Genomic DNA, 114212 nt, shown 5'->3' on the forward strand with positions numbered 1-114212 from the left:
TATAGTAATGCGGCGATGCTGAAACTACCGCCGAGGAGGGAACGGGAATATGAAAGGGAAGTGAGGCAAAAAAGGCCGAAATATCCTGTTAAAAACAATGCCGGTCACCTTAAGTGACCGGCATTAGGCCGCAGCCGCTTTTTTTACTTCCGCCGCCAGGTTGTCCCCTGCGGACCATCTTCCAGTACGATACCCATCTCATTAAGCTTATCGCGCGCGGCATCTGCCGCTGCCCAGTCTTTCGCTTTACGCGCATCCAGGCGCTGCTGAATAAGACGCTCGATTTTTGCGACTTCAGCGTCGTCAGCCTGCGCACCGCTTTGCAAAAACAGATCCGGCTCCTGCTCCAGCAGACCCAGCACACCGGCAAGCTTACGCATATGCGAGGCCAGCGCGTTGGCGGCAGCGCTATCTTCCGTTTTCAGGCGGTTCACTTCACGCGCCATATCAAACAGCACCGAATAGGCTTCCGGCGTATTGAAATCATCATCCATCGCTTCAATAAAACGCGCCTCAAACGCCTCGCCGCCGCCTGCCGCAACCGTTTTGTCCGTCCCGCGCAGCGCGGTGTAGAGACGCTCAAGCGCCGAGCGCGCCTGTTTGAGGTTCTCTTCGCTGTAGTTAAGCTGGCTGCGATAGTGGCCGGACATCAGGAAGTAGCGAATGGTTTCCGCATCGTAATACTTCAGCACATCGCGCACGGTAAAGAAGTTGCCCAGCGATTTCGACATCTTCTCGCGGTCAACCATCACCATACCAGAGTGCATCCAGTAATTAACGTATTCGCCATCGTGTGCGCAGGTAGATTGCGCGATTTCGTTTTCATGGTGCGGGAACATCAGATCCGATCCGCCGCCGTGAATGTCGAAATGCGAACCGAGCTGTTTGCAGTTCATCGCCGAGCACTCAATGTGCCAGCCTGGGCGCCCTTCGCCCCACGGCGACGGCCAGCTTGGCTCGCCTGGCTTGGACATCTTCCACAGCACAAAATCCATCGGGTTGCGTTTGATTTCAGCCACTTCAACGCGCGCGCCAGCCTGCAACTGATCTAAATCCTGGCGAGAGAGCTTGCCGTAGTTCGGATCGGTCGGCACGGAGAACATCACGTCGCCATTGTCCGCTACATAGGCATGACCGCGTTCCAGCAAGCGCTCGGTAATATCAATGATTTCATGAATATGGTGCGTGGCGCGCGGTTCGCTGTCCGGGCGCAGAATGTTGAGCGCATCAAAATCTTTGTGCATCTCAGCAATCATTCTGTCCACCAGCGCCACAAAGCTTTCGCCGTTTTCATTAGCGCGCTTAATGATTTTGTCATCAATATCGGTAATGTTACGCACGTATTTCAGCTTGTAGCCGAGAAAGCGCAGGTAGCGAGCTACCACATCAAAGGCGACAAACGTGCGGCCATGCCCGATATGACAGAGATCGTATACAGTGATGCCACACACGTACATGCCGACTTCTCCGGCATGAATAGGTTTAAATTCCTCTTTTTGGCGCGTCAGTGTATTAAAAATTTTTAACATCGAAGATTCCATATAAACGTGTGTGGAACGAAACCGCGTATCTTACCCGTAATTCAAACCCGAAGCAGCACACTTTGCAAGGTGATCCAACCTCTTGCTTATGCTATAACAGGCGACTATCTCAGGCCCACTGCCGGGTCTGTGCACCACACTTATGAGAACAGGATGCAAAAATGGTTACTTTCCACACTAATCACGGCGACATCGTAATCAAAACCTTTGATGACAAAGCGCCTGAAACAGTTAAAAACTTCCTGGACTATTGCCGTGAAGGTTTCTACAACAACACGATTTTTCACCGTGTGATTAACGGCTTTATGATTCAGGGCGGCGGTTTTGAGCCGGGCATGAATCAAAAAACGACCAAAGAGCCTATCAAAAACGAAGCCAACAACGGTCTGAAAAACACCCGCGGCACGCTGGCAATGGCCCGCACTCAGGCTCCGCACTCCGCGACCGCGCAGTTCTTTATCAACGTTGCTGACAACGACTTCCTGAACTTTAGCGGCGAAAGCCTGCAGGGCTGGGGCTACTGCGTGTTCGCTGAAGTGGTCGAAGGTATGGACGTGGTTGATAAAATCAAAGGCGTCGCCACCGGTCGCAGCGGTATGCATCAGGACGTACCAAAAGAAGACGTTATCATTGAAAGCGTGACCGTCAGCGAGTAATTCGTGGCGACACTCTTTATCGCAGATTTGCATCTGCAAACGGAAGAACCGGCGATCACCGCCGGTTTTCTGCGTTTTTTACACGGCACGGCCCGCGAGGCGGACGCGCTCTATATTTTAGGCGACCTGTTTGAAGCCTGGATTGGCGACGACGATCCGAACCCGTTGCACCAGCACGTTGCCGACGCGCTCAGGGCGCTCACCCAAAGCGGCGTGCCGTGCTACTTTATTCACGGCAATCGTGATTTTCTGCTCGGCAAACGCTTTGCACAGGCCTGCGGCATGCAACTGCTTCCCCAGGAGCAGGTGTTGAGCCTGTATGGTCGCAACGTGCTGATTATGCACGGCGACACACTCTGCACTGACGACGCGGGCTATCAGGCGTTTCGCGCAAAAGTGCACCAGCCCTGGCTGCAAAAACTGTTTCTCAGCCTGCCCCTGTTTATTCGCCGTCGCATCGCGGCCAAAATGCGCGCCGGTAGCAAAGCCGCGAACAGCAGCAAATCTCTTGAGATAATGGATGTCAATCAACAGGCGGTGGTAAGCGCGATGGAAAAACACCGTGTGCAGTGGCTTATCCACGGCCATACGCATCGCCCGGCGGTGCATCAACTGACGGTCAATAACGCTGCCGCCTGGCGTGCGGTATTAGGCGCGTGGCATAGCGAAGGCTCCATGGTTCGCGTCAGCCAGGAAGGCATCGAACTCATCACTTTCCCCTTCTGAAAGTACGTACTTAAACGGGGAAAACTTCGCGACGCAACCGTTTTCCTGTACCATTTTACGTGCTATTCTCTGTGCCCTCTTTTGTCGTCTGAAGTACACCCACAGGAGTTTTGAGACGCATGTCCTCAAGCAACCAACCGGCACGCATCGCCATCGTTATGGGCTCGAAAAGCGACTGGGCGACCATGCAGTTCGCCGCAGAAATTCTTGATACCCTCCACGTCCCGCACCATGTTGAAATCGTCTCTGCCCACCGCACCCCTGATAAGCTGTTTAGCTTTGCCGAAAGCGCTGAGCACAACGGTTTTCAGGTGATTATTGCTGGCGCAGGCGGCGCGGCGCATCTGCCGGGGATGATTGCGGCAAAAACCCTGGTGCCGGTGCTGGGTGTACCGGTACAAAGCGCGGCGTTAAGCGGCGTCGACAGTCTCTATTCTATTGTGCAGATGCCGCGCGGCATTCCGGTGGGCACGCTGGCAATCGGTAAAGCGGGTGCGGCCAATGCCGCGCTGCTGGCAGCACAAATCCTTGCCCAACACGACCCGGCGCTGCATCAGCGTCTGGCTGAGTGGCGCAAGGCGCAAACCGACGAGGTGCTGGATAACCCTGACCCGCGGGGTGCGGCATGAAGCAGGTTTGTGTTTTAGGAAATGGTCAACTCGGGCGTATGCTGCGCCAGGCCGGTGAACCGCTCAGCATCGCGGTCTGGCCGGTCGGGCTGGATGCCGATCCGCAAGCGGTGCCCTTTGCGCAAAGCGTTATCACCGCTGAAATCGAGCGCTGGCCGCAAACCGCGCTGACGCGTGAGCTGGAACGTCATCCGGCGTTTGTGAACCGCGACGTTTTCCCGGTCATCGCCGATCGCCTGACGCAAAAACAGCTTTTCGATCGGCTGGGGCTGGCGACCGCGCCGTGGCAATTTCTGGCGGATAAAAGCGAGTGGCCGGGCGTGTTCTCGCGCCTTGGCGAGCTGGCTATCGTCAAACGCCGCGTTGGCGGTTATGACGGGCGCGGGCAGTGGCGTCTGCGCGAAGAAGAGACCGGTTCGCTGCCGGATGAGTGCTACGGCGAGTGCATCGTTGAGCAGGGGATTAATTTTTCCGGCGAAGTGTCGCTGGTGGGCGCGCGCGGCCACGACGGCAGCACCGTGTTCTACCCTTTAACGCATAACTTGCATCAGGACGGCATTCTGCGCGCCAGCGTCGCGTTTGCGCACCCGAACCCGGAACAGCAAAAGCAGGCGCAAGCGATGCTGTCGGCCATTATGCATGAGCTGAACTATGTCGGCGTGATGGCGATGGAGTGCTTTGTCACGCCTGGCGGGCTGCTGATTAATGAGCTGGCGCCGCGCGTGCACAACAGCGGTCACTGGACACAAAACGGCGCGTCCATCAGCCAGTTTGAGCTGCATTTACGTGCGGTGGTGGACCTGCCTCTGCCGCCGCCGGTGGTCAGTAGCCCGTCGGTGATGATTAACCTTATCGGCAGCGATTTGAATTATGACTGGCTGAAACTGCCGCTGGTGCACCTGCACTGGTACGACAAAGAGGTGCGCCCTGGGCGTAAAGTCGGTCATCTGAATTTAACCGATGTCGACCCGCAACACCTGAGCGCCACACTGGAAGCGCTGCTCCCGCTTCTGCCGCCGGAGTACGCCAGCGGTATCGCCTGGGCGCAATCAAAACTTCAGTAATCGTTCAAAGGGCATTGATCTCCCTTCGTGCGGGCGTAAAATTTATCGGCTGGCGGGCCTGTTCCGCCAGCGTTTACGCTAAGGATGCCCCATGAACGACACGACGGACTATCTTGCCATTCTGCGGGAAAACACACCGCTTATCGATGTACGCGCCCCGGTTGAGTTTCAGCAAGGCGCCATGCCTTCAGCGCTTAACCTGCCGCTAATGGACGACGCGGAGCGCGCCGCCGTCGGCACCTGCTATAAGCGCGAAGGTGCGGATGCCGCGCTGCGGCTCGGCCACCGGCTGGTGCAGGGCGAGCTGCGCGAGCGCAGAATAAACGCCTGGCTCGATGCCTGCGCGCAGCACCCACACGGGTATCTCTGCTGCGCGCGCGGCGGGCAGCGATCGCATATCGTCCAGCAGTGGCTAAAAGCGCGGCAGTGCGACTACCCGCTGGTGGTGGGCGGTTATAAAGCGTTGCGCCAGGCGGCAATTGACGCCACCGTGCGCTGTGTGCAGCGCCCGCTGCTGCTGATTGGCGGCTGTACCGGTAGCGGTAAAACACTGCTGGTGCGCAGCCAGCCAAACGGTATCGATCTGGAAGGTCTGGCCCGCCATCGGGGTTCGTCGTTTGGCAAAACCCTGCAACCTCAGCGCGCCCAGGCGAGTTTTGAAAACCAGCTGGCCGCCGCGCTCGTCAAGACCTCTGCGGCTTTCTGGGTTCTGGAAGATGAAGGGCATGCGATTGGCGCTAACCATCTGCCGCTGGTGCTGCGCGAGCGTATGGCGAACTCGCCGCTGGTGGTGGTGGAAGAGCCGCTGGAAGCGCGGCTTGAGCGCTTGCGCAAAGAGTATTTTACCGACATGTTGCAGGCGTTTACCGCCCGCGACGGCACCGACGAAGGCTGGCGTGAATACGCAGACTACTTGCGCCACGGCCTGTTTGCTATTCGCCGCCGCCTCGGCCTTGCGCGCTACGCTCAGTTCAGCGAGCGGCTGGAAACGGCGCTTAGCGAGCAGCAAAAAAGCGGCGCCACCGACGGTCATTTTGCCTGGCTGGCACCGCTGCTGGCGGAGTATTACGATCCGATGTATCACTACCAGCTCTCACGGCGCGCGCAGGCGGTGGTGTTTCGCGGAAGCTTCAGCGAGGTGGCCGCCTGGCTTGCGGCCAAAAACGCTTAGTGGCGATCGCGCTTATCGGCGCGTTTTGCCAGCCAGTCGCCCAGTACCTGCACGACCTGCACCAGCACAATCAGCGCCACAACGGTCACCACCATTACCTGCGTTTCGTAGCGGTAGTAGCCGTAACGAATCGCCAGATCCCCGACACCGCCGCCGCCGACGATCCCCGCCATTGCCGAATAACCAATCAAACTCACCAGGGTGATGGTTAAACCGCGCAGCAAACCGGCGCTGGCTTCCGGCAACAACACCGTGCAGATAATGCGCAGCGGGCTGGCGCCAAATGCTTCTGCCGCTTCAATAATGCCTTTATCCACCTCCCGCAGCGCGCTGTCTACCAGGCGGGCATAGAAGGCAATCGCCGCGACCGAAAGCGGCACCGATGCGGCAACCGGGCCAATAGTGTTGCCAAGCAAAAACTGCGTCAGCGGCAGGAGCAGCACCAGCAAAATCACAAACGGCACCGAGCGGATAACGTTTACCAGCACAGAACTGACCAGGTAAACCGCGCGGTTTTGCCAGAACAGGTGACGATCGGTGACAAAAATCAAAAAGCCCAGCGGCAGCCCGCCGATAATCGCCAGCACCGTGGAGATACTCAGCATCTGGAACGTTTCGCCAAAAGCGAGGCTTAAATCAGCCAGTAAATCATCCACGGATCACCTCCACCTGCGCCGTACGGCTGCGAATATAGTCTACCGCCTCGCTCACCGACGAGGCATTTTCTGCCGGGGTCAGTTGCACCACCAGAATGCCGAGCGCCCGCTCGCCGATATACTCAATTTTGCCGTGCAGAATATTCACCGCCACGCCAAAACGCACCGCCGCATCAGACAGCACCGGCTGTTCTGCGGCATCGCCAATAAACAGAATTTTCAGTAACTGCCCCGGCAAGTGCTGCTGTAAACGCGCCGGTAGCGTAAGGTTGAGCGTGTGCGACACCAGTTGCTGCGTAAAGTCATGCTGCGGATGCGCGAAGATATCAAACACCTCGCCCTGTTCGACGACCTGACCACCGGACATGACCGCCACCCGATCGCAGATCGATTTGATCACATTCATCTCATGGGTGATCAACACAATGGTGATACCTAATTGCGTGTTGATCTGTTTAAGTAGCGCCAGAATAGTGGCAGACGTTTCCAGATCCAGCGCCGAAGTTGGCTCGTCGCACAGCAGCACATCCGGGTGGTTGGCGATCGCCCGTGCGATGCCGACACGCTGCTTCTGCCCGCCGCTAAGCTGAACCGGGTAGCGATTCGCTTTATCAGCCAGTCCTACCAGCGCGAGGATCTCCTGCACGCGCGGCGCAATTTTGCTGCGCTCCCAGCCCGCCGCTTTCAGGCTGAAAGCAACATTTTGTGCCACCGTTCGGGTGTGCATCAAATTAAAATGTTGAAAAATCATGCCAATGCGCTGTCGCGCCTGACGCAGCGCAGCCCCTTCAAGCGCAGAGATCTCCACACCGTTAATTTTCACCCGCCCTTCGCTTGGGCGAGTGAGTGCGTTCAGCGTGCGCAGCAGCGTACTTTTGCCCGCGCCACTGGTCCCCACAATGCCGAAGATCTCCCCGGCCGGGATGCGCAGCGAAACGCCATCCACCGCCCTGGTGGTTGCCGCTGCCCCACGGCTGGCGGGAAAATCCACGCACACCTTCTCTATCTCAATCATACAAACCTCAAAGCGCAAAAAGCAGGCCGAAGCCTGCCCGTTAGCCTAACCTTGCGACTATTTTTTATCCGCAGCGACCATCCAGTCTGGTTTCTGGAACGCGTTAAAAATGTTGTCCGGGGAGTCAATTACCGCGCGGTAAGCCGGTGATTTAACCACCGCGACAATATCTTTCGCGAAGGGTTTGTCGGCATCTTCCGTACGTACGGCAATAATGTTTTTCAGATTTTCATCCAGCTGTTCTTGCTTGATGGCCGAGGAGAGTTTCATCCCGGCAGCAATGGCAAAATTACCGTTCACCAGCGACGCCGTGGCGCTATCAAGCGTGCGCGGCAGCTGAGCGGCTTCCAGCGGCTTGAACACCAGCCCTTTCGGATTGCTGGCAATATCGCGCTCGGAGGCTTTGGTCGGATCGATATTTTCTTTAATAGTCACCAGTTCAAGGGATTGCAGGAAGCGCAAACCGCGTGCAAGGTTGGTCGGATCGTTAGAGAGCGTCACAATGTCGCCCTTTTTCAACGCATCCAGGCTCTTAATTTTATGTGAGTAAAAACCCATACCGGCAGTCGGCACCGATAACAGCCGGGTTAATTTAAGCCCTTTATCAGCGGTGAATTTGTCGAAATAGAGGCTATGCTGAAACAAATTGGCGTCAATGCTGCCGTTCGCCAGCGCCATATTAGGCTGCACGTAATCGCTGAACTCGCGCACCACGACTTTGTACCCTTTCTCTTTAAGCTGCGGCGCAATCGCCTGCTTAACCATATCGCCATACGGCCCAGGTGCTACGCCAAAAACAATGGTCTGCGGATCGCTGGCCTGCGCGAACGGTATACCCAGAGCCAGAACGAGTGCGCCAAAAGCCGCACGCACGCTAAAACGTCGCATAAACTTCCCCTGTGAGTGTGTTGTGTAACGCGCCGTGCAGTGCGCCGCGTTTTTAGTTATGACCTGTGCATAAGATGGCATAAAGCGCGGGCGGCGGTAATTGAAAAAAATTCAAGATCTGCTGACTATGTCACTGAATGGCGGGAGATATTTGGGCAGTCAAGGCGATGAAGCATAACGAAAAGCCATCATTGCAGCAGTTTCGTTATGCTTTTCATTGCTAAGCGTTGCCGGATTTAAACGATTACCGGCGGCTTATCAGAAGTCGTAACGCACGCGAACCAGGTTCATGTCGCCCAGGTTGTCGGTGCTGGAGGTGAAGACGTGTTCGTAATCAACACGGAAGCCATAGTCCAGCTGGAAGCTGATACCCACGCCGTTGTCGATACGCTGGTAGTTACGTCCGTTGACGAACTCCAGACGGTCACCCATAAAGTACGGCTGAATGGATTTCACCGCATACTGACCAATCGGGAACTTGTACCCGGCGAAGTATTCAATACCCCAGGCATCGCCTGCGAAGTAGTGATGGACATCGGATTTTTTGCTCAGCATATAGTTCTGATACCAGCCCCCGCCGAGGGAGAAGGTCCAGTTGTCCGGCGTCCAGCTCAGCGCGGAGCCAAGAATGGTCTGATCGTAGGTTTTGCTCTCGCCGGTCGCCGGGTCGCGCATATCCGCGCGGGTATAGTTCCACGCCGCGCCCCAGGTCAGATCGGTGGTCAGGTGGTAATCCACACCCAGTGAACCGCCGCCTTTACGCTTGTAACGGTTGCCGTTGCCATCCAGATAAGAGGTATCGCTGAACAGATACGCGGCGTAAATATCAGCATCGCCAACGGTTTTCTTATATTTCAGCATCTTGCGTGAACGATAAGAGCCATCGTAATCGCCTTTGATACCATTACCCGGTGCCTGAGCGACCATGTCGTAATCCCAGATATCGGTTTTCGCGCCGACAACATCGTAGTAGATGCTGTTCTGCTGACCAAAGGTCAGCGTACCCCAGGTGTTACTCTTCAGGCCGGTGTACAGCTGACGACGCGTGGTGTTGTTAGAGGTGCCGGAGCGGTGATTATCCCAGTCGAAGAGTTCAGGAATATCCACGCCCAGTTCGTAGTAGCTGACCCAGCTAATATCATCGAACAGGTAGTAGTCTGCGGCGAAACGGAAACGGGTGCCGCCATCGAAACCGTTACGTTTATACGCATTTTTGCCATCGTTGCCGGTCATGTTCTGGAACTGCGGACGAATAGAACCGCCCACGGTGAAGTTCAGACGGCTCAGCGGGTTGCCCGCCTGCGGGTCTTGTTTCAGAACAGTAATTTCCGCCTGAGATGCGAAAGAAGTCAACGCCACTGCTGCGCCAATGGCTGTCGCCATAGCGGTTGTTTTTATTTTCATGGTTTTTCCTTGCTGGATAGACTTGCTAATAATTTATTAGCTTGCAAATAGTACCGTTTATAAGTGGCGGATAGTTGAGGATTTTTTAATGTTTTGTGCTGTTAAATATATCATGCATGAATATTTACACCTTGAAATAGAAACGCACCGATAGAATTACCGGTGCGTTATCATCATGCGCTTACACGCTGAACTGGCGGAACAGCGCTTTTCCTTTTAACAGACGCGTGCCAAGCCAGCCGCCACACAAAGAGAGCAGCAGCGCCCCGCACAGCGGCAAGGTGACCCACAGCCGCCAGTCCGGCTCCCACGGAAAATCGAAAACCCGCGTTTGCAGGACCGCCAGCGCTGTTTCTGCGCCTATCGCCGCCACCAGACCGGAAACCAAACCGAGTAACGCAAACTCGCACCACAGGGTAGTGCGCAGCAGGCGTTTGCCCGCGCCGAGCGTGCGGTAGACCACCAGCTCCTGATGGCGCTGGCGCATACCTACTTGCACCTGCGCCAGTAATAGCAGAATGCCGCAGACGGTAACCAGCACGACCATCACTTCCAGCGCCCTGCTGACCTGCTCCAGTACCTGGCCGACCTGCCTGAGAATTGCCCCGATATCCAGCAGACTCACCGTGGGAAACTGCCGGTTCAGTTGCGTCAGCAGGCCGTTATCTTCTTGCAGGCGGAAACTGGTTAGCCAGCTTTGCGGCTGCCCGTCCAGCGCGCCGGGAGGGAAGATAAAGAAAAAGTTAGGCCGTAAACTTTCCCAGTCAACGTTACGCAAGCTGCTAATTTTGGCGCTGAAATCCTGCGTATCGCCCATAAACGTCACGCTATCGCCGATTTTTAGCCCCAGCCGCTCGGCCAGCCCCTCTTCGACAGAGACTTCGCCCGGTTTCGGCGGCCAGCTTCCGGCCACCAGCGGGTTGTGATCCGGGCGCTGGGCCTGCCAGGTCAGATTCAGCTCGCGGTTTAAGGCTTCGTCCTGATTCCCCTCGGTAGACTGGCCGTTCATTTCCGTCAGCCTTGCCCGCACAATCGGGTAGAACGCCTCAGGTATCACGTTATGCCCGGCAAGAAACGCTTTCAACGGCGTGACCTGTTCCGGTGCAATATTCAGCAGGAAGTAGTTCGGGCTTTCTTCCGGCAACTGTTGCTGCCAGCGGTCGAGCAGATCGCCACGCAACACCAGCAGCAGCGCCAGCAGCATAAAGGAGAGCGAGAACGCCGACAGTTGGCTCAATGTTGACCAGGGCTGGCGCAGCAGGCGATTAACCGCCAGACGCAGCGGCAGCGCGTTAAGCGTCAACCGTTTCAGCACATTAAGCAGCAGCCAGCCCAGCGCGCCGCACAGCAGCGCCAGCACCACCGCTCCCGCCAGCACCGCCCAGAGCAGCATACTGCCGCCCATTAACCAGGCGAGCAGCACAACCGCCAGCGCGCAAATCACCGGTATATAGAATTTCAGCGGCCAGACGTTCGCCACCGCATCCCGGCGCAGCACCCGCAGCGGCTGAGTCGCCAGCAGCAGCCGATACGGACGCAGGCCCACCAGCAACGAAATCACCACCATCGTTCCCACCGCCCACAGCCACGGCCAGAGACTGGCTGGCGGCAGCGTCGCGGGCAGTACCGGTTTGAGTAACACCATCAGCGCTTTTTCAAACAACAGCCCTATCGCGCCGCCGGTTATCACAGACATCGCCAGCACGCTCAACCACTGGCCAACGATAAGCTTACGCAGCTGCGCCCGCCCGGCACCCAGCGTTTTCAAAATCGCCACCAGGTCGTAACGGCTGCGGCAATAATGCCCCATTGCCACCGCCACAGCGGCGACCGCCAACAGCAGCGTGAGGAGCGCGGAAAGCAGCAGGAATTGCTGCGAGCGTTGCAATGATTTCCCCAGCGCCCCTTCATCCTGCTCCAGACCATACCAGCGATGCTCAGGCTTCAGTTGCGGCATCAGCCACGTCTCGTACTCTGCAAGCTGCTCTGGCGTACCGCCAAATTTCGCCCGCCAGGTGACACGGCTGCCCGGCTGAACCGCGCCGGTTTTTTCGACATCGGCCGTGTTCATCAAAAGGCGCGGCGCCATCTGGAAAGGGTTAAAACCGGCGTCCGGCTCCTGGAGGACTTCGCCCGCAATGCGCAGCGTGACATCCCCCACATCCAGGGTGTCCCCCACTTTTAAATTTAACAGCGCCAGCAGCCGGGGGGCCAGCAACACGCTGCCGGCCTGCGGTTTCAGTCCGGCCGGGCGGGTTTGCAGCTCGCCATACATCGGGTAGATATCATCCACCGCTTTGACATTCGCCAGCTGCGGCGTGTCGCCTGCAAAAGTCATGGTGTTGAAACTGACCTGCTCGCTCACCTGCAGGCCCATTTTGCGCGCCTCATCCAGCCAGGTCTGCGGTATCGCGCGCGAACTGCGCAGTGCGCGGTCGCCCGCCATAAAATCACGGCTCTGCTGGCTCAGCCCTTTCTCCATGCGATCGCTAATGCTGCCCAGCGCCAAAACGCAGGCAACGGCAAGACTGAGCGCCAGCCAGACAATCAGCATTGAAGGCGAGCGCCACTCGCGCCAGAACCAGCGGGCTATCATGCTTCCTCCTGCAATTCACCGTTGACTAACCGTAAGCGACGATCGCAGCGCGCCGCCAGTTGCGGATCGTGGGTGACCAGGATAAGCGTGGTGCCGAATTGTTGGTTCATGGCAAAGAGCAAATCAGCGATTTTGTCCCCGGTTTGCCGGTCAAGATTTCCCGTCGGCTCATCGGCAAACAGCACCGCCGGGCGACCATTAAACGCCCGCGCCAGCGCCACACGCTGCTGCTCGCCGCCGGAAAGCTGCGCCGGAAGATGATCAAGCCGCTTGCCCAGGCCCAGATCTTCAAGCAAGGTTTTTGCACTGCGACGGCTCTCGCTGCTGTTTTCGCCGCGCAACAGCGCCGGAAGCTCGACGTTTTCCAGCGCATTGAGGGTTGGAATTAGCATAAATGACTGAAAAACAAAGCCAACGTTCTGCGCCCGTAGCTGAGCGCGCGCTTCTTCGTCCATCTTGTGCAACGGTTTGCCAAGAAGCGTGACCTCGCCGCTGCTACCATCATCTAACCCGGCAAGGATAGCCAGCAATGTGGACTTACCCGAACCCGATTCACCGACCAGCGCAAGGGTTTGCGCGGGTTTGACAACAAGCTCAACTCCGGTAAGGATGGAAAGTTCATGCTCCCCCTGACCGACGGACTTCTTAAGATGATGAACTTCAATAATGTTTTCCGCTGGCATTTGCCCTTCCTGTTTCTGCTTTTGTTAACTTTTCGCGTCGCCGCAGCAGACACGTTACTGATTCTGGGCGACAGTCTGAGCGCCGGGTATCGCATGGCGGCAAACGTCGCATGGCCTGCGCTGCTGAATGATAAGTGGCAGCAAAAGCCGGCGGTGGTGAATGCCAGCATCAGCGGCGACACCTCGCAGCAGGGGTTGTCTCGCCTGCCCGCGCTGCTAAAAGAGCATCAGCCGCGCTGGGTACTGGTGGAGCTTGGCGGTAATGATGGCCTGCGCGGTTTTGCGCCGCAACAAACTGAGCAAACGCTGCGCCAGATAGTGCAGGCGATAAAAGCCGCCGATGCCGAGCCGCTACTGATGCAGATTCGGCTGCCCACCAACTACGGTCGTCGCTATAATGAAGCGTTTAGCGCAATTTATCCTAAGCTTGCCAACGAGTTGGATGTTCCCCTGTTACCCTTTTTTATGGAGGAGGTCTATCTCAACGCTCAGTGGATGCAGGATGATGGTATACACCCCAACCGCGACGCCCAGCCGTTTATCGCCGACTGGATGGCATCAAGGCTGGCTCCTTTAGTAAATCACGACTCCTGACCTGTCAGGGAAGCCACCAGGTAAAGTTATGCAAAAAACGGTCTTAATTACAGGATGTTCCAGCGGCATCGGTCTGGAAAGCGCACGCGAACTCAAGCGCCAGGGGTTTCGCGTGCTGGCGGCCTGCCGTAAACCCGATGACGTCGCACGCATGGAACAGGAAGGTTTTAACGGTATCTTACTCGATCTTGACGATCCGGCGAGTGTTGATAGCGCAGCAGATGAGGTGATAGCACTGACGGGTAATCGCCTGTACGGTATCTTTAATAATGCGGGTTTCGGGGTATATGGCCCGCTGGATACCATTACCCGCCGCCAGCTGGAGCAGCAATTTTCCAGCAACTTTTTTGGCGCTCACCAGCTTACCATGCGGCTACTGCCCGCCATGACGCCGCACGGCGAGGGGCGTATCGTGATGACATCATCGGTGATGGGGCTTATCTCAACACCCGGTCGCGGGGCTTACGCGGCCAGCAAATATGCGCTGGAAGCCTGGGCTGATGCCCTGCGCATGGAATTGCGCCATAGCGGGGTGAAAGTCAGCCTGATTGAACCTGGCCCCATCCGCACGCGATTTACGGATAACATCAACCAGACGCAGCGTGACAAGCCGGTGGAAAATCCCGGCATTGCGGCACGTTTCACCCTTGGGCCTGAGGCGGTTGTCGCCAAAGTGCGCCATGCTTTTGAGAGCCGCCATCCGAAAATGCGCTACCCGGTCACGCTGGTGACCTGGGCGGTTTGCCTGTTAAAACGCCTGCTTCCGGGGCGCGTGATGGATAAAATTTTGCAGGGGTGAGTTGAAGGCGCGCCGCCTGTCCCCCATGTAATACCAAATAGTAAAAAACAGAGAATCTCTTATGTCCGTACAGAATATTGTCAATATTACCGAAGCGAACCTGCAGCAGGTGCTTGAGCAATCCGTTGCCACACCGGTGCTGTTTTATTTCTGGTCCGATCGCAGCCAGCACTGCCAGCAGCTGACGCCGGTGCTGGAGTCTCTGGCCGCACAGTACAACGGGCAGTTTATTCTGGCAAAAGTGGATTGCGACGCCGAGCAGATGGTGGCGTCTCAGTTTGGCCTGCGCGCTATTCCGACGGTGTATCTGTTCCAGAATGGTCAGCCGGTTGACGGCTTCCAGGGCCCGCAGCCGGAAGAGGCTATCCGAGCGCTGCTGGATAAAGTCTTGCCGCGTGAAGAAGAGTTAAAAGCGCAGCAGGCAATGGAGCTGATGGAGGAAGGCAAGCATGCAGAGGCCCTGCCGCTGCTGAAAGAAGCCTGGCAGCTCTCCGGGCAGAATAGCGAAATCGGCCTGCTGCTGGCGGAAAACCTGATAACCCTGAACCGCCAGGACGAAGCGGAAGCGGTGCTGAAAACCATTCCTCTGCAGGATCAGGACACGCGTTACCAGGGGCTGGTCGCGCAAATCGAGCTGCTAAAACAGGCGGCCGATACGCCGGAAATCCAGCAACTGCAAAAACAGGTGGCGGAGAATCCCGAAGACGCGGCGCTGGCGACACAGCTTGCGCTGCAACTGCACCAGGTCGGGCGTAATGAAGAAGCGCTGGAGCTGCTGTTTGGTCATTTACGTAAAGATCTTGGCGCCGCCGATGGTCAGGCGCGCAAGATTTTGCAGGATATTCTGGCAGCGCTGGGTACCGGTGATGCGCTGGCATCGAAGTATCGTCGCCAGCTGTACTCCCTGCTTTACTAATACACCCCGCTAAAACCAGGGATCGTGCTGCTTTATGCAGCAAATAAGGCTAAGATGGCATCAAATTAAACAGGAGGTTTTTTTGATGCCTATCGTCATTTTGGTGCTTATTTTTGTTGCGCTCGTTGTTGTTATTTCTGGCGTAAAAATTGTTCCACAAGGTTACCAGTGGACAGTTGAACGTTTTGGCCGCTTCACCCGCACTTTACAGCCTGGCCTGAGCCTTGTTGTGCCGTTTATGGACAGGATTGGTCGCAAGATCAATATGATGGAGCAAGTGCTCGATATCCCTTCGCAGGAAGTCATCTCTAAAGATAACGCCAACGTGACAATTGATGCCGTCTGTTTTATTCAGGTTATCGATGCGCCGCGCGCCGCTTATGAGGTCAGTAATCTGGAACTGGCCATTATCAATCTGACGATGACCAACATCCGTACCGTGCTTGGCTCGATGGAGCTGGATGAAATGCTCTCCCAGCGCGACAGCATCAATACTCGCCTGCTGCACATTGTTGACGAAGCGACTAACCCGTGGGGGGTGAAAGTCACCCGTATTGAGATCCGCGACGTGCGCCCACCGGCGGAACTGATTGCCTCGATGAATGCGCAGATGAAAGCAGAGCGAACCAAGCGTGCTTATATTCTGGAAGCTGAAGGGGTGCGGCAGGCGGAAATCCTCAAAGCCGAAGGGGAAAAACAGTCGCAGATCCTCAAAGCAGAAGGTGAGCGCCAGTCGGCCTTTTTGCAAGCGGAAGCCCGTGAGCGTTCAGCTGAAGCAGAAGCCCGTGCAACGCAAATGGTTTCCGAAGCGATTGCCGCCGGGGATATTCAGGCGATTAACTACTTTGTGGCGCAGAAATATACCGAAGCATTGCAACAAATCGGCTCGGCAAATAACAGCAAAGTGGTGATGATGCCGCTGGAAGCGAGCAGCTTGATGGGCTCGATTGCCGGTGTCGCGGAACTGCTTAAAGAGAGCGCCAGCGAGCGTAAAAAACCATGATAGCCCTGTTGCTCGACCATCCTCACCTTGTCTGGCTGACGCTTGGCGGGCTGCTGCTCGCCGCCGAGATGCTCGGCGGCAACGGCTATTTGCTCTGGAGCGGCGTGGCGGCAGTGGTGACCGGTTTACTGGCCTGGGTGATGCCGTTTAGCCTGGAGTGGCAAGGCGTGTTGTTCGCCCTGCTGACCATGCTGGCTGCCTGGCTGTGGTGGAAGTGGTTAAACAAGCGCGTCAGGCAGCAAAAACCTGCCGACGCCTCGCTTAATCAGCGTGGCCAGCAGCTCGTTGGCCGCCGCTTTCAGCTGGATAATGCCCTGGTCAATGGCCGCGGCCATATGCGCGTGGGCGACAGCTCCTGGCCGGTGATAGCCGATGCGGATCTCCTCGCCGGAACGCGCGTGGAAGTGATTTCGGTGGAAGGGATCACCCTGCATATCAAAGCGGTAAGCGAGTAGCGTTACCCTTTTGCGTGGTGATGGCAGCAGCCCGACAGGTTATCAATAATCGGGCAATCTGCGCTGTCATCACCCGGGCAGGCATCCGCCAGCGTCAGCAACTGCGCGCGCATCGCCTGCAACTCTTCAATATGTCTTTCAATATCCGCCACTTTCTGCAAAGTCCGCGCTTTTACGTCTGCACTGTGCCGCGCCGGGTCATTAAATAAGTTAACCAGTTCGCCGCACTCGTCCAGATTAAACCCAACCTGGCGCGCCTGGCGTAATAAGGTCAGCTCATTGAGATGCTGCTGCGTGTAGCTTCGATAGCCGTTCTCACTGCGCAGCGGCGGCGTCACCAGCCCTTTCTCTTCATAAAAGCGAATTGCTTTGCTGGTTAAACCGGTTCTTTTTGCCACATCGCTAATATTCACGCTCTCCCCCTTACGGTTCACTCACCCGACATGAATACTCTACCAGCCCGGCCGTTAAGGGGAAAATATAAAATCCCCCGATGAATACGAGGCTTTGATTTTTTCTTTATTTTTTTGTGATGTTCCATTTTTGATGGAAAGCAGCACACCGCCCGGCGCAAAAGTGCTGACAAAAATGGCCCATAAAGGGCCATCATGTTATCAGAAATTATAATTAAGACTGACAGAATAGTTTCGCGGCTCGTTGAAGGCGACACCACCGGAAGGGTTAGTGTTGTACTCGCGATCGAACAGGTTTTTGATATTCCCCTGTAATGAGAGGTTTTTATTCACCTGATAGCGGGCAAACAGATTAGCTAACGGGTAACTTCCCTGATGTATGCGCTCTGTCACGCCTGCCGGATTGGTCGCTTCTTTATAGGTGCGGTTCTGCCAGTTAATGCCCCCGCCGACGGTCAGCTCAGGCAATATCGGCAAATTATAACGGGTAAACAGTTTCAGACTGGTCTGCGGCATATAAGGGTTTGTGCGCTCGCCGCTGGCATCTTTAGCAACATAGCGTGTCGCGCCAAACGTTACCTTCAGGTTATCTGTTAGCGCACCATTGATTTCAAAATCAATACCCCGGCTCACCACGCCTTTCGCCGCTTTATACGCGTTTTCACTGCTGTTATTAACGTAAATATCACTCTGGATTTGGCCCAGGTTTTCCTGCTCAATGCGGAAAACTGACAAACTTGCCGTGATCTTGCTGTTATCCCAGTCACCCTTAATACCTGCTTCATAATCGTTACCGGTGATAGGTTTCAGGTAATTCCCCTGCCGATCGCGGTAAGTCTGCGGCTGGAAGATAGACGTATAGCTGGCGAATGCCGAGTAGTTCTCGTTGATGTCATAAACCAGGCCGCCATACGGCGTCAGGTTGTTTTTGTCCATTTCATCCGTCGTGCCGTGCGTGCTGTACTGTGTATAACGTGCGCCAATAATCAACGAAAGCGGATCGGCCAGCGAGAAACGCGCCGCCGAATAAGCGGATTTCTGACGGATAACGTCTTCAGCAGAAAGGACCCATGCCGGCCAGTCTGGTTCCGCCACGTCGCCGTTCCAGTTGTTCCAGTCGCCAATGTCTGCGGGTGACAGCATGGAAGAAGAATAGATATAGCGATTGCGCTGTCGACTGTAATCAACCCCGGCCACTAACTGATGCTGGCGGCCTGATAATTCAAACGGCCCGGTCGCATACGCGTCCACCGCAGTCTGCGTACGCAGGCCTTTATACCAGCCAGCAAAACCGGACCCGGTAGTATTGAGAATGCCACTGGTCTGATCCGGATAGCCTGAGACATAGAGCAATTTGCTGTCAAAATCCGACTCCGCATGCGTGCTGTTGAGGCGCACCTGCCAGCCGTTATCAAAGTTGGTGGTCAGGTTGGCGAATACTTTGCGTGACAGAATATTGTAATGCGTCCAGTCAGCCGATGGGTTATCGCTGCGGTCATAGTGAATCTTGCTGCCGTTGCTGTACCAGGTGGGTAACCCGCCCCAGCTTGGTCCATCTGTATTGCGTGACTGGTAGTCATAACCGATATCCAGCGTTGTGTTGTCAGTAATATCCGCCGCCACAGTGACATAAAGGAATTTTTTCCTTTTATGATAACGATCGACCCAACTATCTTGATCCTGATACCCCGTGACGACACGCCCGCGCAGCGTACCGGCGTCATTCAGCGCGCCTGATAAATCGGCAACATAACGTTGATTATCCCAGCTTCCGTAACTGGCGGAGAGATTACCGGCAAAGGTTTTGCTGTCGGCTTTTTTGCGGATCATATTAATGGCAGCCCCCGGATTACCTGTACCGGTCATTAACCCTGTTGCGCCACGTACCACATCAATACGTTCATAAATGGCCGAATCACCATCCGTTTCACCGAAGTTCCACGCACCAGTTTGCGTGGAGGGAATATCATCGTAGGTATAATTGTTGATATAAAAGCCACGGGAATAAAAATCGACACGCTCTGAGTCATTTTGCGAAGCGGAGATGCCGGTGACATTCGTCAGCGCATCGCCTACATCCTGTAAGTCCTGGTCTTTGATTCTTTGTTGCGTCATTACGCTGACAGCCTGCGGAATATCGCGTTGCGTCAGGTTCATTTTGGTGCCGGCCCGTGTCGCCGGAGCCGTATAAGTCTGCGCCTGCGCCGTTGCGGTACTGGCATCGGCGGTGACAACCAGCGACTCTTCAGCGCTGGCGTTGCCGGTGTTAGCCGCCGCGCCCGCTTCGTTAATAATAAGAGCATGACTGATGCAAAGCGTTAATAATGAATAAGAAAAATTCTTTTTAAATCCAGGCGCACACACTGCGGCGCGTACCTGCTTGCCACATCTTTCTTTAAAAGACATTGAGTACCCCATCATTTGTTTTATTTGTTTGCATACCGTCCTGTTTCTATAACTCCCCCTACTGAATGTGAGGAAAAACAGCGGGTAACAGGTTGGGTTACGACATAATAAATGCAAATGATAGTGATTACTATTTTCATTAGCATGAAAAATGTTTTTTATTGCATGCTTCTATCCTGAGATATCCTCTCGTTTCAACCTTCAGGCGTAACGGACTGCAGGAATCGTTGTCAGCCCGGACCAGTTCCATCACTGACGGCCCTGACTTCCTCCCAATTTTCAGCGAGATGACGTAACGGTAAATTAAGCACTGAACAACCCGGCAATACTACTGATGGCTGTGTGCAAAGTTTTTACTCAGGCAAAACTGCGCTACGGCGCACCGCAGCTGGCAGATGAATTGCGTGCGCATGGGTATCGCTTCAACGTGAAAGCCGTGGCAGCCAGCCTTCGTCGCCAGGGGGTGCGGGCAAAAGCCTCGCGCCGGTTCAGCCCGGTCAGTTACCGTGAGCATGGGCTTGCGGTATCAGAGAATCTGCTTAAACAGGATTTTTACGCCAATAGTCCGAACCAAACGTGGGCGGGTGATATCGCATATCTTCGCACGGATGAAGACTAGCCATTCTGGTTGTCGTCATCGACCTGTGGTCACGTGCTGTTATCGGCTGGTAAATGCCATCGTGCATAACGGCACAACTGGCCTGCGATGCGCTACTGATGGCGCAGTGGCGGCGTAAATGAAGACAACGTTAATTATACGCTGGCGTCGCCACAGTGCCTGTGGCGGTCTCAATCCGGAACAATTTGAAAATGAAAATCTCGCTTAGGGTTGTGTCCACATTACGCGAGCAGGATCAGTTGAGAACATCATCGTTCGTCATAAATCTTAAGGATAGCTATTCGGTATATGAAGTAACCAATGACAATGAGGACTCCAGATGCACCGCCCCAGATAAATCGGGATTCATCTTTTGAAAATGAAAAGAAGTAAATACAGAACAATAGACCCGCAGAAGCTATTCCCATCCCCAATCCGCGCAAAATTCTGGATGCTATTAATCTAATAGTGTCTTGTACGTTCATAATCCACCGAAAAAATATTTACACATTTCATTAAATTCATGCTTGTTAACATCTGCCATGCTGCAGGCATCAAGGAAAGGCTTCAATTTATCTTCAACAAGAAAATACAGAAGGTCTAAATCCCCCATACCTCTAAGGCGGTAATACAGCGATGGATTCTGGTTTTCAAGTTTGCGGGCTGTATAGATGGCCCTTGAGGTTTCAGCGCCAATCGTCAGAACGCTCCCGATTACTACACCCGCAGCGAATGAAGCCATTATTCGTGATGATATGGCCGCTCCCAGCTTTATTCCTGTTAACTCTGCAAAAATAAATTTTCCAGCCATGACGCCAGTAAAATTTTGTGCAATGCCCTGAATATTGTCCATGTTAACTTTTGACATGAACTCCCTGACAACAGCGTTAACTATCTTTTGAGCCTCCTGATTAACAGATATTCCTCGTTTAAGCATATTCGCCATTCTGACGCGATCGTTAGAGTTAGCATGGCGATGAGCTGTGTCCATGAAGTCATAACCCAGGTAATACATGCTGACGGGAAAGGACAGCATGCCATGAGCAATTGAGACCAAAAAACCAGAGTCATCTACTTCAAGACTCTTCAGCATTCTTTTGGCCAGGGTTTTCGCGCTATCCATGTCAAATATTCCTTATTGTTTTGTTTGTAAAACAAACAGAATAATAATGAGGATACAACGAAAAAGAAAATGTAAAAGCTCCACTCTAAAGTGGGCTTTGGCATTGTAATGTGGACACTTTTGTCACAGTGTGGCCGCTTATTTTAAAAATCCCTTTCTATCAGCAATTTAAAAACTTGACCTTCCCCTTGCTGGAAGGTTTAAGCTTTCACACAGTTGCCAGTGCAAGAACACCAAGGAGATTGGATATGTCACAAACCATAGAGCTAAACCTGGATGGCCTTTCCTGCGGCCACTGCGTGAAACGCGTCAAAGAGAGTCTGGAAAAACGCCCGGACGTTGAACAGGCAGAAGTGACGATTGAACATGCTACCGTTACCGGCAGCGCAAGCCCGGAGGCGTTAATCGCGACCGTTGAGGAAGCCGGATATGGCGCGAGCGTAAGCCACCCAAAGGCTAAACCGCTGGCAGAGTCATCACTCCCGTCGGAAGCACTGACAGCGGCCTCACCTGAGCTTCCGGCAGCCAGCGACCTTGATGACAGCCAGCAGCTGTTAATCAACGGCATGAGCTGCGCCAGTTGTGTCTCTCGGGTACAAAAAGCCTTGCAGGCGGTACCTGGCGTCACACAGGCACGGGTAAACCTGGCGGAGCGTACCGCGCTTGTTATGGGCAGTGCGCCCGCCGCCGATTTAGTTTCTGCCGTTGAGAAAGCAGGCTACGGCGCAGAAGCCATCGAAGACGATGCCAAACGCCGTGAACGCCAGCAGGAAACCGCGCAGGCCACCATGAAGCGCTTTCGCTGGCAAGCCATTGTCGCGCTTGCGGTCGGCATCCCTCTCATGGTGTGGGGAATGATCGGGGACAATATGATGGTCACCGACGCCAACCGCACGCTGTGGCTGGCGCTCGGCATTATCACCCTGGGCGTGATGATCGTCGCCGGGGGGCACTTTTATACCAGCGCGTGGAAAAGCCTGCGTAACGGGGCTGCGACCATGGATACGCTGGTGGCGCTGGGCACGGGCGCGGCATGGCTCTACTCGATGAGCGTGAACCTCTGGCCGCAATGGTTTCCGATGGAAGCCCGCCACCTCTATTACGAAGCCAGCGCGATGATTATCGGCCTGATAAACCTCGGCCATATGCTGGAAGCGCGCGCGCGTCAGCGTTCATCAAAAGCGCTGGAACGCCTGCTCGACCTTACCCCGCCGACGGCACGTGTGGTAACAGAAAGCGGTGAGAAAAGCGTGCCGCTGGACCAGGTTCAGCCCGGCATGACGCTACGCCTGACCACGGGCGATCGCGTACCGGTAGATGGCGAAATCAGCCAGGGTAAAGCCTGGTTTGATGAAGCAATGCTGACCGGTGAACCCGTGCCGCAAGAGAAAAGTACAGGCGATGCGATTCACGCCGGTACCGTGGTGCAGGATGGCAGCGTACTCTTTACCGCCAGCGCCGTTGGCAGCCATACCACGCTCTCGCGGATTATCCGTATGGTGCGCCAGGCGCAGAGCAGCAAACCCGAAATCGGTCAGCTTGCCGATCGTATCTCAGCGGTGTTTGTGCCGGTGGTGGTCGCCATCGCGCTGCTCAGCGGGGCTATCTGGTACGTTTTCGGCCCGGCGCCGCAAATCGTCTATGCGCTGGTTATCGCAACGACCGTTCTGATTATCGCCTGCCCGTGTGCGCTCGGCCTGGCGACACCGATGTCGATTATCTCAGGCGTCGGGCGCGCCGCTGAGTTTGGCGTACTGGTTCGCGATGCGGATGCACTGCAACGCGCCAGCACGCTGGATACTATCGTATTTGATAAAACCGGTACGCTGACGCGTGGCAAACCGGAAGTGGTCAGCGTGGCAACGCAGGATGGCGACGAGGCGGGCGCGTTACGCCTGGCCGCCGCGCTGGAACAAGGTTCCAGCCACCCGCTGGCGCACGCGATTGTCGAAAAAGCCGCAGCCGACGAGCTGCCTCAGGTCAATCAGTTCCGCACACTGCGCGGGCTGGGGGTGAGCGGTGAAGTGGAAGGCCATCAGGTACTGCTTGGTAACCAGGCGTTGCTGGCAGAACAGCAGATTGATACTCAGCATTTTGCGCAAGAGATAGCCGCGCAGGCGGGCCGCGGCGCAACGCCGGTGCTGCTGGCGGTGGATGGCAAAGCCAAAGCGCTGTTTGCCATTCGCGACCCGCTGCGTAGCGACAGCGTCGAGGCGTTACAACGCCTGCACCGTGCGGGTTACCAACTGGTGATGCTGACCGGTGATAACCCCACCACCGCGCATGCCATCGCCAAAGAGGCCGGTATTGATGACGTGATCGCCGGTGTGCTGCCGGACGGCAAAGCGGATGCAATAAAAAAATTGCAACAGCAGGGCCGCCAGGTCGCTATGGTCGGTGATGGTATTAATGACGCACCTGCGCTGGCACAAGCGGATGTGGGTATCGCGATGGGCGGCGGCAGCGATGTTGCGATTGAAACGGCGGCAGTCACGCTGATGCGCCACAGCCTGATGGGTGTTGCGGATGCGCTGGCGATTTCCCGCGCCACGCTGCGTAACATGAAGCAGAACTTGTTGGGGGCATTTATCTATAACTCGCTGGGGATCCCGGTAGCCGCCGGTATCCTCTGGCCGCTCACCGGTACATTGCTCAACCCGGTGGTCGCGGGCGCAGCGATGGCGCTCTCCTCGATTACCGTCGTCAGTAACGCTAATCGCCTGCTGCGTTTTAAACCGCACGACTAGCTAACCCTCACGGGTTTGCACCTTCCGGCCATGCGCGCTAGCATAATATTTTCTCTCAGGATGCGCGTATGGCCCTGTTTCAACGATTGAAAAACTTTTTTCACACGCTGACGGCGCGCCGTTACAGCTGGCCCGCGCTGGATATCACGCTGCCTGGCGACAGGTATCTGCACCTGGTGGGCAGCATTCATATGGGCACCCACGGCATGTCGCCGCTGCCGGATAAGCTGTTGCAAAAACTGCGTGAAGCTGATGCGCTGATTGTCGAGGCGGATATCGCCGGTTCAGACTCTCCCTTTGACGGCCTTGCGCCCGCCGAACCGCTCGACCAGCGCTTAAGCCCTGCCCTGCTGGCGGATCTGGAAAAAACGCTGCGCGCCCTTTCGCTCTCCCGCGATGAGTTTGAGCAGCATTATGCCTGGCATATCGCGCTGATTTTGCAGGCCACGCAAGCCCAGCGGCTGGGGCTTCGCCCGGAATACGGTATCGACTACCAGTTAATACGCGCAGCCGCAGAGGCCGGGGTGACTGTGATGGAACTGGAAGGCACCACCAGCCAGCTTGATATCCTGCGCCAGTTGCCGGATGAGGGCAACGAGTTGCTACAGGACACGCTGACCCACTGGCATGAAAATGCGCGCTTATTACAGGTGATGCTGAGCTGGTGGCTGAAAAAGCCGCCCGCCGAAGACGCACTCGTACTGCCGACCACCTTTAGCCAGCCCTTGCATGATGTGCTAATGCACCAGCGCAACCAGGCCTGGTGCGAGCAGCTCTATGCTCTGGCGCCGGGGCGCTATGTGGTCGCCGCAGGCGCGCTGCATCTCTATGGCGAGGGGAATTTGCCCGCGTTGCTGCGCCAGCGGATCGCGTTTCAGCAAACCGTGCAATAGCGCAAGATGCTACAATTTTTGCCACCGCGTAAAGCGGTATGCTAAGCGCATAAGAAACCCAGGAAGAAGAGTTATGACGCCCGCCGTAAAGTTGCTGGAAAAAAATAAAATCCCTTTCAAAATTCACACTTACGATCACGATCCTCTGGAAACCAATTTTGGTGATGAAGTGGTGCGCAAGCTTGGGCTAAACGCAGACCAGGTTTACAAAACATTGCTGGTGGCGATTAATGGTGACATGAAGCACCTTGCCGTGGCGGTAACGCCGGTGGCCGGGCAGCTTGATCTGAAAAAGGTCGCTAAAGCGCTGGGGGCAAAAAAGGTGGATATGGCCGACCCGCACGTTGCGCAGCGCACCACCGGCTATTTAGTCGGCGGCATCAGCCCATTAGGGCAGAAAAAACGCCTGCCCACGCTGATTGATGCTTCTGCACAAACATTTGCCACTGTTTATATTTCCGGTGGCAAGCGCGGGCTGGATATCGAACTGGCGGCGAGCGCTCTGGCAACCTTGCTTGATGCGCAGTTTGCCGATATCGCCCGCCGCGATTAAGCCGCTTACTGCCAGCTGACTTCGCCTTTCGGCTCAAACGCATTCACATCCAGCGGAGAGTGCTTCTGGATGTACTCTTTGAGCACTTCGGCATCCACAAAACCGGTGTTCACATAGCCGGTTTTGTCGTCGAGACGCGGGTAGCCATCGCCACCAGTTGCGTTGAAGCTGAGCGTCGCCAGGCGATAGGTTTTGGCCGGATCGACCGGTTCGCCTTTGATGGTCAGATTGCTCAGCGTACCGCCTTTCGCCACAAACCCCACGTTGGCGAACTGTGGGTAAGCCCCGGAGTCCGGCTTCATTTGCGCAACCGCTGTCAGATACGCCGTCAACGCCTCGCCGCTCATGTCGGCGTACACCACTGTGTTGCCAAAGGGCTGCACTTTCAGCACATCTTTATAGGTAATATCCCCCGCTTCGATAGAATCGCGCACGCCGCCGCCGCTCATCACCGCCAGGTCGGCACCTGTTCTGTCCATTTGCGCCGCCAGCAGCACGCGCGCCAGGTTCGTTTGCACAAAACGCACTTTGCTGCGATCGCCTTCCAGATGACCGTTGGTATTACCGATTTTCACCTCCAGCTGCGCTTTGCCCTTGTTCTGGAAAGGCGTCAGCAGAGAGAGCATCTGCGGGTTTTCGGCAATTTCTGGTGTGTAAAGCACGCGCTCGGTCTGACCGTTATCGTAGGTCACTTTTTTCTTCAGGTTGACCGGAATCAACTGGTAGCGCACCAGCTTCATCTCACCGTTACGGAACTGGAAATCCGCCCGGCCCACGTATTTGCCCCACTCGTGCGCCTGCACAATCCAGATACCGTTTTGCCTGTCCGGCGCGCACGGCGTACCTGGCACATACTCACCCTGCTTTTTGTTCTCGCCCGCCATGCAGACCGGATCTTGTGAGTGACCACCCACAATCATCGCAAGCGCACCTGCAGGCAGACTGCGCGCCATTTCAACGTCTCCGGGCGCGTTCGAGCCGTGCTCGCCATTGTCATAGTGCCCCATATGGGTGGTGGCGATAATGACATCCGGCTTCGCGTTTTGCTTTAACTCATCAATCACCAGCCTGGCTTCAGCCGCCGGATTGCGAAACTCGATATCGGTAAAATATTCAGGATTACCAATCTTCGCCGTATCGTCGGTCGTCAGGCCAATCACCGCAATCTTCAGCCCCTGACGGTTAAAAATCATCCACGGTTTAAACAGGCGTTCGCCGGTGCTTTTTTGGTAAATATTGGCAGAGAGGAAGGGAAATTTTGCCCATTTTTCCTGCTGGCGCAGCACGCTGAGCGGGTTATCAAACTCATGGTTACCCACCGCCATCGCATCATAGCCAATCAGGTTCATGGCGCGAAAATCCGGCTCGGCATCCTGCAAATCGGACTCCGGCACGCCGGTATTGATGTCCCCGCCGGAAAGCAGCAGTACGCTGCCGCCCTGAGCCGCCACCTCTTTACGGATACCGTCCACCAGCGTTTTTTGCGCCGATAGCCCGTACTCACCGTAATCACTACGCCAGAAGTGGCCGTGATGATCGTTGGTGTGCAATATGGTGAGGTTATAGGTTTTATCCTGTTCGTAAGCCCGAACCTGACTACTTAACCCTACACCCGCCAGTAGCGCCAGCGCCATGCCCCGTTTGAAATATTTCATGCGTACTCCCTGCCGATAAATAAAACCCTGAAAGTACCTTTTATAAAAATACCAGGCAAATAAGATTTCAGCTTTGCGACAACCTTCAAATCCTGCGTAGCGGTATATTAATCAGACAATGATGACAAATTTACTTGCCCTGTTTGCCACCGTTGCGGCGTTTACCTCATCCGTCTGTCACGAGCAAAAACACTTCAGGTTCTGTTTTTTTGGCGTAGCGGTAAAACGGGCTGTCGCAGAGTACGGGCTGGCTGGCCATCATGGATTATCAGATTGCTCTGCAAAATATGTGTTTTCACGCCCGCATTCGGGATTCCCACTCTAATTCAGCCCGATCCCCCGGAAAAAACGCGGTTTTGCTTGTCGGCAAAGTCGCTCTTTTCCCGTGCATTTCATAAGCTTCTTCGCCCCTGGCGCGCAATTTATGTTACGGAAAGGCACTCAGGCAATTTTTTTCGCTCAAATTGCTTTTTTGATCATAATTCAACAATTATTCATAAACATACTGGTTAAAATTGTCATAAACTGTAACTCATTGCTGGTCTATGACCAGGGGACCCACGCAACAACGAAAGGAGACGGAATGCATCACGCCACCCCGCTTATCACCACCATTGTCGGCGGCCTTGTCCTGGCCTTTATTCTCGGTATGTTTGCCAATAAGTTAAAAATTTCGCCGCTGGTGGGTTATTTGCTCGCGGGGGTGCTGGCCGGGCCGTTTACGCCAGGCTTTGTTGCGGATACCAAACTCGCACCGGAACTGGCGGAATTAGGCGTGATTCTGCTGATGTTTGGCGTCGGGTTGCATTTTTCGTTAAAAGATTTGATGGCGGTAAAGTCCATCGCCATTCCCGGTGCGATAGCGCAAATAGCCGTTGCGACGCTGCTGGGTATGGCGCTTTCAGCGACGCTTGGCTGGTCGCTTATGACCGGTATTGTCTTTGGGCTGTGTCTCTCCACCGCCAGCACCGTGGTGCTGCTGCGCGCGCTTGAAGAGAGACAGCTTATTGATAGCCAGCGCGGGCAAATCGCTATCGGCTGGCTGATTGTTGAAGATTTGGTGATGGTGCTGACGCTGGTACTGCTGCCCGCCATCGCCGGGATGGTAGAAAAAGGTAATGTCGGGCTGGCCTCGCTTGCGGTGGATATGGGCATCACTATCGGTAAAGTGGTGGCATTCATTGCAATTATGATGCTGGTAGGCCGCCGCCTGGTACCGTGGATTATGGCGCGTAGCGCCGCTACCGGCTCGCGCGAACTGTTTACTCTCTCCGTACTGGCGCTGGCGCTCGGTATCGCATTCGGCGCGGTCGAACTGTTTGACGTCTCCTTTGCGCTCGGGGCATTCTTCGCCGGAATGGTGCTTAACGAGTCCGAACTGAGTCACCGCGCCGCGCACGATACCCTGCCGCTGCGTGATGCCTTTGCGGTGCTGTTTTTTGTCTCCGTCGGCATGTTGTTCGATCCGATGATCCTGCTTGAGCAGCCGCTGGCTGTGCTTGGCACGCTGGCGATTATTATTTTCGGTAAATCGCTGGCCGCTTTCTTACTGGTGCGCCTGTTCGGCCACTCCCAACGCACGGCGCTGACTATCGCCGCAAGCCTTGCGCAGATTGGTGAGTTCGCCTTTATCCTGGCGGGTCTTGGCATGGCGCTGGATTTACTGCCGCAGGCCGGGCAAAACCTGGTGCTGGCTGGCGCTATTCTGTCGATTATGCTCAACCCGGTGCTGTTCGCGATTCTGGAAAAATACCTCGATAAGACCGAGACGCTGGAAGAGCAAACGCTGGAAGAGGCCATCGAAGACGAGAAACAGATCCCGGTGGATATTTGCAACCACGCGCTGCTGGTCGGTTTTGGTCGCGTCGGCAGCCTGCTGGGTGAAAAACTCTTAGCCCAGGGTATTCCGCTGGTGGTGATTGAAACGTCGCGCACGCGTGTGGATGAGCTGCGCGAGCGCGGTATCCGCGCGGTGCTGGGCAACGCTGCCAATGAAGAGATTATGAGCCTTGCGCATCTGGAGTGCGCGCGCTGGCTGCTGCTGACCATTCCTAACGGCTACGAAGCCGGTGAAATTGTCGCCACCGCGCGCGAAAAATGCCCGGATATCGAGATAATCGCCCGCGCACATTACGACGACGAGGTGGATTACATCACTGAGCGTGGCGCGAACGAAGTGGTGATGGGCGAGCGTGAGATTGCCAACACCATGATGACGCTGCTGGAAAAACCGCCGATTGAAGAGGCGGTAACCGGTTAACGAGAAGCCCGGCGAAGGTGAATTGCACCCCAAAAGTTGGACACCCAACTAACTGAGGTGCAGTTTTTTATGAGTAGTCGTAAATTTTCACTTGAGCTACGGCTTGCTGCCGTACAACATTATCTTTCCGGTAAATCTAAAAAAGCTCCGGGCCTTAGCTCAGGAAAAAATAACCGACAAAAAGCGCAGGTAATTTCTGAACTGAGGCAAAAACACGATCTGAACGATCTGCTGAGAGCCGCTGGAATGGCCCGTAGCACGCTTTATTATCACTTAAAGACAATGAAGCACGCGGAAAAATATCAGCATGTCAGGGAGAAAATCACCGCAATATATCAATACCATNATTCCTGGAAAGGCCAGGTTGGTGTGGTTGCCCCCAACATTCTCAGACGTGACTTCAGGGCAAAAAAGCCTAATGAAAAATGGGTAACGGATGTCACTGAATTCGCCGTAAATGGTGAGAAACTTTATCTTTCACCGCTGCTGGACGTGTTTAACGGCGAGGTCATATCGTACAGTCTGTCAGAAAGACCTGTGATGGGGCTGATACACACAATGCTGGAGAAGGCGTTCCTGAGGCTGAATCCTGGCGACACACCTTTGCTTCATTCAGATCAGGGCTGGCAGTATCAGATGGCAGCTTATCAGGGAAAATTAAAAGCTAAGGGCGTGCTCCAGAGTATGTCGAGGAAAGGTAATTGCCTGGATAATGCGATGGCTGAAAGTTTTTTTAGCACGCTCAAGTCAGAGTGTTTTTATCTGACGAAGTACGGAAGTATCAATGAGTTAAAGAATGATACTGATGAATATATCCACTATTACAACCATGAGCGTATTAGCCTGAGACTGAAAGGCCTGAGTCCGGTAGAGTACCGAACCCAGGCTCTGAAAGCCGCCTAATATAAACTGTCCAACTTTATGGGGTCAGTCCAAAGGCCGGGCTTTATCATTAACGCTCCCAGTAAGCCTCTTCGAGGCTATCTTCCCGCTCCGGCAAGCCGCGGGTTAACCGCGGGGAGTGCTGGTTCAGCACCTGGTAACTCACGCGGTTAGCGTACTTACACACCTGCGCCAGCGACGAGTAGGTCAGCCAGTTGAATTTGTGCTTGCTGGAGTTAGGAACATTGCTGCGGTGATAATTGTTCGCGGTAATGTCATGCAACAGCGCAGCCAGCGCGCCATCGCCCGCCCCGTTGGTGTTCATGATTTTCTCCGGCCCGCCCATATACGGCGCAATATGTGAGTAGATGCGCAGCGGCTGCTGGCAATCTTTATAGCGCAACGCGCGGCTGAACTCGTACTGATTGAACTCGGCAATGGCGCCAGGCAGCAGCGGGTGCTGGGTTTTACGCTTCGCTTCCTCTTCGGTAAAACCGGCCATATATAAACCAACCGGGCCTGCGGTGCACAGCACCAGATCCACCCAGTCCAGCGCCTTATCCGCGGCCAGCAGCGGGTCGCTCTCCCCGGTCAGCGCATGGGCTTCCTCTTCGTTCATCGCCAGAATCGACACATGCTCGCGCAGAAAATCGCGCCACCATTGCGGGTTATCGGCAATCACATATTTGGTACCCAGCGTCAGCACCACCGGCACGTTGTGCTTTTTGGCATAGGCCACGGCCTGCATGGTGGCTTCCGGCATCGGTTCGCCGGGGTTGCAGCGCACCAGATAAGAGGTCAGCACCAGCGCGGAAGCGCCCGCAATCACCTGCTCCGGGATACTCTCCGGGCGCAGCCGGTTCATATGGCCAGGGCTGATGGCAAAGGTGCGCTCGCCGCAGTCGTTTACCAGCGTAAAACAGCGGCCAATCGGGCCATCCACGCCTTGCAGGTAGTTTAAGTCGGTACGGCTGGAGGTATTGCAAAGATAGCGGTAAGCGTAGCTGCCAATTTCGATATTGTTACACATCACGCCAAGCAGCACCGAGCGGTCATCCGCCAGCACCGAGTAGTTATGCAGGGTGTTGCCAATGGTGCCACCGGCAAACTGATGGGTAATAAGGTTTTCCCGAACCAGCTCCTGGTAAAGTGCTTCAGCCACCTCGTCGGTGATAACCAGAGAATGCCCGGCGCTCAGACCGTAACGCGCGATAAACGCATCGTCCACTTTTGCTTCAATATCCACCAGCGTTTGATCGATACCGACCACCCAGCACGAGCTTGTTTCACTTTCAGGCTGGATTTGTTGCAAAAGCGGATCGCGGGCATCAACAGGGAAGTAATGTTTAGATTTACGTTTACCAGGAAATTTCATGATCGTGTTTGGCATCAACTGTCGGGCTGCGCATGTTAACACAGGCCCGACGTAAGATCAGAGATACTTCGCGGTGAGATTGACCATCATTTCGATATGCTCAGGGGAGTCATTCAGAGCAGGAATGTATTCATACTTTTCCCCGCCAGCTTCGAGGAAAAACTCGCGGTTCTGCACCGCTATCTCTTCGAGCGTTTCCAGGCAGTCGGCAGCAAACCCTGGCGACATCACCTGAATATGTTTTACGCCCTTTTCGCCCAGCATTTTCAGCGTTTCGTCGGTATAAGGCGTCAGCCAGGGTTCGCGACCAAAACGTGACTGGAAGGTCATCATCACCTTTTCCGGCGGTATATCGAGGGCAGAAACCAGCGCGCGCGTGGTGTCACGGCAGCGTTGTGGATAGTTATCACCCTCGCGTGCATAACGCTCAGGAATACCATGATAGGAAAGCAGCAGCAGATCCGGCTCGCCATGTTGGGCAAATGAGGCGCGCGCGCTATTTGCCAGCGCGGTGATATAGCTTTCATCGTCAGCATAATCCCGGATAAAAGAAAGGCCAGGAATAAAGCGTTTCTTCGCCAGGATGCGCGCCAGCTCATCCCACACGGCGGCTACCGTTGAGCAGGAGTACTGCGGATAGAGCGACAGCACAACAATGTGCTCCACACCCTGCGCTATCAGTTCTTCGACTGCGCTTTCCAGCGACGGCGAACCGTAGCTCATGCCCAGCGCCACCGGCACATGCGGCAGACGGGCGGCCAGCGCCTTCTCTTGCCTGCGGCTGTAAACCATCAGCGGCGAGCCTTCTTCCATCCAGATGGAGTGATAGAGTTTTGCCACGCGCGGGGAGCGAATCGGTAAAATAACGCCGCGCAACAGAGGCCACCACAGCAGACGCGGCGTATCGACCACGCGTTTGTCGCTTAAAAATTGCCGCAAGTAGCGTTTGACCGCTGCGGGGGTGGGAGCTTCGGGGGTGCCGAGATTGGCCAATAAAATGCCCGTTTTCGCCTGACTCATTCGCGCCTCTAACCATTTAACTGGCTGATAATTGTAGCCGAACTGCGCGTAAACGGAACCAATTGCAGTGATTGATAAATTTTTCCCCGGCAAGATGCCGGGGAGAGAGGAATTATCCGAGGATTTTTTCCAGTTCTGCGCGCACTTCGCTCACGGCTTTGGTGCCATCAACTTTGGCGTATTTGGTGTTACCCGCCTGCGCTTCCTGCTGATAGTAACCGATAAGCGGCGCGGTCATCTGATGGTATTCCACCAGACGTTTACGCACGGTTTCTTCCTGGTCGTCTTTACGCGTGGTCAGCTCTTCGCCGGTGACATCGTCTTTGCCTTCGACTTTCGGCGGGTTGAATTTCACGTGGTAAACGCGCCCGGAAGCAGGGTGTACGCGGCGACCAACGATACGGTCAACAATCAGCTCGTCCGGTACGTCGAACTCCAGAACGTAATCCACCGCGATACCGGCTTCTTTCATGGCATCAGCCTGAGGGATAGTACGCGGGAAGCCGTCCAGCAGGAAGCCGTTGCGGCAGTCCGGCTGCGCGATACGCTCTTTCACCAGCGCGATGACCAGCTCATCGGTCACCAGTTTGCCCGCGTCCATAATATCTTTTGCCTGTTTGCCCAGCTCGCTGCCAGATTTGACAGCCGCGCGCAGCATGTCACCGGTGGAGATTTGCGGAATACCGTACTTCTCCATGATGAACTGAGCCTGAGTGCCTTTACCCGCGCCCGGAGCGCCAAGCAGAATAATACGCATTGCAAAAATCCCCTCAAATGTCGGTTCAATCTTTCAAAAAGCGCTAAACGATACCACCAGAACGCGTAGGGCTCAAGGAAGGCGCAGGCGCTGAAACGGTTAATGAGAGCGAGGAGTAGGACTTGCGGGGTTTTAAGCAGGTGAAACGGCGGCAAAACCGCCGTGTGAACGAATGCCCCTCTCCCCGAAAAAGAGAGAGGAGCAACAGACTTAGGCCAGTAACAGGCTGTTCAGACGTTTAATAAACTGGTTCGGGTCCTCAAGGGTACCGCGCTCGGCAAACAGCGCCTGCTCCAGCAGCAGCTCGACCCACTCAGTAAACTGCGCGTCGTCCTGAGTATCCGCCGCGCGTTTTACCAGCGCGTGGTCCGGGTTCAGCTCAAAGATGTATTTCACTTCTGGCACGCTCTGGCCCGCGGCGGCAAACAGTTTTGCCATCTGCGTGCTCATCTCGTCGGCACCCGTAACCACGATGGCAGGTGTGTCGGTCAGACGATGCGTCAGACGCACATCTTTGACCCGCTCGCCCAGCAGTGCTTTCACGCGATCGATAAATGGCTCCAGCTCTTTTTCCGCTTCTTTCGCGCTTTCGTCCACTTCGTCGGCCAGTTTTTCCAGCGAAGCGTCTGCTTTCGCCACGGACTGGAACGGCTTACCGTCGAACTCGGTAAGGTAGCTCATCATCCATTCGTCGATGCGATCGGAGAGCAGCAGCACTTCGATGCCTTTCTTACGCAGCAGCTCCAGATGCGGGCTGCTCTTCGCGGCGGCATAGCTGTCGGCAGTAATAAAGTAGATTTTCTCCTGCCCTTCTTTCATGCGCGAAACGTACTCTTCGAGCGAAACGGTCTGGGCTGAAGAGTCAGTGTGCGTGGAGGCGAAGCGCAGCAGTTTGGCGATTGCTTCCTGGTTGCTGTGGTCTTCCGCCGGGCCTTCTTTCAGCACCATGCCGAACTGTTGCCAGAAGGTCTGGTATTTTTCCGCGTCGTCTTTGGCAAGCTTGTCCAGCATTTGCAGCACGCGTTTCGTCAGCGCATTGCGCAGGCTGCGGGTGACGCTGCTGTCTTGCAGGATCTCGCGGGAAACGTTCAGCGGCAGATCGTTGGAATCCACCAGGCCGCGCACAAAGCGCAGATAGTTCGGCATAAACTGTTCCGCGTCGTCCATGATAAACACGCGCTGAACATAGAGTTTCAGGCCATGTTTATGATCGCGGTTCCACATATCCCACGGTGCCTGCGACGGGATATACAGCAGGCTGGTGTACTCCTGCTTCCCTTCGACGCGGTTATGGCTCCAGGTCAGCGGATCGGTAAAATCATGGGCGATGTGTTTATAAAACGCTTTGTACTCATCGTCGGAGATCTCGGACTTGTTGCAGGTCCACAGCGCTTTCGCTTTGTTGATCTTTTCCCAGGAAACCACGGTTTCGCCGTCTTTCTCTTCGCGTTTTTCGATCTCAACCGGCAGCGCAATATGATCGGAGTATTTGCTGATGATTGAGCGCAGACGCCAGTCGTCGAGAAACTCATCTTCCCCTTCACGTAGATGCAGGGTGATTTCGGTACCGCGATCGGCTTTGGTGATATCAGCAATGGTGTATTCGCCTTCGCCCGCAGACTCCCAGAAAACGCCGCTTTCCGGGCTTTCACCCGCCGCACGGGTGCGCACGGTGACTTTGTCTGCAACGATAAAGGCAGAGTAGAAGCCCACGCCAAACTGACCAATCAGCTGGCTGTCTTTCGCCTGATCGGAACCCAGGGATTCAAGAAACGCTTTGGTGCCAGATTTCGCAATCGTACCGAGGTTTTCGATAACTTCATCGCGGCTCATACCGATACCGTTGTCCGCAATGGTCAGCGTACGGTTGTCTTTGTCGAAGGAGACGCGCACGCGCAGCTCGCCATCGCCTTCATAAAGTTCAGGTTTGGACAGCGCGCGGAAACGCAGTTTGTCCGCCGCATCCGAGGCGTTGGAGATAAGCTCGCGCAGGAAGATTTCTTTGTTGGAATACAGAGAGTGGATCATCAGATGCAGAAGCTGTTTGACTTCTGACTGAAAACCGCGTGTTTCTTGTCCTTTCATTGGAAATACCTCAACAATGCCATTTAAAGGTAAAAATGTGTTGAGTGAGAAGTGGGGTTACTGGCATGGATTTTCAAGCGGAGGCAAAAATTTCTGCCTCCGTTTGATTAAAAACGAATCTTGTGGCGGCCCGCCAGCGAGTGCGAAAGCGTCGTACCGTCAACCATTTCCAGCTCGCCGCCCACCGGTACGCCGTGGGCAATACGGCTGGCTTCCACACCATATTGCGCACAGAGTTCGGCAATATAGTTTGCGGTTGCCTCGCCTTCCACCGTCGGGTTGGTGGCAAGGATCACTTCCTGAATTTTTTCTGAATTCAGACGCTGTTCAAGTCTGTCCAGGCCAATATCATCCGGCCCGATACCGTCCAGCGGCGACAGATGGCCCATCAGCACAAAGTAGCGACCGGAGAATTGCCCGGTCTGCTCGATGGCGTAGATATCCGCCGGGCTTTCCACCACGCAGATTTGACCGTTTTCCTGGCGGCGCGGATTGCTGCAAATATTGCAGACTTCCTGCTCGGTAAACGTGCGGCAATCGCAGCAGTGGCCGATTTCCGACATCGCACGCGTGAGCGCCTGCGCCAGGCGCATCCCGCCGCTGCGATCCCGCTGCAAAAGCGTAAACGCCATGCGCTGCGCCGACTTCGGGCCAACGCCCGGCAGGCAGCGCAACGCTTCCATAAGCTGCGTTAACAGCGGACTGGTCTGCATCAGAACGGCATCTTAAAGCCTGGCGGCAGCGACATACCGGAGGAAACCGATGCCATTTTCTCTTTCTGCGTCTCTTCAATACGGCGAGCGGCATCGTTAAACGCAGCGGCGACCAGATCTTCGAGCATCTCTTTGTCATCTTCCAGCAGGCTTGGGTCGATCTCTACGCGACGGCAGTTGTGCGCGCCGTTGATAGTCACCTTCACCAGACCCGCGCCGGACTCGCCGGTCACTTCCAGCTGTGCTATCTCTTCCTGCATTTTCTGCATTTTTTCTTGCATTTGCTGGGCTTGCTTCATCAGGTTACCCAGACCGCCTTTACCAAACATAGGCTTCTCTCTCACATTCAAAGGTTAACGACGGGGAGCCGGTGCTCCCCGTCAAACGGGACGAATACTCTCTTCATCCAGATCCGCATCGAAAAACCGTTGCAGCGTCTGGATGTTGTTATCCGCAATAATCGACTCGCGCGCCTGCGCAAGTTTCTCCTCATAAATCGCCTGACGCCACTCCAGCGGCGTACGCACTGCCGGATTATCATCTTCAATGATAGTCAGTTCAACCGCCGAACCATATAACTCGCCGAGCGCCTCGCCCAGCGTTTTTTGCGCGCCGGATGAATTCAGATGCCGCTGGGAGCTGCGCAGATGCAACGTCAACCGTGCGCCCTCCTGCTCTTTCCAGGCATTTAGCGCCACCTGTTCTACCAGTTTAGGCAGTTTCAGCTGGCTGACCTCTTTTGCCCAGGCATCGCGTTCGATGGCCTCTTCGGCCAGTTTTTTCGCCAGCTCCGGCGTCTTTTCATGCTCCAGCGCTTTTTTCAGCGCCTTCGGCGTGGCGACAACTTCTTTTACCACTTCCGGTGCCGTGGTGGCTTTCCAGCGGTAAGCTTCTTTCTTCGCCGGCGCTTTTTCAGCCACAGCGGCCGCCGGGCGCGACTGCACGCGCTCGGTTACCGATGCCAGCCGTTCCAGCGCAGCGTTATTCACCGGCCGCGCGCGGGTTGCGGCTGCCGGTTCACTCTTTTTTGCTTTGTCTGCTCCCTGCGCACGTTGCAGCTGGCGGCGCGCCGCCAACACCTGGCTTGTTNATCACGGCGGTTGGTGCGACCGGCGCGAAGGATTGCTGCACCCCTTCCGGGGCCGGGAGCGGCGTGTGCGGATGGAACGCCAGCGCACGCAGCAGGGTCATTTCTACGCCCATGCGCCTGTCTGGTGCGAAGGGCAGCTCCTTGCGACCAATCAGCAGCGTCTGATAATAAAGCTGCACATCGCCAGGCGGCACGGTACGCGCCAGCTCGCGCAGGCGGTGCTCAATGGTTGCCATATCGCTGCCCAGCGCGGAGGGAGAGAGTTGCACCATGGCGATACGGTGCATCAGCGTCAACATCTCCACCAGCAGTGCTTCCCACTCAACGCCACGGGAGGCCGCCTCGTTCACCAGGTTCATTACCTGCTCGCCATTGGCGGCAACCATCGCTTCAATTAATGAAAGCGCCTGATCGTCATTCAAGGTGCCGAGCATCGCGCTGACCACGGCCGCCGTTAGCTGGCCGTCGCCGCTGGCAATGGCCTGATCGGTAAGGCTCAGCGCATCGCGCAGGCTACCGTCAGCCGCGCGCGCCAGCAGTTGCAGCGCGCGTGGTTCATGGGTGATTTTTTCATCATCCAGAATATGTTCAAGCTGGTTGCGGATCTGATCCACATCCAGCGCTTTGAGATGAAATTGCAGGCAGCGCGAGAGGATAGTCACCGGCAGCTTTTGCGGGTCGGTGGTTGCCAGCAGGAATTTTACGTGCGCGGGCGGCTCTTCAAGGGTTTTTAGCAGCGCATTAAAGCTGTGACGCGAGAGCATATGCACTTCGTCAATCAGATAGACTTTAAAGCGGCCACGCGCCGGTGCGTATTGCACGTTGTCCAGCAGATCGCGGGTATCTTCGACTTTTGTGCGCGAAGCGGCGTCGATTTCAATTAAATCAACAAAGCGGCCCTGTTCAATTTCGCGGCAGTTATCACACACGCCGCATGGGGTCGCGGTGATGCCGGTTTCACAGTTCAGCCCCTTCGCCAGCAAACGGGCAATAGAGGTTTTCCCGACGCCGCGGGTACCGGAAAACAGGTACGCATGATGAATACGTCCTGAAGTTAAGCCGTTCGCCAGTGCGGTCAGCACATGCTCCTGGCCGACGACGTCAGCAAAAGTTTGCGGTCGCCATTTTCGGGCTAAGACCTGATAACTCATTGGCAGGCTCTGAAACGCTGGAAGGTGGATTTACGAAGGGATAATGCTAACACAGCGCATGCTGTTAATACACTTCATCCCTCAGGCGCGAGGGATGAAGCGATTTACCGGGCGTTTACATCAGTGTCCCGGAAACGCCACCAGGCTATAGCAGGTGATGCCCTGTTTTTCCAGGCGCTGTTCGCCGCCCAGATCGAACAAGTTAATGATAAAGGCCGCATCGGTCACTTCGCCACCCAGACGGCGGATCAGTTTAACGGTCGCTTCAATCGTGCCACCGGTTGCCAGCAGATCGTCAACCACCAGCACTTTATCGCCCGCCTGAATAGCATCCATATGGATCTCTAACTGATCGGTGCCGTACTCCAGCTCGTAGCTTTCAGCGATGGTTTCGCGCGGCAGTTTACGCGGCTTGCGCACCGGCACAAAACCTACGCCCAGGCCGAGCGCGACCGGCGCGCCAAACAGAAAGCCGCGCGCTTCGGTACCGACGACTTTGGTGATCCCGGCGTTTTTATAACGATCAACCAGCAATTCAATGCTGAGCGCATAGGCCTTCGGGTCTTCCAGCAAACTGGTGACATCACGGAACAGGATGCCCGGCTTAGGGTAATCCTCAATACTTTTGATACTGTTTTTGAGATATTCAAGCTGCTGCGCAGTCGCTGTCATGGATATTTGCCTGATAGAAACGGTATTACTCACGGTGCCTGTTTCAGGAAGCCTGTAACTTCTGATTAACATTTAACCAGACGCACCTGTGCTCGAAAACGCTCGAATTTACTGGCTGCACGCAACAATTGCAACTGCCTTCGCCGCGCTTTACGGTTTTTGTTGCTTTTCATCAAATACAGGTATGCGCCACATAAAGATAAGCAGACATACCAGAATCACCAGCAACAGGAGACGCACCCACGGCATCTGTACCAGATATAATGAGACACCAAAGGTAATCAGGATCACCGCAATAGCGCGAGGCTTGGCGCCAGGCGGCATGGCGCGGTACTGTTGCCAGTGGCGTAAATAGCCGCCAAACCATGAGCGATAGAGCAACCAGTCATGGAAACGAGGAGACGAACGGGCGAAACACCACGCCGCCAGCAGGATAAAAGGCGTTGTCGGTAACAGGGGTAAAAACACGCCAAGCGTGCCAAGGACTACCGCCAGCCAGCCAATGGTGATTAGAATAACCCGTTGCATAATGCGTATCGTTATCAGGATGAAGGGCTAATGTACCACAGCTCTTTCGTGGGAGAAGAGAAATGAAAAGCGCCGCGCTTTTACACACACTGGAACAGCAGCTCGCCACGCTTTGCCAGCAGGCCGCGCCGCTGGCGCAGCACACGACGGTAAGCGCACGCTTTGACCGGCACCTCTTTCGCACACGCAGCACGAAAATGCAGGCTTATCTCGACGAAGCGGCTGATAATCTCGCCGCGCTGCGCCACGCGGTCGCCACCGGGCGTCTGCAACAGGTTGCCTGGCTTGCTGAGCATTTAACGGCGCAAATGGCAGCGCTTACGCGTGAGAGCGCGGTCTGGCCGCTGCGCCAGTGGGATAACGCCTCACCTGCCGTGGCGCGCTGGCAGCGCAGGCGTTTACAGCATCAGGAGTTTGAGCGTCGATTGCTGGCGATGAAGCAGGAGCGCGAGCAGCGCCTGAGCCAGGTCACCACGCTTGCTGAGCAGCAGCGCTTGCATAAAGAGGTGGAGGCGTATGCCGGGCGGCTCGCGCGCTGTCGCCGGGCGCTGGAGAATATCGAAAACGTGCTGGCGCGTTTAACCCGTTAACCGAGGAGGAAGAATGTCACTGGAAAATGCCCCGGATGAGGTCAAGCTGGCGGTGGATTTGATAATGCTGCTGGAACAGCATGAGATTGCGCCAGAAGTCGTGCTAAAGGCGCTGGAAATCGTCAGGCGGGATTTCGAAAAAAAGCGGGAAAATCCCCCTCTTTCATCATAAAAGAGGGGAATATCGGCGAAGTTATTGCTGCGATGGCGTCGGATCGTCGCCTTTCAGCTTGCGTTTCACTTCGATAAATTCATCACCTTTATCGTTTTTCAGGTGCACTTCCAGCTGGTTGAAGGCGATATCGATATCGTTTTCACGACACAGCTTGTCGATGGTTCGGTTGAGTTCATCCACGGTATAGCTCCGATCGCGCAGCTCACGCACGTACAGACGCAGCTCGTGATCCAGCGTGCTGGCGCCAAAAGCAGTGAAAAACACGGCCGGTTCCGGGTCGTGCATCACCTTCGGATGCTCCATCGCCGCCTGCAACAGCACTTTTTTCACCTTTTCCAGATCCGATCCGTAGGCCACGCCGATACGAATAACCAGACGTGTGATGGTGTCGGACAGCGACCAGTTGATCAGCCGCTCGGTGACAAACGCTTTGTTCGGAATGATCACTTCTTTGCGATCAAAATCAGTGATTGTCGTCGCGCGAATACGGATTTTATTCACCGTACCGGAGAAGCTGCCGATGGTGACCGTATCGCCAATGCGTACCGGGCGTTCAAACAAAATGATAAGACCCGAGACAAAGTTACCGAAAATTTCCTGCAGACCAAAGCCCAGACCTACCGACAGCGCGGCGGCCAGCCATTGCAACTTATCCCAGGAGACCCCAAGCGAGCCGAAAATCAGCAGCGCCCCCACCGCTATAATGATGTAATTCAGGATAGTGGTGACGGCATAAGAAGTGCCCTGGCGCATATTGAGCCGGGAAAGGATCAGCACTTCAAGCAGGCCGGGTAAGTTGCGAATCAGCGCCCAGGCCACCAAAAAGGCCAGCAGCGCAAACAGCAAACTGCCCAGCGTCACGTTTTTGACCACCGCCGCACCGGCTTCGGTACCGTTGTAGTGCCACAGGGTGATGCTGTCGAGATAGGCAAAAACCGTTATCAAATCAGACCAGATAGCCCAGAACATCACGCCAAACAGCGACACCATAACCAGCATGGTGATACGCAGCGTTTGCTGGTTTACCTGCTCCAGCGCAATGGCCGGTTCTTCCTGGGGTTCCGCGCCTTCTGCACCTTCCTTCACCATATTCTGCCGACGCGCCAGCGCGCGGCGATAGGCAATCCGGCGCGCGGCAACGCTTAACCCGCGCAGTACCGTCTGATACAGCAAGTTCCAGATAATGACCAGATAGACCGTTTCTATCCAGCGCCCGGCAAGGCGCAGCGTGGTATAGAAGTAACCGGTCGCCGTCAGCACCATCAGCGCTATCGGGACAATCGCCAGCACGGTAAGCGTCACAAGACGAATACCGTGCGACTCTTTATCGCGCCAGCTTTCGCGAAACATCGGCCACACCAGCACGGTAATGAGCATCAGGTTCAGGAATATAACCAACTGACCAAGCGCATCATCCATCAGATGCAGCGGAGAAAGCTCGGCCACCACCGACCAGAAGTGCAGCGGCAGTAGCGCAAGGCTGATGCGCACAATTTGCCGACGCCAGTGGCTGGTCAGTTGCTCCGGCATATTGAAGTGGTTAACCGCCACGCCGTCTTTTTCCAGCACTTTCCAGCAAAGCCCGAACACCAGCCAGAACAGCGCCAGTTTTTTACTGAATGACCACAGCAGCTCGCTAATATTAAGCTGCATGGTCAGCAGGATAAGACCGACGGCCAGGATAACCAGACACACTGGCAGGGCGCGGATAAGATCGATAAGGATCGCTTTTGGCGTATGCAGCTGGCTGTCATTACGCAACTGCCCTACTTGCGCGGCCAGTCTCGCCTGATAGCTTTTCAGCCAACCCAGACGCCAGTGGATCAGCCCGGCAATCAGCAACAGCGGCAGGCCAGCCAGGAAGGCGATCGCCACCGCTGGCCACGCTTTTTCCCAGTTGACGGTGATCTTCATGTCCTTGATTTCATCACGCAGCGCCTGCGGGAAAGACTTGAACCACTCCCAGTCCATGGGTTTGTTGCTGTTCACCCAGAAGATTTGCTGTGTGAGGATCTGTTGCAGGTTTTTTGACACGCTCATCAACTGCTGCTGATTAACCTGCAAGTTGATAGCCATCATCAGCTGATTACCCAGCTGTTTATTTAACTGATCGAGCAGCTCCCGGCGCATATCAACGACCTGCATTAACGCGTCGTGAACTTCGTCATTGACTTCGCTCTCGTGCCCCTGCTCCAGTTTGTCGACATATGTATCGCTCTGGAACAGCGCATCGCGCTGCTGGTTGATTTCAAACTGCTCAAGGCGCAGATCCGCGATGCGGTTGGTCATGTCTTTGAGTTCATCAGCCGAGGGCAGCGTCTGCTGTTGCTGATATAAAATACGCGACAGCAGCAGGCTGCCTTTGAGCACCGAGATCTGTTCTTTTATATTGCGCTCGGATTGCAGCGCGCGATCGAGCCAGTTTTTGACGCGGATGTTTTGCTGCACCAGCGAGTTACCGCTCTCGGTCGCGGCGATCAGCTGCTGGCTTAGCTGGTGGTTAATATCCAGCTCTTGTTTGACCAGCGGGTTATCCTGGATACGCGCCGTCTCATCCGGCGACACCGCCTCCTGAGCCGTTTTTTCAGTCAGCGTCAGGCGCTTGCTGTTCACCGCCTCCTGCAAAAGCTGTAGCTGGTGCTCAAGGCGGTTGCTATTCGCCGTCACATAGTCACGCTGTTTTTGCAGCGTATCTTGCAAGGTGGTATTGCCTTCAAGGCTTTTGCGCAACTGCTCTATCTGCGCATTGAGCAAAGTCTGCTGCGTCATCAGCAAAGTCTGCTGCGACGGGCGTAGCGCGCCCTCTCCGGCGGCGGTACCGTTGAGGCGGTTGCGGATCTCCTGCAACTGCTGGGACGCCGTATACATCGCGCTCTGCACACGTTCAGGCTGTGTCTGTAATGACACCAGCTGGCTGTTATAGTTGGATAAATCGTTCTGCGCGGCTTGCAAATCTTCAAGCGTCTGCGAGACGCGGGATTCAAGCTGGCGCAGCGAGAGCGAGGCCAACGTTTTGCGGGTTTCCTCGTCATTGTCTTTATCGCTGAGCGCACTCAGACCGTCAGTCGCCTTGCGCATTTGCTCCGGTGCCTGGGCGACTTTCTGCTTCAGCAGGGCCGTTTCCTGCTTCACGCGGTCAATTTTGTCCAGCGTTTCCAGGGTTTCGGTCAAATCCTGAATGACCAGCTTATCCTGCGCGGAGTGCGACTTTTGCTTATTAAGGGCATCAAGCTGGCTTTGCACTTCTGTGCGCGAAGGTAAGTCACTGGCTGTCTGGGCCCAGGCGATATTACTCACCAGGCTTGCAAAGAATAGAAACAGCGCGGCGGTCAACGCGGCGAAGCTGTTTCTCGGGTGGATAGCGTGCTGCATCATATTAGCTGTCGGTTTCTGTACGAAAAGCGGCCGGAATTGCCGCGCGCAAGAATATCACGCTGCCGCGTCAGGCAACAACAAAGGGTTGACTTGCAGAATATTCCTGGTGCGTCAGGCGCTGAGCGGCTCTGTTTTTTCGCGAAGCGTCGGGCAAAGCTTGCACATCTCCAGTAAAATCTCGACGTAATCGCGCGCTTCTTTTTTTAAGTCAAAGGATTGCGGCGCAAACAGCCAGTTTTCCATCACGCCGGAAATATAGGCACGCATCAGCACCGCCACGCGACGGGTCAGTAAATTCGCCGGAAGCTGGTTGGCTGCGATACATTCAGCAAGCGTATTTTCGATACGATCGTAACTTTCAAGGCATAAATTGCGCTGCGCCTCTTGTACCACGGCGATTTCCCCGACAAACTCGCATTTGTGGTAAATGATTTCCATCATCAGGCGCCTGCGCTCTTCAACAACTGTTGCTTCAAGAACATAAACCAGTATTTCTCTTAAAACAGACAGTGGATCGCCAGGGAATTTTGCCCGATACTCAATCTCTAAATCGCCGATACTGGATTCTGATAGCAGCCAAATTTCACTGAACAAGTCCGACTTGTTTTTGAAGTGCCAATAAATCGCGCCGCGCGTTACGCCCGCAGCCTGCGCAATCTCCGCCAGCGAAGTGGAAGAAACTCCCTGCAGGGAAAAGAGACGCATGGCGACATCAAGAATGTGCTGTCGCGTCTCAAGCGCCTGCTGTTTGGTTTTTCGTGCCATATGTTCGTGAATTTACAGGAGTCAGATTTACATACATTTGTGAATGTTTGTACCATAGCACGACGATAATATAAACGCAGCAATGGGTTTTTCAGCTTTTGATCCATTGATCAATTTGAAATCGGACACTTTGAGGTTTACATATGAACAAAAACAGGGGGTTTACGCCTCTGGCGGTCGTTCTGATGCTTTCGGGCAGCTTAGCGCTAACAGGATGTGATGATAAACCTGCGCAGCAGGGAGCGGGGCAGATGCCGGAAGTGGGTGTCGTAACGCTTAAATCTGAACCTCTACAAATCACCACCGAATTACCGGGCCGAACCAGTGCTTATCGCATTGCAGAAGTCCGCCCACAGGTCAGCGGCATTATTCTTAAGCGCAACTTTGTGGAAGGGAGTGATGTGGAAGCAGGTGTCTCGCTTTATCAGATTGATCCTGCAACCTATCAGGCAGCATACGACAGCGCCAAAGGCGACCTGGCAAAAGCGCAGGCCGCTGCCAATATCGCCCAGATGACCCTGAGCCGTTATAAGAAACTGTTGGGCACCAAGTACATCAGCCAACAGGATTACGATACCGCGCAAGCCGATGCCCAGCAGGCAAACGCTGCTGTGGTTGCGGCAAAAGCGGCCGTTGAAAGCGCACGCATCAACCTGGCTTATACCAAAGTCACCTCCCCTATCAGCGGTCGTACCGGAACCTCTACGGTGACGGAAGGCGCGCTGGTGCAAAGCGGGCAAACGACTGCACTCACCACCGTGCAGCAGCTTGACCCGATTTATGTCGACGTCACCCAGTCCAGCAACGACTTTTTGCGCCTTAAACAAGAGCTGGCGAACGGGACGCTGAAACAGGAAAACGGGAAGGCGAAAGTGGAGCTGGTGACCAACGACGGCATCAAGTATTCACAGCCGGGTACGCTTGAGTTTTCTGGCGTCACCGTTGACCAGAGCACCGGTTCTATTACCCTGCGTGCGGTGTTCCCGAACCCTGATCACACCCTGTTGCCGGGGATGTTCGTGCGCGCCAAACTGGAAGAAGGTGTGAATCCAAACGCCATCCTGGTGCCGCAACAGGGCGTAACCCGTAACCCGCGCGGCGAAGCGACAGCGATGGTCGTCGGCGAAGGTGACAAAGTTGAGGTGCGCAATATTACTGCCGCCCAGGCAATTGGTGACAAATGGCTGGTGACTGACGGCCTGAAATCTGGCGATCGTGTGATTATCACGGGCTTACAAAAAATTAAACCGGGGGCGCAGGTTAAAGTTCAGGAAGTTACGTCTGACAAGAAAGAGCAGGCCCAGGCCGGCGGGCAGTCAGAACAACCGAAGTCTTAACTTAAACAGGAGCCGTTAAGACATGGCTAAGTTTTTTATCGATCGCCCCATTTTTGCGTGGGTTATCGCGATTATCATCATGCTGGCGGGGTTGCTATCGATCCTGAAATTGCCGGTAGCGCAATATCCAACGATTGCGCCGCCAGCAGTTCAGATCTCAGCCTCCTACCCGGGTGCTGATGCGCAAACGGTGCAGGACACCGTGACACAGGTTATCGAACAGAATATGAACGGTATCGATGGCCTGCTGTATATGTCCTCCACCAGTGATTCCTCCGGTACCGTTCAAATAACGATTACCTTTGACTCCGGCACGGACCCGGATATCGCACAGGTTCAGGTGCAGAACAAGCTGCAGCTGGCAATGCCGCTGCTGCCGCAAGAAGTGCAGCAACAAGGTGTGAGCGTTGAGAAGTCATCCAGTAGCTTCCTGATGGTTCTCGGTATGATCAATACCGACGGTTCCATGACGCAGGATGATATTGCTGACTACGTTGGCGCAACGGTGAAAGATCCGGTCAGCCGTACGCCGGGTGTGGGTGACGTTCAGCTATTCGGTGCGCAGTATGCAATGCGTATCTGGATGGACCCGAACAAACTCAACAATTTCAGCCTGACGCCGGTCGATGTTATCACCGCCATCAAAGCGCAGAACGCGCAGGTCGCAGCAGGTCAGCTGGGCGGTACGCCGCCGGTGAAAGGTCAGCAGCTGAACGCCTCTATCATCGCGCAGACCCGTCTGACCTCCGCTGAAGAGTTCGCTAAAATCTTGCTGAAAGTGAACAGCGATGGTTCGCGCGTGCTGCTGCGTGACGTGGCGAAAGTCGAGCTTGGCGGTGAAAACTATGATGTTATCGCCCGCTACAATGGCCAGCCGGCATCCGGTCTGGGTATCAAACTGGCGACCGGTGCTAACGCGCTGGACACCGCAGAAGCGGTGCGCGCCACCATTGAGAAGCTCAAACCTTACTTCCCGCGTGGTCTGGAAGTGGTTTACCCGTACGACACCACACCGTTCGTGCAAATCTCCATTAACGAAGTGGTGAAAACACTGGTCGAAGCTATCGTGCTGGTGTTCCTGGTCATGTACCTGTTCATGCAGAACTTCCGCGCAACGTTGATTCCAACTATTGCGGTGCCGGTGGTGCTGTTAGGTACGTTTGCCGTACTCGCCGTGTTTGGCTACTCCATAAACACCCTCACCATGTTCGGTATGGTGCTGGCGATAGGCCTGTTGGTGGATGACGCCATCGTGGTGGTGGAGAACGTCGAACGTGTAATGATGGAAGAGGGCCTGCCGCCAAAAGAGGCGACGCGGCGCTCAATGGAGCAGATCCAGGGCGCGCTGGTAGGTATTGCCATGGTGCTGTCGGCCGTATTTATCCCGATGGCGTTCTTTGGCGGCTCTACCGGCGCTATCTATCGCCAGTTCTCCGTCACCATCGTTTCGGCAATGGTGCTGTCGGTACTGGTGGCGATGATCCTGACGCCAGCGCTGTGCGCGACCATGCTCAAACCGATTGCCAAAGGCGATCACGGCGAGAACAAAAAAGGCTTCTTCGGCTGGTTTAACCGTACGTTTGAAAAGAGCACGCATCACTATACCGACAGCGTAGGCAATATCTTGCGCAGTACCGGTCGCTATCTGCTGCTCTATATCGTTATCGTCGCCGGGATGGCGCTCCTGTTCGTGCGTCTGCCAAGCTCCTTCCTGCCGGAAGAAGACCAGGGCGTGTTGTTATCTATGGCCCAGTTGCCTGCCGGTGCGACACAAGAGCGCACGCAGAAAGTGCTGGATCAGATGACCCACTACTTCCTGGAAGATGAGAAGCAGAACGTTAACTCCGTGTTTACCGTTAACGGGTTTGGCTTCTCTGGTCGTGGTCAGAACGTCGGCCTTGCGTTTATTTCCCTGAAAAACTGGGATGAACGGCCTGGTGAAGAGAACAAAGTTCCGGCAATTGCAGCGCGTGCTAATGGCTATTTCTCGAAAATCAACGATGCGATGGTCTTTGCCTTTAACCTGCCAGCGATTGTTGAACTGGGTACCGCAACCGGTTTTGACTTTGAGCTTATCGATCAGGCCAACCTGGGGCATGAGCAGTTAACCCAGGCGCGTAACCAGTTGCTGGGTATGGTGGCGCAGCACCCTGACCTGCTGGTCGGCGTGCGTCCTAACGGTATGGAAGATACGCCGCAGTTCAAAATCGACATCGATCAGGAAAAAGCACAGGCGCTGGGAGTATCGATTAGCGATATCAATACCACGCTGGGCGCTGCCTGGGGCGGTAGCTACGTAAACGACTTTATCGACCGCGGTCGTGTGAAGAAAGTGTACGTGATGTCCGAGGCGAAATACCGCATGCTGCCAAGCGATCTGGGTGACTGGTATGTGCGTGCCAGCGACGGGCAGATGGTGCCGTTCTCGGCCTTCTCGACCTCTCGCTGGGAGTACGGTTCGCCGCGTCTGGAGCGTTACAACGGTCTGCCGGCGATGGAAATCCAGGGTGAAGCCGCACCGGGTAAGAGTACCGGTGAAGCGATGGCGATGATGGAAGAGCTGGCCAGCAAGCTGCCTACGGGTATCGGCTACGACTGGACGGGTATGTCCTATCAGGAACGCCTCTCCGGCAACCAGGCCCCTGCCCTGTACGCCATTTCACTGATAGTGGTGTTCCTGTGTCTGGCCGCGCTGTATGAGAGCTGGTCGATTCCGTTCTCGGTTATGCTGGTCGTACCGCTCGGGGTTGTCGGCGCGCTGCTTGCCGCAACGTTCCGTGGCCTGAATAACGACGTGTACTTCCAGGTGGGCCTGCTGACAACCATTGGCTTGTCGGCGAAGAACGCGATACTTATCGTGGAATTCGCCAAAGACCTGATGGATAAAGAAGGGAAAGGCCTGGTGGAAGCGACGCTGGATGCTGTCCGTATGCGTCTGCGCCCGATTCTGATGACCTCGCTGGCATTTATCCTCGGCGTGCTGCCGTTAGTGGTAAGTACTGGCGCTGGCTCTGGTGCGCAGAACGCTGTAGGTACCGGTGTAATGGGCGGTATGGTCACGGCAACTATTCTGGCTATCTTCTTTGTTCCGGTGTTCTTTGTGGTGGTACGCCGCCGCTTTAGTCGCCGTAATGAAGATATTGAACATAGCCACAAGGTTGAGCATCACTGATACTTGTGTATCTAATTTAGAAAAGGCCGCGTTTAGCGGCCTTTTTCTTTTCAACTCATCCGATTTCTTTTACGCTCATCGGAGCATTAAAAGAGGTTATTGTTTGTTTCCTTATTTTATGCAGCATATATATGGCATATAATTGTTGTGTATTTGGGGTGCCTCTTTGCCGGGCGGGAAATATTCTCAATAACCTGGTACAATCTGTTTAAGTAAGAATAGTCCTGGGGTAAAAATATTCCCGCAACAGGAATAATCTCTAAAGCGCTAACTTAATGAATCGTAAGGACGAGCAAGTTCCCGTGCTCATAAATCAAGCAATTTATGAGGTTTATCCGGGCGCGTAATTCTTCCTGCTGCGATAGCAATAATCAATAATTGTAATTTTTCGTAATAGCGCCATGAAATCCCTTTAAGACTGGATTATAGTTAAATCAACGTACTAAGACAGATGACTGGTCAGAGCAGAAGTACCCATCCCGAAACAGTGTTCGGTTAGTAAAAAAAAGCCACTCAGATAGGGGATGTGTTATGGACGAATACTCGCCAAAAAGGCATGATATCGCACAGCTCAAATTTCTGTGCGAAACTTTGTATCATGATTGTCTCGTTAATCTTGAAGAAAGCCATCACGGCTGGGTTAACGATCCTACGTCATCAATCAATTTGCAGTTAAATGAGCTGATAGAACATATTGCAACCTTCGCACTTAATTATAAAATTAAGTACAATGAAGATAATAAACTGATTGAGCAGATAGACGAATACCTTGATGATACGTTTATGCTCTTCAGTAGTTACGGCATAAATACACACGACTTGCAGAAGTGGCGCAAAACAGGCAACAAACTGTTCCGCAGCTTCGTCAATGTGAGCAAGGCTAATCCCGTTAGTCACTCTTGTTAATATTTCAACACTAAGGTGAAAGCATGTCTGAAAAACCATTAACCAAAATTGATTATTTGATGCGTTTACGACGCTGTCAGTCACTCGATACGTTAGAACGCGTAATCGAAAAAAATAAATACGAACTTTCCGACGATGAACTCGCGGTGTTTTATTCAGCAGCCGACCATCGACTGGCGGAACTGACAATGAATAAGCTGTACGACAAAATCCCTTCTTCTGTGTGGAAATTTGTCCGCTAATTTTTTAATGATAGTTATGGTTTTTCTTTGGAATAATGCAGCGTTCAGCCTTTTTGGCAGGCAGGCCCGATTTCGATGAGCGAAGAAAAACAAAAAATGATTGCCGGTTTACCTTATCAGCCAGCAGATAAAACGTTACGGTCGGATCGTTTACGCGCCCGACAGCTTCTTCATCGTTACAACCATTCCAGCCCGGAAGGAAAAGCCGAACGCACTGCAATTCTTGCTGAACTCCTGGCGCAAAGCGAAGGCGCATATATTGAGCCGAGCTTTCGCTGCGACTACGGATACAATATTTTTCTCGGGAAGGCGTTTTACGCGAATTTTGATTGCGTAATGCTGGATGTCTGCCCTATCCATATCGGTGATAATTGCATGCTGGCGCCCGGCGTCCATATCTATACAGCAACACACCCGATCGATGCTGCCGAGCGAATTAGCGGCGTCGAATACGGAAAGCCTGTCACTGTCGGGCATAATGTCTGGATTGGCGGGAGAGCTGTTATCAACCCGGGCGTAACGATTGGCGACAACGCGGTCATTGCTTCCGGCGCGGTCGTCGTGAAAAATGTTCCGGCGAATGTTGTCGTTGGCGGTAATCCCGCGCGAATAATCAAACACCTCACCTCGGAACAGTAACTGTTATCATTTTTTGTGCCAGAACTGTTACTTTTTTCACACATAGTGGCAACTTAAAATAGATGCCACACCTGTAAAACCGTATCAGTTAAGGCGCAAGATGACAGAGATACAGCGGCTGCTCACCGAAACGATTGAAGAAATCAATCAGCGTGAAAAACGGGACAACCGTCCACGCTTCAGCATCAGTTTTATTCGTAATCATCCGGGGTTGTTTGTCGGCATGTATCTGGCATGGCTGGCGACGCTTGCGGTCATGCTGCAATCTGAAACCCTGGCAGGCTCCGTCTGGTTGCTGGTGGTGCTTTTCGTCATTCTCAACGCATTCTTCTTTTTCGATGTTTACCCGCGCTACCGCTACGATGATATCGACGTGCTCGATTTCCGCGTCTGTTATAACGGAGAGTGGTACAACACCCGTTTTGTCCCGGCAGGGCTTATTGAAGCCATTATGCGCTCGCCTGCGGTAGAGGCAGAGCAAAAATCCCAGCTGCAGAAAATGGTCGAGCGCAAAGGCGAGCTCTCTTTCTACGATGTCTTTACCCTGACCCGGCCTCAGACAATGCAATCTGTCAGCTAGCCGCCGTTTTGCCGCCGGAGGCATCACCCCGGCGGCGAGCATTCAGGTTAGCGTTTTTTCTTCTTACCCTGCACCGCTTTAAACCGCGGATTCGACTTACAGATCACGTATAACCGCCCCTTTCGCTTCACTATCTGGCAGTCAGGATGGCGCTGCTTAGCGCTACGCAACGAATTCAACACCTGCATAAATCACTCCTTCTTATCGCTGAAAAAGCTGCCATAACGCTGGCGGAAGCGCGCCGCGCTGCCTTCGTTAGACAAGACTTTCTGCTTACCGGTGTAGTACGGGTGCGAAGCAGAAGATACATCAATGGTGACATACGGGTAAGTCACGCCCTCAAGTTCAATCTCGCGATCGGTCTTAATGGTGGAGCCGACCTTGAAATATTCGTTGGCGCTGGTGTCGTGGAAAACCACGGTTCGGTAATGGGGATGGATATCAGCTTTCATAACGCACTCTTTGTTTTGTTATAACATAACAAAAGTCTACCGAAGCTATCGCTTTTTTTCAAGCGCTCAGCGTTAAGCGATTTTCTGGTAAGCCGTTAGAAAGTACGGTGCGCCGCCTGACGCACCAGGAGAAAGGCTATTGCTGCGAGGTCTTGCCCACCAGCAAGGTGGTAAGAATAAACGAGAGAACGAGCGCCATCAGCACGCCGGACACTGCAAAGAGAAAGTACGGCCCGATATAAGCGGGCAGGCTGAAGATACTGGATAAAATATAGCCATACAGACGCACGCCAAAGAAAGCAATAAATGCAGAGGCCAGTGAGCTGGCAATCGTGGCAGCGATAAACGCTTTTTTGTAACGCGTCAGTACGCCAAATAGCGCAGGCTCCGTGATCCCCAGCAGCGCAGAGATAGCCGCCGAAAGTGTGACCGTTTTATCCTGACGGCTTTTGCTGATGCGCCAGATAGCAAAGGTCGCCCCGGCGATCGCCATATTGGCCATAAACATCATCGGCATCAGCATATCAAAACCACGCTCGCTAAAGTTTTGCAGCGCTATCGGCGTCATCGCATGGTGCATGCCGGTAAGAATAGCGACCGGGCGAATAGCCCCGACAATTAACCCGGCAAAACTGGCGGAAACGCCAAACAATCCTTCAATAAACCATGCCAGCGCTTTCCCAAGGTAAATACCTGTCGGGCCAATCACCACCAGCGCAGCCAGCGCGCCAATAAACAGCGTCAGCGTTGGCGTGAACACAGTCTTCAGAACCTCCGGCATAATGCTGTCCACCCAGCGATGGATATAGCTGAGTGCCAGCACGGAAAAAATCACCGGAATGACGCTTGCCGAGTAATTGAACACCGACACCGGAATGGCGCCAAGCAGCCAGAACGCGCTGGCCGCGCCCTCCTGATGCGCCGCCAGCGCTTTCGCCGCGTCAATCAGCGTGGGATACATCAGGCAGGCGGCGACGGCCGCCGCAAGGTATTCATTCGTCCGGAATATTTTTGCCGCCGACACGGCGAGAAAGAACGGCAGAAAGTAAAACACCCCGCTGGCAATCAAGTCGATAATCATCACCGTATCACTTTTTGCCGACACCACTTTCAGGGCAATCAGCCCGGCCAGCAACCCTTTTATCATCCCGGCACCGGCAATCGCAGGCACTATAGGGCCAAACACGCCGGAAACCGTGTCCATAAACATTGATACCAGGCTTTTACGCGCTTTGCTCTGCCCGCGCGTGGTCTCCGGCGTTTTCCCAGGCATGGCGAGCAGTTGTTCGTACCAACTATTGACCTGCGGCCCAATAACAATCTGAAACTGATCGTTTTGTAACTGCGTTCCCAGCACGCCGGGTAATTTTTTTATTTCGCTCTGACGAATTTTATCATCATCAATAAGATCGAAACGTAAGCGCGTCATACAGTGCCAGACGTTATTAATATTATCCCGCCCACCCACCAGGTGGATAATATTGCTGATAACTTCTTGCGTCCCCATAAAAACTCCTGCCGGATGTGTTGTCGTTTTAATCATTACCGACGATGGTAGATAAAGACAAAACATAAAACAAACCAATAAATTATGCGCACCATCACATTTCGCTACACATAAGCAAAACAAAACATCACAAATAGCAAATTGGTACGGTTTTTAATTAAAAACAATCAAAATACCTGACCAAAAAAATATTCACAAAAAAGGTTTACCTGGCAGCAAAATTAAGGCGAAGATATTCGTTATTCCTCGCTTATTTCACGCTGTAAAGGAGTTCCCGTGACGCCGACGCTTATCCAGAATATCGACTGTTTTATTACCCGCCCGGACAGGCATAACCTGGTTGTGGTGCGGGTTACGACTAATAAAGGCGTTACGGGGCACGGCTGCGCCACCTTTCAGCAGCGCCCGCTGGCAGTCAAAACCCTGGTCGATGACTACCTCAAACCGCTGCTTATCGGGCGTGATGCCAACCATATCGAAGACCTGTGGCAAATGATGAACGTTAACGCCTACTGGCGTAACGGCCCGGTGATGAATAACGCGATTTCCGGGGTGGATATGGCGCTATGGGATATCAAAGGCCAGCTTGCCGGAATGCCGCTTTATCAATTGCTGGGCGGGAAATCCCGCGATGCGATAGCCGCCTATAGCCATGCCAGCGGCGAAACCCTGGATGCGCTGTTTACCGCGGTCGATAAGCTGCTGGCGCAGGGCTATCGCCACGTGCGTTGCCAGCTCGGTTTTTACGGCGGCACGCCGGGGGAGTTGCACTCGCCAGAAAGCCCGACGGCCGGGGCCTATTTCGATCAACACGCTTATATGAGTAATACCGTGGCGATGTTTAAAGCCCTGCGGGAGAAATATGGCTTTGGGCTGCATATTCTGCACGATGTGCATGAGCGCTTGTTTGCGCAGCAGGCGGTGCAGCTTGCGAAACAGCTGGAACCTTATCAGCCCTGGTTTCTGGAGGATATTTTGCCACCTGCGCAAAGCGAGTGGCTGGATCAGGTGCGGCAGCACAGCAGCGTGCCGCTGGCGATGGGCGAGCTGTTTAATAACCCGGCTGAATGGCACGATCTGATAGTCAAACGTCGCATCGATTTTATCCGCTGCCATATTTCACAAATCGGCGGCATCACTCCGGCGTTAAAACTGGCGGTGCTGTGCCAGGCCTTTGGTGTGCGCCTGGCGTGGCACGGCCCTGGCGATATGACACCCATTGGCGTGGCGGTGAATACGCATTTAAATATTCATCTGCACAATGCTGCAATCCAGGAGTATATTCCGCGCTCCGCCAGTACCGACGCCGTCTTTCCCGGCGCGCCGGTGGTGAATAACGGCTACCTCTACGCGGGCGAAACGACAGGGATCGGCGTGCAGTTTGATGAGGAAAAAGCCCGCCAGTTTCCCGGCATCTATCGGGCGCATGAGTGGACACAAAGCCGCCTGCAGGACGGCACGCTGCACACGCCGTAATTAACCGCCGCCCTGGCGGAAAGCCAGGTTGTCGCGGTTATGAGGAATGACATAAGTGCAGGAATAATTGATATCAATAATATCGCTCACCTCGTACACCTGCCCGCCGTCGAGAATACCGCGATTGCTGATATGCATCGCCGGGCTGCCTCTTTTGCAGCCCAGCAGCGCCGCCTGCTCACGGCTCACGCTCACCGCCCGGTAAGTGGTCAGCAGGTGGGAAATACGGTATCCCTTGCTGAGCACATATTGCTGGATGGAGCTTTCAATCACGCCCTGATTCAGATCGGCAAAACCGTCCACCGGCATACGCGAAACCTCTATCTGCACCGGTTGCTCATCCACAAAACGCAGGCGGCAAAACTGCCAGATAAAACCCTCTTCGCTCAGGCCAAAGATCTGCTGCTCGTCGCGATCCGGGCGCTTTTTATGCAGGCTTATCATACGAAAGCGGATCTGATCGAAGCGCTTTTCCGTGATGGAGTTGTAAACCAGCGGATTATTGCGCGCCTGTTCATTAATCCAGATACCGGAACCCTGCACAATGCGCACCACGCCGATGCGGGCGAGTTTTTCTACCGCCTGGCGCACGGTAAAGCGCGACACGCCATACTCCTGCGCCAGCTGTCTTTCAGGAGGAAGTTTACGCGGTTGCTGCGCGTCGAATTGATAAATTTTGCTTAGCAAATCCTGAGTTACAAACTCTTTTTTCTTCATTAGTCCATTCCTGAAAGAAAACAATCACTGCCGCGTGTTATAACATCAGCGGATTAAAGATACGCTACGATTATCAGTATCAAAGAGGGATTTTTGTTGATGACGAACCGAAGACTGGTGAGCCTTGTTACTGGCGTACTGGTACTCGCTATTTTTCTGCCGGTAGGACTCAGCATCTGGTTTACCCACCGGCAGGCTGAAGAAACATTTATGCAAGCGCTGTACACCTACTCGGATCTGGTGGGAATGCGCACGCAGCGTGTCATAAACCAAAGCAAGGGCGCGCTGCGCCAGCTGGAGCGCTGGAACGGCGTAACCTGCTCTTCCCCGCATCTGTTAGCGATGCGCCGCATTTCATACTCCTGGCGCTATGTGCGCGAGGTTATCGCCATAGAGGGCCTGACGCCGCGATGCTCTTCGCTGGAGAGCATCAGCCACGCGCCTGCTTTCCCTCACAGCGAAAAAAAACTGAACGACGGCTTCCGCGTCTGGCTAACGAAAAATAACGATCTGGGTTTGTCGCGTTATATGTTTGCTATCGGCAGCGAACGCCATGTGGTGATGACCGATCCGATGTCGCTCATTGATGTCCTCTCCTTTGGTGCCTGGCCGGTAAACGTAGCGCTGATAGACACCCAATCGCAGCAGGTTATTGCGGGCACGGCGACGCTGAATGCCCACGACGCCGCGCGGGTGTTAGACAGCACTCAGCCGCTGATACTGGCAAACAATATGGCCTGGGTCATTAAGCGCAATGCACAACTGGGCCTGACGATGGTCACCTGGGCCTCTCTTGCGCCGCTGGAAAAGGACTGGTACCGGCTACTGGCTATCTGGTTACCGCTGGGGCTGCTGATAAGCGTGGTGTTTGCGTTTATCTTGCTGCGGCTATTAAGGCGGCTGCAATCGCCGCGCTATCAGCTACAGGACGCGATTCGTAATCGTGAAATCAGCCTCGCTTACCAGCCTATCGTTGCGCTCAGCAGTGGGCGTATGGTGGGAGCCGAAGCGCTGGCCCGCTGGCAACAGCCAGGCGGTGATTACCTGCCACCAGATATTTTTATCCCCCTCGCGGTGCGCAGCGGCCTGATGCCGCAACTGACGAAACTTATTATCAAGACTGTGTTTGCGGATATGGGCGCCTGGCTGCAACTGCATCCGCAGCAGCATATCTCCATAAACCTTGAGCCGTGCGATTTGCATAATCCGCAGCTACCCGCCCTGCTGGCAGAGCAGGTTGCGCACTGGCAGCTAAAGCCCTCGCAAATTGCGCTCGAGCTGACCGAGCGCGGTTTTGCCGACCCGGGAACCAGCGGCCCGGTCATCGCGACGCTGCGCGCGGCAGGCTACGCTATCTACATTGATGATTTTGGTACCGGCTATTCCAGTCTGAGTTACCTGCAACACCTTGATGTCGACATCATCAAAATCGATAAATCCTTTGTCGATGCGCTGGAGTATAAAACCGTCACGCCGCATATCATCGAGATGGCAAAAGCGCTGCGCCTGGCGATGGTTGCCGAGGGCATCGAAACCGAAGGCCAGTTGCAATGGCTGACCCATTACGGCGTGGAGTACGGCCAGGGTTGGCTTTACAGCAAAGCGCTCCCGCAGCAGGAATTTATCCAGTGGGCAGAAAATAACCTGCATTCGCCCTGAGTTTGCTACTGTTAAAAGTGGCTTACACACGGAGGAAGCAATATGAAAAAACGACCCTGGCCGTTACACGATGTGCGGCACTGGCTGGAGCCAGGCCCGGTGGTACTGCTAAGCAGCCGCTGGCAAGAGCAGGACAATATTATGACGCTCGGCTGGCACACTATTCTTGAATTTTCCCCTTCGCTGGTGGGCTGCATGATTTCCGCCGGTAACGCCAGTTTCGCGCGTATCCGCCAAAGCGGTGAATGTGTGATTAATCTGCCGGAAGCCACGCTTATCGATACGGTGTCACGGATTGGCAACTGCACTGGCGACGAGGTGAATAAGTTTAGCGAGTTCGCGCTGACGAAAGAGAAAAGCGAAAAGGTCAGCGCGCCGTCCATCAAGGAGTGCTTTGGTCAGTTCGAGTGCCGCCTGTTTGATGATGCGATGGTGGATAAGTACAACTTTTTTATTTTTGAAGTGGTTGCCGCGCGGGTCACCCCTCAGCCGACATGGCCGCAAACCCTGCACTATGTCGGCGAAGGCGTGTTCCGTACGGATGGCGAAGTGATGGAGCGCAAAGGGCTGTTCACCAAAGTCTCCTGAACCGGGGTCTATTCGTCCAGAATAGGCGCAAATCCACCGAAGATTAAACGCTGACCATCAAAAGGCATCGTATCGCCCATCTCACGCATCCGCGGGTCGTCCATCACTTTTTGATTGACGGCGTCGCGGACTTCTTTGGACGGATACTCTATCCAGCTAAACACAACTTCTTCGTTGTCCTGCGCTTTTACCGCCATGCGAAAGTCGGTCACTTTCCCCTCGGCAACATCATCAGCCCAGCACTCCACAACCCGCGTGGCGCCAAACTCCTTCAGCAAGACTGCGGCTTTGGCTGCCATCTGGCGATATGCCTCCTTTTTCTCTGCCGGCACCGCGGCGACAAATCCATCAACATACTTCATGAGTTAACCTCCGAAGCGATTGCGCGGCAGGAGAAGCCCGCCGCATCAAGCCCGGTAAGTTTAGCTCTGCCGCCAGCAAAACGCGTAACGCAGCCCCTCATTACTGAACACAAACTCTGGCGACACGCTCGGACTCCAGGAGTCGTCGCCGCCGACACCCATATGAAAGGCATCCACATGCAACCAGCATCCCTCCTCGTCCTGTAGCAGATGGTGGTGTGTGGTCTCCTGTAGCTGCCGATCGCTGTAGCGTCCGAGGGAGAAATGGAACGCCCCGTCCAGCCGATGAGCGCCATAGCGCAGCGAGCAGGTATCACAACGCAAGCCGTTTTCGCACGGGAAAATATACGGCGTATGCAGCGCGCTCAGCGGCAACGTCCACAAGCCCTGGCGCGCCGCCAGTTTGCGATCGGGGTAGTTTTCATACGGCCCCAGCCCTTGCCAGCTCACCGTTTCGTGCAACTCTGCCAGCTGGCACACCAGACCAATACGCGCCGGAGGCGGAACGTCAGTCGCGACCTGCACGTCAACTTCGCCATGCAACACACCCTCGCCGTCGATGCGCCAGCGTTTATGGCTAAGAAAGGCCGTTTTCCCCGCGCCCTGCCAGGCATGCCCGGTAGAGACCACGATACCGCTGGCCTGCTCCTCTACCTCGCAGTAGAGCAACCGCGCGCTCAAATCATACATGCCTGCGGCCTTCCAGCGCTCAACCCAGGCGTTGGGATCGATACGCGTCACTTCGCTGATACCGATATCGTTATCCAGCGGCGCGCGGGTGAAACAGTCGGTTAGCGGAGTCAGAAGCGTGGGCTTCTCGTCGCGCCACCATTGCAGCAGATTGCCGCTACGGCGGCAGAACTGCCAGCGCTGCTGCCTGTTGCTAATGGTAAAATGCTGCTCGCTGACTAATAGCTGCGGGCCTGCGCCTGGTGCCGGGCGCGGGGCGATAGCGAGCGGAGCAGGTAAGCGCCACTGATCCCAGGCGCAGTGATGATTCGCCGCTGACCAGGCCGTTGGCGCACGCTGGTACACATCCACATTCAGCCACACCTCACCGGGCGCTGCGTCAAGCACCGGCAGCGTCAGCGCAATGCGTTGCTTACCCTGCGGGGCAATCGCCAGCGTCACCTCGCCCTGCGCCAGCACCTCACCGTCGCGCACGACTTGCCAGCGCAGGTATTCATTGTCCGTTGCGCGAAACAGATATTCGCTCTGCACCTCAATCACCAGCGGTTCGGTACTGTGCAGGCTAAACTGGAAAAATTGCTGCGCGCGCTGCGCTTCATAGAGCGCCGGGTGCGGGGTTCGGTCGGGGAAAACCAGCCCGTTCATACAAAACTGCCGGTCATTTGGCATGTCGCCAAAATCACCGCCGTACGCCCAGAACACGTGCCCGTCGTCCCCTTTTTTGCTCAGCGCCTGGTCAACCCAGTCCCAGACAAAACCGCCCTGCAAGCGCGGCATCGCGCGAAACGCCTGCCAGTATTTTGCAAAACCGCCAAAGCTGTTGCCCATCGCATGGGCGTACTCACACAAAATCAGCGGGCGTATTTCATCCGGCAGGCCGACCCATTTTTTAATCGCCCATTTCGGCACGGCGGCAAAAGGCTGATCCTCATCGACGCGGGCGTACATCGGGCAGACAATATCCGTTGCCGCCGTGTTTGCCCCGCCGCCTTCATATTGCACCGGGCGCGTGGGATCGCTACTTTTCACCCAGCGATAAAGCGCGTCGTGGTTAGCGCCGTGGCCGGACTCGTTGCCCAGCGACCAGATGATTATCGACGGATGATTGCGATCACGCTGCACCATCCGGGTGACGCGCTCGCTCATGGCGGGCAGCCAGCGCGGATCGTCCGCCAGGCGGCTCATCGGCTCCATGCCATGCGTTTCAATATTGGCTTCGTCAACCACATACAAACCATATCTGTCGCACAAGCGATACCACAGCGGGTGGTTAGGATAATGCGAGCAGCGCACCGCATTAAAATTGTGCTGTTTCAGCAGCTCAATATCCCGGCGCATGGTCGCCTCATCAATAGCCTGGCCGGTATCCGGGTGATGCTCGTGGCGATTGACCCCACGGATCAGCAAAGGCTGGCCGTTCAGTTTCAGTAAACCGTTGCTGATTTCCACCTTGCGAAACCCTACGTCACAGGCTTCCACTTCAAGTACGCGCCCCTGTTCGTCAAGCAATGCAAGCGTCAGGCGGTACAGGTTCGGCGTCTCGGCGCTCCACAGTAAAGGTGCGGTAACCGGTAGCGTCAGGTGCAGGCGCTCCGCCCACGTGCCGCGTTCATCCACGATGTCGCTGCCGGGAATTTGCTGCGCGTCGGCCACTTTCTCTGCGACAGACCATAAACTAGCGGCGACGCGGCAGGCGGCGAAGTCCCCCGCAAGCTGCACATCAATATGTAGCTGCGCATGGGTAAACTCAGCGTTGAGGCGCGTTTCGACATGGAAATCCTCAATGCGCGTCGGCGGTTTATGCAGCAGGGAGACGTCGCGGAATATCCCGCTCATGCGCCACATATCCTGGTCTTCCAGATAGCTGCCGTCGCACCAGCGCAGCACCATCACCGCCAGCCGGTTTTCTCCGGCTTGCAATACCGCGCTGAGATCAAACTCAGCCGATAAGCGGCTATCCTGCGAGTAGCCTACCCACTGCCCGTTACACCAGAGATGAAAGGCGGAATTGACGCCATCAAAAATGATGCGCGTTTGCCCCCCGGCCAGCGCAGCGGCGCTCACCTCGAATGTGAGCGAGTAACAACCTGTAGGGTTTTCTTGTGGAACAAACGGTGGATTGACCGGGATAGGGTACGTGACGTTGGTGTAGATGGGGGTATCAAACCCCTGCATCTGCCAGTTAGAAGGCACCGGCATTGCCACCGCGTCCGCGCAATCTTTATGCAGCCAGCTTTGCGGTACCGCCTCAGGAGACGGGAAGAAGCTAAAGCGCCACTCGCCATTGAGCAGGCGGCGCGCAGCTGAACCATGGTCCTGGCGTGCCGCGTTTTCATCGCGCCAGCTATGGAGCGGAACATGGGCCGCTAAACGATGCCAGTGGGTGACGACCGGGTTTTCCCAGTCGCGGCGGGCAAGCAGAGTATTCAGGGCGGAAGCGGTCATATCACCTCGTTTGCGAAGCGCTCACAATTTTCCCTACAGTGACGGATAATATGCCGCAGGTAAAGAGGCCAGAAACGAGGCAGATCACAAAAGCGTTATTGACGGTCCAGGCGCGCTACCTGCTGCGCCAGTTCGCTAAGACGGCGGGCCAGCGTGCTGCCGATGATTTTCTGCCCGGCGGGCGCGGTAGAAAAGCGCTCCACCAGCGTCACCGGCAGGCGTATCTTGCTCAGGCCTTCGCCCTCATGCGGCGCTTGCAGTAGCCAGTCAACGCTGCGCTCGCCGGCTTCTTTAAATGCCTGGCGCACGGTGGTCAACGGCGGGGAAAACCAGGCGCTGTCAGCGGTGTCATCATAACCCACCACCGAGATCTGCTCCGGCACAGCGATGCCTTTTTCCGCACAGGCGCGCAGCACTCCCAGCGCCATCTGATCATTGGCCACAAGAATGGCCTGCGGCGGCGGATTGGATGCCAGCAGAGCATGGGCTTTTTCATACCCGGAGGCCGCGCTCCAGTCACCCTGCGCGATGGCACAGGGCGTTAACCCAACCTGCTGTAGCACGGCCAGCCAGCCCGTAAAACGGGCGCGGGCCGAGACAGACGACGACGGGCCGCCGAGCAGCGCAATACGGCGATGCCCCTGTGCAAGCAGGTGCTCAACCCCCAGCCGCGCGCCCAGGCCAGCATCAAACACCAGCTGATTGACTTTTGCCGTGTCGCTGACATCTAAAAACAGGACCGGCGTGGGCTGTGCCTGAGCCGCCAGTTGCTCAGCCTGCGCATCCTCCAGCGGAACATTGACCAGTACGCCCGCGACACGTTGCGCCAGCAGCTCCTGCAATGCCGCCGAACAACTGGCGTCATCGTGCTGCTCAAGCATTGAGATAATCACGTTGGTGGCGGCTTTACCTGCGCGGGATTTTACCGCCGCGGCAATCTGTGACGGCGCATGCAACGCAAGGTCGGTGGTCAGTAGCCCGAGAGCCGGGCTGCGTTTTCCCGCCAGTTGCTGCGCGCCGCGATTTGGCACGTAATGTAACTCGGCCATCGCCGCCAGCACTTTTTCGCGGGTGCGGGCAGAGACATGGGCCGCCTCGTTAATCACGCGGGAGACGGTCTGATACGAAACGCCCGCGTAGCGTGCGACGTCGTAAAGCGTAATGGTTTTCATAAGTGTTCAGCCAGCAAGAGTGACGCATCAGTATACTGGCTTTGACTGTGAGCGCTTCATAAAAGATAACAAAGAAATAGCGACGAGCCAGAACGGCCCGTCGTAAACATCGTCCATAATGTATTGAGGTGGATGTGTCGAATAATTATAAAAGCAACGTCACATTTTTATGTGCAATTATAATGACAGTTACATGACAAATAATTTACTGCTGGCGTGGGATGGGGAATCCTTTAATAGAAATAATAAAGCTGCTTCCTTCTTTTTTAATTTTCGCCCCCGCATCACACCAGTCGGAAGCAATGCGAAAGAACTCATCGCTACCTATATTCCAGTCGAGTCGAACTTGTTTAACATAGCCGGATCGCAACATCTCGCAGGCTTCACCATAGTTGCGCGCTGTTGATAGCAGTTGTGGGTTCATTTTTTCTTCTTCAGAAGTTTGCGTAGACCTTTGATTTCTTTAGCGGTGAACGGCGCGGCACTCTCTTCTTCCGTATGTTGATTATCTATCTCGTGGCCCGAAACATCTGACTCTTCTACCGCCTGAAAGGCCAGCTGTAACAGCTTTTCTGTCGCCGTGCTTAAATTTTCATTATTGACTTCTGCATAGTGACGAAGTTGTTCTTTTAGCGCTGCATCAATTTTGACGTTTAAAATAGCACTGGTCATGATTATCCCTTTTTCTGCGAATAAGCATGCTAATTAATACACGAAGTTAAAGTTCCGATCCACCAATATATTTCAAAAATATAACAGCTTACTCATTCCCAGATTTACACTGCCTTATTATTATGACAAAAATATGAAGTTTATATGTTATATTTATGACAAATTTAATTAAACTGAATAAATTAATAGCACCAGCCAAATAATAGCTGGCGCAAATTTAAAGCTGGCAGGTTTCAGCTATTTCTCTGCCGCCACTCCTGGCGGGTCATTTCCCACAGCTCAGTATCCAGCTCACCGGCAACATACTCGCCTTTTTGCACACTCACCAGGCGCATGCCGCTGCGTGCAGACAGGTTTTTCGAACGCGTATTCGCCACCGCTTTCGGCGCCCGCAACACCTCGCGACCGAGCACGTTAAACCAGAAATCATTGACCACTGTACAGGCTTCGGTCATATATCCCTGCCCTTGCCATTCCGGGACCAGCCAGAAACCCCGGTTATTATCCGCCACATCCATCAGGCATATCACCCCGATTAATGTCTGCGCCTCTTCTTTGCGCCTTAGCGTCCAGTACCATCCTTTTCCTTCATCGCTCGCTGCCAGCGCCACATTATCAACATAATTTTGCGCCGCCCCCGGCGGGTACGGCCAGGGGACGCTGGCAATCAGGTAACGCACAATTTCCCAACGCGGAAAAACGCGCTGAATTTGCGCGGCATCTTCCGATGCCAGCGGTTTAAGGATCAAGCGTGCGGTTTCAAGTTCGGGTGTTTTCATCGGCATACGCTCCTGCTTATTATTTATACGCAGGATTGTTCGCTTTGCAATCATCCGTTTTTTCAATTGCTACCGGCCGTTTTTGACGAAACCACGGCAGGCACAACTGAATAAGCGGGCCGATAGCCAGAGCATACAGCACCGTACCGACGCCAAATGTGCCGCCCAGCAGCCAACCGGTCAGCAGTACCGACAGCTCAATTGCCGTTCTGACGCTTCGCACCGACCAGCCGGTACGCGCATTAATACCGGTCATCAACCCGTCGCGCGGCCCGGCGCCAAAACCGGCACCGATATACATCCCGGTGGCGATAGCATTCACCCCGATGGCAGATAACAGCAACACGCAGCGGCTGATGAATGAATCCAGCATCGGGATCAGTAACAGCGCAGCGTCGGCTGCCAGGCCAATAACGATGACATTGCTGATGGTGCCAAGCCCCGGACGCTGACGCAGCGGGATCCACAACAACAGCACCAGCGCACCGGTGAGGATCATGACCGTGCCAATATCCATCGCGAGCAGCTTCGCGACACCAAGGTGAAACACGTTCCACGGATCGGCACCCAGGTTCGCACGTACAAACATGGCGGTGGAAATACCGTACAGGCTCAGGCCAAGATAGAGTTGCAGCAATCGACGTAACATAGTTGTTCTCCGCGAGCAGGTGCTTCCATCTTTGCTGCAAATGGCTCTATGATTAATGTCCAGTTTTCAAATAGTGGACTGCTTATGTCATCCCGCCGTTTTGGTAGCCAGTCGCTGCAGCGCCTGTTAGGTCACTGGCAGCAATCTTCGTCACGCACGCCTTTGTGGCGACAGCTTGCCGATGCCCTGCGTTTGTTGATCCTTGATGGACGCGTGGCGCTGGATACGCGACTGCCCGGCGAGCGGGAACTGGCAGCCACGCTTGGCGTCAGCCGCACAACGGTTGCCAGCGCTCTCGGTCAGCTGCGCGACGAAGGCTATCTGGAAAGCCGCCACGGTAGCGGCTCGCGAGTGATCCTCCCCGATAGCCACAACGTGCCGACGCAAAGTACAGCCGGTGGCGCGCTGGATCTCTCCACCGCCGCGCTAACGGCAGGCCCGGCCATCCCGCAGGCTTATCGCTATGCCCTGTCGGCGATGACGCCGTGGTTATCGCAAACTGGCTATGGCCAGCTCGGTATCCTGCCGCTGCGCGAAGCGATTGCCGCGCGTTATTGCGAGCGCGGGCTGCCAACGCGCCCCGATGAAGTGATGGTCGTCAACGGGGCGCTGAGCGCTTTTGCATTAGTCTTGCGGATGCTGACCGGGCCGGGCGATCGCGTCGTGCTTGATAATCCAGCCTATCCGCTGGCAATTGCGGCAGTTCAGGGCGCGTCCTGTCGGCCCATTGGCGTATCGCTGCCGCAAAATGGCTGGGATACGGACGGTTTTGCCGCAACGCTTGCGCAGACCGCGCCGCGCCTGGCGTATCTGATGCCTGATTTTCACAACCCGACCGGGCGCTGTATGGATGCCGCGACCCGCGAGGCGATTACTGCAATAGCGGCACGAACCCGTACAACGCTTGTGGTGGATGAAACGATGGTCGATCTTTGGTACGACGCGCCACCGCCGCCACCGCTGGCGGCGTTCGATCCGCAGACGACGGTTATTACTCTCGGATCGGCGGGCAAAAGTTTCTGGGGAGGGCTGCGTTTAGGCTGGGTGCGCGCCTCATCGCGCACGATTGCCGCGCTGACACAAACACGCGATACGCTTGATTTAGGCTCGCCTCTGCTGGAGCAACTGGCAACACAGTGGCTGATTGAGCAGCGCGAAACATTTTTACCCGCCCACAGGCAAATGCTCAGGCAGCGCCGCGATCGCTGCGCCGAATTGATGCAGGCGCATTTTCCCGACTGGCGTTTTCAGATGCCGCAAGGTGGGCTGTCGTTCTGGGTGGAGCTGCCAAGGATGCTGGCAACACAGTTCGCCGCCAGGGCTGAAGCGTGCGGTATCCATCTTGGCACTGGCACGCGCTTTGGCCTCGCCGGTGCATTCGATCGCTTCCTGCGCATGCCATTTGCGCAGGAAACTGACGTGCTGGAGGATGCGCTGATAAGGCTCAAACCGCTGTGGGCGGCACTTCGCGAGACGCCGCTGCCGCCCAAACGCAGCGTCATCTAAAACATAACCGGTAATCCCAGCCCTTTTTTCACTTCATACAGGGTTTGCTGCGTCACCGCGTGGGCTTTTTGCGTGCCGGTCTTGAGGATAGCCAAAAGCATCTCCGGGTCGCGTATCAGTTCAGCGCGGCGGCGGCGAATCGGGGCCAGCAGCATTTGCAGGCACTCTTCCAGCGTATTTTTACAGCTGCGATCGCCAAGCCCGCCGCGCCGGTAATGCGCTTTCATTTCGGCGACTTTGGCTTTATCAGGATGAAAAGCATCGAGATAGGTAAAAACCACATTGCCTTCAATTTTACCTGGATCGGTTATTTTCAGGTGCGCGGGGTCGGTATACATCGCATGCACCGCACGATGAATTTCCGCTTCACTCGCCGAGAGCGGCAGCGCGTTGCCCAGGGATTTGGACATTTTGGCGTTACCATCCACGCCGGGCAGCCTGCCGGTATCGCTGAGAATGGCGCGACAAGGACGCAGCACAGGCGTGCCGGTCAGGGCGTTAAGCTTATGCACGATTTCATTGGTCTGTTCAATCATCGGTAACTGATCGTCGCCAACCGGCACGAGATCGGCCTGAAACGCCGTAATATCCGCAGCCTGGCTGACAGGGTAAACCATAAAACCGACCGGCAAGCTGCGGGTAAACCCTTTTTGTTCGATTTCATTTTTCACCGTCGGGTTACGTTCCAGGCGCGCCACGGTCACGATATTCATATACAGCATGGTCAACTCGGCAAGCGCAGGCAGCCCGGATTGCAGGCAAATCGTGGTTTTTAGCGGATCGATGCCAACCGCCAGATAATCCGCCATCACCTGCAAAATATTGCTGGCAACTTTTTCCGGGCGATGGCCGTTATCGGTTAATCCCTGCAGATCGGCCACCAGAATGGTCTGGGAATAGTCGTGCTGAAGTTTTACACGCCGGGCGAGCGAGCCAACATAGTGCCCAAGATGCAGTGGCCCTGTCGGGCGATCGCCGGTAAGAATGGTAGAGACGCTGTTCATTTTGCCTTCCAGTTTGAGTGAGAACAGTCGCCGGAGAGCAGAAACAAAAAACCGCCTTCCGGCGGCCTTAAATACGTTATAACAACACCAGGCCGCCTGTTAAGGCAGCCACCAACGTGCAATGCTAAGCGTTACGAAGGTGTGCTGATTCATAACCATGAAACTAACATAATGGCAGATAAAGAACAGCGCTATTTTGCCCCCATTACCGTTTATGCGATTTTTAGATAAAAAAGCTAAGGTTGATAGACGGTGCTACTTATCACAAGGTAAGGAGAGTCTATGTCGTCAAAACTACAGGCGCGTTGCCATTGCGGCGCAGTGGAGTTTACCGTTCAGCTGCTGGATGGTTTTAACACCGCCCAGCGTTGTAACTGCTCGTTTTGCCGGATGCGGGGCGCGGTTACCGTCTCTGCGCCATTGTCGGGTATTGAGGTGCTAAAGGGTAAAGAAAAACTGACGGAGTACCGTTTCAACACGAAGCAAGCCGTGCACTATTTCTGCTCGGTATGCGGCATTTATACCTTCCACCGTCGCCGCTCGAATCCAGAGCAGTACGGCGTCAACGTGGCCTGTATAGAAAATGTTTCGCCGTTTGATTTCCCCGAGATAAAGGTGTCGGATGGCATACATCATACGTCCGATGGCGGCAAAGGAGGCGTGGCCGGGTATCTGCGCTATGTTGCCAAATCATAATTTTGTTGCCGGAGAAGGCTGAGAATTCAAAAGGAGAGCAGAAATGGGTGGAGGCCCTGCCAGCTACATCCCGGCACACACGTCCTTTGCCCTGGCTGCTTCCTTCCGGACCTGACCTGGTGAACAAATTAGCGTTGCGGGAGAACCAACAGGGCCCCCATTGAGAGCGTTGTTAACCAACGCGCAGGCGCATTATCCCTGTCCCGAAGGCCAATTGCAAGCCGCGCCCGGACGGATGCTGGTTTATTGCGCAATCCCCTCTTCACAGCAGCCGAATCGCTGTTTATTCTGCCTTTTCCACTTTCAGGAAAGCATTATGGTTAAGGATTCTTTTCCGCAACGGGTCTGGCAAATTGTTGCAGCCATCCCGGAAGGCTATGTCACCACCTATGGCGATATCGCGAGGCTTGCCGGTTCGCCGCGCGCCGCACGGCAGGTCGGTGGCGTACTTAAACGCTTACCGCAAGGCAGCACGTTGCCCTGGCATCGGGTGGTGAACAGGCATGGCTGTATTTCCCTGACCGGACCGGACCTGCAGCGCCAGCGCCAGGCGCTTCTGGCCGAAGGGATTATGGTCTCGGGGAGTGGGCAAATCGATATGCAGCGCTACCGCTGGGTGTATTAGCGCGCCCTCTGCAGAGGGCGCGATATGATTAATACTGCGTTGGAGCCGGGGTTGCGGAAGAGGGGTTCACCTGCGTCGGCGAGGTTGACGGTACGGTTGTTGCCGCCCCACCACCCTGCTGCAACGGTATGGCTGTTTGCTGCACCGGCACCAGCGTCAGGTCAACTTTTGTGCCACCCTGGTTGATAACTGGCTGCACGTTATCGGTGATAAAGGTCAGTTTATCGTCAATGGTAATGGCCGCGCTTAACAATATGCGCGCATTCGGCTGCACATCCGCCGGGTTATAAGGCAGGACGTAGCTAAACGGTGGCTGTTTACCATTGGTACGCACGGCTTTTTGCGCAATCACTTTCGACGGTGCATTCGCCTGGGTTGCATCGGACACAGTCACGGTTAATACCGCATCAGGCGGCAGAGCAACTTTCTGGCGGATCCAGATTGACCCGGAAACATTAGGCTGCTGAATCGCCCCCTGGTTCACCGCCCCGGCCGTATTGGGATTTGGCGCTGGCGTAGGGATATCAGCGCTTTTCTGGGCGCAAGCAGACAGTGCGACCGCCACTGCTAAACCACTTAACATGTGCACAAATTTCATTGTGTTCTCCTTATCTTCTATGCACCGACAGAACTGTATCCTGCCAGTTTATGTGGTTGAACCATCGTAACGACACAAGTGTGGCACAAATCTGCGATATCTTCCTGCAACAGCCATTCTATTCAGAGTATTGCACCCCTCAGACCTGCGTGGTTTCCAGGTTATAATCAATAGATAATGCGCGGTGTCGCGCTTAGCTATTTGAGGAAATGTATGAGTCAGGCGCTAACAAATCTGCTGGCATTATTAAATCTGGAAAAAATTGAAGAAGGGCTGTTTCGCGGGCAGAGCGAAGATTTAGGCCTGCGTCAGGTGTTTGGCGGCCAGGTTGTGGGGCAAGCGCTGTACGCGGCCAAAGAGACCGTTCCCGCCGACCGGTTGGTGCATTCATTCCATAGCTATTTTTTGCGCCCCGGCGATAGCCAGAAACCGATTATTTATGATGTCGAAGTGCTGCGCGACGGTAACAGCTTCAGCGCCCGACGCGTGGCGGCGGTGCAAAACGGTAAACCGATTTTCTATATGACCGCCTCGTTTCAGGCTCCTGAACCGGGCTATGAGCATCAAAAAACCATGCCGTCGGCGCCTTCGCCGGACACGCTAAAATCTGAGACTGAAATTGCCCGCGACCTGTCGCATCTGCTGCCGCCACAGGTCAAAGAGAAATTTCTCTGCGATAAACCGCTGGAAATCCGCCCGGTATCGTTTCATAACCCGCTAAAAGGCCACGTTGCCGAGCCTGTGCGCCAGGTCTGGATACGCGCTAACGGCCCGGTGCCGGAGGATTTTCGCGTCCACCAGTACCTGCTTGGCTATGCGTCGGACTTTAATTTCCTGCCGGTGGCCCTCCAGCCGCACGGTGTAGGCTTCCTGGAGCAAGGAATGCAGGTCGCAACGATAGATCATTCGATGTGGTTCCATCGCCCGTTCAATATCAACGAGTGGCTGCTTTACAGTGTGGAAAGTACCTCAGCTTCCAGCGCGCGGGGCTTTGTGCGCGGTGAGTTCTACACCCAGGATGGCGTGCTGGTCGCCTCTACGGTGCAGGAAGGGGTTATGCGTAACCGCAACTAATACCTGTGGCAAAGCCTCCCGCAGGAGGCTTTGCTGTCGTTGAAATGAATCAGGCGTTGTAGGCGTTTTCGCCGTGGCTGTTCACATCCAGCCCTTCGCGCTCCTGCTCTTCCGGCACGCGCAGTCCGACCGTCATATCCGCCAGTTTGTAACCAATAAAGGCCACAACCCCGGACCAGACAATGGTGATGGCGATGCTTTCCAGTTGCACCAGCAGCTGATGGCCCATCGTCACGCCTTCTGCATAACCCACACCGCCGAGTGACGTCGAAGCAAAGATGCCGGTCAGGATACAGCCGACGATACCGCACACGCCATGCACGCCGAACACATCGCAAGGGTCGTCAACGCGCAGCAGGCGTTTCAGCGCCGTTACGCCCCACAACCCGGCAATCCCGGCAACCAGACCGACGATCAGCGCGCCACCGACACCCACGTAACCACACGCTGGGGTGATACCAACCAGACCGGCAATCGCGCCAGAACATGCGCCCAGCAGCGACGGCTTACCGCGCACGACCCACTCGCCAAATACCCAGGAGAGAATTGCCGCAGCCGTAGCGACCACCGTGTTGACGAACGCCAGCGCAGCGATTTCATTCGCAGAACCTGCAGAGCCTGCGTTAAAACCAAACCAGCCGACATAGAGGATCGCGGTACCGGTGAACACCATCGGCAGGTTATGCGGTTTAAACGCTTCTTTGCCAAAGCCCACGCGCTTGCCAATCAGGTAAGCGCCCACCAGACCGGCAATCGCGGCGTTGATATGCACTACGGTGCCGCCGGCAAAATCCAGCGCGCCATGCGCCGCCAGCAGACCACCGCCCCACACCATATGCGCAATCGGTACATAAGAGAGCGTCAGCCAGACCACCACGAAAATCAGTACCGCTGAGAAACGAATCCGCTCAGCCAGCGCCCCGACGATTAGCCCCACGGTAATGCAGGCAAAAGAGCCCTGGAAGGCGACATGAATATACTGATAGATGCTGCCCATCACGGCTGTCAGCTCAATATTTTTCAGCATCGCCCAGCTAAAATTACCGAAGAAGCTGTTGCCCTCGCCAAACGCCAGCGAGTAGCCATAGACCACCCACAAAATACAGACCATCGCGAAGGTGACGGCCACCTGGGTCAGCATTGAGAGGACGTTTTTACCGCGAATCAAACCACCGTAAAACAGCGCAATGCCCGGAATCGTCATAAAGAGCACCAGCGCGGTGCAGATCATCATAAAACCATTATCTGCTTTATCAGCAATGGCAGGTGCCGCCATCGCCAGGCCTGGCAACAGTGCCAGTGAAGCAATCGCTGTTTTTAATGTTTTGTTCTTCATCATTTCCATCCCTATTACTGTGTGGTCTGGTATTTACAGCGCCGCTTCGTCGGCTTCGCCGGTACGAATACGAATGACGCGTTGCAGCTCGGCAACGAAAATTTTGCCGTCGCCAATTTTTCCGGTGTAGGCCGCTTTGCTGATAACATCAATCACCTCATCAAGCTGATCGTCAGCAATCGCCACATCGATTTTTACTTTTGGCAGGAAATTGACGCTATATTCCGCACCGCGATACAGCTCCGCATGCCCTTTCTGACGCCCGAAGCCTTTCACTTCGGTTACGGTCAGCCCTTGAATACCAATGGAAGAGAGCGCTTCGCGCACATCTTCGAGTTTGAACGGCTTTATCACCACGGTAACCAGCTTCATAAATCCCCCTAAAGCAAAATGCGAAAATGGCGGCAACTAACACGAAGGGGATATTGCAAGCAGTGTGCCAAAAGTAAAAAAGCGGTGCCGCGTATGATACAGACAGGGGGAAAAGCATGGCTGGGCCGTGGATCGGACGTGCAGAAAAGAAAAACGCACCATGACAGTGCAGGGTGCGTTACATTTTTGCACCAACAAATAAAACCGTTGGTGCGCTGCTTAATCGTGGTGCATCAGGCGCTCAGGGTGTCTTCACGCTCGCTTGCCGCCAGCTCTTCACCCGCCAGCTGCAACTGATACATTTGCCAGTAGCGGCCTTTGGCATTGAGCAATTGCTGGTGCGTGCCGCGCTCTACCGCCTGGCCACGATGCAACACCAGGATGGTATCCGCCTCAACAATCGTCGACAGGCGGTGAGCAATAACCACCAGCGTCGTATGCTCACGCACTGCCGTCAGCGCCTGCGCAATCGCCTGCTCGGTACCGGAGTCAATATTCGCGGTCGCCTCATCGAGGATAAGGATCTGCGGCGTCTTAACCAGCACGCGCGCCAGCGCCAGCAGTTGTTTCTGCCCAACCGAGAGATTATTGCCCTGCTCGCCCAGGCGCGTATGGATGCCGTCACTCATACTGCGCGCCAGCTCCGCCAGCTGGACGGTTTCCAGCGCGCGCCAGACCTCTTCCTCGCTGATATCGCGACCAAGCGTAACGTTGGCGAAAAAGCTGTCGGCCAGCACCACCGGGTCCTGCTGCACCATCGCCACGCCTTTGCGCAGCGTCGCGTGGCTGAGCGTGGAGATGGGCCGCCCGTCGAGGCAGATCTCCCCGGTGCTCAGCGGGTAGTAGCCCATCAATAAGCTGGCGAGCGTACTTTTGCCGCTGCCGGTATGCCCCACCAGCGCAACGAAATGGCGCGGCTCCACGTGCAATGAAATATCCCGCAGCACAAACTGGTCGTCACGATAAGCAAACGAAACATTATCAATATCAATGGTACCGCTTTTCAAAGGCGTATCGTCGTGACCGTAATTCTGGCGCGGCCTGTCCATTAGCTCGAACACGCGCTCGCCCGCCACCACCGCCTGTTGCAACATTGATTGCTGGGTGGTCAGCTCAATTAACGGTTCGTTAAGGCGGCCAAGATAGCTGATAAATGCATACAGCACGCCGACTTCCACCGTTCCGACGGAGGAGAAACCAAACAGCATCAGAAGCCCGCACAGCACCAGGGCTGAAAGGAGGCTCAACAGCGGGCGCAGCAAGAAACCGTCCAGCCGCAGCGTCTGCATACGCGCGATATAGTGCGAGCGGCTGGCATCGCTCATACGTTCGCCGAAACGCGACTGCTGGCGAAACTGCTGAATAACACCCATACCGTTAATGATTTCGTTAAAGCCATCATTAATATCAGCAAGGTAAGCGCGCATGCGGCGGACAATCGGCGTGCTGTAACGCTGGTAGAGAAACATCACGATAAACACCGCCGGGAAGAGCGCCAGCGCCACCAGCGCCATGCGCCAGTCGAGGCTAAACATCGCCACCAGCATCGCGCCAATCAACGCTGCGCTGCGCAGAACCGTTGCCACCACCATGACGTAAAGGTCGCGGATAACCTCAGTGTCGTTGGTGACACGAGAGATAATCTGCCCGACCGGCTGGGTATCGAAGGCACTCAGCGGCTGGCGCAGCGCGGCGTCCATCACGTCGGTGCGCAGTTGCTGCACCACCCCCACCGCCGCCTGGTTAAACAGTAGCGCCTGGGCATAATGCAGCCCCGCCGCCAGCAGTTGCAGACCGATATAGATAGCAGCCAGCCCCGCCACCAGCCCCAGCGGCAGGTAGCTTTTCGCCACCATATTATCAATAAAGTAGCTGATTAACGCCGGACAGGCGACCTCTGCCGCCGCGGCAATCCACAGCATAACGACGGCTTTTGTCAGCGGTTTGCGCCACGGCGAACCGTACTTCAGCAGGCGTTTCAGCGTTGGCCATTGTTTGCCTGAATTATGCATCGACGGCCTCCTGCGCGTCATCCAGCGCGGCTTCAAGCTGCTGGTAGCGATACATATCGCGATACCAGCCGGGCTGGCGCACCAGTTGCTCATGTTGTCCGCGCTGGGCGATATGACCGTGCTGCATCACTAAAATCTCGCTGGCTTCCGTCAGCGCCGACAGACGATGGGCACTGATAATAATCGTGCGCCCTTCGCCCCACTGGCGCAGGTTATGTAAAATTTCATGCTCAGTGCGCCCATCCACTGCTGATAACGCATCGTCAAGAATCAGGATCTCGGCATTCAGTAACAGGGCGCGCGCAATAGAGATACGCTGCTTTTGCCCGCCGGAAAGCATCACCCCGCGCTCGCCCACCTCCGTGTCGTACCCTTGCGGCAGGCGCAAAATATCCTCATGCACGCTGGCGAGCTTCGCCGCATGCTCAATCTCTTCCTGCGTGGCCCCCGGTTTACCGAGTGCGATATTCCCGGCAACGGTGTCGGAAAAGAGAAACGGCGTCTGATTGACGACCGCCAGTCGGCTGCGCCACTCATCAAGTTTGAGGCGCTGTAGCGCAAGGCCGTGAAAGCGGATGTCGCCCTCCTCCACGTCGAAATGGCGCTGAATAAGCGATAACAGCGTGCTCTTGCCTGCGCCGGTTGGGCCGCAAATACCGAGCATCTGCCCGGGGGCAAGCCTGGCGTTAACATTTGCCAGCGTCGGCGCGGCGACCTCAGGATAATGAAACGCGCGAATAGCCATCTCCAGCGTCCCGCGCCCTTGCGGTACGGACTCAGTACCATCATTGACTACCGGCGCTTCAGCCAGCATATCGCGGATGCGGCTGTAGGCAGCGCTGCCGCGTTCGACGATGTTAAACATCCATGCCAGCGCCAGCATGGGCCAGATCATCAGACCCAGGTACATCGCAAAACTGGTCAGCTCGCCCAGGGTCAGGCGACCATTGACCACCATCCAGCTTCCGCCGCCAATCGCCAGCATGCTTGCCATGCCTATGGCGACATAAATCGTTGGATCAAAACGGGCATCCACACGCGCAACGCGCATATTTTTCGCCCCGGTGTCCGCCGCGTCCTGTGCAAACAGCATCGACTGCCTGTCTTCCAGGCCAAAGGCTTTTATCATACGGATGCTGGTCAGGCTCTCCTGCGTGCGATCGTTGAGCGATGAGAACGCCGCCTGCGCCAGCTTAAAGCGCTGATGCAGCTGTTCGCCATAACGGTTGATAAACACCGCCATAATCGGCATCGGCAACAGCGAAAACAGGGTAAGCTGCCAGCTGATTTGCGTCGCCATGACGATGAGCACCACGCAGCCCATCACCAGCGAATCCACCAGCGCCAGCACGCCTTCGCCTGCGGCAAAGACCACCCGGTCAACATCATTGGTAGCCCGCGCCATTAAATCACCGGTGCGGTGGCGTAAATAAAACTCCGGGTGCTGGCGGCTAAGCTGGCGATAGAAATCTTCCCGCAGTTCCACCGCCAACTGGTAAGACGCGCCAAATAGCCAGACACGCCAGATATAGCGCAGCAAATAGGTAATGATGGCAACAACCACCAGCGTACCGACCCACATCCACACCTGCTGTGGCGTAAAGTGATGTTTCGTCACGCCATCCACCACTATTCCCACCACTTTCGGCGGAATAAGTTGCAAGATGGCGATAATAATAAGTAAGGCTACAGCACCGAGATAGCGACGCCATTCCCGGCGAAAATACCAGCCTAACTGAACAAATAATCGCACGCGGTTACATCCTGAACGTGTTTTCCGGCCGCGGGATTGCAGCCGGGAGGGTTATTCTATGGGTAAAGCTGTGGTGTATTTTATCTGTTCCATGGCGAAACTCGAAGTCACATCTGACAGCCCCGGCACGCTGTTTACCAGTTTCTTATAGAAACTGTCGTAAGCCTTCATGTCAGACACCAGTACGCGCAACAAATAATCGTACTCACCCGCCATGCGCCAGAAACCGAGCACTTCCGGCATCTGTTTGACTTCGCTGACAAAGCTGCTGTACCACTCGCTGCTGTGATGCTGAGTTTTAATCAGAACAAACGCCGTCAGCCCCAGGCCGAGTTTTTCCGCATTCAGTACCGCGACTTTGCCGAGCAAAATCCCGTCATCTTCCAGGCGCTTCAGTCGTTTCCAACATGGCGTAGTAGTCAGATTAACGGCATCTGCCAAAGCCTGCAAAGAGAGCGAACAATCCTGCTGTAACAAGGAGAGCAGCTTACGGTCAGTTTTATCTAACATATCGCGCCTTTGGAGAATATTTTTCTCTTTATAGTCTACTGAAAAGGTGAAATGGCAACCTTTTTTTCCGGGGCTTTCGCTAGACTGGGCACAAAATGATAAATGGACAAAACCGATGAATCGCACCTGGGTTACACATGCCATTAATGAAATAAATGCTGATGCCCAGCGCTCAGCAGATACGCATCTTATCCGCCTGATCCTGCCCGCGTTTCCGGGGATTCATCTCTACCTGAAGGATGAGAGCACTCATCCTACCGGCAGCCTGAAGCATCGCCTCGCGCGCTCGCTGTTTCTCTACGGCTTATGCAATGGCTGGATTAAAGAAGGCACGACAATCATTGAGGCCTCTTCTGGCTCCACCGCCGTGTCAGAAGCCTGGTTCGCGCGCCTGCTCGGTTTACCCTTTATTGCGGTGATGCCGCACTGCACGGCGAAACGCAAAGTGCAACAAATTGAGTTTTACGGCGGCCGCTGCCACTTTGTAGAGAGCGCATGCGAGATCTACGCCGAGTCCGAACAACTGGCCCGCGAATTAAACGGTCACTATATGGATCAGTTTACCTATGCCGAGCGGGCCACCGACTGGCGCGGCAATAATAATATTGCCGACAGTATTTACCGCCAGATGAAAAACGAGCCTTATCCGGTGCCGGACTCCATTGTGATGAGCGCGGGCACGGGCGGGACATCCGCGACGCTGGGGCGCTATATTCGCAGCCAGGGTTATGACACCCGACTGATGGTGGTTGATCCGGAAAACTCCGTGTTTCTTGATTACTGGCAGCAGCGTGACGCGACCCTGCGTAGCCCGCACGGCAGTAAAATTGAAGGCATTGGCCGCCCGCGCGTTGAGCCATCTTTTATCGCAGATGTTGTTGATGAAATGCTGCGCGTACCGGATGCACCCAGCGTGGCAACCGCGCAGTGGCTGGAAACGCAGCTGGGCCGTAAAGTCGGCGCCTCTACCGGCACCAATATGTGGGGCGCATTACAGCTTGCGGCGCGTATGCGCAGCGAAGGGCGCAGCGGTGCTATCGTCACGCTACTGTGCGACAGCGGCGAGCGATATCTGGACACCTATTATAACCCGCAGTGGGTGGCGGCTAACTTCGGCGATATCACGCCCTGGCACGCGGAGCTCGTGCGCCTGACCAGCACGCTTTAAGATAAAAAAAGCCGGACGGTATGCGCCCGGCTTGCTGGAAAAGATCTTTTCATTCGGGGGAATAAGGAAGATTGGGTGTATCCAGCCAGTGAGTTAAAAAGTGCGACACCGCCTGGTTCTGGCAGTGCCCGATAACCGGTAGATGCGGCAACGCCGCGCGCAGTTGCGGCATCGCATTGCCCATAATCATGCCGCGCCCGACGCTCTCAAGCATCTCGCGGTCATTCATCGCATCGCCAAACGCCATGCAGTCCTGTAACGTCAGGCCGAGCGACTGACTGAGCATCGCCAGCGCCGCGCCTTTGTTGCAGCCCACCGGCAGCACCTCCAGGCAGTACGACGCCGAAAAACATAAGTGCGCCCGCGATCCTAATGCGTCGTTTAACTGAATACGCAGGCGGGAGAGATCCTCGTGATCGCCAACAAAACAAATTTTGGTGACATCGTGAGCCGGTAAGCGCTTGAGATCCATCAAAGTGTAGGTAAAACCGCTGTACTGGTGCGCGGCCAGCGTTTCCGGCAGTGCTTTATCCGTCATCCAGCCTGAATCATTAAATGCATGAATAGTAGCATTCGTCTCCCACTTGCTGTGCAGCACACATTCAGCCACCTCCGGGTCAAGATCCTGCTGGTAGAGCACTTCACCTTCCAGAGAGTGAACGCGCGTCCCGTTACCGGTAATAAGAAAGGCATCCAGCGCCAGCTTGTTCACAATGCTGCGCATTTCCAGCGCATGCCTGCCGGTCGCAAAAGCCAGCGAAATATCGCGCTCACGCAGGCGGCGCAACGTGGCCAGCGTTTGTTCGCCTAAATTATGGTCGGGCATCAGCAAGGTGCCATCCATATCAAATGCAGCCAGACGCGCCATAATTTTCTCCGGTGTGATGTAGGGGGTTGCGTTCCAGTATTGCGTGAGATATACGGAAGTAATAGTGAATAGATAATTATTATTGTTCCGGGTTTATGCGACAACTGAATCGGCTGAATCAATACCAACGCCTGTGGCAATCATCAGGCGGAGCTTCCCAGTCAGCGAGCGTGACTGAGCTTGCGGCGCGCTGTTTTTGTAGCGAGCGCCATATGCGCACGTTGCTGCGCCAGATGCAGGAAGCGGGCTGGTTAAGCTGGTCTTCGCAATCAGGGCGCGGCAAACGTGGCACGCTCCATTTTCATGCTGCCCCCGATGCCTTACGTAGTGAGATGCTGGAGCAGGCGCTGAAAACCGGGCAGCAGCAAAATGCCCTCGCGCTGGCGCAGCTTGCGCCCGATGATCTGCGCACGCTGCTGAACCCGTTCCTCGGCGGGCTATGGCAAAACGAAACCCCGACGCTGCGCATCCCTTACTACCGCCCGCTGGAGCCGCTCACGCCGGGTTTTCTCCCTGGCCGCGCCGAACAACACCTGGCCGGGCAGATTTTCAGCGGGTTGACGCGTTTTACCTCTGATAGCCCGCTGCCCCAGGGCGATCTGGCCCATCACTGGAATATCAGTAATGATGGCCTGCGCTGGCGATTCTATTTACGCTCAACGGTGCGCTGGCACAATGGCGATGCGCTGAAAGCCGAGCAGTTACAGGCGCGCTTGCAAATGCTGCTGACGCTGCCTGCGCTGCGTAAGCTGTTTGACAGCGTGACGCATATTGAGGTGAGCCATCCCTGGTGCCTGACCTTTACCTTGCAGCGCCCGGACTACTGGCTGGCGCACCGCCTGGCGAGCTACGCCGCAGTGCTGGCGCATCCTCAGCACCCGCATATCGGCACCGGAGCGTTTCGCCTGGCGACTTTCAGCCGCGAGCTGGTTCGCCTGGAATGCCACGACGCCTGGCATCTGGGGCATCCACTGCTCCAGGCGGTGGAGTTCTGGATAACGCCGCAACTCTTCGAGCAGGATCTTGGCACCAGTTGCCGCCATCCGGTGCAGATTGCGATAGGGCAAGCGGATGAGTTGCAGTATTTACAGCCGGTGGGTAATAGCATCAGTCTCGGGTTTTGCTATCTTGCTCTGCGCCCCGGCGCGCGGCTGAGCCTGGCGCAAGCGCGCCGCCTGGTGCAGATAATCCACAGCACTTCGCTGTTACAAACGCTACCGCTGGATGAAAACCTTGTCACCCCCAGTCGCGAATTGTTGCCTGGGTGGCATATTCCCCGCTGGTCTTCGCAAAACGTACCGCTGCCGGAAAAACTGACGCTGCTCTATCACCTGCCGGTAGAGCTGCACACGATGGCAGAACAACTGAAGTGCTATCTTGCCAGGCTGGGCTGTGAACTGACGGTGATTTTCCATGACAGTAAAAGCTGGGAGGGCTGCACGCAGCTGGCCTCGGCCGATTTGCTAATGGGAGACCGGCTGATTGGCGAGACCGCGGCTTATACCCTTGAGCAGTGGCTGCGATGCGATCCGCTGTGGCCGAATTTGCTCAGCGCGCCGCAGTTTGCGCATTTACAGGCAACATTAGATGCTGTGCAGCGCCAGGCGGATGAACAGCAGCGCGTCAACGCGCTGCGAAATGTGTTCAGCAAGCTGATGGATGAGGCGCTCCTGACGCCGCTGTTTAACTATCACTATCGCATTAGCGCCCCGCCCGGTGTCGAAGGGATACGTTTGAATACCCGTGGATGGTTTGATTTTGCCGAAGCCTGGTTACCCGCGCCAGAGCGGTGAAGAAGCTGGTCGCTGTTCTCAGCACGCGTTACCATAGTGTTTTATTTGTAATTGCCAGGAAGAATTATGAAACGTGCCGTTGTGGTATTTAGTGGCGGACAAGACTCCACGACCTGTCTGATTCAGGCGTTGCAGCAGTATGATGAAGTCCATTGTGTGACGTTTGATTACGGTCAGCGTCATCGTGCCGAAATTGATGTGGCACGCAGGCTGGCGCTAACGCTGGGCGCACGTGCGCATAAAGTGCTGGATGTCACCATGCTTAATGAACTGGCGGTCAGCAGCCTGACGCGCGACAGCATTCCTGTCCCTGACTACGAACCTGACGCGAGCGGTATTCCGAATACCTTTGTACCTGGGCGCAATATCCTGTTTCTTACGCTGGCCGCCGTTTATGCCTGGCAGGTGCAGGCAGAGGCGGTTATCACCGGCGTGTGCGAAACGGATTTTTCCGGTTACCCGGACTGCCGGGATGAGTTTGTTAAAGCGCTTAATCACGCGGTGAATCTGGGTCTGGCTAAAGATATTCGCTTTGAAACCCCACTAATGTGGCTCAATAAAGCAGAAACCTGGGCGTTGGCCGACTACTGGGGGCAACTGGAACGGGTGCGTAACGATACGCTGACCTGCTATAACGGTATCCAGGGCGACGGATGTGGTCATTGCGCCGCCTGCAGCCTGCGGGCTAACGGCTTGCAGGGCTATCTGTCAGACAAAGCTGGCGTCATGGCCGCGATGAAAGAGAAGACTGGCCTGCAATAACGCAGCCAATGTGCCCGGTGGCGCTGAAACCTGCCGGGCATGGATTGCGATAGCGTTAATCCCCTTCGCGGATCATTTTCTCCAGTTTTTCCCGCAGCTCTCCTTCCAGCGCCAGCGCTTTTTGGGTTTTCAAATCGATACAGACAAAGGTCACCAGCGCATCAGCCACGACCTGCCCTTCCGGCTCCAGCGTGACAACCTGGCTGAGCACGCCGCTTTTACCGTTAATCTGCTGGACATGGCTGGTAACGCTAAGCAGATCGCCAAGTACCGCCGGACGTCGATAGTTAATATTGATATTGACCACCACGAAGGCGATATGATTCGCGGTCATCCATTTAAAGCTTTCGTTATGCTCCAGCCCATCCCAGCGAGCTTCTTCGAGAAACTCAAGATAGCGGGCATTATTGACGTGCTGATAGACATCGAGGTGGAAACCACGGACTTTTATCTGGGTCTGCATAGCGCGTTAACCTTAGCTGTTTTGTTTATTTTAGGGACAGAGGTCATAACTGGTATGACCTCTATAGCCTGGCAAAGATTTTCGACTGTGCAAGCTTTAAAGTTTCAGCGATGCCAGGTTACGCTCCAGTAGCGAGCGCCCTATCCCGGGTACCTGAATTAAATCCTCCAGCGTTTTAAACGGCCCATATTCCGTTCGATAGTTCACAATGGCCTGGGCTTTCTTCAGCCCGACCCCGTTCATCGCTTGCGATAGTTCCTGTGCGTTGGCCGTGTTGATGCTGATTCGGGAGCCTGTCTCTTCTTCCGCGCTTTTTGCCGTATCCTGCGCCTGCACAGTTGATGTGGCGTCGCTTTTGCTCTGTGTTGCCACCGCCTTCGCTCCCGCGACGGGTGCTGCAACGGCGCTATAGCTCAGGGTGGCACAGGCGATACTCAGGGTGACCAGGGCGGCTTTGATTCCTTGCTTCATTCTGTTTCTCCTTAGTTTTTTAACAGCAAACTCACGATAATCGGTGGCAAAAAAACAGACAAACAGCAAAACGCAGAAATGGAAAAGGCCGCGAAAGCGGCCTTTGTGAATTGCAAAACGTTGCAAATTTTTGCGAGGCTCTTCGAGCCGTCAACCTTTACTGCTGCGGATCAACCGTCTCGCCAAATTTGATTTTGGCTTCTTTACGCAGGTTGCCCATCATTGCTTCAAAAGCGATTTGCGCGTTGTTCATGGTAATGCGCTGCACCATTTGCTGCTGCTGCGCCTCTGGCATCGTGCCCGCTTTGACTTCATCCAGCGCCATCACCACGACGTTACCCTGCGTATCGCTGGCAACACCGTAAGACGGTTTGTCTTTTGCCGGCTGCGGCAGGTTGAAGACCGCTTCGCTAAACGCGTTCCGCTCAGCGCGGGTCAGCGTTTGCGGAGCTCCAAAGCTCAGACCGGCCGTTTTCAGCGCTTCATCGCCTTTACCCGCTTTCAGCTCAGCCAGCAGCTTGTCGGCATCCTGTTTCGCTTGCTGCTCTGCTTTGTTGTGCTTAACGATATCGGTAATCTGCGCTTTCACCTCATCAAGCGGTTTGACCGCTTCAGGTTTATGCTCGGTGACACGCAGCACAAATGCGCGATCGCCCTCAACGGTAATGATGTCAGAGTTGCTGCCCGGCGTACCGTTCAGCCCGACCAGACCGCCATTAAAGATGGCATCGCTCACGGGTTTAAAGTTCAGCTCTTCTGGCAGGTTGTCACGGCCAAACCAGCCTGTTTCGACCGCTTTCGTTCCGGCAACTTGCTCAGCGCCTGCCAGCGACTCGTTGTCATTGCTCGCGGCTTCGCTGACTTTTTGTTGCAATGCATACCAGGCATCCAGCGCTTTTTCGTGTTTCACTTTCGCCGCCAGTTCGTCACGCACTTCACTCAGCGGTTTTACTTTTGCAGGCTGGATATCGTCAAGACGAACCACCAGGAAGCCGACGGAAGATTTGATAACGCCTGAAAGCTGGCCTTTCTCTTTCAAACCTGCATTTTTCAGCTCATCCGGCGTGGTGGACTCTTCCAGCCAGCCCATATCACCGCCATTACGCGCAGAGATGATATCGGTGGATTTCGCTTTTGCGACGGTGGCGAAATCAGCGCCTTTATTGAGCTCATCGAGTACCGCTTTGGCCTCATCTTCCGTTTTGGTCTGAATCACGCTATAGCGGTTGCGCTGCGGCTGGGTAAAGGTGTCCTTGTTTTCATCATAATAAGCCTGAATTTCCGCATCGCTGGCGTTTTGCTCCATCGCAGCAGCATCAAGCTTGATGTAGCTCACGCGGAACTGCTCCGGCGCCACGAAACTGTTCTTGTTCTGCTCGTAGTAACTGGAAACCTCTTCGTCGCTTACCGTCTGTTTCGCAGCCAGCGCGTTGACATCAATGACCGCCTGGCGCACTACGCGCTGCTGAGCGGCTAAAGCCACCAGCTCATCAGTTTCGCCTTTCAGCATAAAATCCGTGCCGGCGACAGCGTTGATCAGCTGCTGGGAGGTTAGCTGGTTACGCAGCGCCTGAGCGTATTGATCCGCGCTCATCCCCATCTGATTCACCAGCGCATTAAAGCGGGCGTTATCAAAGTGACCGTTGGACTGGAAAGCCTGAGTGGCGAAAATCGCGTCTTTAACCTGCTTATCGCTGATACCCAGCCCCAGATTTTTAGCGTATTGATCCAAAAGCGCTTCGTCGATCATACGATTGAGCACTTGCTGGCGCATGGCTTTCATATAGTTTTCGTTAGAGGCCAGCTCTGAAAACTGATCGCCCAGTTGCTGCGCCATACGGTTACGCTCATTGGTCACGGCATTCTCGAACTGCGCGCGGCTAATTTCCTGACCGTTCACTTTTGCGGCGTAATTATTGTTACCGCCAATCAGGTAATTACCCACGCCAGTCAGAACGAATGACAAAAGGATCAAACCCAGAATGATTTTGAGCACGACGTGATTAGCCGCCGCGCGTAAATTGTCCATCATGGTGTAACAACACTCCGCTGTAGTTGACTGTAAAACTCAGGCAGTACTCATTGCCCGCTGCGAGTAAGCGCATATTTTGACAAGAAAACGGCGCAATTGTTAGCCCGCAATGCGTATAAACTCGCAGAAATTGCCTGTGTGCAAATAAAAAAGGCACATCTTGCGATGCGCCCTTATAAATTGCACCCTCCCCCGCATGGGGAAAGCGATCAGTTTACCGCGTCTTTCAGCGCTTTGCCTGCGCGGAATCCCGGGACTTTAGCAGCAGCAATGGTGATCTCTTTGCCGGTCTGCGGGTTGCGGCCAGTACGGGCAGCGCGATCTTTGACCACAAAAGTACCAAAACCAACCAGTGCTACGTCGTCCCCGGATTTCAAAGATTCAGTAACGGTATCGATTACAGCATCTAACGCACGTCCAGCCGCAGCTTTGGAGATATCAGCACCTGCAGCAATCTTGTCTATCAGTTGAGATTTATTCACTCTTCTCTTCCTCTCTTTATAATATATATCGCACCTGAGTCCTTCACAGTGCGACCGCGCAGCAGTTATATCAGGCATGTCATGCCCTTACAACACCAGTTGTTGATGACACACCCAACCAGCCACCTAAATTAGCTATACAAAAAAAGGCTGGCAAGTGGGAATTTACTTGCCAGCCCTGTTTTTATCAATGCTCTTTGCGCAATATCACTATTTTACGGTGGCAACCTGCATACCGAAGGGCTCATTTTGCAGTGCAAGACTGAGAACTTCCTCAATACGCTTGACCGGATGGATATCCAGATCGGCGACAACGTTGTCCGGGATCTCTTCCAGGTCGCGCTTGTTTTCGTAAGGGATCAGAACCGTCTTGATACCGCCACGATGCGCTGCCAGTAACTTCTCTTTCAACCCACCGATAGGCAGAACCTGGCCACGCAGGGTAATTTCCCCGGTCATCGCCACATCCGCACGCACCGGATTGCCGGTCAGACAAGAAACCAGCGCCGTACACATTGCAATACCGGCGCTCGGGCCATCTTTCGGCGTTGCGCCTTCCGGTACGTGAACGTGGATATCGCGTTTCTCGTAGAAGTCGCCGTTGATGCCCAGTTTCTCCGCGCGGGCACGCACAACGGTCAGCGCCGCCTGGATAGACTCTTGCATCACTTCGCCCAGTGAGCCGGTATAGGTCAGTTTGCCTTTACCCGGTACGCAGGCGGTTTCGATAGTCAGCAGGTCACCGCCGACTTCCGTCCACGCCAGCCCCGTCACCTGGCCTACGCGGTTTTCGTCATCCGCGCGACCATAATCGAAGCGCTGAACGCCCAGATAATCGTGCAGATTATCACCGTTAATCTCAATGTGCTTCAGGCTTGGATCGAGCAGCAACTGCTTAACCGCCTTACGGCACAATTTAGAGATTTCACGCTCCAGGCCACGCACGCCCGCTTCACGGGTGTAGTAACGAATAATACCGATGATTGCACTGTCATCCACGGTGATTTCGTGTGGTTTCAGCGCGTTACGCTCAATCTGTTTGGTAAGCAGATGCCGTCTGGCAATGTTCAGTTTTTCATCTTCGGTATAACCAGAAAGACGAATCACTTCCATACGATCCAGCAGCGGTGCCGGAATGTTCATGGAGTTGGAGGTCGCCACAAACATCACATCGCTCAGATCGTAATCCACTTCCAGATAGTGGTCGCTAAAGGCCACGTTCTGCTCTGGATCTAATACTTCCAGCAGTGCAGAAGCCGGATCGCCGCGCATGTCAGACGACATTTTGTCGATTTCATCAAGCAGGAAAAGCGGGTTTTTTACGCCAACTTTCGCCATTTTCTGGATCAATTTGCCCGGCATGGAACCGATATAGGTACGACGGTGACCGCGAATTTCGGCTTCGTCACGCACACCGCCCAGCGCCATACGGACATATTTACGCCCGGTGGCTTTGGCTATCGACTGGCCCAGGGAAGTCTTACCCACCCCCGGAGGCCCGACGAGGCATAAAATTGGCCCTTTCAGCTTGTTCATACGGCTTTGCACCGCAAGATACTCAAGAATGCGGTCTTTGACGCGCTCAAGGCCATAGTGGTCGGTATCGAGAATTTCCTGCGCCTGGCGAAGGTCTTTTTTGACCTTGCTGCGCGCATTCCACGGCACCTGCACCATCCATTCGATATAGCCGCGCACCACGGTGGCTTCGGCGGACATCGGCGACATCATTTTCAGCTTCTGCAGCTCAGACTCGGCTTTCTCTTTTGCCTCTTTAGGCATTTTCGCCGCGTCAATCTTGCGTTTCAGCGCTTCGTTTTCGTCCGGCGCGTCGTCCATCTCGCCCAGCTCTTTCTGAATGGCTTTCATTTGCTCATTCAGATAGTACTCGCGCTGGGATTTCTCCATCTGCTTTTTCACGCGGTTGCGAATGCGTTTCTCAACCTGCAGCAGATCGATTTCCGACTCCATCATGGCCATCAGATATTCCAGACGTTCGTTGACGTCGGACATCTCCAGCACGGACTGCTTATCTGCCAGCTTCAGCGGCATATGCGCAGCGATAGTGTCTGCCAGGCGCGCAGGATCGTCGATGCTGTTGAGCGAAGTCAGCACTTCCGGCGGAATTTTTTTGTTCAGCTTGATATAGCCTTCAAACTGACTGATAGCCGTCCGTACCAATACTTCCTGCTCACGCTCTTCAATAGCCGGTGAGTCGAGGTATTCCGCTTTAGCGGAAAAATGCTCGCCATCATCAGAAAGTGTTGTAATGCGTGCGCGCTGAAGGCCTTCGACCAGCACTTTTACCGTGCCGTCAGGTAATTTCAGCATCTGTAAAATAGACGCCACGGTCCCGACGGTGAAAAGATCGTTTACACCCGGCTCATCCGTTGATGCTTCTTTCTGGGCGACCAGCATGATTTTTTTATCATGGTCCATGGCCGCTTCCAGACAACGGATAGATTTTTCCCGTCCCACAAATAACGGAATGACCATGTGCGGATAAACCACCACATCGCGCAATGGCAATACGGGGATTTCAATGCGTTCAGAACGCTCAGGATTCATAGAGCTCTCTCTTAGTTTAAAGTCCGCCAGGTAATAAGGTGACGTGACTGTGCAACACGCACCATTAACATGTAAAGCAGTATATGGGGATGTTTGCCACACATTCAACGGCGGGGAGACGGAAAAATAAAAGGGGAGATAAAATCCCCCCTTTCAGATTAACCTGCTGTAAGAATTGATTAATTATTCACCAGATGCCTGCTGCGCTTCCGGCTTGCCGTAGATCAGCAGCGGTTTGCTCTGCCCTTCGATAACCGATTCGTCAATCACCACTTTTTCGACGTCTTCCAGCGACGGAAGGTCGTACATGGTATCCAGCAGCGCCGCTTCAACGATTGAACGCAGGCCACGCGCACCGGTTTTACGCTGCATCGCTTTTTTAGCGATAGCGTCCAGCGCTTCGTCACGGAACTCCAGATCCACACCTTCCAGATTAAACAGCGCCTGATACTGCTTGGTCAGGGCGTTTTTCGGCTCTTTCAGAATTTGGATCAGGGCTTCTTCGCTCAGTTCGTTCAGCGTTGCGACCACCGGCAGACGACCAATAAACTCCGGGATCAGACCAAACTTAATCAGATCTTCCGGTTCAACCTGCGACAGCAGCTCACCTTCGTTGGCTTTTTCCGATTTTGCTTTCACCGTGGCGCCAAAACCAATGCCGGAGCCGGTTTCAACACGGTGAGAAATCACTTTGTCGAGACCGGCGAAAGCGCCACCGCAGATAAACAGGATCCTGGAGGTATCGACCTGCAAAAACTCCTGCTGCGGATGTTTACGCCCGCCCTGCGGCGGAACGGCGGCAACGGTGCCTTCAATCAGTTTCAACAGTGCTTGCTGAACGCCTTCACCGGATACGTCGCGGGTGATGGAGGGGTTGTCAGACTTACGCGAAATCTTGTCGATTTCATCGATGTAGACAATCCCGCGCTGCGCTTTCTGCACATCGTAGTCGCATTTCTGCAGCAGCTTCTGGATGATGTTTTCGACATCTTCCCCCACGTAACCGGCTTCAGTTAACGTGGTCGCATCCGCCATGGTGAACGGAACGTCCAGCAGGCGAGCCAGCGTTTCAGCCAGCAGCGTTTTACCGGAACCGGTCGGACCTATCAGCAGAATGTTACTTTTGCCAAGCTCTACACCGTTACTGGTGTCGCCATTGCGCAGGCGTTTGTAGTGGTTGTAAACCGCCACTGCCAGCACTTTTTTCGCCTGTTCCTGACCGATAACGTAATCGTCCAGGTGGTGGCGAATCTCGTGCGGCGTAGGCAGTGCGCTGCGCTCGCGGTGCGGCGCAACTTCTTTAATCTCTTCGCGAATGATGTCGTTACACAGATCAACACATTCGTCGCAGATATACACGGACGGCCCGGCAATCAGCTTACGCACTTCATGCTGGCTTTTGCCGCAAAAAGAGCAGTACAACAGTTTGCCCGAACCATCTTTGCGTTTATCTGTCATGAGTCAAAACCTCTTTTCTGTTCTTTGTGCCGCACGTGACGACGCAAATGCCATTCCAGGCGCAAAACATTACTCAAGCATGTTACCGCTCGCACTAGCTAGTATAGCGGCACCTGGGCATGAGCATTAGTTACGATGGGTTAAAATTGAGTCAACCAGGCCGTAATCAACCGCCTCTTGTGCGGCAAGGAAACGATCTCGTTCAGTATCACGCTCAATTTGCTCTAACGATTGACCCGTGTGATGCGCCATAAGTTCATTCATGCGTCCTTTCACTTTCAGGATTTCGCGGGCGTGGATTTCGATATCCGTAGCCTGTCCCTGATAACCGCCTAACGGCTGGTGGATCATCACGCGAGAATTTGGCAGGCAAAAACGCTTGCCTTTTGCCCCTGCCGTCAGCAGGAAAGCCCCCATGGATGCGGCTTGCCCCATACAAATGGTGCTCACGTCCGGCTTAATAAATTGCATAGTATCGTAAATGGACATCCCGGCGGTAATCACGCCGCCTGGAGAATTAATATACAGGTAGATGTCTTTTTCCGGATTTTCCGCTTCCAGAAATAACATTTGAGCCACGATCAGGTTCGCCATATGGTCTTCGACCTGACCGGTCAGAAAAATCACGCGTTCTTTAAGAAGACGGGAGTAGATATCGAAAGAGCGCTCACCGCGTGAAGTCTGTTCAATAACCATTGGCACCAGAGCCATATGGGGTGCAAAGTTATCTCGTTCGCCGCTGTATGACATTACCGTCTCCTGGATAAAAAAATAAACAAACCTGCTGTACTGATTGTACTTGAGTGCGCGGGGTCTGACCATTACCCCTCACGGACGGATTATCAGCCAGAGTCTCTATTGCCACTCTTCCCTTAGTGGGGATGACATCGCATGATTTCAAGCATAACAATCTTTTGCTGTTACGCTAATAGTGAAACGCTCTTTTAGCACACATCTGAAAAAAGTGAATGGATAAAAAAAGCCCGTCACCGGCAGGTAACGGGCTTATTACACTCTATTCTTCAGGCTGACGCACGCAGACTGCGCTCATAATGGCTCCCGGTCACTCACTTTTGTACTTCTCTAAGCTCCCGCGAACCACCGCGCCGCCAGAATAATTCGGTGTATTTACAGCATTAAGCCTGTTGGTTCATCAGTTCATTAAAGGAAGTGGCTTTTTCAGTCACTTTCGCTTTAGCCAGAACCGCTTCAACCGCTTGTTCTTCCAGGGCAACGTTACGCATGTTGTCCATCAACTCTTTGTTTTTGCTGTAGAACTCAATAACTTCTGTCGGATCTTCGTAAGCAGAAGCCATCTCTTCGATCAGGCCCTTAACGCGCTCTTCGTCAGCTTTCAGCTCGTTGGTGCGAATCACTTCGCCCAGCAGCAGACCAACCACGACGCGGCGTTTCGCCTGCTCTTCGAACAGTTCACGCGGCAGCTCCAGTGCTTGTTTCTCGTTGCCACCAAAACGCTGCGCAGCCTGGCGACGCAGAACGTCGATTTCGCTGTCGATCAGTGCTGACGGAACGTCGATTTCGTTCGCTTTCACCAGACCATCAATTGCCTGAGATTTAATACGGTTGCGCACCGCGCCTTTCAGCTCGCGCTCCATGTTTTTACGCACTTCAGCGCGCAGACCTTCGATGGAACCATCTTCAACGCCGAAACGTTTGATGAACTCTTCGGTCAGCTCCGGCAGTTCGCGCTCTTCAACTTTTTTCAGGTTGATAACGAACTTCGCTGCTTTCCCTTTCAGGTTTTCTGCGTGGTACTCTTCCGGGAAGGTCACGTCGATGGTGAATTCTTCGCCCGCTTTGTGGCCTTTAACGCCTTCTTCAAAGCCCGGAATCATACGGCCCTGGCCCATTGCCAGAACGAAATCAGTGGCTTTGCCGCCTTCGAACTCTTCGCCGTCAACAGAACCGGTGAAATCGATGGTTACGCGGTCTTCAGCATCAGCTGCGCCGTCTTTGTCTTTCCAGGTTGCCTGCTGCTTACGCAGCGTGTCCAGCATGGTATCAACGTCAGCGTCAGTGACTTCAACAACCGGTTTTTCAACTTCGATGGTTTCCAGCGCTTTCAGCTCGACTTCCGGATACACTTCAAACTCAACAGAGTAAGTGAAGTCTTCGCCCAGCTTGTATTCGCCCGGAACATATTTCGGTGCGCCAGCCGGGTTAATTTTTTCCTGAATGATCGCGTCGATAAAATTGCGGCTCATCAGATCGCCCAGCACGTCCTGGCGTACAGAAGCGCCATAACGCTGAGCAACGACATTCATCGGTACTTTGCCCTTACGGAAACCGTCAATACGAACTTTCTTCGCTACGTTGACCAGCTCGCTCTTCACAGCGGTCTCGATGCTGTCAGCAGCGATTGTAATCGTTACACGGCGCCCAAGGCCCTGAGTTGTTTCAACTGAAACTTGCATCTTGTTACCTCAAAAAATCACAGTGCTCGGTCAACTCTACTCTGTAAGCAACCTTATGCGTTACAGAACCGGGATGTTCTCTCAAATCAGATATACATTCCCTGTCGTCAGAATCACCCCGAAGACATTCCGAAAAATAAGACGCAGCATTATAGCGGCATCGCTGATGTGAGTCGAGAACGGGTGGTTGGCAAAGTTGCGTCACTTTTCACACTTCTGACGCAATTTTGCGCAGAAAACATGACTTCTCGCTCAAAATTCAGGCAAAACAAAACGGCCCGCAGGCCGTTTTACTCAATCTGCATGCAACATACTGGAAAAGTTCCCGCAGTTGCAAATAGCTTTTACGCGATACTGCCCGCGCCACGACATGGTGGAGAGGCAAAAATCGTATCCTGCAGCCCTTCCCACTCTTTGATGGTATAAGTATGCAATGCAAGTGCATGAAGTGTCGTTGACAGTTCATCCGTTAACGCAGTGTAAATCATCCGGTGACGATTAAGAAAACGCTCACCATTAAAGCGGTCGCTTACCAGTACGACTTTGAAATGACTTTCAGAACCGGCCGGAACGTTGTGACGATAGCTTTCATCAACAACTTCGAGATACACGGGCTCAAATTCCGCCTTTAATTTCCCTTCGATTTGTTCGCGCATCATCATGATCTTACCCCTCCAGACAACGCTGGGATCCCAGCCATCTTCTTAAATATTAGCCGCTTTTACAGGCTCCATAATCCGAAAACAACAAAAAATTAATAAATATCCTGGTTTACCTGGCATCAGATGGAATCTAATGAAACAGAACAGATTTTTACATGCAAGATGCGTAATGCGCCGAAAAAAGGACAAGACGATGAATTTACATGCATTGAAGTCTTCCCCTTACCGGCGGCAATGTTATGATGACGGCAATTTTTCACACTAAAAGCATACGTTCCTTTGAGAGCCTGAACATGTTTAAAAAACTCCTTTTTCCTTTGATAGCGTTATTTATGTTGGCCGGGTGCGCTACTCCGCCAACCACCATTAATGTTGCGCCGAGCATCACCCTGCCGCAGCAGGATCCAAGCCTGATGGGCGTCACCGTGAGCATTAACGGTGCCGATCAGCGTCCTGACCAGGCGCTGGCAAAAGTGACCCGTGATAATCAGTTGGTTACGCTGACGGCTTCCCGGGATTTGCGCTTCCTGTTGCAAGAAGTGCTTGAAAAGCAGATGACCGCGCGCGGTTATATGATTGGGCCGAATGGCGCAGTCAATCTGCAGATAATTGTTAACCAGCTGTATGCTGACGTCACGCAGGGTAATGTGCGTTACAGCATCGCCACGAAAGCCGATATCGCCATCATTGCTACCGCTGCGAACGGCAACAAAATGACCAAAAACTACCGTGCCAGTTACAACGTTGAAGGCGCGTTTGAAGCCAATAACACCAAGATTGCCAATGCGGTTAACAGTGTGTTGACCGATACCATTGCAGATATGTCTCAGGACACCAGCATTCACGACTTTATTAAACAAAACGCACGATAAAATAGTGGCCCGGCTTGTCCGGGCCATTTTGTAACCTATGTCCAATTATTACTTACGCATTTTTACGCAGCCTAAAACAATCATCCTGTTGATGCTTGGCTTTGCATCCGGGCTTCCTCTCGCGCTGACCAGCAGCACACTTCAGGCATGGATAACCGTCGCAGACATTGACGTCAAAACCATTGGCTTCTTCTCGCTTGTCGGCCAGGCCTATGTTTTTAAGTTTCTCTGGTCGCCAGCGATGGATCGCTATACCCCCTCATTTTTGGGGCGGCGTCGCGGCTGGCTGCTACTCACGCAAGTTTGCCTGATGATTGCGATTGCCGGGATGGGTTTCCTGCAACCGGAAACCGATCTGCGCTGGATGGCCGCGCTGGCGGTATTGATAGCGTTTTGTTCCGCTTCTCAGGATATCGTTTTTGACGCCTGGAAGACCGACGTGCTGCCCGCAGACGAGCGCGGTGCAGGTGCGGCTATCAGCGTGCTCGGTTATCGCATCGCGATGCTGGTCTCCGGTGGCCTGGCGCTGTGGCTGGCGGACCGCTGGCTCGGCTGGCAAGGAATGTACTGGCTGATGGCGGCATTAATGATCCCGTGTATTATCGCCACGCTGTGCGCGCCGGAACCGACGGATGCCAACCCTGCGCCAAAATCATTAGAAGAAGCGGTCGTTGCACCGCTGCGCGATTTTTTCGGGCGCAATAATGCCTGGCTTATTCTGCTGCTGATTGTCCTTTATAAGCTCGGCGATGCTTTTGCCGTGAGTCTGACCACGCTGTTCCTCATTCGCGGCCTCGGGTTTGATCCCGGCGATGTGGGGATGGTGAATAAAAGCCTTGGGCTTATCGCAACGATTATCGGCGCGCTGTGGGGCGGCGTCCTGATGCAGCGGCTGACGCTGTTTCGGGCATTGTTAATCTTTGGCGTCTTGCAGGCGGTGTCGAATGCCGGTTACTGGTTTTTATCGGTGACTGAAAAAGACCTCTTCACCATGGGTGCTGCGGTGTTTTTCGAAAACCTGTGCGGCGGTATGGGTACCGCCGCCTTTGTCGCCTTGCTGATGTCTTTGTGCAACAAGTCCTTTTCCGCAACGCAGTTTGCATTGCTCTCAGCCCTCTCGGCTGTCGGGCGCGTTTATGTCGGCCCACTGGCTGGCTGGTTTGTGACGAACTGGGACTGGCCTACGTTCTATCTTTTCTCTATTGTCGCCGCCGTTCCTGGCCTGATATTGCTGCTACTTTGCAAAAAAACACTGGAGCATGCCCAGCGTACCGAAACGTTTATTCCCCGTACCGAGTACAGCGGTGCCTATCGGCTGGCGCTGCGTATCCTCGCCACGGGTTGCCTGCTGCTTGCCGCCGGATTGTTGGTTTTGCTCAGCAACCATCTTGGCATCACCCGTTGGAGTATCGATGCTCAACTGCTGGAGTGGGGCGCGTTTCTGGCCATCGGCGGGGTCGTATACGGCGGTCTGCTGGATTTGCTGGCGCTGCGAAAAACCGAGCTGCTGTAATGAGGGCGCCTGCGGGCGCTCTTTGCCAGGCCTGGCGCATGGAAAAAATATGGCGAAATATCAAACAATATATTTAACTGCTCGCAAAAAAATATTTTTAACGCCACATAAAATAGATCTGATAAATATTTTACCTTATAAATCAGCGGCAAATATAAAAAATAGCGAGGGATTATTCCCCAGCGTTATTATTATGCTCAACAAATAAACACAAATTTTCTGCTCCTGGATACGATTATTTTTCGGCGCATAAAAATATTCTTAATTATTTTGTGCGCTTTAAAATAATGGCTACTCTTTAACGGCTTAGTCGTGTTAACAATGCTTGAGTTTCTAATTAGTTCCAGTAAGGTTCATTAGTTGCTGAATAATTGTTAACTAAATGTTTATTTAATTGATTGGTTATACCAATTTACCCGTAATGCTATTTGTAAAGTAATATTTTTGTTATATCTCAATCTCTGGTTGTGCAAATGTCTCATTTTACAGTTTGTTGCATTACGTGTGACATAAACGGCAGAACCCGGTAACACCTTACTGACAGAGAGCCAATCATGTTTACAGTAACGTAACCTTTCCGTAAAATGCCCGCACACTTTAAGCGCCACCAGATCCCGTGGAATTGAGGTCGTTAAATGAGACTCAGGAAATACAATAAAAGTTTGGGATGGTTGTCATTAATCGCCGGCACAGTTTTACTTACTGGCTGCGATTCTGCACTTCTTGACCCCAAAGGAGAGATTGGACTGGAGCAACGCTCTTTGATACTGACGGCTTTTGGCCTGATGATGATCGTCGTTATTCCCGCCATCTTAATGGCCCTTGGTTTTGCCTGGAAGTATCGTGCAAGCAATAAAGATGCAAAGTATAGCCCTAACTGGTCACACTCCAACAAAGTGGAAGCTGTGGTCTGGACAGTGCCAATTCTGATCATCCTGTTCCTTGCCGTATTAACCTGGAAAACCACCCACTCGCTCGAACCGAGCAAGCCGCTGGTACATGACGAAGCCCCGATTAAAATCGAAGTGGTTTCCATGGACTGGAAATGGTTCTTCATCTATCCGGAACAGGGCATTGCTACCGTAAACGAAATCGCCTTCCCGGCGAACGTCCCGGTAGAGTTCAAAGTGACCTCTAACTCTGTGATGAACTCGTTCTTTATCCCGCGCCTGGGTAGCCAGATTTATGCGATGGCCGGTATGCAGACGAACCTGCATCTCATCGCCAACGAAGCCGGTACTTATGATGGCATCTCCGCCAGCTATAGTGGCCCGGGCTTCTCCGGCATGAAATTTAAAGCCATTGCAACGCCGGACCGCGCCGCATTCGACCAGTGGGTCGCTAAAGCGAAGCAATCATCTGAAACCGTGTCCGACATGGCCGCTTTCGAGAAGATTGCCGTACCTAGCGAATACAACAAGGTTGAATACTTCTCCAGCGTTAAACCCGATTTGTTTAAAGATGTTATCAACAAATTTATGGGCCACGGCATGAGCATGGATCCGACCCAACCGGAAGGCGAGCATAGCAAGCACGATGGTATGGAAGGCATGAACATGAGCCACGCGGAAACCTCTCACTAAGGGGTCGAGGAAGAAAACGATGTTCGGAAAACTTACACTGGATGCAGTGCCGTACCATGAACCTATTATCATGGTCACGATTGCTGCGATTATCGTCGGGGGACTGGCGGTACTGGCTCTGATCACTTATTTCGGTAAGTGGTCATGGCTGTGGAAAGAATGGTTAACCTCTGTTGACCACAAACGCCTTGGCATCATGTATGTCATCGTGGCTGTTGTTATGCTGCTGCGCGGCTTCGCGGATGCGGTGATGATGCGTAGCCAGCAGGCGCTGGCGTCGGCGGGTGAAGCAGGCTTCCTGCCACCTCACCACTACGATCAGGTCTTCACCGCTCACGGTGTTATCATGATCTTCTTCGTGGCGATGCCGTTTGTTATCGGTCTGATGAACCTTGTGGTTCCGCTGCAGATCGGCGCACGCGACGTAGCGTTCCCGTTCCTTAACAACCTGAGCTTCTGGTTCACGGTTGTGGGTGTGATTCTGGTTAACATCTCTCTGGGCGTAGGTGAGTTCGCGCAGACGGGTTGGCTAGCTTATCCACCGCTTTCGGGGATTGAATATAGTCCTGGTGTCGGGGTCGATTACTGGATCTGGAGTCTCCAGCTGTCCGGTATCGGTACGACGCTGACCGGTATCAACTTCTTCGTGACTATCCTGAAGATGCGCGCACCGGGCATGACCATGTTCAAAATGCCGGTCTTCACCTGGGCGTCACTGTGCGCTAACGTGTTGATTATCGTCTCGTTCCCGATTCTGACCGCGACTATTGCCTTGTTGACCCTGGATCGCTATCTGGGCACCCATTTCTTTACCAATGATATGGGTGGCAACATGATGATGTACATCAACCTGATTTGGGCCTGGGGCCATCCGGAAGTGTACATTCTGGTGCTGCCGGTGTTCGGGGTGTTCTCAGAAGTTGCGGCAACCTTCTCACGTAAACGTCTGTTTGGTTACACCTCGCTGGTGTGGGCAACTGTCTGTATTACCGTGCTGTCGTTCATCGTCTGGCTGCACCACTTCTTTACCATGGGTGCAGGCGGTAACGTAAACGCCTTCTTCGGTATTGCAACGATGATTATCGCCATCCCGACCGGGGTGAAGATCTTCAACTGGCTGTTCACCATGTACCAGGGCCGCATCGTGTTCCACTCAGCAATGCTGTGGACTATCGGCTTTATCGTAACCTTCTCCGTAGGTGGGATGACCGGCGTGCTGCTGGCAGTACCGGGCGCAGACTTCGTGCTGCACAATAGCCTGTTCCTGATTGCGCACTTCCATAACGTTATCATCGGCGGTGTCGTGTTCGGTTGCTTCGCAGGCCTGACCTACTGGTGGCCGAAAGCCTTCGGTTTCACGCTGAACGAAACCTGGGGTAAACGCGCGTTCTGGTTCTGGATAATTGGCTTCTTCGTTGCATTTATGCCGCTGTACGTGCTGGGCTTTATGGGTATGACTCGTCGTCTCAGCCAGCAGATTGACCCGCAGTTCCACACCATGCTGATGATTGCCGGGTGCGGTGCAGCGCTGATTGCCATTGGTATTCTGTGCCTGCTGATTCAGATCTTCGTTTCTATTCGCGACCGCGATCAGAACCGTGACCTGACGGGTGACCCGTGGGGCGGCCGTACGCTGGAGTGGGCGACCTCTTCTCCTCCGCCGTTCTATAACTTCGCTATCGTTCCGCACGTTCACGAGCGTGACGCTTTCTGGGAAATGAAAGAAAAAGGCGAAGCCTATAAAAAGCCTGCGCATTATGAAGAAATTCATATGCCGAAAAACAGCGGTGCCGGTATTGTTATCGCCGCCTTTGCAACGGTATTTGGTTTCGCCATGATCTGGCACATCTGGTGGCTGGCGATCGCAAGCTTCGCGGGCATCGTAATTAGCTGGATCGTGAAAAGCTTCGACGAGGACGTGGATTACTACGTACCGGTTGCAGAAATCGAGAAACTGGAAAACCAGCATTTCGATGAGATCACTAAAGCAGGGCTGAAAAATGGCAACTGATACTCTGACGAACGCGCACGCCCATGCGCACGAACACGGGCACCACGATGCAGGGGCGAATAAAGTATTCGGTTTCTGGATCTACCTGATGAGCGACTGCATTCTGTTCTCTTGTCTGTTTGCTACCTATGCCGTTCTGGTGAACGGCACTGCGGGCGGGCCGACGGGTAAGGACATTTTTGAACTGCCGTTCGTACTGGTAGAAACATTCCTGCTGCTGTTCAGTTCCATCACCTATGGCATGGCGGCGATCGCCATGTACAAAAACAACAAAAGCCAGGTTATCTCCTGGCTGGCGTTGACCTGGCTGTTTGGCGCCGGGTTTATCGGGATGGAAATCTATGAGTTTCACCACCTGATTGTCGAAGGTATGGGGCCGGATCGCAGCGGCTTCCTGTCAGCGTTCTTTGCGCTGGTAGGCACCCACGGTCTGCACGTGACCTCCGGTCTTATCTGGATGGCGGTTCTGATGTTCCAGGTTTCACGTCGGGGCCTGACCAGTACTAACCGTACCCGTATCCAGTGCCTGAGCTTGTTCTGGCACTTCCTGGATGTGGTATGGATCTGTGTGTTCTCTGTTGTTTACCTGATGGGGGCGATGTAATGAGTCATTCAACCGATCACGGCGCTTCTCACGGTAGCGTAAAAACCTACATAACCGGTTTTATCCTGTCGATTATTTTGACAGTGATTCCGTTCTGGATGGTGATGAACGGTACGGCTTCCCATGCAGCCATTGTGGGGACAGTCATTGTGACTGCGGTTGTGCAGATTCTGGTGCATCTGGTTTGCTTCCTGCACATGAACACCAAGTCTGATGAGGGCTGGAACTTTACGGCCTTCGTCTTTACTGCACTGATCATCGGCATTGTGGTTGTAGGTTCACTGTGGATTATGTGGAACCTGAACTACAACATGATGGTTCGATAAGAGCGGCGAGTATGTTTAAGCAATACCTGCAAGTAACGAAACCGGGCATTATTTTTGGCAATCTGATCTCCGTGATCGGGGGATTCCTGCTGGCCTCCAAAGGCCAAATAGATTATCCCCTGTTCCTCTGCACGCTGATTGGCGTGTCTTTGGTGGTCGCCTCTGGTTGTGTTTTCAACAACTACATCGACCGTGACATTGATAAAAAAATGGAGCGGACGAAAAACAGGGTGCTGGTCAAAGGGTTGATCTCGCCAAAAGTCTCGCTGGTATACGCAACCTTGTTGGGTATTGCTGGCTTTATGCTGCTGTGGTTTGGCGCCAATCCGCTGGCCTGCTGGCTGGCGGTGATGGGGTTCGTGGTATATGTGGGCGTTTACAGCCTGTATATGAAGCGCCACTCCGTTTACGGCACGCTGATTGGCTCTCTCTCCGGCGCTGCGCCGCCGGTGATTGGTTACTGTGCGGTAACCAACGAGTTTGACAGCGGCGCGGCTATCCTGCTGGCGATTTTCAGCCTGTGGCAAATGCCCCACTCGTATGCCATCGCGATTTTCCGCTTCAAGGATTATCAGGCGGCAAACATTCCGGTTCTGCCGGTAGTGAAAGGCATTTCGGTCGCGAAAAACCACATCACGCTCTACATCCTGGCGTTTGCTATCGCCACACTGATGCTCTCCCTGGGCGGCTACGCAGGGTATAAGTACCTGGTGGTTGCCGCAGCGGTAAGCCTCTGGTGGTTAGGCATGGCGTTGCGTGGATACAAAGTGGAAGATGACAAAGTGTGGGCGCGCAAACTGTTCGTGTTCTCCATTGTCGCTATCACTTCGCTAAGCGTGATGATGTCCGTCGATTTTATGGTGCCCGACTCCCACAGTCTGCTGACTTACGTCTGGTAAGTCAGGCACGATTATCAAGGGTGCTCCGGCACCCTTTTTTTACGTTTTCTGTATCCCTCCGCAGGTAATATTTGTTAATCAAGCTGTTATTTACCCTGCCCTACCCCCGCACTACACTATGCCCGGCTTACAATTTGAGGTGGTGATGAACGATTATAAAATGACGCCAGGCGAGTTGCGCGCCACCTGGGGTTTAGGAACTGTATTCTCATTGCGCATGCTTGGCATGTTTATGGTTCTGCCCGTTCTGACTACTTACGGCATGGCGCTCCAGGGGGCGAGCGAGGCGCTAATTGGCCTGGCTATCGGGATTTATGGCCTCGCCCAGGCGATTTTTCAAATACCTTTTGGCCTGCTCTCAGACAGAATTGGGCGCAAGCCGCTGATTGTCGGCGGGCTGGCGATTTTTGTGATCGGTAGCGTCACCGCCGCACTGGCTGACTCCATCTGGGGCATTATTCTTGGCCGCGCCTTACAAGGTTCCGGGGCTATCGCCGCGGCCGTAATGGCGCTGCTGTCCGATCTGACCCGCGAGCAAAATCGTACCAAAGCGATGGCCTTTATCGGCGTCAGCTTTGGCGTCACCTTTGCCATCGCGATGGTGCTCGGGCCAATCATCACCCATAAACTGGGCCTGCACGCTCTGTTCTGGATGATCGCCGCGCTGGCGATAATCGGTATTGCCCTGACGCTATGGGTCGTGCCTGACAGCAAGCATCATGTGCGTAACCGCGAATCGGGCATGGTGAAAGACTGTTTCCGCATGGTGATGGTTAACCCTAAGTTGCTGAAACTGAACTTTGGCATCATGTGCCTGCATATTTTGCTGATGTCGACGTTCGTCGCCCTGCCCCGCCAGCTTGAAGCGGCCGGTTTTCTGGCGCAAAACCACTGGAAAATTTACCTCGTCACCATGCTGATATCGTTCGTCTCGGTGGTGCCTTTTATTATTTATGCTGAAGTAAAACGCCGCATGAAGCGCGTATTCCTGCTCTGCGTGGCGCTGCTGGTCATTGCTGAGATTATGCTGTGGGGCGCAGGCCCACACTTCTGGGACATCGTGGCGGGGGTGCAAATTTTCTTCCTCGCCTTTAACCTGATGGAAGCCTTATTGCCGTCATTAATCAGTAAAGAAGCGCCGGCAGGCTATAAAGGAACGGCGATGGGGATTTACTCCACCAGCCAGTTTATCGGCGTCGCGATTGGCGGCTCGCTCGGTGGCTGGCTGGACGGCTTCTTCGACTCGCAAACCGTTTTTCTCGCTGGCGCACTGCTGGCGATGGTCTGGCTGCTGGTCGCCAGTACGATGAAGGAACCGCCCTATGTCAGCAGCTTGCGGATAGCCATCCCCGATGGCGTCACCATTGACGAGGCGTTACAGCAGCGCTTGCGAGCAAAAGCAGGGGTCAGCGAAGTGCTGGTCGTTGCAGAAGAACGCAGCGCTTACGTCAAAATCGACAGCAAAGTGACGAACCGTTTTGAAATAGAACAGGCGGTGGCGGGCTAAACATCCCCCCTCCTGACGGGAGGGGCGATTTATCAGTCGCGGAAATTTTTGAACTGGAACGGCTGCCCCAGATTTCCCCCGCGAACCAGCGCCATCACGGCCTGCAAATCATCGCGGGACTTACCGGTCACGCGAATCTCTTCACCCTGAATCTGCGCCTGCACTTTCAGCTTGCTGTCTTTAATCAGCTTGATGATTTTCTTCGCCGTCGCGCTATCAATCCCCTGCTTGAGTTTGGCCTCAACATACCAGGTTTTACCGCTGTGCACGAACTCTTCCGGCACTTCCAGCGAACTGCCTTCAATGCCGCGCTTGAGCAGCTTGGCGCGCAGAATGTCCAGCAGCTGATTGACCTGGAAATCAGATTCGCTCAACACTTTAATGGTCTGATTTGTTTCATTCAGCTCAAAAGTGGCTTCAACGTTACGAAAATCGAAACGCGTCGCCAGTTCACGGGTCGCGTTTTCCACACCGTTCTGCACTTCCCGGAGATCGACCTCAGAAACAATATCGAAAGATGGCATCTTTTTTCTCCCTCTGTATTTGTTGCGATGCATAATACCTGCAACGAAACATAACTCAACTTGTAATACTGGAAGCTTAGCTGACGCCATTATACTTATGATAGCAGCACCTGGCGCGGTTGCAGGTGAGGAGGAACAATGAGAATTACCGTACTTGGATGCGGTGCTTTAGGCCAGTTGTGGTTAACAGCATTACATAAGCATGGGCATGAGGTACAAGGTTGGTTACGTGTTTCACAGCCGTTTTGCAGCGTGAACCTCGTCGAAGAAGACGGTTCAATTTTTAATGAATCGCTGACGGCCAATGACCCGGAATTCCTCGCTGGCAGTGATTTACTGCTGGTAACGCTCAAGGCGTGGCAAGTCTCCGATGCGGTGAAAAGCCTGGCGCCAATGCTGCGCCCCAGCATGCCGGTATTGCTGATTCATAACGGTATGGGCACGGTTGAAGAGCTAAAAGCGTTGCCGAACCCCTTATTGATAGGCACCACCACTCATGCGGCACGCCGTGATGGAAACGTGATAATCCATGTGGCGGGCGGAACTACCCACATTGGCCCGGCACGCCAGTTCGACGGCGAGTTTAGTTACCTGGCCGATACCCTGCAAGAGGTGCTGCCGGACGTTGCCTGGCATAACACCATACGCCCGGCGCTATGGCGTAAACTGGCGGTGAACTGCGTGATTAACCCGCTGACTGCGTTGCGGGAGTGCAAAAATGGCGAGCTGCTGGCGTATCCGGAGGAGATCAAACGGATAATCGATGAAGCCGCCGCCGTGATTGAGCGCGAAGGCCACCATATCTCGGCTGATGAGTTGCTGTATTATACTTATCAGATTATTGAAAATACGGCGGAAAACTTTTCCTCAATGTTGCAGGATGTCCGCGCGCTGCGTCATACCGAGTGTGATTACATTACTGGTTATCTGCTCAAACGCGCCCGTGCTCATGGCATTGCTGTGCCGGAAAACGCCCGTCTGTACGACATGATTAAACGTAAGGAGAGTGAGTATGAGCGCATCGGCTCTGGTATGCCTCGCCCCTGGTAGTGAAGAGACTGAAGCGGTCACCACTATCGATTTGCTGGTGCGTGGCGGCATTGCGGTCACCACCGCCAGCGTTGCCAGCGACGGCAACCTGACGATTACCTGCTCGCGCGGCGTCAAACTGCTGGCGGATGCGCCGCTGGTTGAGGTGGCGGACGGTGATTATGATGTGATTGTGCTGCCCGGCGGCCTGAAAGGTGCCGAATGCTTCCGGGATAGCCCGCTGCTGGTTGAAACCGTGCGGCAGTTTCATCGCTCAGGCAGAATAGTGGCCGCGATTTGTGCGGCCGCCGGTACCGTGCTGGTGCCGCATGACATTTTCCCGCTGGGCAATATGACCGGCTTCCCTGGCCTGAAAGAGACCATACCGGCGGAGCAGTGGCAGGATAAACGCGTGGTCTGGGATGCGCGAGTCAACCTGCTGACCAGCCAGGGGCCGGGAACGGCCATTGATTTTGGCCTGAAGATTATCGATCTGTTGGTTGGGCGTGAAAAAGCCCACGAGGTGGCATCACAGCTGGTGATTGCGGCCGGGATTTATAACTACTACGAAGGGTAAAAAATGCCGGGGCAGCCCCGGCATCGTTGTGTTATGGGCGATAGACTTTCACGTTAGTAAAGCCTTGCTCCCGCAGATAGAGCGCCTGTAAGCGGCTCATCACCCCGCGCTCACACCATAACAGCCAGGTTTTGCTCTGATCGAGGTCGCCAAATTTCGTGCTCAGCTTATAAAACGGCAGAGAAACCACATCCACGTCTTTAAGCTGTAACGGCTTCTCATCCTGTTCATCAATCGAACGGATATCCAGCACCACGTCGTTTGGGCCAAAACCGTTTACCGTTTCGACTTCAACCACGGCTTCCTGAGTCTGGATCGCGATGTCGCGGATATCGATATTGCTCGCTTCTTCAACGACTTTATCGAGGATAGAGAAATCAAAATTCGCCTCTTCCGCTTCGATTTTCGCCTTGACCGCTTTTACCGTCGGGCTTTTTGAAATCACGCCGCAATATTCCGGCATGGTACGGGCAAAATCTTCCGTACCGATTTCGCGCGCCAGATCGATAATGTGCTCTTTATCCCAGGAGATAAGCGGGCGCAGGATCAGCGTATCAGAAACGTTATCAATCAGGCGCAGGTTGGTCAGCGTCTGGCTGGAGACCTGGCCCAGCGCTTCGCCGGTCACCAGTGCCTGCACGCCGTAGCGCTCGGCAACTTTTGACGCCGCACGCACCATCATGCGTTTTAGCACCACGCCCATCTGGCCGTCGTCCACTTTTTCGAGGATTTCACCCACCACAGGCTCAAAATTGATCGCGACAAAACGCACGCGGTGCGAGCTGCCAAAACGGTTCCACAGATAATGCGCCACCTGGCGAACACCGATTTCATGAGCCGCGCCGCCGAGGTTAAAGAAGCAGTAATGCACGCGGCAGCCGCGACGCATCAGCATATAGCTGGAAACTCCTGAGTCAAAACCGCCGGAAATAAGCGACAGCACATCTTCCTGGGTGCCGATCGGGAAACCGCCAATACCTTCATAGCGGCCTTTCACCAACAGCAGACGATCGTCTTCAATCTCAAGATTTACGGTGACGTCCGGGTGCGTCAGCTTCACGCGCGCCGATTCAACATGCTGGTTCAGACCACCGCCAACATACCGTTCCACCTCAATGGAGCTGAACTCGTGTTTACCGCGGCGTTTAACGCGAACGCAGAAGGTTTTCCCTTCAATTTGCTCGCGATATTGCACCAGCGCTTTTTCAAAAATATCGTGCAGCGAGGTAAAAGGAACGTCTTCGACCTCCAGAACATGGTGAATACCCGGAATACGGGTCAGCGCATCGCGAATAGCCTCGCGCTGGTTTTCGTCTTTAGCGCGAACTTCAACATGATCCCAGTGACGAACAACGGCCAGCGTCTCGTCATAGTGCTTCAGAACGTTACGAATGTTCCCTGTCAGAATTTTAATAAAGCGCAAGCGCACAGATTGGCTTTTGATGGTGATTTCCGGGAACAATTTAATGATAAACTTCATGGCGGCAATGGTTCGTTGGCAAGCCAGGCTGGCTTGTTATGAGAAATAATACAGCAGCCCATACCCGCGACTGCATCCAGGCGCGGAAGTATACCACCATCACGAACAACCTGTGTAATGCATTACCATTGTGCGTTATTTGCTTAGTTGTGCGACTTCGCTACCATAACGTAGTCGAACAGGAAAACCAGAAGAGTCAGACATTCACTATGCCAAAGAAAAACGACGCACCGGCCAGTTTTGAAACTGCGCTAAGCGAGCTGGAAAAGATTGTCACTCGTCTTGAAAGCGGCGATCTTCCGCTCGAAGAGGCGCTCAATGAATTCGAACGTGGCGTGCAGCTGGCGCGCCAGGGGCAGGTAAAACTGCAGCAGGCCGAACAGCGCGTGCAAATCCTGCTATCCGATAATGAAGAGGCCCCGCTGACGCCTTTCGCCCCGGATGCCGAATAAATGGATTTCAGCCAACAATTACAGGCCTGTGTAGAACAGGCCAATAATGCACTGCGTCGGTTTATCGAGCCTCTCCCCTTTCAGAACACTCCACTGGTTGAGGCCATGCATTACGGCGCATTATTAGGCGGCAAACGCCTGCGCCCGTTTTTGGTTTATGCAACCGGCGGTATGTTTGGCATCAGCCAGTCAACGCTTGATGCGCCCGCTGCGGCGGTTGAGTGCATTCATGCCTATTCGCTGATGCATGACGATTTACCGGCGATGGACGACGACGATTTACGCCGTGGTCTGCCGACCTGCCATATTAAATTTGGTGAAGCCAGCGCCATCCTCGCAGGAGATGCGTTGCAAACGCTGGCCTTTTCTATCCTTGCCGATGCGCCAATGCCGGAGGTTGCCGCGCGCGACCGGCTGGCGATGGTGGCAGAGCTGGCGCACGCCAGCGGCGTCGCCGGGATGTGCGGCGGCCAGGCGCTGGATTTAGCCGCCGAAGGTGAGCAGGTGTCGCTGCAAGCGCTGGAGCAGATCCATCGCCATAAGACCGGCGCATTAATTCGTGCGGCGGTCAGGATGGGGGCGCTGAGCGCAGGTGACAAAGGGCGGGAAGCCTTGCCCTATCTGGACAGCTATGCGCAAAACATTGGCCTGGCGTTCCAGGTACAGGATGACATTCTGGATGTTGTCGGCGATACTGCAACACTTGGCAAACGCCAGGGTGCAGACCAGCAACTGGGCAAGAGCACCTATCCCGCATTACTGGGCCTTGAGCAAGCCCGCATAAAAGCCCGTGACCTGATCGACGATGCCCGCCAGGCGCTAAGCCTGTTGTCGGCACAGTCGCTGGATACCACGGTACTGGAAGCACTGGCGAATTATATAATCCAGCGTGATAAATAAACTGACATGCTATAACGAGTTGCTGATGAGTTTTGATATAGCCAAATACCCGACGCTGGCAATGGTAGAAAATACCCAGGAGTTACGCCTGCTGCCGAAAGAGAGCCTGCCGAAGCTGTGCGACGAGTTACGCCGCTACTTGCTTGATAGCGTGAGCCGCTCCAGCGGGCACTTCGCCTCCGGGCTTGGCACGGTCGAGCTGACCGTTGCGCTGCATTACGTTTACAACACCCCTTTCGATCAGCTGATCTGGGACGTAGGACACCAGGCGTATCCGCATAAAATTCTCACCGGGCGGCGCGATAAGATTGGCACCATCCGGCAGAAAAACGGCCTGCATCCCTTCCCGTGGCGCGGTGAGAGCGAGTACGACGTGCTGAGCGTCGGCCACTCTTCAACCTCCATTAGCGCCGGGATTGGCATCGCCGTCGCGGCAGCAAAAGAGGGCAAACAGCGCCGTACCGTGTGCGTAATTGGCGACGGCGCGATCACCGCCGGCATGGCGTTTGAAGCCATGAACCACGCCGGGGATATTCGCCCGGATATGCTGGTGGTGCTCAACGATAACGAAATGTCTATTTCTGAAAATGTCGGCGCGCTGAATAATCACCTGGCGCAGCTGCTCTCCGGCAAGCTCTACTCCACCCTGCGCGAAGGCGGCAAAAAAGTGCTCTCCGGCGTGCCGCCTATCAAAGAGCTTATCAAGCGCACCGAAGAGCATATCAAAGGCATGGTGGTTCCCGGCACGCTGTTTGAAGAGCTGGGCTTTAACTATATCGGCCCGGTTGATGGTCATGATGTGCTGGGGCTGGTACAGACGCTGCGCAATATGCGCACGCTAAAAGGCCCGCAGTTCCTGCATATTATGACCAAAAAAGGCCGCGGCTATGAACCAGCGGAAAAAGATCCGATAACGTTCCACGCGGTGCCGAAGTTTGATCCCTCCAGCGGTTGCCTGCCGAAAAGCAGCGGCGGTATGCCGAGCTACTCAAAAATCTTTGGCGACTGGCTGTGCGAAACCGCCGCCAGAGATCCAAAGCTGATGGCGATCACCCCGGCGATGCGTGAAGGTTCGGGCATGGTTGAGTTTTCGCGTAAATTCCCGGACCAGTATTTCGATGTGGCGATTGCTGAACAGCACGCGGTGACCTTCGCCGCCGGGCTGGCGATCGGCGGCTATAAGCCGGTGGTGGCGATTTACTCCACCTTCCTGCAGCGCGCTTATGATCAGGTTATTCATGATGTGGCTATCCAGAAGCTACCGGTGCTGTTTGCCATCGATCGCGCCGGGATTGTCGGTGCCGACGGGCAGACGCACCAGGGCGCGTTTGATATCTCCTACCTGCGCTGCATTCCCGGCATGGTTATCATGACGCCGAGCGATGAGAACGAATGTCGCCAGATGCTGTTTACCGGTTATCACTATAACGACGGCCCCAGTGCAGTGCGTTACCCGCGCGGCAATGCGCTTGGCGTCCCGCTGGCACCGCTGGAAAAACTGCCGGTGGGTAAAGGCGTAGTTAAGCGCCGTGGTGAAAAAACCGCCATCCTCAATTTCGGCACCCTGTTGCCGGAAGCAGAAAAAGCAGCCGACGCGCTAAACGCAACGCTTATCGATATGCGTTTCGTCAAACCGCTGGATGAAGCCTTGATTCTGGAAACCGCCTCAACGCACGACGCGCTGGTGACGCTGGAAGAGAACGCTATCATCGGCGGCGCAGGCAGCGGCGTGAACGAAGTGCTGATGGCGCATCGTAAACCGGTGCCGGTGCTCAATCTCGGCCTGCCTGATTTCTTTGTTCCACAGGGCACGCAGGATGAAATCCGTGCAGAGCTGGGGCTGGATGCGAGCGGGATAATCACACGTATCAACGCCTGGCTCGCCTGAGTCCCTCCTCTTTCACTCCTGCTATGCTTAAACCTACGTTTATCTGGCAGGAGTGTAACCATGCAATACAACAGATTAGGAAAAACAGAGCTTCAGGTTTCCCGCCTTTGCCTTGGCTGTATGACCTTTGGCGAACCTGACCGGGGTAAGCACGCCTGGACCTTGCCCGAAGAGAGCAGCCGCCCGATTATCAAACGCGCGCTGGAAGGCGGCATCAACTTTTTCGATACCGCCAATAGTTACTCTGACGGCAGCAGCGAGGAGATTGTTGGCCGTGCGCTGCGTGATTTCGCCCGCCGTGACGAGGTGATTGTCGCCACCAAAGTCTATCACCAAACCGGTGACCTGGCGGAAGGCCTCTCCAGGGCGCAAATCCTGCGCTCTATCGACGACAGCCTGCAACGCCTCGGTATGGAGTACGTCGACCTGCTGCAAATCCACCGCTGGGATTACAACACGCCAATCGAAGAGACGCTGGAGGCGCTCAATGACGTGGTGAAAGCGGGCAAAGCACGCTATATCGGCGCGTCTTCCATGCATGCGCATCAATTTGCGCAGGCGCTGGCTTTGCAGGATCAGCATGGCTGGGCGCGTTTTGTCACCATGCAGGATCACTACAATCTTATCTATCGTGAAGAAGAACTGGAGATGCTGCCGCTGTGCTACAAAGAGGGGGTCGCCGTGATCCCGTGGAGCCCGCTGGCGCGTGGACGGTTGACGCGCCCCTGGGGTGAAACGACCGCGCGCGTGGTGTCGGATGAATTCGGGAAAACGCTTTACAGTGAAACCGAGGAAAACGATGCGCAAATCGCCGCACGGCTGGCGGGCGTCGCCGAAGAGCTGGACGCTTCACGCGCACAGGTGGCGCTGGCCTGGCTGCTCAGTAAACCCGGCGTTGCGGCACCGATTATCGGCACATCCAGAGCAGAGCAGCTTGACGAGTTACTTGGCGCGGTAGATTTAACGCTTACACCGGCGCAGGTTGCCGAACTGGAAACACCTTATCTACCGCACCCGGTGGTGGGTTTTCGCTAAGAGGCTTTGCAGAGTGAGGCGGTTTTCGCCTCACGCCTGGGCAAAGTGATCGTAGCCGCGTAAATCAAACTCGACGGGTTTCCCTTCGCGGGTAAAATGCAGCCCTTCTATCTCGCTGCTTATTTGCCCGATACAGGTAAACGGCACGCCGAGCTGCGCAATGGCAACATCCAGCGCGCCACGGTTAAGCTCCGGTACGGTAAAGCACAGCTCGTAATCTTCGCCGCCGGAAAGCGCCCAGCGCAGCGCCTGTTCAGGCTCCACCTGGCGCTGCATCGCCTGCGAATAAGGCAGCAAATCAAGATCGATACGCGCACCGCAGCGGCTGGCGTGCAGAATATGACCCAAATCTGAAATCAAACCGTCAGAGAGATCGATGGCCGCACTGGCCAGATTACGCAGCGCCTGCCCGTGCAGTAAGCGCGGCGTAGGGCGCAGATGGCGACCGACCAGATAATCTGCGTCGCTGCTTACGTCAGGCACCAGGCGTTTTTGCAACACCGCCAGACCCGCAGCGCTGTCGCCCGGCGTGCCGGTGATATAAATCCAGTCGCCAGGCTTCGCACCGGAGCGCTTCATCGCGCGCCCAACCGGCACAAAGCCATAGATACCCAGCGTCATGGAGAGCGGGCCACGCGTGGTGTCTCCGCCAATCAGCTGCATATCGTAGTAATCAAGTTGCTCAAACAGACTGTCGCTGAAGGCTTGCAGCCAGGCTTCGTTCACGTCCGGCAGCGTCAGCGCAAGCGTAAGCCACGCCGGATCGGCACCGGTTGCCGCCAAATCGCTGATATTGACCGCCAGCGCTTTGTACGCCAGATCGGCAGGATCGATATCCGGCAGAAAATGGTTCCCTTGCACCAGCGTGTCGGTGCTGATGGCCAGCGTCTGTTTGTCGGGAATATTAAGTAGCGCGCAGTCGTCGCCAATACCGGTTTCAACATCGCGGCGGGTATTACGTGGCCGGTCAAAATAACGGGCAATCAGGGAGAATTCGCCACATGCCATACGTTATGCCTCTGTGAAAAAAAGAAAAAGCCGGAACAGACGCGCGTAAGGCACGGCCCGCGTCCGGCTTGCGGATCACTTTTTACGGGGGCGAATCGCAGGTGCGGCTTTATCCAGCACGCCGTTCACGAACTTGTGACTGTCTTCAGCGCCAAAGGTTTTTGCCAGTTCGATAGCCTCATTGATGGCGACTTTGTACGGAACATCGTCACGTTTGGACAATTCGAACAGTGCGATACGCAATACCGCTTTCTCGACCTGACCCAGTTCTTCAAGCTGGCGGGACAGGTACGGCTTCATTAAGCCATCGAGATATGCGCTATTGGTCGCCACCCCGGTCAACAGCTCGCGGAAGTACAGAACGTCGACATCTTTAACGTCCTGTTCTGCCAGAAACTGGTATTCAACATCCGAGATGTCGTTCTGGGACAACTGCCAGGAGTAAAGCGCCTGGACGGCACACTCACGGGCGCGGCGACGAGCAGCAGGTTTCACGGAATTCCCCTTACAAAAATCAGGCCTTGATGGCTTTCAATACATTAATCATTTCAAGCGCGGTCAGTGCGGCTTCCGCACCTTTGTTACCGGCTTTGGTACCAGCGCGCTCGATAGCTTGTTCAATACTTTCAGTGGTTAATACACCGAAGGCGACCGGGATACCGCTCTCCTGAGCGACATGCGCCAGGCCATTGCTTGCGCCACCGGCAACGTATTCGAAGTGGGCGGTACCGCCGCGGATAACGGTGCCCAGAGCGATCACCGCATCATATTTATCGGTTTTGGCAAGCGCCGCCGCCGCCAGCGGCAGCTCGTAGGCGCCCGGAACCCAGACAACGGTGATGTTTTCATCTTTCACCTGACCAATGCGTTTGAGCGCATCAACAGCGCCTTCGAGCAGGCTGTCGTTGATAAAGTTGTTGAAACGCGCAATGGTGATGGCGACGCGAGCGTCCGGAGCAGCAACGTTGGCTTCAATAATGTTCATACATATCCTTTCCAGGTTCAGTTCGGCCCACGCAGGGGGGCGGATTTTATCATACTATTCGACGCGCTGCTTCCCTTTTACAGCAGGCATTACGCGTGGGTAAGATGCAGGCAGACATCGGGGCCGACCTGACGTATCTCATTGAATTTAAAGTGTGGCGCATCCGCAAGCGCGGACAATCCCGGCAGTACGCACAAACCGCGCGCATCGCTGCCCAGAAGTTTAGGCGCCAGATAGACAATCAGCTCATCCACCAGCCCGGCCTGCAACAAGGCTCCGGCCAGGTTTGCCCCCGCTTCCACCCAGATACTGTTAATCTGCGCTTTGCCGAGCATCATCAGCAGCAGCACTAAATCGAGGTGCCCGTTGTGCTCCGGTACGATAATTTCGCGCACGCTTTGCGGCCAGCTACGCGCATCGGCGTGGGTACGGGCAAACCAGGTTTCGCCCAGCTGGGTGACCAGGCGGTGCTGCGGCGTGACGCGGTTGTGACTATCAAGAACAATCCGCACCGGCTGGCGTAGATCCTGCTGCGGATAAAGTGCCTGGCTGTCGGCGTTTAGCTCCTCCCAACGCACGGTGAGCGCCGGATCGTCCGCCAGTACCGTGGCGCTGCTGGTCAGAATAGCGTGGCTTTGCGCCCGCAAGCGCTGAACATCACGCCGCGCCTGCGGAGAGGTTATCCACTGACTTTCGCCACTCGCCATAGCCGTGCGCCCATCTAACGACGCGCCGAGTTTCAGCTGCACGTAAGGGAAACCGGTACGCATGCGCTTGAGAAAGCCTTTATTCAGCGCTTCGGCTTCACTCATCATCAGGCCGTGGCTGACCTCAATGCCCTCTTGCTGCAGGCGGTGCAAACCACGCCCGGCGACTTGCGGGTTGGGGTCTTGCATCGCCACCACCACGCGCGCAACGCCCGCCGCAATCAGCGCTTCGCAGCACGGAGGCGTGCGGCCATGATGGCTGCAAGGCTCCAGCGTGACATACGCCGTTGCGCCGCGGGCGCGCTCACCCGCCATTCGCAACGCGTGAACCTCAGCATGCGGTTCGCCTGCGCGATAGTGAAAACCTTCGCCAACGATTTCCCCACCGTTAACGATCACGCAGCCGACGCGCGGGTTTGGATGCGTGGTAAAACGCCCGCGTTGCGCCAGTTTCAGCGCCCGCGCCATATACATTTCGTCCAGCATGATCAGTCCTGTAAGCGCGCGATCTCTTCACCAAACTCGCGGATATCTTCGAAGCTACGGTAAACAGAAGCAAAGCGGATGTAGGCCACTTTATCGAGTTTTTTCAGTTGCTCCATCACCAGATTACCGATCATTTTGCTCGGCACTTCGCGCTCGCCGGTTGCACGCAGCTGCGATTTGATGTGATTAAGCGCCATTTCGACGTCATCTGCGCTGACCGGGCGCTTTTCCAGCGCTTTTAGCATACCGCTGCGCAATTTATCTTCGTTAAACGGTTCACGCACATCATTGCTTTTCACCACGCGTGGCATGACAAGCTCCGCCACTTCAAAAGTGGTAAAACGCTCATTACAAACCAGACACTGCCGGCGACGGCGAACGGATGAACCTTCACCCACCAGGCGAGAATCGATTACTTTGGTATCCACGGCGAAACAGAATGGGCAATGCATACGGCGTCCTGACGTTAGAGTTAACTGAAATCTATTTTAACCTGAACTGGCATGACAACAAAGGCAGAGTATTTTTTGAGACAAAGGATCGATGGCAACGTTGCCGTTGCGATCTACCATTACAGAATTGAAAACAGCCGGAAAAATAGATTATGCCAGCATATTACCTGCGAACACTCCTGCTGGGCAGCCTGTTTACTCTCAGCGCCTGCGCCCCGCAAAGCGAAGTCCGTCAGCTGCATCAGAGCGTCAACACGCTGAATAAAGAAATGACTCAGCTGAATAAAGAGACGGTTAAAATCACCCAACAAAATACGTTGAACGCAAAATCCGCAAGCGGCGTCTATTTACTGCCAGGCGCGAATACCCCTGCCCGGCTGAACAGCCAGATAGGTATGCTGCGTATGTCGCTGCGCGATATTGCGCCAAATGCAGGCGGAACGCGCGTGCTGCTGCGTATCCAGGGCGAGTCCAACGATCCGTTACCGGCTTTTAGCGGCACCGTTGAGTGGGGGCAGATTGTCGGCACCACGGAAAATTACCAGGAAGTGAATGTCCAGAGCCAGCTGATTAATGCCCCGGCCAGCACCCTTGCGCCGAGCGGTGTGGACATTCCGTTGCAGCTAAACGGCATCACGCCAGACCAGTTAGGTTTTGTGCGTATCCACGATATCCAGCCCGCGATCACCCCTTAACATTCAGGGCGGCAATGTCGCCCTGTTTTTGTTAGACGTCCTTTTCTTCTGGTTTTTCACCTTAACCATTAGTTTCATGAATTTGCAATGCTGCGCAATATCAGTACAATCGCCGCGGTTTACTGCACGCAAACGTGAACGCAATCGATTACCTTCATGTCGAGAATGTGAAATAACACATATTTTTGTGAGCGTGAATACTTATAATAGGCGCCCAGAAATATGAAACATTTAGCAATGCAATGTGTGCTTTCTTTCACTCCCATCCGGGATACTTATCAGTGGCGTAATGATGAAAAAAACAATTCTCGCAGCCGGTGCTGCTGCTCTCGCTCTTTCCGCTTCTTTCACTGTAAATGCAGCGGAGAACAGCAAACCTGAATACCTTTCCGACTGGTGGCACCAGAGCGTGAACGTAGTGGGTAGCTACCACACCCGTTTTTCACCGGTTCCGCGTAACGATACCTACCTCGAATATGAAGCCTTTGCCAAAAAAGATTGGTTCGACTTCTACGGATACCTGGATGCGCCGGTATTCTTCGGGGGTAACAGCGGTGCTAAAGGGATCTGGAACCACGGTTCACCGCTGTTTATGGAAATTGAGCCGCGCTTCTCCATTGATAAGCTGACCGGCACCGACCTGAGCTTTGGCCCGTTCAAAGAGTGGTACTTCGCCAATAACTACGTCTACGACATGGGGCGTAACAAGGCTGGCCGCCAGAGCACCTGGTATATGGGTCTGGGGACGGATATTGAAACCGGTCTGCCGATGAGCCTGTCGCTTAACGTTTATGCTAAATACCAGTGGCAGAACTACGGCGCAGAAAACGAAAACGAGTGGGATGGCTACCGTTTCAAAGTGAAATACTTTGTGCCAATCACCTCTTTGTGGGGCGGCCAGCTGAGCTATATCGGTTTCACCAACTTTGACTGGGGCTCAGACCTGGGCGACAGAAAATACTACGTTGATGGCGCGCAGCAGCGTACCAGCAACTCCATCGCCTCCAGCCATATCCTCGCGCTGAACTACGATCACTGGCACTACTCTGTTGTTGCGCGTTACTGGCACAACGGCAGCCAGATTAAAGATGGCGCAATGTTGGGCGACCTTAGCGCACGCTCTACCGGCTGGGGTGGCTACCTGGTTGTAGGTTACAACTTCTGATTGCGCAATAGCGCCAGTTGATGTGAAAAGCTCATGCTCCGGCATGGGCTTTTTTTATGCGCAGAAATGTTGGTGCGAAATAAATATCCTCCGGCATAGCCGGAGGTTTTTCAGATGCGCCTATAAGGCTCTATTACCAGCCGCGCCCTAACAGGCGCATACGATCTGACATTTGCATCAAACTTCGTTACTTACGGCCCGTA

Annotated in this window: 105 protein-coding genes, 1 other RNA gene, 4 pseudogenes and 1 other annotated feature; of the genes and pseudogenes, 51 read left to right on the plus strand and 59 right to left on the minus strand. The window is 54.5% G+C overall.

What is annotated here, in order from left to right:
- Window positions 1-143: 143 nt before the first annotated feature.
- The gene (gene cysS, locus ACTU3N_RS00920) at window positions 144-1529 is read right to left on the minus strand and encodes a cysteine--tRNA ligase (protein ID WP_443084277.1); all 1386 of its coding nucleotides are present in this window, start codon (window positions 1527-1529) and stop codon (window positions 144-146) included.
- Between the two features lie 173 nt (window positions 1530-1702).
- Between cysS and ppiB the strand changes: the two genes are divergently transcribed.
- The 5 genes from ppiB to mnmH all read left to right on the plus strand — a co-directional run bounded on the left by ppiB (window position 1703) and on the right by mnmH (window position 5787).
- Window positions 1703-2197 carry a peptidylprolyl isomerase B gene (gene ppiB, locus ACTU3N_RS00925; protein ID WP_443084278.1) on the plus strand — a complete coding sequence of 165 codons (495 nt, stop codon included), beginning with the start codon at window positions 1703-1705 and terminating at the stop codon, window positions 2195-2197.
- Between the two features lie 3 nt (window positions 2198-2200).
- Window positions 2201-2923: a UDP-2,3-diacylglucosamine diphosphatase gene (lpxH, locus tag ACTU3N_RS00930; RefSeq protein WP_443084279.1), complete on the plus strand. Its 723-nt coding sequence runs from the start codon at window positions 2201-2203 to the stop codon at window positions 2921-2923.
- A 119-nt stretch (window positions 2924-3042) separates the two neighbouring features.
- Window positions 3043-3552, plus strand: coding sequence for a 5-(carboxyamino)imidazole ribonucleotide mutase (gene purE, locus ACTU3N_RS00935; protein ID WP_443084280.1), 510 nt, complete (start codon window positions 3043-3045; stop codon window positions 3550-3552).
- Window positions 3549-4616: a 5-(carboxyamino)imidazole ribonucleotide synthase gene (gene purK, locus ACTU3N_RS00940; protein ID WP_443084281.1), complete on the plus strand. Its 1068-nt coding sequence runs from the start codon at window positions 3549-3551 to the stop codon at window positions 4614-4616. Before purE ends, purK begins: the two co-directional genes overlap by 4 nt.
- A 91-nt stretch (window positions 4617-4707) precedes the next feature.
- Complete coding sequence (gene mnmH / locus ACTU3N_RS00945; protein WP_443084282.1) at window positions 4708-5787, plus strand: tRNA 2-selenouridine(34) synthase MnmH; 1080 nt, start codon at window positions 4708-4710, stop codon at window positions 5785-5787.
- Here mnmH and ACTU3N_RS00950 read toward each other — a convergent pair.
- The 6 genes from ACTU3N_RS00950 to ybbA all read right to left on the minus strand — a co-directional run bounded on the left by ACTU3N_RS00950 (window position 5784) and on the right by ybbA (window position 13029).
- Window positions 5784-6443, minus strand: coding sequence for a methionine ABC transporter permease (locus ACTU3N_RS00950; RefSeq protein WP_443084283.1), 660 nt, complete (start codon window positions 6441-6443; stop codon window positions 5784-5786). The two genes, mnmH and ACTU3N_RS00950, sit on opposite strands and share 4 nt — an antisense overlap.
- Window positions 6436-7458 (minus strand): virulence-associated ABC transporter ATP-binding protein SfbB, encoded by a 1023-nt coding sequence (gene sfbB, locus ACTU3N_RS00955; protein WP_443084284.1) that lies wholly within the window; start codon window positions 7456-7458, stop codon window positions 6436-6438. The genes ACTU3N_RS00950 and sfbB overlap by 8 nt, the downstream gene beginning before the upstream one ends.
- A gap of 57 nt (window positions 7459-7515) precedes the next feature.
- Window positions 7516-8346: a MetQ/NlpA family ABC transporter substrate-binding protein gene (locus tag ACTU3N_RS00960; protein ID WP_443084285.1), complete on the minus strand. Its 831-nt coding sequence runs from the start codon at window positions 8344-8346 to the stop codon at window positions 7516-7518.
- 258 nt (window positions 8347-8604) lie between these two features.
- A complete protein-coding gene (locus ACTU3N_RS00965; protein ID WP_443084286.1) occupies window positions 8605-9750 on the minus strand; it encodes a porin in 1146 nt (381 codons plus the stop codon).
- A gap of 181 nt (window positions 9751-9931) precedes the next feature.
- Window positions 9932-12346 carry a putative ABC transporter permease subunit YbbP gene (gene ybbP / locus ACTU3N_RS00970; protein WP_443084287.1) on the minus strand — a complete coding sequence of 805 codons (2415 nt, stop codon included), beginning with the start codon at window positions 12344-12346 and terminating at the stop codon, window positions 9932-9934.
- A complete protein-coding gene (ybbA, locus tag ACTU3N_RS00975) occupies window positions 12343-13029 on the minus strand; it encodes a putative ABC transporter ATP-binding protein YbbA (protein WP_443084288.1) in 687 nt (228 codons plus the stop codon). The genes ybbP and ybbA overlap by 4 nt, the downstream gene beginning before the upstream one ends.
- Between ybbA and tesA the strand changes: the two genes are divergently transcribed.
- From tesA to ACTU3N_RS01000, 5 genes are all read left to right on the plus strand, one after another.
- On the plus strand, window positions 12997-13623 hold the full coding sequence (gene tesA, locus ACTU3N_RS00980; protein WP_443084289.1) for a multifunctional acyl-CoA thioesterase I/protease I/lysophospholipase L1: 627 nt from the start codon (window positions 12997-12999) through the stop codon (window positions 13621-13623). The two genes, ybbA and tesA, sit on opposite strands and share 33 nt — an antisense overlap.
- A gap of 28 nt (window positions 13624-13651) precedes the next feature.
- Entirely contained in the window at window positions 13652-14422 is a 771-nt protein-coding gene (locus ACTU3N_RS00985) for an SDR family oxidoreductase (protein ID WP_443084290.1), read from the plus strand.
- 61 nt (window positions 14423-14483) lie between these two features.
- A complete protein-coding gene (locus ACTU3N_RS00990) occupies window positions 14484-15338 on the plus strand; it encodes a co-chaperone YbbN (RefSeq protein WP_443084291.1) in 855 nt (284 codons plus the stop codon).
- A gap of 85 nt (window positions 15339-15423) precedes the next feature.
- Window positions 15424-16341 carry an SPFH domain-containing protein gene (locus tag ACTU3N_RS00995; protein ID WP_443084292.1) on the plus strand — a complete coding sequence of 306 codons (918 nt, stop codon included), beginning with the start codon at window positions 15424-15426 and terminating at the stop codon, window positions 16339-16341.
- Window positions 16338-16796: an NfeD family protein gene (locus ACTU3N_RS01000; RefSeq protein WP_443084293.1), complete on the plus strand. Its 459-nt coding sequence runs from the start codon at window positions 16338-16340 to the stop codon at window positions 16794-16796. Before ACTU3N_RS00995 ends, ACTU3N_RS01000 begins: the two co-directional genes overlap by 4 nt.
- Window positions 16797-16798: 2 nt before the next feature.
- Here ACTU3N_RS01000 and cueR read toward each other — a convergent pair whose 3' ends face one another.
- Window positions 16799-17209 (minus strand): Cu(I)-responsive transcriptional regulator, encoded by a 411-nt coding sequence (cueR, locus tag ACTU3N_RS01005; protein ID WP_443084294.1) that lies wholly within the window; start codon window positions 17207-17209, stop codon window positions 16799-16801.
- 201 nt (window positions 17210-17410) lie between these two features.
- Entirely contained in the window at window positions 17411-19615 is a 2205-nt protein-coding gene (gene fhuE, locus ACTU3N_RS01010) for a ferric-rhodotorulic acid/ferric-coprogen receptor FhuE (RefSeq protein WP_443084295.1), read from the minus strand.
- A 337-nt stretch (window positions 19616-19952) separates the two neighbouring features.
- Between fhuE and ACTU3N_RS01015 the strand changes: the two are divergent.
- A pseudogene (locus ACTU3N_RS01015) lies at window positions 19953-20442 on the plus strand (DDE-type integrase/transposase/recombinase); the annotation flags it as partial.
- A gap of 252 nt (window positions 20443-20694) precedes the next feature.
- On the opposite strand, the gene ACTU3N_RS01020 reads toward ACTU3N_RS01015, so the two are convergent.
- Window positions 20695-21336: a hypothetical protein gene (locus ACTU3N_RS01020; protein ID WP_443084296.1), complete on the minus strand. Its 642-nt coding sequence runs from the start codon at window positions 21334-21336 to the stop codon at window positions 20695-20697.
- 248 nt (window positions 21337-21584) lie between these two features.
- Here ACTU3N_RS01020 and copA point away from each other — a divergent pair, with 248 nt between their 5' ends.
- From copA to ybaK, 3 genes are all read left to right on the plus strand, one after another.
- Window positions 21585-24083 carry a copper-exporting P-type ATPase CopA gene (gene copA / locus ACTU3N_RS01025; RefSeq protein ID WP_443084297.1) on the plus strand — a complete coding sequence of 833 codons (2499 nt, stop codon included), beginning with the start codon at window positions 21585-21587 and terminating at the stop codon, window positions 24081-24083.
- 68 nt (window positions 24084-24151) lie between these two features.
- A complete protein-coding gene (locus ACTU3N_RS01030) occupies window positions 24152-24976 on the plus strand; it encodes a TraB/GumN family protein (RefSeq protein WP_443084298.1) in 825 nt (274 codons plus the stop codon).
- A gap of 73 nt (window positions 24977-25049) precedes the next feature.
- Window positions 25050-25529: a Cys-tRNA(Pro)/Cys-tRNA(Cys) deacylase YbaK gene (gene ybaK, locus ACTU3N_RS01035; protein WP_443084299.1), complete on the plus strand. Its 480-nt coding sequence runs from the start codon at window positions 25050-25052 to the stop codon at window positions 25527-25529.
- A gap of 5 nt (window positions 25530-25534) precedes the next feature.
- Here ybaK and ushA read toward each other — a convergent pair whose 3' ends face one another.
- The gene (ushA, locus tag ACTU3N_RS01040) at window positions 25535-27184 is read right to left on the minus strand and encodes a bifunctional UDP-sugar hydrolase/5'-nucleotidase UshA (RefSeq protein ID WP_443084300.1); all 1650 of its coding nucleotides are present in this window, start codon (window positions 27182-27184) and stop codon (window positions 25535-25537) included.
- Between the two features lie 583 nt (window positions 27185-27767).
- On the opposite strand from ushA, the gene ybaL reads away from it, so the two are divergent.
- Window positions 27768-29444, plus strand: coding sequence for a YbaL family putative K(+) efflux transporter (gene ybaL, locus ACTU3N_RS01045; RefSeq protein ID WP_443084301.1), 1677 nt, complete (start codon window positions 27768-27770; stop codon window positions 29442-29444).
- 90 nt (window positions 29445-29534) lie between these two features.
- Window positions 29535-30347 (plus strand): annotated as a pseudogene (locus ACTU3N_RS01050) (IS3 family transposase); the annotation flags it as partial.
- Between the two features lie 49 nt (window positions 30348-30396).
- Here ACTU3N_RS01050 and ACTU3N_RS01055 read toward each other — a convergent pair.
- The 10 genes from ACTU3N_RS01055 to ACTU3N_RS01100 form a co-directional block, all read right to left on the minus strand.
- Window positions 30397-31701, minus strand: a complete 1305-nt coding sequence (locus ACTU3N_RS01055) for an inosine/guanosine kinase (RefSeq protein WP_443084378.1) — start codon at window positions 31699-31701, stop codon at window positions 30397-30399.
- A 57-nt stretch (window positions 31702-31758) separates the two neighbouring features.
- A complete protein-coding gene (hemH, locus tag ACTU3N_RS01060; protein ID WP_443084302.1) occupies window positions 31759-32721 on the minus strand; it encodes a ferrochelatase in 963 nt (320 codons plus the stop codon).
- Window positions 32722-32833: 112 nt separating this feature from the next.
- A complete protein-coding gene (gene adk / locus ACTU3N_RS01065) occupies window positions 32834-33478 on the minus strand; it encodes an adenylate kinase (protein ID WP_443084303.1) in 645 nt (214 codons plus the stop codon).
- A gap of 210 nt (window positions 33479-33688) precedes the next feature.
- Entirely contained in the window at window positions 33689-35563 is a 1875-nt protein-coding gene (htpG, locus tag ACTU3N_RS01070; protein WP_443084304.1) for a molecular chaperone HtpG, read from the minus strand.
- 107 nt (window positions 35564-35670) lie between these two features.
- Complete coding sequence (recR, locus tag ACTU3N_RS01075; RefSeq protein ID WP_443084305.1) at window positions 35671-36276, minus strand: recombination mediator RecR; 606 nt, start codon at window positions 36274-36276, stop codon at window positions 35671-35673.
- Window positions 36276-36605, minus strand: coding sequence for a YbaB/EbfC family nucleoid-associated protein (locus ACTU3N_RS01080; protein WP_443084306.1), 330 nt, complete (start codon window positions 36603-36605; stop codon window positions 36276-36278). Before ACTU3N_RS01080 ends, recR begins: the two co-directional genes overlap by 1 nt.
- A 51-nt stretch (window positions 36606-36656) precedes the next feature.
- Complete coding sequence (locus tag ACTU3N_RS01085; protein ID WP_443084307.1) at window positions 36657-37352, minus strand: DNA polymerase III subunit gamma/tau C-terminal domain-containing protein; 696 nt, start codon at window positions 37350-37352, stop codon at window positions 36657-36659.
- Window positions 37260-37324 (minus strand) — a sequence feature (DnaX frameshifting element). (Overlaps the previous gene by 65 nt.)
- The gene (gene dnaX / locus ACTU3N_RS01090; RefSeq protein WP_443084308.1) at window positions 37294-38517 is read right to left on the minus strand and encodes a DNA polymerase III subunit gamma/tau; all 1224 of its coding nucleotides are present in this window, start codon (window positions 38515-38517) and stop codon (window positions 37294-37296) included. Before dnaX ends, ACTU3N_RS01085 begins: the two co-directional genes overlap by 59 nt.
- 120 nt (window positions 38518-38637) lie before the next feature.
- Complete coding sequence (gene apt, locus ACTU3N_RS01095; RefSeq protein WP_443084309.1) at window positions 38638-39189, minus strand: adenine phosphoribosyltransferase; 552 nt, start codon at window positions 39187-39189, stop codon at window positions 38638-38640.
- 150 nt (window positions 39190-39339) lie between these two features.
- Window positions 39340-39717, minus strand: a complete 378-nt coding sequence (locus tag ACTU3N_RS01100; protein ID WP_443084310.1) for a DUF454 family protein — start codon at window positions 39715-39717, stop codon at window positions 39340-39342.
- Between the two features lie 62 nt (window positions 39718-39779).
- Between ACTU3N_RS01100 and priC the strand changes: the two genes are divergently transcribed.
- Together priC and rsmS are read left to right on the plus strand one after the other, a co-directional pair.
- Window positions 39780-40307, plus strand: a complete 528-nt coding sequence (gene priC, locus ACTU3N_RS01105) for a primosomal replication protein N'' (RefSeq protein ID WP_443084311.1) — start codon at window positions 39780-39782, stop codon at window positions 40305-40307.
- 13 nt (window positions 40308-40320) lie between these two features.
- Entirely contained in the window at window positions 40321-40479 is a 159-nt protein-coding gene (gene rsmS, locus ACTU3N_RS01110; RefSeq protein WP_443084312.1) for a pleiotropic regulatory protein RsmS, read from the plus strand.
- 21 nt (window positions 40480-40500) lie between these two features.
- Here the strand turns inward: rsmS and mscK are convergent, their stop codons facing one another.
- Both mscK and acrR read right to left on the minus strand, forming a co-directional pair.
- The gene (mscK, locus tag ACTU3N_RS01115; protein WP_443084313.1) at window positions 40501-43857 is read right to left on the minus strand and encodes a mechanosensitive channel MscK; all 3357 of its coding nucleotides are present in this window, start codon (window positions 43855-43857) and stop codon (window positions 40501-40503) included.
- A gap of 111 nt (window positions 43858-43968) precedes the next feature.
- Complete coding sequence (gene acrR / locus ACTU3N_RS01120) at window positions 43969-44622, minus strand: multidrug efflux transporter transcriptional repressor AcrR (RefSeq protein ID WP_443084314.1); 654 nt, start codon at window positions 44620-44622, stop codon at window positions 43969-43971.
- A 143-nt stretch (window positions 44623-44765) separates the two neighbouring features.
- On the opposite strand from acrR, the gene acrA reads away from it, so the two are divergent.
- The 6 genes from acrA (at window position 44766) to ACTU3N_RS01150 (ending at window position 51498) form a co-directional block, all read left to right on the plus strand.
- On the plus strand, window positions 44766-45959 hold the full coding sequence (gene acrA, locus ACTU3N_RS01125) for a multidrug efflux RND transporter periplasmic adaptor subunit AcrA (RefSeq protein ID WP_443084315.1): 1194 nt from the start codon (window positions 44766-44768) through the stop codon (window positions 45957-45959).
- Window positions 45960-45981: 22 nt separating this feature from the next.
- Entirely contained in the window at window positions 45982-49131 is a 3150-nt protein-coding gene (acrB, locus tag ACTU3N_RS01130) for a multidrug efflux RND transporter permease subunit AcrB (protein WP_443084316.1), read from the plus strand.
- Window positions 49132-49662: 531 nt separating this feature from the next.
- Entirely contained in the window at window positions 49663-50037 is a 375-nt protein-coding gene (tomB, locus tag ACTU3N_RS01135; protein ID WP_443084317.1) for an Hha toxicity modulator TomB, read from the plus strand.
- A 23-nt stretch (window positions 50038-50060) separates the two neighbouring features.
- Window positions 50061-50279: an HHA domain-containing protein gene (locus ACTU3N_RS01140; RefSeq protein ID WP_443084318.1), complete on the plus strand. Its 219-nt coding sequence runs from the start codon at window positions 50061-50063 to the stop codon at window positions 50277-50279.
- A gap of 75 nt (window positions 50280-50354) precedes the next feature.
- Complete coding sequence (gene maa / locus ACTU3N_RS01145; protein ID WP_443084319.1) at window positions 50355-50918, plus strand: maltose O-acetyltransferase; 564 nt, start codon at window positions 50355-50357, stop codon at window positions 50916-50918.
- Between the two features lie 100 nt (window positions 50919-51018).
- A complete protein-coding gene (locus ACTU3N_RS01150; protein ID WP_443084320.1) occupies window positions 51019-51498 on the plus strand; it encodes a YlaC family protein in 480 nt (159 codons plus the stop codon).
- A gap of 47 nt (window positions 51499-51545) precedes the next feature.
- Here the strand turns inward: ACTU3N_RS01150 and ykgO are convergent, their stop codons facing one another.
- The 3 genes and pseudogenes from ykgO to ACTU3N_RS01165 all read right to left on the minus strand — a co-directional run.
- The gene (gene ykgO, locus ACTU3N_RS01155; RefSeq protein WP_088236752.1) at window positions 51546-51686 is read right to left on the minus strand and encodes a type B 50S ribosomal protein L36; all 141 of its coding nucleotides are present in this window, start codon (window positions 51684-51686) and stop codon (window positions 51546-51548) included.
- Between the two features lie 3 nt (window positions 51687-51689).
- Window positions 51690-51950: a type B 50S ribosomal protein L31 gene (locus tag ACTU3N_RS01160; protein WP_443084321.1), complete on the minus strand. Its 261-nt coding sequence runs from the start codon at window positions 51948-51950 to the stop codon at window positions 51690-51692.
- A gap of 157 nt (window positions 51951-52107) precedes the next feature.
- Window positions 52108-53457 (minus strand): annotated as a pseudogene (locus tag ACTU3N_RS01165) (PTS transporter subunit EIIC); the annotation flags it as partial.
- 276 nt (window positions 53458-53733) lie between these two features.
- Between ACTU3N_RS01165 and ACTU3N_RS01170 the strand changes: the two are divergent.
- A complete protein-coding gene (locus ACTU3N_RS01170; RefSeq protein WP_443084322.1) occupies window positions 53734-54933 on the plus strand; it encodes an enolase C-terminal domain-like protein in 1200 nt (399 codons plus the stop codon).
- Here the strand turns inward: ACTU3N_RS01170 and ACTU3N_RS01175 are convergent, their stop codons facing one another.
- Entirely contained in the window at window positions 54934-55650 is a 717-nt protein-coding gene (locus ACTU3N_RS01175; RefSeq protein ID WP_443084323.1) for a GntR family transcriptional regulator, read from the minus strand.
- A 99-nt stretch (window positions 55651-55749) separates the two neighbouring features.
- Between ACTU3N_RS01175 and ACTU3N_RS01180 the strand changes: the two genes are divergently transcribed.
- Together ACTU3N_RS01180 and ACTU3N_RS01185 are read left to right on the plus strand one after the other, a co-directional pair.
- Window positions 55750-57309 (plus strand): EAL domain-containing protein, encoded by a 1560-nt coding sequence (locus ACTU3N_RS01180; RefSeq protein ID WP_443084324.1) that lies wholly within the window; start codon window positions 55750-55752, stop codon window positions 57307-57309.
- 42 nt (window positions 57310-57351) lie between these two features.
- A complete protein-coding gene (locus ACTU3N_RS01185) occupies window positions 57352-57897 on the plus strand; it encodes a flavin reductase family protein (protein ID WP_443084325.1) in 546 nt (181 codons plus the stop codon).
- Window positions 57898-57905: 8 nt separating this feature from the next.
- Here the strand turns inward: ACTU3N_RS01185 and ACTU3N_RS01190 are convergent, their stop codons facing one another.
- The 7 genes from ACTU3N_RS01190 to yczE all read right to left on the minus strand — a co-directional run bounded on the left by ACTU3N_RS01190 (window position 57906) and on the right by yczE (window position 64666).
- A complete protein-coding gene (locus ACTU3N_RS01190) occupies window positions 57906-58259 on the minus strand; it encodes a DUF1428 domain-containing protein (RefSeq protein WP_443084326.1) in 354 nt (117 codons plus the stop codon).
- Between the two features lie 60 nt (window positions 58260-58319).
- Complete coding sequence (locus ACTU3N_RS01195) at window positions 58320-61394, minus strand: beta-galactosidase (RefSeq protein ID WP_443084327.1); 3075 nt, start codon at window positions 61392-61394, stop codon at window positions 58320-58322.
- A 95-nt stretch (window positions 61395-61489) separates the two neighbouring features.
- Entirely contained in the window at window positions 61490-62566 is a 1077-nt protein-coding gene (locus ACTU3N_RS01200; protein ID WP_443084328.1) for a LacI family DNA-binding transcriptional regulator, read from the minus strand.
- Window positions 62567-62771: 205 nt separating this feature from the next.
- The gene (locus ACTU3N_RS01205; protein WP_443084329.1) at window positions 62772-62990 is read right to left on the minus strand and encodes a hypothetical protein; all 219 of its coding nucleotides are present in this window, start codon (window positions 62988-62990) and stop codon (window positions 62772-62774) included.
- Window positions 62987-63238, minus strand: coding sequence for a hypothetical protein (locus tag ACTU3N_RS01210; RefSeq protein ID WP_443084330.1), 252 nt, complete (start codon window positions 63236-63238; stop codon window positions 62987-62989). The genes ACTU3N_RS01205 and ACTU3N_RS01210 overlap by 4 nt, the downstream gene beginning before the upstream one ends.
- Window positions 63239-63471: 233 nt before the next feature.
- Window positions 63472-64017: a GNAT family N-acetyltransferase gene (locus tag ACTU3N_RS01215; protein ID WP_443084331.1), complete on the minus strand. Its 546-nt coding sequence runs from the start codon at window positions 64015-64017 to the stop codon at window positions 63472-63474.
- Between the two features lie 19 nt (window positions 64018-64036).
- Window positions 64037-64666, minus strand: coding sequence for a membrane protein YczE (gene yczE / locus ACTU3N_RS01220; RefSeq protein ID WP_443084332.1), 630 nt, complete (start codon window positions 64664-64666; stop codon window positions 64037-64039).
- 84 nt (window positions 64667-64750) lie between these two features.
- Between yczE and yczR the strand changes: the two genes are divergently transcribed.
- Window positions 64751-66172: a MocR-like transcription factor YczR gene (gene yczR, locus ACTU3N_RS01225; protein WP_443084333.1), complete on the plus strand. Its 1422-nt coding sequence runs from the start codon at window positions 64751-64753 to the stop codon at window positions 66170-66172.
- Here yczR and trpS read toward each other — a convergent pair.
- Complete coding sequence (gene trpS / locus ACTU3N_RS01230; protein WP_443084334.1) at window positions 66169-67176, minus strand: tryptophan--tRNA ligase; 1008 nt, start codon at window positions 67174-67176, stop codon at window positions 66169-66171. The two genes, yczR and trpS, sit on opposite strands and share 4 nt — an antisense overlap.
- 282 nt (window positions 67177-67458) lie before the next feature.
- Here trpS and ACTU3N_RS01235 point away from each other — a divergent pair, with 282 nt between their 5' ends.
- Entirely contained in the window at window positions 67459-67872 is a 414-nt protein-coding gene (locus ACTU3N_RS01235) for a GFA family protein (RefSeq protein ID WP_443084335.1), read from the plus strand.
- A 54-nt stretch (window positions 67873-67926) separates the two neighbouring features.
- Here ACTU3N_RS01235 and ffs read toward each other — a convergent pair.
- An RNA gene (gene ffs / locus ACTU3N_RS01240) (signal recognition particle sRNA small type) lies at window positions 67927-68023 on the minus strand.
- 171 nt (window positions 68024-68194) lie between these two features.
- Between ffs and ACTU3N_RS01245 the strand changes: the two are divergent.
- Window positions 68195-68497, plus strand: a pseudogene (locus ACTU3N_RS01245) (MGMT family protein); the annotation flags it as partial.
- 28 nt (window positions 68498-68525) lie between these two features.
- On the opposite strand, the gene ACTU3N_RS01250 reads toward ACTU3N_RS01245, so the two are convergent.
- Window positions 68526-69095 carry a YbaY family lipoprotein gene (locus ACTU3N_RS01250; RefSeq protein ID WP_443084336.1) on the minus strand — a complete coding sequence of 190 codons (570 nt, stop codon included), beginning with the start codon at window positions 69093-69095 and terminating at the stop codon, window positions 68526-68528.
- 213 nt (window positions 69096-69308) lie between these two features.
- Here ACTU3N_RS01250 and tesB point away from each other — a divergent pair, with 213 nt between their 5' ends.
- On the plus strand, window positions 69309-70169 hold the full coding sequence (gene tesB, locus ACTU3N_RS01255) for an acyl-CoA thioesterase II (protein WP_443084337.1): 861 nt from the start codon (window positions 69309-69311) through the stop codon (window positions 70167-70169).
- Between the two features lie 49 nt (window positions 70170-70218).
- On the opposite strand, the gene amtB is transcribed toward tesB, so the two are convergent.
- The 5 genes from amtB to ACTU3N_RS01280 form a co-directional block, all read right to left on the minus strand.
- Window positions 70219-71508 (minus strand): ammonium transporter AmtB, encoded by a 1290-nt coding sequence (gene amtB / locus ACTU3N_RS01260; protein WP_443084338.1) that lies wholly within the window; start codon window positions 71506-71508, stop codon window positions 70219-70221.
- Window positions 71509-71538: 30 nt separating this feature from the next.
- Window positions 71539-71877, minus strand: a complete 339-nt coding sequence (glnK, locus tag ACTU3N_RS01265; RefSeq protein WP_002891893.1) for a P-II family nitrogen regulator — start codon at window positions 71875-71877, stop codon at window positions 71539-71541.
- 233 nt (window positions 71878-72110) lie between these two features.
- On the minus strand, window positions 72111-73889 hold the full coding sequence (locus tag ACTU3N_RS01270) for a SmdB family multidrug efflux ABC transporter permease/ATP-binding protein (protein ID WP_443084339.1): 1779 nt from the start codon (window positions 73887-73889) through the stop codon (window positions 72111-72113).
- Window positions 73882-75642 carry a SmdA family multidrug ABC transporter permease/ATP-binding protein gene (locus tag ACTU3N_RS01275; RefSeq protein WP_443084340.1) on the minus strand — a complete coding sequence of 587 codons (1761 nt, stop codon included), beginning with the start codon at window positions 75640-75642 and terminating at the stop codon, window positions 73882-73884. The genes ACTU3N_RS01270 and ACTU3N_RS01275 overlap by 8 nt, the downstream gene beginning before the upstream one ends.
- A 51-nt stretch (window positions 75643-75693) precedes the next feature.
- Window positions 75694-76152, minus strand: coding sequence for an Lrp/AsnC family transcriptional regulator (locus tag ACTU3N_RS01280; protein ID WP_443084341.1), 459 nt, complete (start codon window positions 76150-76152; stop codon window positions 75694-75696).
- Window positions 76153-76267: 115 nt separating this feature from the next.
- Between ACTU3N_RS01280 and ACTU3N_RS01285 the strand changes: the two genes are divergently transcribed.
- Window positions 76268-77320: a PLP-dependent cysteine synthase family protein gene (locus ACTU3N_RS01285; protein ID WP_443084342.1), complete on the plus strand. Its 1053-nt coding sequence runs from the start codon at window positions 76268-76270 to the stop codon at window positions 77318-77320.
- 49 nt (window positions 77321-77369) lie between these two features.
- On the opposite strand, the gene cof is transcribed toward ACTU3N_RS01285, so the two are convergent.
- The gene (gene cof / locus ACTU3N_RS01290; RefSeq protein ID WP_443084343.1) at window positions 77370-78188 is read right to left on the minus strand and encodes an HMP-PP phosphatase; all 819 of its coding nucleotides are present in this window, start codon (window positions 78186-78188) and stop codon (window positions 77370-77372) included.
- A 95-nt stretch (window positions 78189-78283) separates the two neighbouring features.
- Between cof and ACTU3N_RS01295 the strand changes: the two genes are divergently transcribed.
- Both ACTU3N_RS01295 and queC read left to right on the plus strand, forming a co-directional pair.
- The gene (locus tag ACTU3N_RS01295; protein ID WP_443084344.1) at window positions 78284-79981 is read left to right on the plus strand and encodes an SgrR family transcriptional regulator; all 1698 of its coding nucleotides are present in this window, start codon (window positions 78284-78286) and stop codon (window positions 79979-79981) included.
- Between the two features lie 66 nt (window positions 79982-80047).
- A complete protein-coding gene (gene queC / locus ACTU3N_RS01300; protein ID WP_443084345.1) occupies window positions 80048-80743 on the plus strand; it encodes a 7-cyano-7-deazaguanine synthase QueC in 696 nt (231 codons plus the stop codon).
- A gap of 55 nt (window positions 80744-80798) precedes the next feature.
- On the opposite strand, the gene ACTU3N_RS01305 is transcribed toward queC, so the two are convergent.
- The 9 genes from ACTU3N_RS01305 to bolA all read right to left on the minus strand — a co-directional run bounded on the left by ACTU3N_RS01305 (window position 80799) and on the right by bolA (window position 91311).
- Entirely contained in the window at window positions 80799-81206 is a 408-nt protein-coding gene (locus ACTU3N_RS01305) for a YbgC/FadM family acyl-CoA thioesterase (protein ID WP_443084346.1), read from the minus strand.
- Between the two features lie 96 nt (window positions 81207-81302).
- The gene (locus tag ACTU3N_RS01310; protein WP_443084347.1) at window positions 81303-81677 is read right to left on the minus strand and encodes a helix-hairpin-helix domain-containing protein; all 375 of its coding nucleotides are present in this window, start codon (window positions 81675-81677) and stop codon (window positions 81303-81305) included.
- Between the two features lie 157 nt (window positions 81678-81834).
- Entirely contained in the window at window positions 81835-83709 is a 1875-nt protein-coding gene (gene ppiD, locus ACTU3N_RS01315; RefSeq protein ID WP_443084348.1) for a peptidylprolyl isomerase, read from the minus strand.
- A 209-nt stretch (window positions 83710-83918) separates the two neighbouring features.
- Window positions 83919-84191 carry a nucleoid-associated protein HU-beta gene (gene hupB / locus ACTU3N_RS01320; RefSeq protein ID WP_443084349.1) on the minus strand — a complete coding sequence of 91 codons (273 nt, stop codon included), beginning with the start codon at window positions 84189-84191 and terminating at the stop codon, window positions 83919-83921.
- Between the two features lie 210 nt (window positions 84192-84401).
- Window positions 84402-86756 carry an endopeptidase La gene (gene lon / locus ACTU3N_RS01325; protein ID WP_443084350.1) on the minus strand — a complete coding sequence of 785 codons (2355 nt, stop codon included), beginning with the start codon at window positions 86754-86756 and terminating at the stop codon, window positions 84402-84404.
- Window positions 86757-86939: 183 nt separating this feature from the next.
- The gene (gene clpX / locus ACTU3N_RS01330; RefSeq protein WP_443084351.1) at window positions 86940-88214 is read right to left on the minus strand and encodes an ATP-dependent protease ATP-binding subunit ClpX; all 1275 of its coding nucleotides are present in this window, start codon (window positions 88212-88214) and stop codon (window positions 86940-86942) included.
- A 126-nt stretch (window positions 88215-88340) separates the two neighbouring features.
- Window positions 88341-88925, minus strand: a complete 585-nt coding sequence (clpP, locus tag ACTU3N_RS01335; protein ID WP_443084379.1) for an ATP-dependent Clp endopeptidase proteolytic subunit ClpP — start codon at window positions 88923-88925, stop codon at window positions 88341-88343.
- Between the two features lie 425 nt (window positions 88926-89350).
- On the minus strand, window positions 89351-90649 hold the full coding sequence (gene tig / locus ACTU3N_RS01340; protein WP_443084352.1) for a trigger factor: 1299 nt from the start codon (window positions 90647-90649) through the stop codon (window positions 89351-89353).
- Between the two features lie 344 nt (window positions 90650-90993).
- A complete protein-coding gene (gene bolA, locus ACTU3N_RS01345) occupies window positions 90994-91311 on the minus strand; it encodes a transcriptional regulator BolA (RefSeq protein ID WP_443084353.1) in 318 nt (105 codons plus the stop codon).
- A gap of 293 nt (window positions 91312-91604) precedes the next feature.
- Between bolA and ACTU3N_RS01350 the strand changes: the two genes are divergently transcribed.
- The 9 genes from ACTU3N_RS01350 (at window position 91605) to ACTU3N_RS01390 (ending at window position 100626) form a co-directional block, all read left to right on the plus strand.
- Window positions 91605-92183, plus strand: coding sequence for a lipoprotein (locus ACTU3N_RS01350; protein WP_443084354.1), 579 nt, complete (start codon window positions 91605-91607; stop codon window positions 92181-92183).
- Window positions 92184-92220: 37 nt separating this feature from the next.
- The gene (gene ampG, locus ACTU3N_RS01355) at window positions 92221-93696 is read left to right on the plus strand and encodes a muropeptide MFS transporter AmpG (protein WP_443084355.1); all 1476 of its coding nucleotides are present in this window, start codon (window positions 92221-92223) and stop codon (window positions 93694-93696) included.
- Between the two features lie 49 nt (window positions 93697-93745).
- Complete coding sequence (locus ACTU3N_RS01360; RefSeq protein WP_443084356.1) at window positions 93746-93904, plus strand: hypothetical protein; 159 nt, start codon at window positions 93746-93748, stop codon at window positions 93902-93904.
- A 427-nt stretch (window positions 93905-94331) separates the two neighbouring features.
- On the plus strand, window positions 94332-95279 hold the full coding sequence (cyoA, locus tag ACTU3N_RS01365) for a cytochrome o ubiquinol oxidase subunit II (protein ID WP_443084357.1): 948 nt from the start codon (window positions 94332-94334) through the stop codon (window positions 95277-95279).
- A gap of 19 nt (window positions 95280-95298) precedes the next feature.
- Entirely contained in the window at window positions 95299-97290 is a 1992-nt protein-coding gene (gene cyoB / locus ACTU3N_RS01370) for a cytochrome o ubiquinol oxidase subunit I (protein ID WP_443084358.1), read from the plus strand.
- A complete protein-coding gene (locus ACTU3N_RS01375) occupies window positions 97280-97894 on the plus strand; it encodes a cytochrome o ubiquinol oxidase subunit III (RefSeq protein ID WP_443084359.1) in 615 nt (204 codons plus the stop codon). The genes cyoB and ACTU3N_RS01375 overlap by 11 nt, the downstream gene beginning before the upstream one ends.
- On the plus strand, window positions 97894-98220 hold the full coding sequence (locus ACTU3N_RS01380; RefSeq protein WP_443084360.1) for a cytochrome o ubiquinol oxidase subunit IV: 327 nt from the start codon (window positions 97894-97896) through the stop codon (window positions 98218-98220). Before ACTU3N_RS01375 ends, ACTU3N_RS01380 begins: the two co-directional genes overlap by 1 nt.
- Window positions 98221-98231: 11 nt before the next feature.
- On the plus strand, window positions 98232-99119 hold the full coding sequence (gene cyoE, locus ACTU3N_RS01385) for a heme o synthase (RefSeq protein ID WP_443084361.1): 888 nt from the start codon (window positions 98232-98234) through the stop codon (window positions 99117-99119).
- A gap of 145 nt (window positions 99120-99264) precedes the next feature.
- Window positions 99265-100626, plus strand: coding sequence for an MFS transporter (locus ACTU3N_RS01390; RefSeq protein WP_443084362.1), 1362 nt, complete (start codon window positions 99265-99267; stop codon window positions 100624-100626).
- A gap of 32 nt (window positions 100627-100658) precedes the next feature.
- Here the strand turns inward: ACTU3N_RS01390 and ACTU3N_RS01395 are convergent, their stop codons facing one another.
- Window positions 100659-101150, minus strand: coding sequence for a YajQ family cyclic di-GMP-binding protein (locus tag ACTU3N_RS01395; RefSeq protein WP_443084363.1), 492 nt, complete (start codon window positions 101148-101150; stop codon window positions 100659-100661).
- A gap of 138 nt (window positions 101151-101288) precedes the next feature.
- Between ACTU3N_RS01395 and panE the strand changes: the two genes are divergently transcribed.
- The gene (panE, locus tag ACTU3N_RS01400) at window positions 101289-102200 is read left to right on the plus strand and encodes a 2-dehydropantoate 2-reductase (RefSeq protein WP_443084364.1); all 912 of its coding nucleotides are present in this window, start codon (window positions 101289-101291) and stop codon (window positions 102198-102200) included.
- A complete protein-coding gene (yajL, locus tag ACTU3N_RS01405) occupies window positions 102163-102756 on the plus strand; it encodes a protein deglycase YajL (RefSeq protein WP_443084365.1) in 594 nt (197 codons plus the stop codon). The genes panE and yajL overlap by 38 nt, the downstream gene beginning before the upstream one ends.
- A 31-nt stretch (window positions 102757-102787) precedes the next feature.
- Here the strand turns inward: yajL and thiI are convergent, their stop codons facing one another.
- Window positions 102788-104236: a tRNA uracil 4-sulfurtransferase ThiI gene (thiI, locus tag ACTU3N_RS01410; protein WP_443084366.1), complete on the minus strand. Its 1449-nt coding sequence runs from the start codon at window positions 104234-104236 to the stop codon at window positions 102788-102790.
- Window positions 104237-104445: 209 nt separating this feature from the next.
- Between thiI and xseB the strand changes: the two genes are divergently transcribed.
- The 4 genes from xseB to ACTU3N_RS01430 are packed head-to-tail and all read left to right on the plus strand — an operon-like array spanning window position 104446 to window position 108511.
- Window positions 104446-104688: an exodeoxyribonuclease VII small subunit gene (gene xseB, locus ACTU3N_RS01415; protein ID WP_443084367.1), complete on the plus strand. Its 243-nt coding sequence runs from the start codon at window positions 104446-104448 to the stop codon at window positions 104686-104688.
- A complete protein-coding gene (ispA, locus tag ACTU3N_RS01420) occupies window positions 104689-105588 on the plus strand; it encodes a (2E,6E)-farnesyl diphosphate synthase (RefSeq protein ID WP_443084368.1) in 900 nt (299 codons plus the stop codon).
- Between the two features lie 25 nt (window positions 105589-105613).
- Window positions 105614-107476: a 1-deoxy-D-xylulose-5-phosphate synthase gene (gene dxs, locus ACTU3N_RS01425; protein ID WP_443084369.1), complete on the plus strand. Its 1863-nt coding sequence runs from the start codon at window positions 105614-105616 to the stop codon at window positions 107474-107476.
- Window positions 107477-107536: 60 nt separating this feature from the next.
- A complete protein-coding gene (locus tag ACTU3N_RS01430) occupies window positions 107537-108511 on the plus strand; it encodes an aldo/keto reductase (RefSeq protein ID WP_443084370.1) in 975 nt (324 codons plus the stop codon).
- A 30-nt stretch (window positions 108512-108541) separates the two neighbouring features.
- Here ACTU3N_RS01430 and thiL read toward each other — a convergent pair whose 3' ends face one another.
- The 5 genes from thiL to nrdR form a co-directional block, all read right to left on the minus strand.
- Window positions 108542-109519 carry a thiamine-phosphate kinase gene (gene thiL / locus ACTU3N_RS01435; protein WP_443084371.1) on the minus strand — a complete coding sequence of 326 codons (978 nt, stop codon included), beginning with the start codon at window positions 109517-109519 and terminating at the stop codon, window positions 108542-108544.
- Window positions 109520-109594: 75 nt separating this feature from the next.
- The gene (gene nusB / locus ACTU3N_RS01440) at window positions 109595-110014 is read right to left on the minus strand and encodes a transcription antitermination factor NusB (protein WP_443084372.1); all 420 of its coding nucleotides are present in this window, start codon (window positions 110012-110014) and stop codon (window positions 109595-109597) included.
- A gap of 19 nt (window positions 110015-110033) precedes the next feature.
- The gene (ribH, locus tag ACTU3N_RS01445) at window positions 110034-110504 is read right to left on the minus strand and encodes a 6,7-dimethyl-8-ribityllumazine synthase (RefSeq protein ID WP_443084373.1); all 471 of its coding nucleotides are present in this window, start codon (window positions 110502-110504) and stop codon (window positions 110034-110036) included.
- Between the two features lie 89 nt (window positions 110505-110593).
- The gene (gene ribD, locus ACTU3N_RS01450) at window positions 110594-111697 is read right to left on the minus strand and encodes a bifunctional diaminohydroxyphosphoribosylaminopyrimidine deaminase/5-amino-6-(5-phosphoribosylamino)uracil reductase RibD (RefSeq protein ID WP_443084374.1); all 1104 of its coding nucleotides are present in this window, start codon (window positions 111695-111697) and stop codon (window positions 110594-110596) included.
- A 2-nt stretch (window positions 111698-111699) separates the two neighbouring features.
- On the minus strand, window positions 111700-112149 hold the full coding sequence (nrdR, locus tag ACTU3N_RS01455) for a transcriptional regulator NrdR (RefSeq protein ID WP_443084375.1): 450 nt from the start codon (window positions 112147-112149) through the stop codon (window positions 111700-111702).
- Window positions 112150-112301: 152 nt separating this feature from the next.
- Here nrdR and ACTU3N_RS01460 point away from each other — a divergent pair, with 152 nt between their 5' ends.
- Window positions 112302-112844: a DUF3251 domain-containing protein gene (locus ACTU3N_RS01460; RefSeq protein WP_443084376.1), complete on the plus strand. Its 543-nt coding sequence runs from the start codon at window positions 112302-112304 to the stop codon at window positions 112842-112844.
- Window positions 112845-113136: 292 nt separating this feature from the next.
- Window positions 113137-114009: a nucleoside-specific channel-forming protein Tsx gene (locus ACTU3N_RS01465; protein ID WP_443084377.1), complete on the plus strand. Its 873-nt coding sequence runs from the start codon at window positions 113137-113139 to the stop codon at window positions 114007-114009.
- Window positions 114010-114212 lie beyond the last annotated feature (203 nt).

It is taken from the genome of Vagococcus sp. WN89Y (assembly GCF_052220145.1).
GTDB lineage: Bacteria > Pseudomonadota > Gammaproteobacteria > Enterobacterales > Enterobacteriaceae > Kosakonia.

Coding starts and splice junctions, on each gene's coding strand:
- cysS (WP_443084277.1), bottom strand. CDS start 1,529: ATGTTAAAAATTTTTAATACACTGACGCGCCAAAAAGAGGAATTTAAA.
- ppiB (WP_443084278.1), top strand. CDS start 1,703: ATGGTTACTTTCCACACTAATCACGGCGACATCGTAATCAAAACCTTT.
- purE (WP_443084280.1), top strand. CDS start 3,043: ATGTCCTCAAGCAACCAACCGGCACGCATCGCCATCGTTATGGGCTCG.
- purK (WP_443084281.1), top strand. CDS start 3,549: ATGAAGCAGGTTTGTGTTTTAGGAAATGGTCAACTCGGGCGTATGCTG.
- mnmH (WP_443084282.1), top strand. CDS start 4,708: ATGAACGACACGACGGACTATCTTGCCATTCTGCGGGAAAACACACCG.
- sfbB (WP_443084284.1), bottom strand. CDS start 7,458: ATGATTGAGATAGAGAAGGTGTGCGTGGATTTTCCCGCCAGCCGTGGG.
- ACTU3N_RS00960 (WP_443084285.1), bottom strand. CDS start 8,346: ATGCGACGTTTTAGCGTGCGTGCGGCTTTTGGCGCACTCGTTCTGGCT.
- ACTU3N_RS00965 (WP_443084286.1), bottom strand. CDS start 9,750: ATGAAAATAAAAACAACCGCTATGGCGACAGCCATTGGCGCAGCAGTG.
- ybbP (WP_443084287.1), bottom strand. CDS start 12,346: ATGATAGCCCGCTGGTTCTGGCGCGAGTGGCGCTCGCCTTCAATGCTG.
- tesA (WP_443084289.1), top strand. CDS start 12,997: ATGATGAACTTCAATAATGTTTTCCGCTGGCATTTGCCCTTCCTGTTT.
- ybbA (WP_443084288.1), bottom strand. CDS start 13,029: ATGCCAGCGGAAAACATTATTGAAGTTCATCATCTTAAGAAGTCCGTC.
- ACTU3N_RS00985 (WP_443084290.1), top strand. CDS start 13,652: ATGCAAAAAACGGTCTTAATTACAGGATGTTCCAGCGGCATCGGTCTG.
- ACTU3N_RS00990 (WP_443084291.1), top strand. CDS start 14,484: ATGTCCGTACAGAATATTGTCAATATTACCGAAGCGAACCTGCAGCAG.
- ACTU3N_RS00995 (WP_443084292.1), top strand. CDS start 15,424: ATGCCTATCGTCATTTTGGTGCTTATTTTTGTTGCGCTCGTTGTTGTT.
- ACTU3N_RS01000 (WP_443084293.1), top strand. CDS start 16,338: ATGATAGCCCTGTTGCTCGACCATCCTCACCTTGTCTGGCTGACGCTT.
- fhuE (WP_443084295.1), bottom strand. CDS start 19,615: ATGTCTTTTAAAGAAAGATGTGGCAAGCAGGTACGCGCCGCAGTGTGT.
- ACTU3N_RS01020 (WP_443084296.1), bottom strand. CDS start 21,336: ATGGATAGCGCGAAAACCCTGGCCAAAAGAATGCTGAAGAGTCTTGAA.
- copA (WP_443084297.1), top strand. CDS start 21,585: ATGTCACAAACCATAGAGCTAAACCTGGATGGCCTTTCCTGCGGCCAC.
- ACTU3N_RS01030 (WP_443084298.1), top strand. CDS start 24,152: ATGGCCCTGTTTCAACGATTGAAAAACTTTTTTCACACGCTGACGGCG.
- ybaK (WP_443084299.1), top strand. CDS start 25,050: ATGACGCCCGCCGTAAAGTTGCTGGAAAAAAATAAAATCCCTTTCAAA.
- ushA (WP_443084300.1), bottom strand. CDS start 27,184: ATGAAATATTTCAAACGGGGCATGGCGCTGGCGCTACTGGCGGGTGTA.
- ybaL (WP_443084301.1), top strand. CDS start 27,768: ATGCATCACGCCACCCCGCTTATCACCACCATTGTCGGCGGCCTTGTC.
- ACTU3N_RS01055 (WP_443084378.1), bottom strand. CDS start 31,701: ATGAAATTTCCTGGTAAACGTAAATCTAAACATTACTTCCCTGTTGAT.
- hemH (WP_443084302.1), bottom strand. CDS start 32,721: ATGAGTCAGGCGAAAACGGGCATTTTATTGGCCAATCTCGGCACCCCC.
- adk (WP_443084303.1), bottom strand. CDS start 33,478: ATGCGTATTATTCTGCTTGGCGCTCCGGGCGCGGGTAAAGGCACTCAG.
- htpG (WP_443084304.1), bottom strand. CDS start 35,563: ATGAAAGGACAAGAAACACGCGGTTTTCAGTCAGAAGTCAAACAGCTT.
- recR (WP_443084305.1), bottom strand. CDS start 36,276: ATGCAGACCAGTCCGCTGTTAACGCAGCTTATGGAAGCGTTGCGCTGC.
- ACTU3N_RS01080 (WP_443084306.1), bottom strand. CDS start 36,605: ATGTTTGGTAAAGGCGGTCTGGGTAACCTGATGAAGCAAGCCCAGCAA.
- apt (WP_443084309.1), bottom strand. CDS start 39,189: ATGACAGCGACTGCGCAGCAGCTTGAATATCTCAAAAACAGTATCAAA.
- ACTU3N_RS01100 (WP_443084310.1), bottom strand. CDS start 39,717: ATGCAACGGGTTATTCTAATCACCATTGGCTGGCTGGCGGTAGTCCTT.
- priC (WP_443084311.1), top strand. CDS start 39,780: ATGAAAAGCGCCGCGCTTTTACACACACTGGAACAGCAGCTCGCCACG.
- rsmS (WP_443084312.1), top strand. CDS start 40,321: ATGTCACTGGAAAATGCCCCGGATGAGGTCAAGCTGGCGGTGGATTTG.
- mscK (WP_443084313.1), bottom strand. CDS start 43,857: ATGATGCAGCACGCTATCCACCCGAGAAACAGCTTCGCCGCGTTGACC.
- acrR (WP_443084314.1), bottom strand. CDS start 44,622: ATGGCACGAAAAACCAAACAGCAGGCGCTTGAGACGCGACAGCACATT.
- acrA (WP_443084315.1), top strand. CDS start 44,766: ATGAACAAAAACAGGGGGTTTACGCCTCTGGCGGTCGTTCTGATGCTT.
- acrB (WP_443084316.1), top strand. CDS start 45,982: ATGGCTAAGTTTTTTATCGATCGCCCCATTTTTGCGTGGGTTATCGCG.
- tomB (WP_443084317.1), top strand. CDS start 49,663: ATGGACGAATACTCGCCAAAAAGGCATGATATCGCACAGCTCAAATTT.
- ACTU3N_RS01140 (WP_443084318.1), top strand. CDS start 50,061: ATGTCTGAAAAACCATTAACCAAAATTGATTATTTGATGCGTTTACGA.
- maa (WP_443084319.1), top strand. CDS start 50,355: ATGAGCGAAGAAAAACAAAAAATGATTGCCGGTTTACCTTATCAGCCA.
- ACTU3N_RS01150 (WP_443084320.1), top strand. CDS start 51,019: ATGACAGAGATACAGCGGCTGCTCACCGAAACGATTGAAGAAATCAAT.
- ykgO (WP_088236752.1), bottom strand. CDS start 51,686: ATGCAGGTGTTGAATTCGTTGCGTAGCGCTAAGCAGCGCCATCCTGAC.
- ACTU3N_RS01160 (WP_443084321.1), bottom strand. CDS start 51,950: ATGAAAGCTGATATCCATCCCCATTACCGAACCGTGGTTTTCCACGAC.
- ACTU3N_RS01175 (WP_443084323.1), bottom strand. CDS start 55,650: ATGAAGAAAAAAGAGTTTGTAACTCAGGATTTGCTAAGCAAAATTTAT.
- ACTU3N_RS01180 (WP_443084324.1), top strand. CDS start 55,750: ATGACGAACCGAAGACTGGTGAGCCTTGTTACTGGCGTACTGGTACTC.
- ACTU3N_RS01185 (WP_443084325.1), top strand. CDS start 57,352: ATGAAAAAACGACCCTGGCCGTTACACGATGTGCGGCACTGGCTGGAG.
- ACTU3N_RS01190 (WP_443084326.1), bottom strand. CDS start 58,259: ATGAAGTATGTTGATGGATTTGTCGCCGCGGTGCCGGCAGAGAAAAAG.
- ACTU3N_RS01195 (WP_443084327.1), bottom strand. CDS start 61,394: ATGACCGCTTCCGCCCTGAATACTCTGCTTGCCCGCCGCGACTGGGAA.
- ACTU3N_RS01200 (WP_443084328.1), bottom strand. CDS start 62,566: ATGAAAACCATTACGCTTTACGACGTCGCACGCTACGCGGGCGTTTCG.
- ACTU3N_RS01205 (WP_443084329.1), bottom strand. CDS start 62,990: ATGAACCCACAACTGCTATCAACAGCGCGCAACTATGGTGAAGCCTGC.
- ACTU3N_RS01210 (WP_443084330.1), bottom strand. CDS start 63,238: ATGACCAGTGCTATTTTAAACGTCAAAATTGATGCAGCGCTAAAAGAA.
- ACTU3N_RS01215 (WP_443084331.1), bottom strand. CDS start 64,017: ATGAAAACACCCGAACTTGAAACCGCACGCTTGATCCTTAAACCGCTG.
- yczE (WP_443084332.1), bottom strand. CDS start 64,666: ATGTTACGTCGATTGCTGCAACTCTATCTTGGCCTGAGCCTGTACGGT.
- yczR (WP_443084333.1), top strand. CDS start 64,751: ATGTCATCCCGCCGTTTTGGTAGCCAGTCGCTGCAGCGCCTGTTAGGT.
- trpS (WP_443084334.1), bottom strand. CDS start 67,176: ATGAACAGCGTCTCTACCATTCTTACCGGCGATCGCCCGACAGGGCCA.
- ACTU3N_RS01235 (WP_443084335.1), top strand. CDS start 67,459: ATGTCGTCAAAACTACAGGCGCGTTGCCATTGCGGCGCAGTGGAGTTT.
- ACTU3N_RS01250 (WP_443084336.1), bottom strand. CDS start 69,095: ATGAAATTTGTGCACATGTTAAGTGGTTTAGCAGTGGCGGTCGCACTG.
- tesB (WP_443084337.1), top strand. CDS start 69,309: ATGAGTCAGGCGCTAACAAATCTGCTGGCATTATTAAATCTGGAAAAA.
- amtB (WP_443084338.1), bottom strand. CDS start 71,508: ATGATGAAGAACAAAACATTAAAAACAGCGATTGCTTCACTGGCACTG.
- glnK (WP_002891893.1), bottom strand. CDS start 71,877: ATGAAGCTGGTTACCGTGGTGATAAAGCCGTTCAAACTCGAAGATGTG.
- ACTU3N_RS01270 (WP_443084339.1), bottom strand. CDS start 73,889: ATGCATAATTCAGGCAAACAATGGCCAACGCTGAAACGCCTGCTGAAG.
- ACTU3N_RS01280 (WP_443084341.1), bottom strand. CDS start 76,152: ATGTTAGATAAAACTGACCGTAAGCTGCTCTCCTTGTTACAGCAGGAT.
- ACTU3N_RS01285 (WP_443084342.1), top strand. CDS start 76,268: ATGAATCGCACCTGGGTTACACATGCCATTAATGAAATAAATGCTGAT.
- cof (WP_443084343.1), bottom strand. CDS start 78,188: ATGGCGCGTCTGGCTGCATTTGATATGGATGGCACCTTGCTGATGCCC.
- ACTU3N_RS01295 (WP_443084344.1), top strand. CDS start 78,284: ATGCGACAACTGAATCGGCTGAATCAATACCAACGCCTGTGGCAATCA.
- queC (WP_443084345.1), top strand. CDS start 80,048: ATGAAACGTGCCGTTGTGGTATTTAGTGGCGGACAAGACTCCACGACC.
- ACTU3N_RS01305 (WP_443084346.1), bottom strand. CDS start 81,206: ATGCAGACCCAGATAAAAGTCCGTGGTTTCCACCTCGATGTCTATCAG.
- ACTU3N_RS01310 (WP_443084347.1), bottom strand. CDS start 81,677: ATGAAGCAAGGAATCAAAGCCGCCCTGGTCACCCTGAGTATCGCCTGT.
- ppiD (WP_443084348.1), bottom strand. CDS start 83,709: ATGATGGACAATTTACGCGCGGCGGCTAATCACGTCGTGCTCAAAATC.
- lon (WP_443084350.1), bottom strand. CDS start 86,756: ATGAATCCTGAGCGTTCTGAACGCATTGAAATCCCCGTATTGCCATTG.
- clpX (WP_443084351.1), bottom strand. CDS start 88,214: ATGACAGATAAACGCAAAGATGGTTCGGGCAAACTGTTGTACTGCTCT.
- clpP (WP_443084379.1), bottom strand. CDS start 88,925: ATGGCTCTGGTGCCAATGGTTATTGAACAGACTTCACGCGGTGAGCGC.
- tig (WP_443084352.1), bottom strand. CDS start 90,649: ATGCAAGTTTCAGTTGAAACAACTCAGGGCCTTGGGCGCCGTGTAACG.
- bolA (WP_443084353.1), bottom strand. CDS start 91,311: ATGATGATGCGCGAACAAATCGAAGGGAAATTAAAGGCGGAATTTGAG.
- ACTU3N_RS01350 (WP_443084354.1), top strand. CDS start 91,605: ATGTTTAAAAAACTCCTTTTTCCTTTGATAGCGTTATTTATGTTGGCC.
- ampG (WP_443084355.1), top strand. CDS start 92,221: ATGTCCAATTATTACTTACGCATTTTTACGCAGCCTAAAACAATCATC.
- ACTU3N_RS01360 (WP_443084356.1), top strand. CDS start 93,746: ATGGCGAAATATCAAACAATATATTTAACTGCTCGCAAAAAAATATTT.
- cyoA (WP_443084357.1), top strand. CDS start 94,332: ATGAGACTCAGGAAATACAATAAAAGTTTGGGATGGTTGTCATTAATC.
- cyoB (WP_443084358.1), top strand. CDS start 95,299: ATGTTCGGAAAACTTACACTGGATGCAGTGCCGTACCATGAACCTATT.
- ACTU3N_RS01375 (WP_443084359.1), top strand. CDS start 97,280: ATGGCAACTGATACTCTGACGAACGCGCACGCCCATGCGCACGAACAC.
- ACTU3N_RS01380 (WP_443084360.1), top strand. CDS start 97,894: ATGAGTCATTCAACCGATCACGGCGCTTCTCACGGTAGCGTAAAAACC.
- cyoE (WP_443084361.1), top strand. CDS start 98,232: ATGTTTAAGCAATACCTGCAAGTAACGAAACCGGGCATTATTTTTGGC.
- ACTU3N_RS01390 (WP_443084362.1), top strand. CDS start 99,265: ATGAACGATTATAAAATGACGCCAGGCGAGTTGCGCGCCACCTGGGGT.
- ACTU3N_RS01395 (WP_443084363.1), bottom strand. CDS start 101,150: ATGCCATCTTTCGATATTGTTTCTGAGGTCGATCTCCGGGAAGTGCAG.
- panE (WP_443084364.1), top strand. CDS start 101,289: ATGAGAATTACCGTACTTGGATGCGGTGCTTTAGGCCAGTTGTGGTTA.
- yajL (WP_443084365.1), top strand. CDS start 102,163: ATGAGCGCATCGGCTCTGGTATGCCTCGCCCCTGGTAGTGAAGAGACT.
- thiI (WP_443084366.1), bottom strand. CDS start 104,236: ATGAAGTTTATCATTAAATTGTTCCCGGAAATCACCATCAAAAGCCAA.
- xseB (WP_443084367.1), top strand. CDS start 104,446: ATGCCAAAGAAAAACGACGCACCGGCCAGTTTTGAAACTGCGCTAAGC.
- ispA (WP_443084368.1), top strand. CDS start 104,689: ATGGATTTCAGCCAACAATTACAGGCCTGTGTAGAACAGGCCAATAAT.
- dxs (WP_443084369.1), top strand. CDS start 105,614: ATGAGTTTTGATATAGCCAAATACCCGACGCTGGCAATGGTAGAAAAT.
- ACTU3N_RS01430 (WP_443084370.1), top strand. CDS start 107,537: ATGCAATACAACAGATTAGGAAAAACAGAGCTTCAGGTTTCCCGCCTT.
- thiL (WP_443084371.1), bottom strand. CDS start 109,519: ATGGCATGTGGCGAATTCTCCCTGATTGCCCGTTATTTTGACCGGCCA.
- ribH (WP_443084373.1), bottom strand. CDS start 110,504: ATGAACATTATTGAAGCCAACGTTGCTGCTCCGGACGCTCGCGTCGCC.
- ribD (WP_443084374.1), bottom strand. CDS start 111,697: ATGCTGGACGAAATGTATATGGCGCGGGCGCTGAAACTGGCGCAACGC.
- nrdR (WP_443084375.1), bottom strand. CDS start 112,149: ATGCATTGCCCATTCTGTTTCGCCGTGGATACCAAAGTAATCGATTCT.
- ACTU3N_RS01460 (WP_443084376.1), top strand. CDS start 112,302: ATGCCAGCATATTACCTGCGAACACTCCTGCTGGGCAGCCTGTTTACT.
- ACTU3N_RS01465 (WP_443084377.1), top strand. CDS start 113,137: ATGAAAAAAACAATTCTCGCAGCCGGTGCTGCTGCTCTCGCTCTTTCC.